This window comes from Mesorhizobium sp. P2_E7, from assembly GCF_056403855.1.
This window is the reverse complement of record NZ_JBFUER010000004.1, coordinates 225,283-335,951: the sequence shown is the minus strand read 5'-3', so window position 1 is coordinate 335,951 and position 110,669 is coordinate 225,283. Positions and strand designations below refer to the sequence as shown.

Below are 110,669 nucleotides of genomic sequence, written 5' to 3'. Positions count from 1 at the left end.
CATTGAAATTTCGCTGTCCGTTCAGGCCGGCCACATCTCATGCGCTGTGTTGAGCCGCGTCATCAGCGGATGCGCCCGCAACACCGACCATACGCGCTCAATGTTCGGCCAGTCGGTGCGGGCCTTGTCGATATCGGGATGCCAGGCCACCAGCATGACGAGGTAGATGTCGGCCAGCGACATCGCGTTGCCGACCAGCCAGTCCCGCCCCTCAAGTGCCGCATCGACGATGGCGAAGCCGCGATCCATCTCGGCGATGGCTGCCTGCTTGACGGCTTTCTTGCCGTCGACATCGGTGGTGTAGCGATGGGCATAGTAGAGGCGCAGTATGGCGGGGTAGAGCGCCGACGACATGAACGCCATCCAGCGCAGGAAGTCGGCGCGGTCCGGCGAACTGGCAGCCGGCGCCAGGCCCGCCTCCGGGTGGCGCTCGGCAAGCAGGATGCAGATTGCCGCCGATTCGGTTATCGACTGACCGTTGGGCAAGGTCAGCACCGGAACCTGGTTCAACGGGCTGATGTCGAGGAAAGCCTGATCCGGCGGGTCCTTCTTCGGCACATCAATCTGGTCGAATTCTACGTTTGCCAGCGCCAATGCCGCCTCGACGACGAAGCCGCCGCTGCCCGGACGCGTGTAAAGTTTGTACATGAAGTGCTCCCTTGCCCGCACGGGGCCGAGGGAGACTTGCACCGGCTGCGGGCGGCGCTCAAGCGGGCCGGGAAGGTGCCAACGGGTATTTTGTTCGGTCCAGAAGGGAGCAAGTGCTGGAGGTCTCGGCGGGACAGCACCCCCCTCTGGCCTGCCGGCCATCTCCCCCGCAAGGGGGGAGATCAGATGTCACAGATGCGTTCGCCAATCACCAACGTTGCAGGGAGAGGCGTCGTCGAAGGAACTGCCAATCTCCCCCCTTGCGGGGGAGATGTCCGGCAGGACAGAGGGGGGTGGGAAGGATCGCTACCTATACCTTGTCGGCCCTCTCGCGCCGAGGCCTACGCCCCCAACCCGTCGAACAAAATCGTCGACAGATAGCGCTCGGCGAAGGACGGGATGATCACCACCAGGTTCTTGCCCTTGTTCTCCGGCCGCGAGCCGACGACGATCGCGGCTTGCAAGGCGGCGCCCGACGAGATGCCGACCGGCACGCCTTCCAGCCGCGCGACGAGGCGGGCGTTGGCGACCGAATCCTCGTTGGAAACCTTGACGATCTCGTCATAGATCGAAGTGTCGAGGATCTTTGGCGCAAAGCCCGCGCCGATGCCCTGGATCTTGTGCGGACCAGGCTGGCCGCCCGACAGCACCGGCGATGCCTCCGGCTCGACGGCGACGACATGCACCGAGGGCTTGCGCTGCTTCAACACCTGGCCGACGCCGGTGATGGTGCCGCCGGTGCCGATGCCGGCGACGAAGATGTCGACCCCGCCGTCAGTGTCGTTCCAGATCTCTTCGGCGGTGGTGCGGCGGTGGATTTCCGGATTGGCCGGGTTTTCGAACTGCTGCGGAATGACGGCGTCGGGCAGAGTGGCGGCCAGTTCGTCGGCCTTGGCGATGGCGCCCTTCATGCCCTTGGGACCTTCGGTCAGCACCAGTTCGGCGCCGAGCAGCGCCAGCATCTTGCGGCGCTCCACCGACATGGTTTCCGGCATGGTCAGGATCAGTTTGTAGCCCTTGGCAGCGGCAGCGAAGGCGAGCGCGATGCCGGTGTTGCCGGAGGTCGGCTCGATCAACGTCGTCTTGCCGGGCCTGATGCGGCCCGACGCTTCCAGCGCCTCGATCATCGAAACGCCGATGCGGTCCTTGACCGAGGCGATCGGGTTGAAGAATTCGAGCTTGGCCAGAAGGTTGGCGACGACGCCTTTCTCCTTGGCGAATTTGTCCAGCCGCACCAGCGGCGTGTCGCCGATCGTCTCGGTGATCGAATTGTAGACGCGGCCGCGGCCGGGCACGCGCGGCGAAGAGACGGGCTTGTTCATTGGTTTCGCTCCCAAATCAGGCAATTGGTCAGGCAATTGGCATCGGCGGACAGAATAGGGCTTTCGATCGCGCAAGATAGGCTGCCGCCCGAAAATATCGAGTGGGGCGCTTGCTGAAAACGCATCGCTCCCGGAAACGCATTTCCCGGACGGCCCGATTGGCGGAATGGATTGGCCGAGTAGCGGCCGAACACGCACCAAGGTGTATTGAGATTCAGGTCAGGCCGAGCCGAAAATGCTGGCTTGGGAGAACCGGCGGAGCGTACTTTTGGGTACGTGAGCACCGGAAGCGCAGCAAGCCGGCGTTTGCAGGCCGGCCTCACCTGAATATCGATGCACCTACTGGCGAGCCGCAATGGCTGCAGCCGCACCCACCATGAAGCCGGCGGCGGTGCGGTTCAGCGCCTTCAGCGCGCGTGGCGATTTCAGGAACCACCGCGCTTTGGCGGCCAGCGCCAGATAGGGCACCAGCACCACGAACAGCACGATGACGGTGAGCGCGACCAGGATGCCGTAGTCGGCCAGCGTAATGGTCTTCAGGTCGACGATGGTCGGCGTGATGGCGAGGTAGAAGATCATCGTCTTCGGGTTGCCGAGCGTGACGGTGAGGCCGGCAAGAAAGCTCGACACCAGACCGCCCTTGCCTTTCCTGGCCTCGACCGTCTCGGGCGTGATCCCGGCGGTCCAGAAACGCCAGCCGAGGAAGGCGAGATAGGCGACGCCCAGCCATTTGATGGCGAGAAACACCATGCCGAAGGTCTGCGCGACAAAGGCAAGGCCGAGCACCACGGCGGTGAGGTAGGTGAGGTCGCCGAGCATCAGGCCGAACGACATGGCCAGCGACGAGCGGAAGCCGGAGCCGAGCGCCCGCGCGACAAGCGCAGTGACGCCGGGGCCGGGAATGGCGGCGGCGATGCCGAGTGCGGCGCTGTAAGCGAGAAAGCCGGTGAGGGTCATGACGGTTTGCACCCCGTGAACGGCCCCTGATGGCATGAAAGCCGCCAGGGGTAAAACGGATTCGATTGCGCCAGCGGCTCGAACGGTCGCCCGGGCACCGCCGAAAAGAGAGATGGTTCACTTACGCGCCGGGGAAGAGCGGCTATCCCCCATCCGCCCCACCGCACGTTGCAATCCCTATTAGCTGCGCTCGTGCGCGGCTACACCGACAGGAGCTGCCCATGCTAGCGAAACGACTTCACATCCAGCTTCTGCAATGGAAGCCCTGTTCCGAGGCGCGCGGGCACGAGCTGGAATGGTATCTGTGGTTCGAGGGCCGGCAGGCCTTCAGCCTGTTCGACAAGGGCGCGAGCGATATCGTCCCAGCGCCTGGGTACTTTACCGACAGCCGGAACCCCGGCGCTCACCCCGTTCATCCGATGATCTATCCGCTGGTCGTCAACAACCGTTTCGAGGTGCGGCTGGTCGCGTTAGAGCGCGACTCCCCGGACCCCGGCGACAATGCCAAGGCCGGATTCTACATCGACCTCGACACCAAATATCCGCCGGTTTCCGACTGGCGCATCGTTGCTTCCGATCCGCGCAACAGCGACCTCAACGTGGAAGCGTCGTTCCAGCTGCAATGGCTGGACTATGTCGACACCAATGAGATTCCCGACACCGGCGTGCGGCGCATCGTCGACAAGTCCAATTATCCCTACCCCTGGGGCGCCAATGTGATGGTGTTCGAGCACTGGCTCGGGCTTGGCCGCAAGGCAGCGCTCAAGCTTGACGACCAGAACCGCGCATCGCGGCGCGAATACTGGATGATCAACGGCAATGCGGCCCGGCGCATGGTGCAGGACGTCTATCGCTTCAACGTCAACCAGCTGGGCGTCGCCAACGACACGATCAGCAGTGTTTACGTGCCGAAGCTCAAGGACGGCCACGTCACGGTGACGCTCTACGAACACGATTTCAACGACGGCCACTTTGCGCAAGGGGCGAAGAAGTCCTTCGGCTCGGTCGGCCTCTTCAATCTCAGGGATACCGGATTCGACGACCACGTCTCATCGGCCGAGGTGATTCATACCTATCCCAAGGCGATCCATCGGGACGTGCCCAGACCCGAATCGCGCTATTCGCCGGCTCAGGTGGGCCCGTCGACATGAGTGATGCGCCAGATAGTGCCGTTGGCGTCCTCGGTGAGGATGAGCGCGCCGTCCCTGGCCACCGCGACACCGACCGGTCGGCCCCAGACCGCATCGTCGGAGAGGACGAAGCCGGTGATGAAATCCTGATATTCGCCGGTCGGCTTGCCGTCGCTGAATTTCAGCCGCACCACCTTGTAGCCGGTGCGCACACCGCGGTTCCATGAGCCGTGCAGGGCGACGAAGGCATCGCCTCTATACTCGGCCGGAAAATTGCCGCCGTCGTAGAAGGCGATGTTGAGAGGCGCCGAATGCGCCTGCATCAGCACGTCGGGTACGGTGACCGAGCCGGCGAGGTCGGGCCGCGCGCCCTTGTGGCGCGGATCCTCATTGGCGCCGATATAGTACCAAGGCCAGCCATAGAAGGCGCCGTCCTTGACCGATGTGGCGTATTCGAACGGCACATTGTCGCCCAGCCCATCGCGCTCGTTGACGACGCACCACAGCGCGCCGGTCGCCGGCTGCACAGTCATACCCGAACAATTGCGCAGGCCGGTGGCGACGATGCGGCCATTCTTGCCGTCAGCGTCGAAGGCCAGCACGTCGGCACGGCCGCCCTCCCGACCCCAGGCGGTGCCTGGAGACATGGTTTTGGCCCAGGCGTCGAGGCCGCCACGCGGTTCCTTCCCCATGCCCTCGGCGACATTCGATCCGGAACCGACCGAGACATACAGCGTCTTGCCATCGGGCGAGAAGGCGATGTCGCGGGTCCAGTGGCCGCCCGACGGGATGTCGGAGACGATTATCTCCGCTTCGCCTGAGGCTTTCAGGTCGCCGTCGCGATAGGCAAACCGCACCACGCTGTCGGTGTTGGCGACATAGACCCATTGCGGCTTGTCATCAGGCGGGTAGAAGGCGATGCCGTAGGGCTGGTTGAGATCGCCGGCGAAAATGCCGTCCTCGGCCGGCTTCGCGCTGCCCTCGGCCAGCCGATAGACGCGGATCTGGTTGGCGTCGCTGTCGGCAACGAACAAATCGCCATTCGGCGCCACGCGCACGACGCGCGGATTGGCGATGCCGGAAGCGATCAATTCCGCCGAGAAGCCTGGCGGCAGGACGGGCTTGGCGCCTTCGGGCCGATCGCCGAGGCCGGCGCCGTTGGAGGCGGATTCGGTGAGATAGGGTTTTTCGAGATCAGCCGGCTTGATCAGCCGGCGCACGCCCGGTTTGTCGGCCTTCCAATCGCCGAACGCGTCCTTGCCCGTCAGCAACGGCTGGTCCTGAGCGAAGGCACTGGTGGCCACAAGCAGGGCAAGGCCCGCCAGGCCGGCAATCCGGATCATGCTGTCCTCCTCGAATTCACGCCGCGCCCGGCTGCTGCATCAAGCAGATATTGGGCGGGCGCATCCAAAAAGGAAGGTTGCGCTCGCAGATTCGAGGGAAACCGTCAGCTGTCTTCTTCCTCGACGTCGAGATCGTCGTCGAGACGCTTTTCCAGCTTCACGAGATCGTCCGGCAGCGGCAGGCCCATGGCGCGCATTTCGCGGAGCTTTTCGCGCAGCTGCTCCTGGATTTCGTGCTCGTCCTCGGGCTGGTTGACCATTTCCTCGAGCAGCAGACTGATCTGGGCCTTGAACGATTCAAGCGCCATTCTGCGCCCTCCTTTGCGGTGATGCCAACTTATCTCAACATGCGCGTAATCAGCTGCGCCGTATAGTCGACCATCGGCACGATGCGGGCATAATTGAGCCTGGTCGGGCCGATGACGCCGAGCGCGCCGACGACGCGGGCGTCCTTGTCGCGATAGGGCGCCACCACCAGGGACGAGCCCGACAGCGAAAACAGCTTGTTTTCCGAGCCGATGAAGATGCGCACGCCTGGCCCGTCCTCGGCGAGGTCGAGCAGCTGGATCAGCCCGTCCTGCGTCTCCAGGTCCTCGAACAGGTGCCGCAGCAATTCGATGTCGGCCTGGGCGGTGACGTTTTCGAGCAGATTGGCGCGGCCGCGCACGATGAGGCGCGCCGGCAGGCCGCTGTCGGCGCCGGCCCACACTGCCAGGCCCTTTTCGACCAGGTCCTGCGACAGGGTGTCGAGGGCGGCCCTGGTCTCGTCCTTGATGCGCGCGATCTCGATGCGCGCCTCGGCCAGCGTGCGGCCCCTGATATGGGCATTGAGGAAGTTGGAGGCTTCGTGCAGCTGCGACACCGTGATGCCGGCCGGCAGGTCGACGACGCGGTTCTCGACATCGCCGTTCTGCGACACCATCACGGCCAGTGCCTTGGTCGGCTCGAGCTGGATGAACTCGATGTGCTTCAGCGCCACCTCGTTCTTGGTGGCCAGCACCAGGCCGGCGCCGCGCGACATGCCCGACAGCATCTGGCTGGCCTCGGTCAGCATGTGTTCCAGCGTCGCGCCCGAGCCGGAGGCGCGCACCTGCGCCTCGATGACACGACGTTCCTCGTCGGAGAGGTCGCCGAGCTCCATGAAGGCATCGACGAAGAAGCGCAGGCCCGTCTGCGTCGGCAGGCGCCCAGCGGAGATATGCGGGGCGTAGATCAGGCCGAGATGTTCGAGGTCGCTCATCACGTTGCGGATGGTGGCCGGCGACAGCGACGATGGCAGGATGCGCGACAGGCTGCGCGATCCCACAGGCTCGCCATCCTTGAGGTAGGAATCGACGATGCGCCGGAAAATGTCGCGCGAGCGCATGTCGAGCGACTGCAGCGCGGGCGCCAGCAGACTGGGTTCGGTGACTGCCTTGGTCATTCGGGCCAAAAACCTCCGGCTAAAGGATATAGACTTCCTCCGCCCCTACGCAACCCGCTGCCGCACTTGCGGTCAGCGGCGTTTGTTCCAGATCGCCCGCTGCCGCGTCTGCGGTGGGCGGCGTCGCTCTTGCGATCGCCCAATGCAGTATGCGGTCACGGCGCCGCGATTGCGGCCATTTTCCTTTGCGCCATGGGCTGCATGCGTCTACAAGCCGCCGACGCAACTGCAAAAAGAACAGAAAGAGGCCTCGATGCGCCCCTCCAAACGCCAAGCCGACGAAATGCGCGCCATCTCCTTCGAGCGCGGCGTGTCCAAACACGCCGAAGGCTCGTGCCTGGTGAAGTTCGGCGACACGCATGTCCTGTGCACGGCGAGCCTGGAGGAAAAGGTGCCGGGCTGGATGCGCAATTCCGGCAAGGGCTGGGTGACGGCCGAATACGGCATGCTGCCGCGCTCGACCGGCGAGCGCATGCGCCGCGAAGCCTCGGCGGGCAAGCAGGGCGGCCGCACGCTGGAAATCCAGCGCCTGATCGGCCGTTCGCTGCGCGCCGTGGTCGACCTGCAGGCGCTGGGCGAGCAGCAGATCACTGTCGACTGCGACGTCATCCAGGCCGATGGCGGTACCCGCACCGCGTCGATCACCGGCGGCTGGGTCGCGCTCTACGATTGCCTGCGCTGGATGGAAGCACGGCAGATGGCCAGCGTCGCCAAAGTGCTGAAAGACCATGTCGCGGCGATTTCCTGCGGCATCCATGACGGCCAGCCGGTCATCGACCTCGATTATATCGAGGATTCGTCAGCCGGCACCGACGCCAATTTCGTCATGACCGGCAAGGGCGGCATCGTCGAAATCCAGGGCACCGCCGAGGGCGAGCCTTTCTCGGAAGGGCAGTTCGCGGAGCTGATGGGGCTGGCCAAGAAGGGCATTCAGCGGCTGGTCAGTTTGCAGCAGATGGCTGTGGCCTGATCCTCCAATGCCGAGCCTGGACACCCCCCTCTGGCCTGCCGGCCATCTCCCCCTCAAGGGGGGAGATTGGATGTCATCTTGGCAATCGCCAATCGCCAACGCTGAAATGTGGGCAGCAGCCTCGAAGCTGCCGATCTCCCCCCTTGAGGGGGGTGAGGAGTGGTCCGCGCAGCGGACGGGAAGCCAATTGCTTGGCTTTCGGAGCGACGAACGCCCGGAGCGTCAGCGAAGGGCCGGGACCGGCAGGACAGAGGGGGGTGCCTCGTGACGCCCTCTGCTATCCTTGAATCAGCTGTATACGTCACTGATCTCGCCGCCGCCGAAGCCTTCTACCGCGACATCCTCGGCCTCGACCTGCTCGGCAAGGTCGAAGGCAGGCATATCTTCTTCCGCTGCGGCGCCGGTGTTTTGCTGATCTTCAACGCCGAGGCGACCAAAATCCCGCCGGCGCCGGATGCGCGGCTGAAAGTGCCGCCGCATGGCACGGTCGGCGAGGGCCATCTCTGCTTTGCGGCAAGCGCTGATGAGCTCGCCCGCTGGAAGGCGCAGCTTGAGGCGAAAAACATTGCCATCGAAAGCGAATTCGAATGGCCGCAAGGCGGGCGCTCGATCTATATACGCGACCCCTCGGGCAATTCGATCGAGTTTGCCGAGCCACGGATCTGGGGCCTTTGATGCATTCTCTCGATGGAAAGAAGATCGTCGTCGCCAGCCACAATGCGGGCAAGCTGCGCGAATTCGCCGATCTGATGGGTCCGTTCGGCTTCGAGGCGAAGTCGGCCAAGGACTACGGCCTGCCGGAACCGGACGAGACCGGCACCACCTTCGAGGAAAATGCCTACATCAAGGCCTTTGCGGCGGCTGAAGCCACCGGCCTGCCGGCGCTATCGGACGATTCCGGCCTGTGCGTCGATGCGCTCGACGGCGCGCCCGGCGTCTACACCGCCAACTGGGCCGAAACCCCGGAAGGCACTCGTGATTTCGGCATGGCCATGCAGCGCACCGAAGTGGCCATGCAGGAGGTCGGCGCCGCCCAGCCGGCGCAGCGCAAGGGCCGCTTTGTTGCCGTCATTTGCCTCGCCTTCCCAGACGGCGAGGCCGAATATTATCGCGGCGAGGCTGAGGGAACGCTGGTCTGGCCGCCGCGCGGCGAGCTTGGCTTCGGCTACGACCCGGTGTTTTTGCCCGACGGTTTCGAAAAGACGTTCGGCGAGATGAGCGCCGAGGAAAAGCATGGCTGGAAGCCCGGCCAGTTGACGGCGCTGTCGCACCGCGCCCGCGCCTTCCAGAAATTCGCCCGCGCCCGACTTGGTTCGGCCTGAGATGTTGACCGACCGCAGCCCGGGCTTCGGCGTCTATATCCATTGGCCGTTCTGCGCGGCCAAGTGCCCGTATTGCGACTTCAACAGCCATGTCCGCCACCAGCCGGTCGACCAGGAGCGCTTTGCCCGCGCCTTCGAGACCGAGCTGAAGCATATGCGCGAGCGCACCGGGCCGCGCGACGTGACCAGCATCTTTCTCGGCGGCGGCACGCCGTCGCTGATGCAGCCGCAGACGGTGGCGGCGGTGCTGGATGCGGTGGCGAAGAACTGGACGGTGCCGGACGGCATCGAGGTGACGCTGGAAGCCAATCCGTCCTCGGTCGAGGCCGAGCGTTTTCGCGGTTATCGGGCCGCCGGCGTCAACCGTGTGTCGCTCGGCGTGCAGGCATTGAACGACAAGGATTTGCGTTTTCTCGGGCGGCTGCACAATGTCGAGGAAGCCTTGCATGCCATTGGGCTCGCCCGCGAGATCTTTCCGCGCCTTTCCTTCGATCTGATCTATGCCCGTCCCGGCCAGACGCTGGACGCCTGGCAGGCGGAGCTCGAACAGGCGATCGGCCACGCCGCCGACCATCTCTCCCTCTACCAGCTGACCATCGAGGAAGGCACGCCGTTCCACGCACTGCACGCGGCGCACAAATTCACCATTCCCGACAATGACCGGGCGGCCGACCTTTACGCGCTGACGCAGGAGGTCACCGCGACGCATGGTTTGCCGGCTTACGAGATTTCCAACCACGCCAGGCCAGGCGCCGAGAGCCGGCACAATCTGACCTATTGGCGTTACGGCGAATATGTCGGCGTCGGGCCGGGTGCGCATGGCCGCTTCATCGAAAACGGCCACCGTACCGTCACCATCGCCGAGCGGATGCCAGAGACATGGGCCAATCTGGTCGAGGCCAAGGGCCATGGCATCACCGGCGGCGAGATCCTGACGCGCTCGGAGGAGGCCGACGAGTTCCTGCTGATGGGGTTGCGGCTGGCCGAAGGCATCGACCTCACCCGCTACGAGGCGTTTTCCGGCCGCGGCCTATCCAGCGCGCGGCTGTCGGTGCTGCAGGGCGAAGGACTGGTGGCGCCGATCGGCAATGCAAGGCTGCGCGCCACGCCGGCCGGCATGATCGTGCTCGATGCCGTGGTGGCGGATCTGGCGCGGTAAGCCCACAGGCCAAGTGGCTGGTCTGTGTGGACGATTTATCGGCCTGAGCAAGGATGCTAGACGTTCGGCTTGTTGAGCCGAGGGCGCGCAGCGCCGCATCCGAGATGAGTCCTTCGATGAAGTTCCTGATTCACGAGACCTTGATGACATTGAACACGGATGATGTGTTCGAGTTTGGATTGACCGAAATCTTGAGATCTCCAGAGCATGACGACCTATTTGAGGCTCAGGTGATTTTCATCAGGAACGCAACGGTCACATCGAAACTAAAATTGTCCCACTTGAGCGAATTCAGCGTTGTCCTCAGTTTCATAACATATATTGGAAATAAGCTTCGCGGGATCGCCAAGGATGAGTTGTTCGAGTTTGATCTGAATGGACTCACATTTGATCAGTACATCCCACTCAGCAAAAATCAGCGTGAGATCTGGGATGAGTAGTCGGTGAGGAACGTTCTCTTTGTCTGCAGCCAGAACCGTTTGCGCAGCCCGACCGCCGAGCAGGTGTTTTCAAAACGCCGGGATATCGAGGTTGCCTCGGCCGGCACCAATCACGATGCCGATACGCCGCTGACGCATGAACTGGTGGCGTGGGCCGACATCATCTTCGTCATGGAAAGGCGCACCGCACCAAACTGCAGAAGAAATTCAAGACGAGCCTGAAGAAGGCTCGGCTGATCTGCCTCGATATCCCGGATGACTATGAATTCATGGATCCGGTGTTGGTGCGATTGCTGGAAGTGAAGGTGCAGCGATATCTGGGCTGACTGATGTGGTTGGCGTTTCACACCCACGCCTTCGTCATCCTCGGGCTTGACCCGAGGATCCATGCCGTTGAGGTTAAGGCGTTGCAGCGGTTCAGAATTCCGCGCCGCTGCATCCTTCGGCAGACGTCACGGAATGAATCCTAGGGTCTGCGCCGCGTCGCTTCGCTCCTTGCTTCGCCCTAGGATGACGAAGGCAGGGCTGTGCCCGTCAATCGCAAAAGGCTTTCTGTGGCTAAGCGTCGTGCTTGAAGCGGCGCTTGCCGCGGTCCTTGTCGGCATGCGCGTCGCCGTTCCGGACCGGCTTGGCGTCGGCCTTGTCGCGGCGGACGCTGTGCTGGTCGTTCATCGGATGCGGCGGCACGCTTTCCCTGGCGCTCTTGGTTTCAAGACGGGTGATGAAGATATCGAAACGGTTGGGCATCGTCCGGTCAGTGCTCCGTCGTGCTTTCGGTGTCGATCTCGATTTCGGTGCGGGCCTCGGCAAGCACGCTGCGCAGAAGCCGCTTTCCAGCTTCCCTGCGGATAGCCTCGTCCCGGGCTTCGGCTGATTGGCTTTTGTCGCGCGGCGCAGCGAAGCGCTTGCGCCCGGCATAGTAGGGCTCGAAAACGTCCTGCAATTTCAGGCTGTCCATCCTGTCCTCCTCCTCAAGAGACTCAGGTATTCAATCCGCCGGCCACGGTTTCGTTCCCCACTATGGCAAAGACATGGCGGCCGGATTACTTCCGCGTGAGGTTGGGCGCGCGAGATCTGGCGTTTTGCAACCGCGCCTGCGCCGTGCCAAACAGGGCCGAACGGAGATGTGAGCGGTGACCGGCGAAAAACACAGCTATGTGATCGGCCAGACCGAGATGCCGGCCCGACCGCTAGAACCGGCGCTGTATCTGGTGGCGACGCCGATCGGCAATCTCTCCGACATCACGCTGCGCGCGCTGGAAACGCTGGCCGCCGCCGACATCGTCGCTTGCGAGGACACCCGCGTCTCGCGCGTGCTGCTCGACCGCTACGGCATTCGGCGGCGCACCACGGCCTATCACGAGCACAATGCCGGCGAGGCCGGACCGAAGCTGATCGCGGCACTCGAGGCCGGGCAGAGCGTGGCGCTGATTTCGGATGCCGGCACGCCGCTGATCTCCGATCCCGGCTACCGGCTGGTCGGCGAGGCGCAGGAGCGCGGCCTGCGCGTGGTGCCGATCCCCGGACCTTCGGCGCCGCTGGCGGCACTCACCGCTTCCGGCCTGCCGTCGGACGCCTTCCTGTTCGCGGGCTTTCTGCCGGTGAAATCAGGGCAGCGGCTGACCAAGCTGGAGACGTTCAAGACGGTGCCGGCGACGCTGATCTTTTTCGAATCCCCTCGCCGGCTGGCCGAGACATTGGTCGCCATGGTCGAGGCGCTGGGCGGTGAGCGAAAGGCTGCCATCGGCCGCGAGCTGACCAAGACTTTTGAAGAGATGCGCACCGGCACGCTGCAGGCGCTGGCCGACCACTATGCGGCGGCCGACACGCCGAAGGGCGAGATCGTCATCTGCGTCGGGCCCGCCGAGGTCAAGGCCGACCAACCCGCCGACATCGACCGGCTGCTGCTATCGCTGGCCGCCGAAATGCCGGCGTCGAAGGCGGCAGCGGAAGCGGCGAAGATGACCGGCGGGCAGAAGCAGGCGCTGTATCGGCGGCTGCTGGAACTCAAGGACGGCGGAGAAGGCAGCGGTGGCTGAGCGGCCGGCCGCCAGCCGCCAAAAGGCCTATCGGCGCGGCCATCGCGGCGAATGGCTGGCGGCGGCGGCGCTGATGCTGAAGGGCTACCGCATTCTCGCGCGCCGTCATCGCACCCGCTTCGGCGAAATCGACCTGATCGCAAGGCGCGGTGACCTGGTGCTGTTCGTCGAGGTCAAGGCGCGGCGCACGCTGATGGAAGCGATGGAGGCGATCGGCCACGAATCCGAGCGTCGCATCGAGGGCGCCGCCGACATCTGGCTGTCGCGGCAGCCGGATTATGGAAAACTGTCGATGCGTTTCGACATGGTGGCGGTGCTGCCCTGGCGCTGGCCGGTGCATGTCGAGAATGCGTTTTATGGGAGGAGCTGAAGCCCTTTACCCTCCCCCTTGTGGGGAGGGTCGGTGAGCAGGCGACGCGAAGCGTCGTAGGCGAACCGGGGCGGGGGTATGGCGCCGCCCCCCACCCCGATCCGCTTTGCGGATCGACTTGCCGGGGCGAGCCACGTGTCTCGCCCGTCCTTCGGACCCCCACAAGGGGAGGGTAAAGCTCACCCCCAGATCATCAACGCCACCAACCCGACGCCACCCACCACCAGGCGCCACCAGCCGAACAGCGAGTAGCCGTTGCGCGAGACGTAATCGAGCAGGAAGCGCACGACGAACAGCGCGGTGACGAAGGCGGCGACGAAGCCGATGGCGATGATCGGCAGGTCGGCCGTGGTCAGCACGTTGCGGTTCTTGAACAGGTCGAAGGCGAAGGCGCCGACCATGGTCGGGATGGCGAGGAAGAAGGAGAATTCGGCCGCCGCGCGCTTGTCGACGCCCAGAAGCAGTGCGCCGACGATGGTCGAACCGGAACGCGACGTGCCGGGGATCAGCGACAGGCACTGGAACAGGCCGATCTGCAGATAAAGCCTTGTCGGGAAGCGCTCGACATCGCGGTAGACCGGCTGCAGCTTCATGCGGTCGACGACCAGCAGGATGACACCGCCGATGATCAGCATGATGCAGATCAGCCTTGGCGATTCGAACAGCACCGTCTTGATGAAATCATGCGCCAGCGCGCCGATGATGGCGGCCGGCAGGAAGGCGATCAGGATGCCGAGGACGAAATGCCGCGTCAGCCGGTCATGCGGCAGGTCGAGCAGCATCTGCCACAGGCGGCGGAAATAGACGCTGAGGATCGCCAGGATGGCGCCGAGCTGGATCAGGATCTCGAAGGCCTTGCCGGTGGAATGGAAGCCGAGAAAGTGGCCGGCGAGCAGGATATGGCCGGTCGAGGAGACCGGAATGAACTCGGTCAGCCCCTCGAGCAGGCCGAGCAGCAGGGCTTCGACAATGGTGTGGCTATCCATGGCAACCTCGGCATTCAAAGTGACGGAAGGAAACGGCTTGCAAATGGCTTGCTTGTCACGGCGGGCAAGTCCCCCTATAGGTCGCAACACCGTGACGGCCGCATGACGGGCCGCCAAGACTTACCGGTGCGCCCTGCGATTCGCCAGTGCGCTGAATTATCGCGGAACCATGCTGACGCTTTTCCATCACCCGATGTTCGCCACCTGCCGCTTCGTTCGCCTCGCCTTCGGCGAGTATGGCGAGGAGCTGGCGTTGATCGAGGAAAAACCGTGGACGCGGCGCAAGGAATTTTTGGCGCTGAACCCGGCCGGCACCTTGCCGATCCTGCTTGCCGAAGGCGACGTGCCGATCGTCGGCGCTATGGTGATCGCCGAATATCTCGACGAGACGCGCGGCGTCTTGAAGCGCGACAAGCGCCTGTTTGCCGAAGACCCGATGCAGCGCGCCGAAATCCGCCGTCTCACAGACTGGTATCTCAACAAGGCTGAAGGCGAAGTGACCCGACATCTGGTGCGCGAACGCGTGCTGAAGCCGATCATGCCGGAGACGGCGGGCGGCGGTTCGCCCGATTCTGGCGCGATCCGGGCCGCGCGCGCCAACATCCGCCAGCATATGAAATACACCAACTGGCTGGCCGGCACCCGTCATTGGCTGGCCGGCAGCAAGGTCACCTATGCCGACTTGGCAGCGGCCGCGACGCTGTCGGTGCTGGATTATCTCGGCGAGATCGACTGGCGCGAACACGCCGCAGCGCGCGAGTGGTACACGCGGGTGAAGTCGCGGCCGTCGTTCCGGCCGCTGCTCTCCGACCGGGTGCGCGGCCTGTCGCCGGTGTCGCATTATGCGGACCTCGACTTCTAGAAGCCAAACCTTGCGCGCGCTGATCGACGCAGAGGCGCGGCGCGCCGGCTTCGATGCCGTCGCCGTCACCACCCCCGATGCCATCCCGCTGGCACCAGCCAGATTGGCCGAATTCGTCGCCGACGGCTTTCACGGCTCGATGGCGTGGATAGCCGAGACACTCGCGCGCCGCAGCGAGCCTTCGACGCTATGGCCCGAGGTGCGCTCGATCATCGTGCTGGCGATGAATTACGGGCCAGACCGCGATCCGCGTGCGCTGCAGGCAAGACGCGATCGCGGCGCGATCTCCGTCTATGCGCAAAACCGCGACTATCACGAAATTATGAAGGGCCGGCTGAAGGAGATCGCCGGCAAGATCGTGGCGCGGGCCGGCGGCGACGTGAAGGTTTTTGTCGATACGGCGCCGGTGATGGAAAAGCCGCTGGCTGAGGCCGCCGGGCTCGGCTGGCAAGGCAAGCACACCAACCTGGTCAGCCGCGAGCACGGCTCCTGGCTGTTCCTCGGCACCATCTTCACCACCGCCGAGCTCGAGCCCGACGCGGCCGAGGCAGACCATTGCGGCTCCTGCCGCGCCTGCCTCGATGCCTGCCCGACCGATGCCTTTCCGGCACCCTACCGCCTCGATGCCAGGCGCTGCATCTCGTACCTCACCATCGAGAACAAGGGCCCGATCCCGCACGAATTCCGCGACAAGATCGGCAATCGCATTTACGGCTGCGACGATTGCCTTGCCGCCTGCCCGTGGAACAAGTTCGCCCGCGCCGCCTCGGAAGCAAAGCTTGCCGCCCGCGCCGAATTGCGTGAGCCGAAGCTTTCGGAGCTGTTGCAGCTGGACGACGCGGCGTTCAGAGCCTTCTTCTCGGGCTCGCCGATCAAGCGCATCGGCCGCGACCGCTTTGTCCGCAATGTGCTGATCGCCGCCGGCAATTCTGGAGATGCTTCGCTGGCCGGCGACGTTCGCGCCTTGCTTGGCGATGCCTCTCCTTTGGTGCGCGGTGCGGCGGTGTGGGCGCTGGCGCGGCTGGTGCCGGATACCGAATTCAGCGAGCTGGCCGCTGCCGGCTCGAAAACCGAAACCGACGCGACAGTGCGCGACGAATGGCTGTCCGCGCTGCCAATTGAGGCGCATGCATGAGCGAAAAGCAGGTCTTCATCTTCGGCGCGGGCTATTCGGGCAAGGCGTTTGCCCGCGCCAACAAGCAAGTCGTGCCGGTTTTCGGCACCACGCGCACGCCGGAAAAGGTCGAATCTCTCAGGCAGACAGGCATTATGCCGTTGCTCTTCGACGGCGCGCTGACCCCTGAAATCAGCGACGCGCTGGAGAAAACCACCCACATGGTCGTCTCGGTGGCGCCGGAAGAGGCCAGTGACCCCGTGCTGAATGCGGCGCGCCAGGCGATCGCGGCGATGCCGGCACTTGAATGGATCGGCTATCTCTCGACTGTCGGCGTCTATGGCAATTATGACGGCGCCTGGGTCGACGAGACGGCCGCTTGCCGGCCGGTGTCGAAGCGCTCGGCAATGCGGGTGGCGGCCGAGCAGGACTGGCTGGAGCTTGGCCGCGAGATTGGCAAGCCGGTGGCAATCCTGCGGCTTTCCGGCATTTACGGGCCGGGCCGCAACGCTCTGGTCAATCTGGAGAACGGCACCGCACGGCGGCTGGTCAAGCCCGCCCAGGTGTTCAACCGCATCCATTGCGACGACATTGCCGGTGCGCTGTGGCATCTCATTGGCGGCAATACGGGCGGCATTTTCAACGTCACCGATGACGAGCCGGCGCCCCCGCAGGATGTCGTTACTTATGCCGCTTCGCTGATGGGCGTCGAGCCGCCGCCGGAAATTCCTTTCGAGACCGCCCAACTTTCGCCCATGGCGCGGTCCTTCTATGGCGAGAACAAGCGCGTCGCCAACAAGGCGATCAAGGACGCCGGATATCGGTTCCGCTTTCCGGATTACCGCAAGGCGTTCGACCGGATGTGGGCCGACGGCAGCTGGCGCGACGGCGAGCCGCGCAGCCCGATGAAGCGAGCGTAATCGAAACGCGGCGACGGGCGTGGTATGATTCGCCGAGTTGCGCGGCTTGTTGCAGAGGGGGCTCATGACGATTTCGATGCGATCCTTGCCCGGCAGACGGCCGTTCCTGACGGCGGCACTGGCGATCGTGGCACTGGCCGGACTGGCGGCGGGCGCAATCACGGCCGAGCCGCGCGCAAAAGACCTGTTCGGCGCCAAGAAGCTGCCGGCGGTGGCCGCGGCGCAATCCTTCGGCTTCTATTCCAGGGGCTGCTTCACCGGCGGCGTCGCCATTCCGATGGACGGCCAGAACTGGGAAGTGATGCGTCCCTCGCGCAACCGCCGCTGGGGCCATCCAACGATGATCGCGCTGATCGAGAAACTGTCGCGCGACGCCGCCGCCGATGGCTGGCCGGGCCTTTTGATCGGCGATATCTCGCAGCCGCGCGGCGGGCCGATGCTGACCGGGCACGCGTCGCACCAGATCGGCCTCGACGCCGACATCTGGCTGACGCCGATGCCCGACCGCAAGCTCACCACCCAGGAGCGCGAAAACATCAGCGCCACGCTGATGGTCGACGACAAGACGCACCTGGTGAAGGATCGGCTGTGGAAGCCGATGCACACGCAGTTGCTGAAGCGGGCGGCCAGCTATCCCGAAGTCGAGCGCATCCTGGTCAATCCCGGCATCAAGAAGAAGCTCTGCGACACTGTCACCGGCGACCGCTCCTGGCTGCGCAAGATCCGGCCGTTCTGGGGCCATGACTATCATTTCCACATCCGTATCGGCTGTCAGCCGGGCTCGCCCAACTGCAAGGGACAGGAAGCGACGCCCGACGATGACGGCTGCGGCAAGCCGCTGGCCTGGTGGTTCACCGAGGAGCCGTGGCGCCCCAACAAGAACCCGGATGCGCCCAAGGCGCGCGACGTGATGACGATGGCGAACCTGCCGAAACAGTGCCAGTTCGTGCTCGACCAGCCCGATGCCGACTCCGTTGAAGCCGTCACCTATCGCGGCGGCGGCGTGCCGATCGCTGCCAGGGCGCCGGAACCGGACGCGCCTGCGCCGCCGATTGCCGGCAACGCCGGCGGCTTGCCAGGCACGGCCAACGCCTTCACCGCCACGCCCGAGATCGGCATTCCCCTGCCAAGGCGACGGCCGCCGGCAAACGTCGGTCAGTAATGGCGAACTGACGCTTTCCCTTTTACGGGCCATGCGCTAGTCAATCGATTGAAACGGCGCAACGTCGCCACAAAGGGGACGACCAAGAGTATGGCAGTCGACGACGACGCAGCGTTGCGGTTTCCAGTGCTGATCGGCGATATTGGCGGCACCAATGCGCGCTTTTCGATCGTGCTCGACGCGAATTCGGAAGCCGGCGAGCCGCAGATCGTGCAGACGGCCAATTTCAACACCATCGACGAGGCGATCCAGGCCGCGGTGCTCGACCGCTCCTCCATCCGGCCGAATTCGGCGGTGCTGGCGATTGCCGGGCCGGTCGATGGTGATGAGATCCCGCTCACCAACTGCCCCTGGGTGGTGAAGCCGAAGCACATGTTTTCCAATCTGGGCCTGAGCGACATCGTCGTGCTCAACGATTTCGAGGCGCAGGCGCTGGCCGTCGTGGCGCTCGGCGAAGAGCATATGGAAAAGATCGGCGGCGGCACGCCGGAGGAGAATGCCGGACGCGTCGTGCTCGGTCCCGGCACCGGGCTCGGCGTCGCCGGGCTGGTGCATGCCCTCAACCACTGGATACCGGTGCCGGGCGAAGGCGGCCATATGGACATCGGCCCGCGCACACCCCGTGATTTCGAGGTTTTTCCGCATATCGAGAAGCTCGAAGGCCGCATTTCGGGCGAACAGATCCTGTGCGGGCGCGGCTTGGTCAATGTCTACAGGGCGGTGGCCAAGGCGGACGGAAAACCGTCGCCCTTCACCACGCCGGCCGAAATCACCGGAGCGGCGCTGGCCAAGACCGATCCGGTCGCCGAGGAAGCGCTGGCGCTGTTCGTCACTTGCCTCGGCCGCACCGCGGGGGATCTGGCGCTGGTGTTCATGAGCCGCGGCGGCGTGTTTTTGACCGGCGGCATTGCGCAAAAGATCGTGCCGGCGCTGAAGGAGGGCAATTTCCGCGCCGCCTTCGAGGACAAGGCGCCGCACAGCGCGCTGATGCGCTCCATGCCGGTCTATGTCATCACCCACCCGCTGGCAGCCCTTCTCGGCCTCGCCGCCTATGCCCGCAACCCCTCGCTGTTCGGGGTCCAGACCGCGGGACGACGCTGGCGGGTGTGATCCATTTCGTACCGAACATGGGACTTTTCCGGGAAAAGGTTGCCGCTTTCGTGACCCCAACCCTGGGTCGCGACGAAGTTTCGCCATAGGCAAGCCGTAGCCGGGGCGGTAAGAGGGGGCCGAATTCCAGCCCGCTCTATGACGCGGAAACCGACAAAGCGCTGCAGATTTGACATTCCAAAGCCCAAACAGATTGAAGGTGCGGCCGACCGAGGTCTCGGCCGTGCTGCGCCGCATCCTGGCTGAAAACAGCCGTGACTATCGCTGGCACTATGCCGTCGCCATCATCTGTTCGCTGCTGGTTTCGGGCACGACGGCCTTCAGCGCCTGGATCATGGCGCCGATGGTCAACCAGATATTCTACGAACGGCAGGGCGGCGCCGTCTTGTGGATCTGCGCCGGTTTCATGGGCGCCTTCATGATCCGCGGCTTCGCCGGTTACGGCCAGGCGGTAGCGCTGGCCACTATCGGGAACAATCTGGTGGCGCGCTACCAGAGACGCATCTTCGATCATCTGATGAAGCTCGGCGTCGACTTCTTCAACGACACGCGTTCGGGCCGGCTGGCGGCGCAGGTCAACGAGAATGTCGGCGGTATTCGCGACCTTTTGTCGTTGACCATCGTCTCGATCACCCGCGACGCCGTCACGCTGGTCGGCCTTGTCGGCGTCATGATCTACCAGGATCCGGTGCTGTCGCTGAGTTCGCTGCTGATCGGACCGCCGCTGATCTGGGCCGTCGTCTACATCACGCGTCGGGTACGCAAGATCAACCGGGAATCGGTGCTCATCAATTCCCGGCTGATCGGGGCGGTGCAGGAGGCCACGCAAGGCATCGCCATCGTCAAGGCCTTCACCATGGAGGAGGAGCTGTCGCGCCGCATCGGCGAGCTTGCCGCAACGGCGGAGCAGCGCAGCAACAAGATCGCCCGCGTCTCGGAACGGCTGTCGCCGATCTCCGACATGCTGGCTGGCCTCGCGGTGACCGCAGTCATCGGCTATTCCGGCTATCGGGCACTGGTGCTGGGCCAGCCGCCGGGTGCGGTGTTTTCGTTCATCACCGCGCTGATCCTGGCCTATGACCCGGCGCGACGTCTGGCGCGCATGCAGGTCAGCATGGAGCGGGCGCTGGTCAATGCGCGCATGATCTACGAGCTGCTCGACCGCGAGCCGAAGCAAGGCGACGCGCCAGGCGCCGCAGAGGCACATTTCGCCACCGGCGCCGTGCGGTTCAACAACGTGTCCTTCCGCTATGTCGAGGAAGTGCCGGTGCTGCAGGATCTGAGCTTTACCGCCGCCGCCGGCAAGATGACCGCCATCGTCGGCGCCTCGGGCGCCGGCAAGACGACATTGGTGGCGCTGCTGCAGCGCTTCTACGATGTCGATGCAGGCACGATCGAAATCGACGGCCAGGACATTTCCAAGGTCACCAAACACTCGCTGCGAAGCTCGATCGCCTATGTCTCGCAGTCGCCCTATCTGTTCGAAGGCACCATCCGCGACAACATCCGCTATGGCCGGCTTTCGGCCACCGACGCCGAAATCGAACAGGCGGCGATCCAGGCCGCGGCCGACGACTTCATCCGCCAGCAACCGCAAGGCTACGACACGCCGGTCGGCGAAAGCGGCGCGACGCTGTCGGGCGGCCAGCGCCAGCGCGTCTCGATTGCTCGCGCCATCGTGCGCAATGCGCCGATCCTGCTGCTCGACGAGGCGACCTCGGCGCTCGACAACGAGGCCGAGGCCCGCGTCCAGGAAGCGCTCACCCACGTCATGGCCGGCCGCACCACCATCGTGATTGCGCACCGGCTGTCGACCGTGGTCAATGCCGACCACATCATCGTCATGGAGCAGGGCCGGCTGGTCGAAGAAGGCACGCATGCCTCGCTGATGGCCGATCCGCACAGCGTTTATGCCCGGTTCCACCGGGTGCAGGGCAAGAAGGGGCTGGGGCTTGTCGACGACGCCAAGCCAATCCAAACTCCGCTGCCGCGTTCGCGTGGAAAGAAGGTGGTGGGGAGGACCGTATGAGCGAATCCGGCGATATGGGCCTGGTGGTGGTGGGGGCGGCCGGCCGCATGGGCCAGACGCTGATCCGCGCCATCCATTCGATGCCGGGGGCGCGCGTCGTCGGCGCGGTCGAGCGCACCGGGTCGCCCTATCTCGGCAAGGATGCGGGCGAACTCGCCGGCATCGGCATCATCAATGTGACGATATCGGACGACCCGCTGCCGGTGTTCGCCAAGGCCGACGGCGTGCTCGATTTTACCGCGCCGGCAGCCACCGTCGAATTCGCCGGCTATGCCGCGCAGGCGCGCATTGCCCATGTCATCGGCACCACCGGCTGTTCGGCCGAAGACAATGCGAAGATAGAAGCGGCAGCGCGCCATGCGACCATCGTCAAGTCCGGCAATATGAGCCTCGGCGTCAATCTGCTGGCAGTGCTGGTCGAGCAGGCGGCGCGCGCGCTCGACGGCGACGATTTCGACATCGAGATCCTCGAAATGCACCACAAGCACAAGGTCGACGCACCGTCGGGCACCGCACTGCTGCTCGGCGAAGCGGCGGCCGCGGGTCGCGGCATTCCCCTTTCCGGCAACGATGTGCGGGTGCGCGACGGCCACACCGGCGTGCGCAAGCCTGGAACGATCGGCTTTGCCAGTTTGCGTGGCGGCTCGGTGGTCGGCGACCACAGCGTCATCCTGGCCGGCACTGGCGAGCGCATCACACTGTCGCACCATGCCGAGGACCGCGCGATCTTTGCCCGCGGCGCGGTCAAGGCCGCGCTCTGGGCACGCGGCAAGAAGCCGGGACTTTATTCCATGCGGGACGTGCTCGGCCTGAGCTGACCCTACCCACAACTCGAAGGAGCAAACATGTCGGGAACTCTCGTGCTCGTGCGCCACGGCCAGAGCGAATGGAACCTGAAGAACCTGTTCACCGGCTGGCGCGATGTCGACCTGACCGAACAGGGCCACAAGGAGGCCAAGGAAGCCGGCCAGAAACTCAAGGCGCGCGGCTTGAAATTCGACATCGCCTTCACCTCGGCGCTGATCCGGGCGCAAAAGACCTGCCAGCACATTCTCGACGCCGTCGGCCAGAGCGACCTGCAGACGATCCGCGACCAGGCGCTGAACGAGCGCGACTATGGCGACCTCTCCGGCCTCAACAAGGATGACGCGCGCAAGAAGTGGGGCGAAGAGCAGGTGCACATCTGGCGCCGCTCCTATGACGTGTCGCCGCCCGGCGGCGAAAGCCTGAAAGACACCGGCGCCCGCGTCTGGCCCTATTACCTGCACGACATGCAGTCGCACGTGCTGAGGGGCGGCACGGTGTTGGTCGCCGCGCACGGCAATTCGCTGCGCGCCCTGATCATGGCGCTGGACGGCAAGAGCGGCGAGGAGATCGTCAAGCTCGAACTCGGCACCGGCGTGCCGGTGATCTACAAGCTCAACGCCGATTCCACAGTGGCGTCGAAGGACGTGCTGGAAAACTGAGCCGGCGCCCTAGGAGCGGGTTTGAAAAAAGCGCGTTGACACCTGTCGCTTGCCCGCTTACATGAGCCCGCACCAGCCCAGATGGCGGAATTGGTAGACGCGCACGGTTCAGGTCCGTGTTCCGCAAGGAGTGGAGGTTCGAGTCCTCTTCTGGGCACCAAATTCCCGTTTCGAACCGCTTAGCGTGGTTGAGACGCCTGACAAAAAGCCCGGTTCGCCCGGGCTTTTTTGTTGCCTGTGGTTCTGTGGCGCCAGCGACCTGACGGAAGCCAATCCGTTCTTCCTTCCCGGCGTCAGGGACTGCCCGAGAATTGAACCCGTTAGCCCTCTTGCCGATAGGCGCCTACGAGGCGGCGAAGCAAGGGCCGGCTGCCATCCACGGTGTCGACTATTTCCTTGAGTTCATCGAAACCGCGAAGTCCGTGTTCCACGGCTATCGATCTTCTCCCGCACAGCTTCGATGTGCTCGACCTCACCAAACAGCGCCAGGTCGAGCAGACCCTCGCGAGCGACTATGACATCGTCATCTTCATGGCGGCGTGGCAGCACATTTTTCGAAAGACATGGGGCGGACGTCGCCGAGCGGGTGGCGGTTGATCTTGCAAGACGGTGCGCGGGAACGTTCATCGCCCTAACTGCGCCCCTGGCGTTCGCCGATGCCTTCACCCACATCACGGAACTGGAAGGCTTCGAACTTGCCCGAGAATGGCGAGGCACCCCAGCAAAAGCCGGTGAACGTGTTGACGATCTACAGCCGCGTTCATCTGCAACTCTCGAACGAGAGCGCTCGGCAACAGTATCATTTTATCGTTAAACAGCCATCGGCGGCTTGTATTCTCGACTATTCGCTTTGTCTTTGCGTCGATGCCCATAGATGAAAGGGCTGACGACTTCGAGAGCGAATGAGATAAGACCCACCGCGCCGGCACGCACATTGTCGAACCGTGTACCCGCCAATCGACAGTGATTATCGAGCGGATCGGCCTTGGTACGAAGTCTTAATATGTCTCACCTAGGTTCATCTTTGACTTCGAGAGCGCTGCGTTAGACAGAAACACCTCTACACAGTTTACGATCGCGAGTCTGACAGCGCTCCGCACTGGAATGGATGTCTCAGAATGCGCGACGTCACCCCTTCTCGACCGCACCCGAGAACCCTGGGATGGGTGGGCACGACAGCGCTCGCCATGGGTGGCAGCAATCAAAGCCTCTTTCTGATCACCGCCCTTTTCGTCGGCCAGGGGAACATTCCCGGCCAGGGAAGCGCCGCGGTTCCGTTGCTCTTCATTGGCCTGCTGCTTGGCTGGGCTGCCGCGCCGGCGTGGACCGAACTGGTTCTCATGTGGCCAAACCGCGTCGGCGGCATCTCTGCGGCGTGTGCGGAAGCTTTCAGGCCTTACAGTCCCGTCCTCTCGGCCTTGACGGGCACTTGCTATTGGTGGGGCTGGGTTCCGACCTGCGGACTGACCGCGATTCTTTCAGCGTCTGCAATCCAGCAATGGTACCTGCCGGGCCTCCCCGTGGAGGCGGTCGCCTGCGGGCTTGTCGCATTCTTTGCGGCAGTCAATCTGTGCGGAATCAAGTGGGTGGTCCGACTGGCGATACCGGTCGCCACGGCCTCCGCAATACTGGCGTTTCTCTCGTCCCTTGTCCCGGTCATCAGTGGCGAAGTCGACTGGCGCAAGGCGACGGATTTTGCGCTGACCAGCCCGTTTGCCGGCCTGTTTGGCGATATCACGTCGGTGATGGCGGGGCTCTACCTGATCGGATTCGCCGCGCCGGCATTCGAGGCTGCAGCCTGCCATGTCGGCGAAACCATCGACCCCAACCGCAACATTCCCCGGGCGATGTGGGCCAGCGCGGCAATGGCCGGCATCTACTTCCTTGTCCTGCCGGTGGTTTGGCTGGGTGTGCTTGGACCGGAGCCGCTCGGCACGGACCTTGCCATGGCTCTCGGGCCGACGTTTGCGCCCCTGTTGGGCAGTTTCGGCAAGGCGGCCGCCATCTGGTTCATCATGTTCAACATGTTCCATGGAACGTTGCAGCCATTGGCAGGCGCCGCGCGGACCCTCGCGCAGCTGAGCGAAGACGGCCTGCTGCCGAGATTCCTGGCCAGCCGCATCTCGACAACGGATTGCCCCTGGGCGGCAACGCTGCTCACCGCTGCCGCGGCAATCGGTTTCATGCTGTGCGGCTATCCCCTCTGGATGATCGCCGCAGCCAATTTCACCTACCTGATCAGCATCTGCATGCCGAACATCGCAGTCTGGCTCTTGCGCCGTGACAGCCCCGATGCCAAGCGACCCTTCCGGGCTCCCAGAGGAACGATCGTCCTTGGCGTGGTCACGGCGGCAATATGGCTGTTGACCGCCATACTGGGCTTCCAGCAGTTTGGCCTTCCTACCGTCCTGTTCGGTCTTGCGTTGGCCTATTCGGGTGCTGCGCTTTACGCCTGGCGCGCCCTGGAGGATCGCCACGCGCTGGGTCTACCCTTGCTGCCGCATACGCTTCACTTGAAGCTTACGGGAGCCATGCTTTTTGTGCTTGTGCTTGACGGTGCCGGCTATTTCCTGGCGATCGGCAGTGTTCCCAACGCCGATGCGTCCCTGATCGCCGCGCTGGAGGACATTTTTGTCGTTGTCGCGTTGATGACCATCAGCGTCGGCCTGGTCATGCCGGGAATGATTACCCATTCGGCAACCGAGGTGAGCGACGCAGCAAAGCGTTTGACATCCGGAACCCTGAAGGACTTCTCCCTCGCCATGGCTGCTCTTGGGCGTGGAGACCTCGCTGCAGCGCACGCCTCCGTGAACATCATGCCGGTGCAGGTAAACTCTCGTGACGAACTCGGAGAGATGGCCGAAAGCTTCAACCTGCTCCAGGACAAGGTGAGGGAAGCCGCCCACGGCCTGGACGAAGCGCGCGAGAACATGAACGTAGCGCGCACCGAACTCATGGCACGGCACGAGCAAATCGCGCATCTCGCGCACCACGATCCGCTTACCGGTCTGGCGAACCGAACGGCCCTTGCTGCGCACCTGACCACGACGCTCGAGTGGGCGAGAGCAAAGCATGCCAGCTTTGTCGTGTTCAGCATCGACCTTGATCATTTCAAAGAGACCAACGACGTCTTTGGGCACGCGGCCGGTGACGATCTCCTGTGCACCATCGCCCGGCGTCTTCAGGCTGCGGCGCCGGAGGCCTTTGTCGCCCGCATGGGCGGCGACGAATTCACGCTTGTCCTGGCCCTGGATGAACGACCCGCCGGAGCCAGGGAAGTCGCCGACCGTCTGTTCGAATCGGCGGCGGGCGAATTCGAAATCCGCGGCCAGCACATTTCAATCGGGCTGAGCATTGGCGCGGTGATCTATCCGAGGGACGGAGACAGTGCCGCATCGCTCATGGCAAATGCCGACGCCGCGCTCTACAGAGCCAAGGCGGACGGTCGCCGAATGCTGCAGTTCTTCGACCCGGAAATGGATCGGCGACTGAGAGAACGCTATGCCTTGCAGCAGGATTTGCGATCGGCGGTCACACGCGGCGAACTTGTGCTCCACTATCAGCCGCAAGCCCGCATAGACGGCGAAATCTTTGGTTTTGAGGCACTTGCCCGTTGGCACCACCCAAAACACGGGCTCGTCTCGCCGACCGCGTTTGTCTCCCTTGCCGAACAGGACGGCACGATCGTCGAAATAGGGGAATGGACGCTCAGGCAGGCCTGCAAGGACGCCGCCTCCTGGGCCACCCCCTTGCAGATCGCGGTCAATCTTTCCCCTGTGCAATTCCGTTTCGGGGACCTGGTGGGTCTCGTTCATTCGATCCTCTACGAGACCGGCCTTGCGCCGGGGCGTCTGGAACTGGAAATCACGGAAGGGGTTCTCATCCGCGATCGGGCAACTGCACTGTCGGTTCTGCGGCGATTGAAGGCGTTGGGCGTCAGGGTCTCCATGGATGATTTTGGCACCGGATATGCCTCGCTTTCCTCGCTGCAGGCGTTTCCATTCGACAAGATCAAGATCGATCGCAGTTTTGTTTCGGGTGTCGGTTCGAACGTCCAGTCAGCCGCTATCGTGCGCACGATACTCAGCCTGGGGAATGCACTGGCCTTGCCTGTCATTGCAGAGGGCGTTGAAACGGAAGACGAGCGGGTTTTCCTGATGAAGGAAGGATGTCCCGAGATACAGGGGTATCTGGTGGGGCACCCGCATCCAATAGCGCTCTATAAAGATGTGACGGATGGCTTATCTCCAGGATCTGCCTTGGGGGATTCCGACGTATCCTCCGCTGCAGCCCAGGCGTTTGGCGTGACAGGATAGTATTGGGCGGAGATCGTGGCCTGCGCTGTCGGCCGCGTCATCGATCAGGCTCATTCCTGAACGGATCCAAAAATCCCTCCAAAGTGCCCGTCCGGGCCGTACGGTCGAAACCATGGCTCAATCGACCAATACGACCGCCGCCCGCCGCGACCAGATGTTTCCCGTCCAGGGCGACACCGGTATCGAGCGCATGCGCCGGTTCAGCGAGGTGAGTTCTTAGTGCCGCCGGCGAGCATATCGTCACTTGCCGGTCCGCAGCATGACGCGCTGATCTTCTGTTGCTCCTCAAGCCAGCGGTCGCGCGGCTTGCAGCTTGCCGGCCGGGGTGACAGCTCGACATGCACGGCGTTGGCGACAATGTCCGGCATGGCGGCGCGGTAGAGCTGCATCGGCCGCACGCCGTCGCTGACCTCGAAGGTCAGCTTGGCCGAATGGTCGAGCCCGACATGTTCGGTGACCTTGCGGATGATGGCGGAGAATTTGGCCGCCGGCATGTGCGTGCGGTCGTCGTTCACGTCCCACAGCTGCACGAAAATCTCCGACCAGGATTCGGGGTTGGCGCCGCAATCCAAGGCCGCGAACTGGCCGGCCTTCACCTCGGTGACGTGATAGCCGGGCTGCACGGCGCGGCCGTCATAGAAAAACACCAGCGGCTTTTCCTTGTGTGCCGCGAGGAACCCGAGCAGGCCGTCAATGGTGATGTCGGCGGGATCGGATATCGCGGCACGGTCAAATTCGGTGTTGTCAGCGGCGAGCATCTGCGATAATCCTCATTTCGATATTTTTAGGATTGTTGAAATATGGATGAACGTCAAGCCCTTTCCGCCTTCGGGGCACTGTCACAGGAAACGCGGCTGAAGCTGCTGCGGTTGCTGGTCGTTGCCGGCCCGGACGGCATCGCCGCCGGCGCGCTGGCGGAGCAGGTGGAGGTCTCGGCTTCGAATGTCAGCTTTCACCTGAAGGAGTTGGAGCGCGCCGGCCTGGTCACCACCCGGCGCGACTCCAGGTCGATCGTCTACAGCGCCGAATATGACGCGCTGACCGGCCTTATCCGGTTCCTGATGGAGGATTGCTGCTCCGGCCGGCCGGAGATCTGTTCGCCGGCGCTCAACCCGACGTGCTGCGTGCCGCAAAAGGGAAGCCGCGCCGATGCCTGAATACGGTGTGCCGCGCCGTGTCGCGGCCGAGGCGCTGGGCACGGCCTTCCTCGTCGCCACCGTGGTCGGCTCCGGCATCATGGCCGAGACGCTGACCCAGGACAAAGCCGTGGCGCTTCTCGGCAACACGCTGCCGACAGGCGCCATTCTGGTGGTGCTGATCACCCTCCTGGCGCCCATCTCCGGCGCGCATTTCAATCCGGCAGTCACGCTGGTCTTCACGGTGCTGAGGCAGTTGCCGATGCGCGTTGCCGGTCTGTACGTCGTGGCGCAAATCCTGGGCGGCATCGTCGGCACGGTGACGGCGCACGCCATGTTCGGCCAGGCCCTGGTCCAGGCGTCAGCACATATCCGAACGGGTGCGGCGCAGTGGCTCTCCGAAGGGATTGCCACCTTCGGTCTGGTCGCCGTCATCCTGGCCGGCTTGCGCTTCGAGCGGACCGCCATTCCCTGGCTGGTCGGGCTCTACATCACGGCCGCATACTGGTTCACGGCGTCGACGTCCTTTGCCAATCCGGCCGTGGCTGTCGCCCGCTCGCTGACCAACAGCTTTTCCGGCATCCGGCCGGCCGACCTTCCCGGCTTCATCCTTGCCGAGATTGCCGGCGCACTCATTGCCGCGGCCGCAATGCGCTGGCTGCTCATTCCCGCCGACACCACACCAAAAGCCGAAAGGGCAGGGCCGTGACCATCACCATCTATCACAACCCCGATTGCGGGACGTCGCGCAACACGCTCGCTCTCCTCGTGGCGAGCGGCGAGACGCCTGTCGTCATCGAGTATCTGAAAAATCCGCCCTCGCGCGAACGGCTGGTGGCGCTGCTCGAGGCCATGGACTTACCGGCGCGCGCGCTGTTGCGCGAAAAGGGCACGCCCTATGCCGAGCTGGGTCTGGCCGATGCCAAATGGAGCGAGGAGGAGCTGATCGACCAGATGCTCGCCCACCCCATCCTCATCAACCGGCCGATCGTCGAGACGCCGCGCGGCACCCGGCTTTGCCGGCCGTCCGAGCTGGTGCTGGATTTGCTCGACCACCCGGTTCAGAACTTCGTGAAGGAAGACGGCGAGAGGGTCGCCTACCGGCCTAAAGCGGCAGATGCTTCATGAAATAGATGGAGACTTTCGGCTGGCCATGCGGGTCGACAAAGTGATGCGGGACAGAGCCGACCTCGTGCCAGTCGAGCCGCCGGTAAAGCCGCTCGCTGGCACCGCCCTCGACCGTATCGAGGAGGAGCAGGGACCGTTTTCTAGCCATGGCCTCACGCTCGACAGCCTGCATGAGAGCGAGGCCGATGCCTTGCCGCTGAAAGTCGCGATGAACGAGGAGTTTGTAGACTTCGGCCCGGTGTGGCGCGTTCGGCTCCGGCGAAAGATAAAGTTGGACCGTGCCGACGACACGGCCGTCCATATCGGCACAGATGAGGAGCCGTTCGCCTTCCCTCACCGAACGGAAAACACCCTCCCAATGAGCCAGCGCCTGAGGCTCATCGAAAGGAAGCACGAAGCCGACGAGCGCCCCGTCTTCGACGCTCTGGGCCAGCATCTCGGCCAGGGCGCGAACATGAAGCCTTGCCTCATTCTCATCAAACACGGCGATGCGCATCGGGTCTTTCCTCTAGAGAGCTCACAGATAGCGGGCTTTGACGGGCGCGTGAAGGCACCGACGATAGACGCTTCACGAGTCTCCTGGGAGCATGCCTGAATGGCTACAATCCCAAGCCGTCCTGTCATCGTCACGACGCTCGGCCTCACGCAGATCATGGCATGGGGCTCCTCCTACTATCTGCCGGCCGTCATTGGCCCTGCCGTGTCGGCACAGACCGGCTGGCCTTTTCCTTGGGTGATCGGCAGCCTGTCGCTCGGACTGCTCGTCGCGGGCCTGATATCGCCGCATGTCGGGGCGGCGATCGAACGCCATGGCGGCCGCATGACGCTTGCCTTCAGCGCCGTCGGCCTCGGCATCGGCCAGGCGGTGGTGGCCGTATCGCCGACGCTGGCCGTCTTCGTCGCCGGCTGGCTGATCATGGGTTTCGGCATGGGCGCCGGCCTTTATGACGCCGCCTTCAGCACGCTCGGACGGCTGTATGGGCGCAATGCCCGTTCGACCATCACCAGCCTGACGCTGTTCGGCGGTTTCGCCAGCACGGTGTGCTGGCCGATTTCGGCATTTCTGCTCGATGCGTTCGGCTGGCGCGGCGTGTGCCTGGTCTATGCGGCACTCCAGCTTGTGGTGGCATTGCCGGCCTATCTGCTCATCCTGCCGCGCGGCGTTCCGGCTGACGCGTCAGCCCAGACGACTGCCGCGCCGGAAACCGGCCTGGCGCCGCGCAGCCTGCCCCTGATGGCGACGCTGGCGGCAAGCATCACGCTGTCAGCCGTCATATCGTCGACCTTGTCGGTACATCTGCTGACCGTGCTGCAATCGACCGGTCTGGCGCTGGGCGCGGCGGTCGGCCTGGGCGCACTGGTCGGCCCTGCCCAGGTCGGCGCCCGCGCCATCGAGATGACGATCGCCCGCTATCACCATCCGATCTGGACCAAACTGGCATCGGTGACGTTTGTGGTCATAGGCGTGGCGACGCTCTGGACCGGCCTGCCGGTGCTGCCGGTGGCCCTGATATTCTACGGTGCCGGCATCGGCCTGGAATCGATCGCGCGCGGCACGCTGCCGCTCGCCCTGTTTGGCGCCAACGGCTATGCGAAGCTGATGGGCCGGCTCGCCATGCCGAGCTTGATCGCCCAGGCTGCGGCGCCGCCCGTCGGCGCGCTACTCCTGCAACATACCGGTGAGCGCGGATTGCTGAGCGTACTGCTCGGGCTCGCGCTGATAAACGTCGCGCTGGTCGGCGCGCTGTTTACCCTTAGGCGCAGTGCCATGCGGCCTGTTCGCACCAGCTAACCGCAAGTTGCAAGGCACGCCATTCGGCGTCGAGCAGGTGTTTCAGGTCAGGATCAGGCCGGCCAACAAGACCGCGAAGAGCACCGAAGCCGGCACGGCAAGAAGCCACCGGGCTTCTAATAGGCTGTTGTGTGGGTCATCCATTTTCTTGTTCCCCGGTGAAAAGCTGGCTCCAGCGCTCCTCCCGCGCTGGAGCCGCAGCCGATCGGCTCAACCGCCGGAGGCGGGAGCCGGGGCTGGAGCCGCCGGCGCAGGGGCGGGCGCCTCAACCTTGGGCGTAGAGGCAGGCGCCTCAGCCTTGGGAGCAGAGGCGGGCGCCTCGACCTTCGGCACATCCACTTTCACGTTGATGTCTTGTCCACCACCACCGCCATTGAGATTGATGACGCCGGTGACAAAAAGCAGGGCAACGATAGCGACGATTGCAACAACAATCGCTACCGCCGTTCCTGCGCCCCCTCCAGAATTCACAACAGTTGGTCCGTCGGCCATGTCTTCCTCCTTTTAAGTTTCTCGAGGCGCAACGGCGGCTGTAAGCCTTTGTTCCTGCTCAGGGTATTCAGTCGTAATACGATAAGACTTCAGTCTGAACCGGAGCGGCTTCGAAACACACACGCCTTCCCTATCTGGTCAGCCAAGGAAACCCGCGCCACTCGCACCTGCCGGTCACCAGACATTCCGAGCCTCGTTCGGCGGCCCGGAGCGTGTTTCGGATGCTTAGGACCTAAGTCCGATAAGGCACGCAATGGTCGTATGGCAGGTCTTTTGGGAACAGGGAGCACGTCTGGCTGTTGTTTGAGATCGCGGATGAACAGGGAGAGCCGTCGTGAACAGGATCATATGGGCCGTTGGGGCTGTCGTTATCATCATCGCCATACTGAGCTTTTTTGGACTCCGGTAAGACCGGCATTTGAGGTGCAAAGTCATGACGCAATCCGTGCAAGCGCCGCTTCTGTCCGAGACCAGCAAAGATCGGGAGATCAATTGTGAAGTCGCCTTGGAGGCGGCATTTGGAGAGTTGGTGGAGGCGGCGTTGGCTCAAGGGTGGACACCGCGGGAAACAGCTGCCGCCCTGGTCAATATAGCTGCCGAGCACGCCCAGAAGGTTGAGCTTGTCGTCGACGCTTCACCTGCTCACGCTGCCTAGACGGTCGGTCTAAGTAGACTCGGAAGGAGGGTCGCCCCTCCCGCAAGCGAAGTCGTGGGGCCAAACCTACCCTTCCGGTCAGGCTGCCAACAAACCGCTTCAAACCCGGCGGCCATGACGCTACGCTCTCACCCATGGCCCCTACCGTCAGTCCAATCACCGTCACCCGCCGCGACCAGATGTTTCCCATCCTGGCCGAGGCCGATATTGAGCGCATGCGCCGGTTCGGCGAGGCGAGTTCCTATGCCGCCGGCGAGCATATCGTCACCGCCGGCACTGTCGCGCCGGGGCTGATCGTTCTCCTGTCGGGCACGGTCGACATCACCCAGAATGTCGGACCCGGCCGGCGCGAGACCATCGTCACCCATGGTCCGGGCAATTTCATCGGCGAGCTTGCGCAGCTTTCCAGCCGTCCGTCGCTGGTCAATGCCGAGACCAAAGAGCCGGTCGAGGCCTTCGTCATTCCCTCGCAGCGGCTGCGCGACCTGATGGTGCAGGAGGCAAGCCTCGGCGAGCGGATCATGCGGGCGCTGATCCTGCGCCGCGTCGGTCTGCTGGAAAGCGGCTCGAGCGGGCCGATCGTCATCGGCCCGGCCGGCAATGGCGACACGCTGCGGCTGCAAGGGTTTCTGCGCCGCAGCGGCCAGCCGCACCGGGCGCTCGATTCCGACAGCGATCCATGCGCGAAAACGCTGATCGGGCATTTTCATGTCGACCCGCACCATCTGCCGATCGTGCTCTGCCCAAACGGCAAGCTGATGCACAATCCCGGCGAAACCGAACTCGCGCGCTGCATCGGCTTGCTGCGGCCGATCGACCCGACACAAGTCTATGAACGTCGCCATTGTCGGCGCCGGGCCGGCGGGGCTGGCGGCGGCGGTCTATGCGGCTTCCGAAGGGCTGTCGACCATCGTGCTCGATTGCCGCGCCTTCGGCGGCCAGGCCGGCGCCTCTTCGCGCATCGAAAACTATCTGGGCTTTCCCACAGGCATCACCGGCATGGCGCTGATGGCGCGCGCCTACAACCAGGCGCAGAAATTCGGCGTCGAAATCGTCATCCCCGACGAGGCGAAGCTGCTCGGCGCGGCGAGCGAGGGCTACACGCTTGCTGTCGGCGACGGCGAGAACCTGCGCGCGCGCACGGTGGTGATCGCCAGCGGCGCGCGCTACCGCCGCCTCGACATTGCCAATCTGGCCGAATTCGAGGGCACGTCGGTGCATTACTGGGCCTCGCCGATCGAGGCGCGGCTGTGCGCCGGCCAAGAGGTGGCGCTGGTCGGCGGCGGCAATTCGGCGGGCCAGGCGGCGGTGTATCTCGCCACCCAGGTGCGCAAGGTGACGATCCTGGCGCGCCGCGGCGGCCTCAGGGAAACCATGTCGCGCTATCTGGTCGAGCGAATCGAGGCGCAGCCGAACATCGAGGTGCTGGGCGAGACCGAGATCGTGTCGCTGGAAGGCGAAGGCGGCAATCTCACCGCGCTCAGCTGGCGCAACGGGGCAACCGGCGATGTCGAGACCCGCCCGATCCAGCATCTCTTCCTGTTCATCGGCGCCGACCCCAACACCGACTGGCTGGCCGACTGCAATGTGGCGCTCGACGCCAAGGGTTTCGTGCGCACCGGCGCCGACGTCGCCGCGGGACTGATGGAGACCAGCCGCAGCGGCGTGTTCGCCATCGGAGACGTACGCGCCGGCTCGGTCAAACGGGTGGCGGCTGCCGTCGGCGAAGGCGCCCAGGTGGTGGCGGCCTTGCATGCCTATCTCGCGCGAGCCGACGCAGCAGCGCCCGAACTGGCCAGGAGAGCATGATGGACGAATGCAAACACACGACAGGCATCGAGACGGTGACGCCGAGCGCGCTCGGCTGCGAGGAATGCCTGAAGAGCGGCTCGATGTGGGTGCATCTCAGGCTCTGCCGCACCTGCGGCCATGTCGGCTGCTGCGACGACTCGCCCAACCGCCACGCCACCAAGCACTTTCATGCCACCAAGCATCCGGTCATCGAGGGATACGACCCGCCTGAGGGTTGGGCCTGGTGCTTTGTCGACGAGGTGTTCATCGACCTCGACGGCGACGTGACGCCGCAGAACGGACCTATCCCGAAGTTTTTCTGAAGTAGCGCGACCCTAGGCGAGCCGTGTTCAGCTCTCCTCCGGGGAAGAGCTGAACCGTCAAAGACAGGTGCCCTGTCCTCTAGGCCTCACCAAAGTGAGAGCTGAACCAATCCAGTACCAGCTGCGGGTTCTTGCCAAAGTAATTGTAGCCTTCGAAACGCTGGTCCGTGCCTTCGATCCAGAACAGTTTCTTGTCCTCCGAGGAGATGGTGTCGTAGATCTCCTGCACATTGGAGGGCTTGGTCAGGAAATCGTTGCGGACCTGGGCGACGAGTGTCGGAACCGTGACCGCCCTGGCATAGTCCATCGGCCAGACGTCGGCGAGGTGGAAGCCGGTCCGCTTGTGGAAGGCCGCGTCGAACCGTTCCAGGCCGTTTGCGATCTTCTGGTTTTCCACCGCTGTCTGGACAAACACCACCGGCGACACCGGCTGCAAGGCAATCATCGCCTTGATATGCCTGAATTCCTCGGGGTGTTTCTTCATGCCGACGATCGTGGCATTAGCTCCGAGGCACCGGCTATAAAGGGCCGTCTTCATGTCCTTGGTATCTGGCCGGGACTTGGCGTAGCGCAACGACCCGATCACGTCCCGATACTCCAACACGCCGTGGCCATTGACGCCGCCGCTGCCCATGCCGCTGCGGCCATGGTTGCGCATGTCGTAGGTGATGATGTTGTAGCCGGCGTCATGCAGGAGCTTGTATTCCGGCAGGAAGTTTACCTCGAAGCCGCCGAAATTCGTCCACGGCTCCAGATGCCCGGGATAGCCGTACCGGTTGCACGGCATGGGGTGATTGAAGATGAGCAACCTGTCCGAATCGGCCGGAATGAACCAGCCCTCGACCGTCACCCCATCCATCGCCGGGAAGAATATCTCTTCGTAATCCATGCCGTATTCATGCGGCCAGCGCAGAATGGGCGTGCGGGTCGAATGCGCCATCAAATCGGCCATGCCGTTGATGAAGTCCTCGGATCTTGGATCGGTCACGATTGCACCTGATGTCGTTTGGTTGTCGGCAGCCTGCGCACCCGGGGAGGTGGCGGCGATGAGAGGGAGCGTGGCGAGTGCCGCGCCGGCTTTCAGAAGCTGGCGTCGGCTACTCGATGGCGCGCCGTCCTGCTGAACGGCATTGTCCGGTTGGTTACCCATGACGAGTTCCTTGGTTTCTGCTTGAGAATTCATGTCGGCTGAGGTTCGGAGCAGGGCGCGCCCGTAGTCGCCCGCCTCATTGGCCTGTTACTGCTTCGCAGGTACAAAACCTTCGGTGATGATAACCGAGCCTTCCGTCGAAGCGGTGCGGAACTTCCTGGCGGCGGTATATTCGGGCGAGTTGTAGAAGCGCTGCGCATCGGCCACGCTGGGGAATTCGGCGATGGCCATAACCTTTTTCGGCTCACCTTCGACGGCGGTTGCATTCAGGTTGAAGACAATGATCCTGCCGCCGAATTTCGGAGCGAGCGGCCCGGCGGCTTGCATGTACCTGTCGTATCCGGCCTGGTCCTTGATCGTGTAGTTGGCGATCATGTAGCCTGGCGGATCGGTATCCTGCGCATGGCCGGTCGCGGCAAGAGCGATGGTGACGGCGGCGACTGCGGCCGCGCCGATAACAAGTTTCTTCATTTTATGGTTCCTCTTGGTTTTGGGCTGGCGCGACTAGAACGAGCCGTCTGTCGACCGAGACAGATCTGCGTAGGCGTGCAGCTCCTTCAGGCGTCCTTCGAGGACTGGCTCGAATGCCGCGAGCGCGTCGCTGCCGGCCACGAACTGTCTCGGCGGATTTTCCATCCTGGCAAGCTTCACAAGGACGTCGCCGAGCCTGGCCGGATCGCCCTGTTGCTTGCCGTCATAGCCGGACCACATGTCTTCGGCGCTGCCCTCAGCGGCGTAATCAGCGATGGTGCTGGCGCTATATCTGGCGTTCCGCGCATCGAGGAGATCGGTGCGGAAGAAACCCGGTGCGACCGTCACGATCTTGATGCCGAACTGTTCGACCTCTTCGGCCACCGAAAGCGAAAGCCCTTCGACGGCGAACTTGGCGGCGCTGTAGGCACTGCAGTGCTTGAAGCCCATGACCCCGGCAAGCGAACTGATGTTGATGATCCGGCCCGACCGCTGCCTGCGCATGACCGGAAGGACGGCGCGCATGACATGGATCACCCCATACAGATTGGTCGAGATCAGCCCCTCGATCTCAGTCGTGCTAAATTCCTCGAAATTGCCGAGCAGGCTGTAGCCGGCATTGTTGACCAGAACGTCGATGCGGCCAAACGCCTTCATCGCCTCGTCGACCGCCGCCTTCGCCTGCGCTTCACTGGCGACGTCCAATTGAATGAACGCTAGCCTGTCGCCCGCTACATCGCTGAGCGCATTGCGGACCTTGTCGAGATTGCGGCCAGTCGCGACCACCCGATCGCCTGCCTTCAGGGCCGCCCTGGCGGTGGCGGCGCCGATGCCGCTGCCGGCACCCGTGATGAACCAGACCTTGCTCATGTCCAACTCCTGTTTTCGATGAACAGGGAGTTAGGCCTTATCGCTCTATCTGATTAGTCGATATAATCTGCATGCAGTTAGAAATGGCGTTTATTAATGCGCCAACTCTCGAACCGCCTCCCGACTTGCCATCAGCCCTTGTAGCGGAGCGCTTCGAGCAAGAGAGCGAAAGCCGGTGTGTGTTGTCGCCGGCTTGGATAATAGAGGTGATAGCCGGAAAATGGCGGGCACCAGTCCTCCAGCACGCGGATCAGACGGCCATCGGCAACATGCTGGGCAACCTGGCTTTCGAACGTATAGACCAGTCCCAGTCCGCCAAGCGCGGCGTTTACCAGCATCTCATTGTCGTTGATGACCAACGGACCGTTGACCCGGACGTCGAGCTCGACGCCGTCGCGTTCGAACTCCCAGGCATAGAGCCCGCCGCCCGTACTCTGCCGGTAGCTTACGCATTTATGATCGTTCAGCTCACGCGGCGTTTGCGGCATCGTCCGGCCGGCAAAGTAGGATGGGGAGCCGACGACCGCCATGCGCACATCCGGGCTGACCCGAACCGCTACCATGTCCTTCTCGACCTGCTCGCCGACACGGATGCCGGCATCGAACCGGCCAGCGACGATGTCGGTCAGCCCTTCGTCGACGGCGATCTCGACGGCGATGTCAGGATACTCCGGAAGCAGCTCCAGCAGGACAGGCCAGAGCACCGTCCTTGCGGCGTGGCGGAAGGTGGTGATGCGGATGGTGCCCGCGGGCTTGTCTTGAAGCGCGGTGAGGGCGGCCAGTTCGCTGTCGATATGATCGAATGCCGGACGCAAGCTGCGAAGCAGCCTTTCGCCGGCGTCGGTCAACGACAGGCTGCGCGTCGTTCGCGAGATCAGCCTCACCTTGAGCCGCTCCTCGAGCATGCGGACGGCATGGCTGAGTGCCGACTGGGACAAACCGAGTTTTGCAGCAGCGCGGGTAAAGCTGCCTTGCTCGGCGACCTCGATGAACATGGCCAGTTCGCTGAAGTCGCCTTTTCTCATCTATAAATCCCGGTTCTAAATCGATGCGGATTATACTGCCGATCCGCAGGATCGTCCTCCGGTATTATTTGCCAGCACCACATAGCGCCGTACCGCGTGGACCAGCTGACCCCGCGGTTTAGAATTTTCATGTCGGCGGAGACGGGTTCAGAGCGACCCAAAGAGAAGCCCGCTCGCCGTGGGGCGGCAGAGCAAATTTGATTGTCGGCTATCGCACCGAGCTGGTGACGGTGCGGTCGATGGCATCGGGATGGCGCTCGTTGCCGGCAAGTGCGGCAATGACCAGAAGGCTGGCGACGACCGGGACAAACAGGATGGCCACGCGGGCCTGCACATAGAAGATGGCGCGCCATTCGCTGCGCTTTTCGGGGCTGTTGTCCATCACACTCACTCTCGCCATGCCTCCCCGGGCGGGACATAGCGGCGAAGGGTTAAGCAAAGGCTTCCGATTGTGTTAACGGGCGGGATTCGAGGCTTGGTAGCAGACGATTTGCAGCTCGATATGCCTCTGCAATTAGCGTTTCCTCGCCCCCATGAAATGGGGGAGAGGCGGCCGCGCAGCGGACGGAGAGGGGGCTGGCGCTACCATAGGCGATTGCCCTGCCTACCCCCTCAGCGCCTGATCCAGATCGGCGATCAGATCATCGCCGTCCTCGATGCCGGCGGACAACCGCACCAGCGAATCCGAAATGCCGATCGCTGCCCGCTTTTCGGCCGGGATGGAGCCATGCGTCATCAGCGCGGGGTGCTCGATCAGGCTTTCGACGCCGCCGAGGCTTTCGGCAAGGGTGAACAGCTGCGTGCGTTCGAGGAAGCGTTTGGTGCCTGCGAGATCGCGGTCGAGGTCGACCGAGATCATGCCGCCGAAGGCGTGCATCTGCTTTTTGGCGATCGCATGCTGCGGATGGCTGGACAGGCCGGGATAGATGACGCGGCGGACGTCATTGCGCGCCTCCAGCCATGTCGCGATCTTCAGGCCGTTCGCGGAATGTCGCTCCATCCTGAGCGCCAGTGTCTTGATGCCGCGCAGCGCCAGAAAACTGTCGAACGGCCCGGAGATGGCGCCGATGGCGTTCTGCAGGAATTTCAGCTGAGCGGCCAAATCCTTGTTGTCGCCGACGATGGCGACGCCACCGACCATGTCGGAATGGCCGTTGAGATATTTTGTCGTCGAGTGAACGATGATATCGATGCCGAGCTCCAGCGGTCGCTGGATGTACGGGCTGCAGAAAGTGTTGTCGGCGACCGTCAAAACGCCCTTGCGCTTGGCGAGTGCGGCAAGCCCTTCCAGGTCGACGATGCGCAGCAGCGGATTGGTCGGGGTCTCGACCCAGAGCAGTTTCGTCTCCGGGCGGATCGCGGCTTCGACGGCGGCGAGGTCGGTGAAGTCGACGAAGCTCACCTGCAGATTGGCCGAGCGCTTGCGCACCCGCTCCATCAGCCGGAACGAGCCGCCATAGATGTCGTCGGTGGCGACGATGTGCGCGCCGCTATCGAGCAACTCGAGCACGGTCGAGATCGCCGCCAGGCCGGAGGCGAAAGCAAAGGCATTGCTGCCGCTTTCGAGATCGGCCACGGCGCGCTCGAAGGCAAAGCGTGTCGGGTTCTGGCTGCGGGCATATTCAAACCCCTTGTGCACGCCGGGCGACTGCTGGCCATAGGTGGAGGTCGCGTAGATCGGCACCATGACCGCACCGGTCAGCGGGTCGTGGCTCTGGCCGCCATGGATGGTGCGGGTGGAAAAGGCCAGGCGGTTTTTACCCGTCGGGGTGTGTGCAGTCATCGTGCGCGCCTCAAATGGTTGATCAGGTCGATACGGGTTATCAGGCCGACGAACTCGTCGCCATCGAAGATGATGGCGACCTCGTTGCGGTCGAACACCGGCAAAAGCGCATCCAGCGTCTGGCTGGCCTGGAGCGTGTGCAGATTGGAGGCCATGGCGGTGCGGACGGGAGCGTTGAAGCGATCCCAGCGGCCATCATAGGGGCCGTCGACCTTGGCCAGGATGTCGCTCTCGTCAACGATGCCGACCAGCTTGCCTTCGTCCAGCACCGGCAGCTGCGAGACATCGGAGCGGCGCATGCGGCCATAGGCGTTGAGCAGGCTCTCGTCGGGGCCGACGAACACCGTGTCGCCGGTACGGTGCGAGCGCATGACGAGGTCGCGCAGATCGCCATGCTGCTCCTGTTCGGCCAGGCCCTGCTCGGCCAGCCAGAAGTCGTCAAAGACCTTCGACAGATATTTGTTGCCGCTGTCGCAGACGAAGGTGACGACGCGTTTTGCAACAGTCTGCTCGCGGCAATAGCGCAGGGCTGCCGACAACAGCGTGCCGGAGGACGAGCCAGCCAGGATGCCCTCCTTGGACAGGAGGTCGCGCACGGCCAGCATGCTTTGCTTGTCGGGGATGGAGTACGCCTTCTTGACCAGCGACAGATCGGCATTGGGGGGCACAAAATCCTCGCCGATGCCTTCGACGGTCCAGCTGCCGGCCTCTTCCATCTTGCCGGTTTTGATCAGCGGCGCCAGCACTGATCCCACGGGATCGGCCAGCACCATCTCGGTCTTCGGCGAGACCTTTGCGAAGTAGTGGCCAAGTCCGGTCAGCGTGCCGCCGGAGCCGACGCCGACGACCACGGCATCGAGATTGCCATCGAGCTGGGCAAAGATTTCCGGGCCGGTGGTGGTTTCATGCGCGAGAGGGTTGGCCGGGTTGGCGAACTGGTTGGCGTAGAAGGCGCCAGGCGTTTCCGCGGCGATCTTCTCGGCCATGTCCTGATAGTATTCGGCATGGCCTTTGCCGACATCGGAGCGCGTCATGCGCACTTCGGCGCCGAGTGCGCGCAGATGCTGGATCTTTTCGCGCGACATCTTGTCGGGCACGACGAGGATGATGCGGTAGCCCTTGGGGATGCCGACCTGGGCGAGGCCGAGGCCGGTATTGCCAGCGGTCGCCTCGACGATGGTGCCGCCGCGCTTCAGCTTGCCCTGTTTCTCGGCCGCCGCGATCATCGACAGCGCGATGCGGTCCTTGATCGAGCCGCCGGGATTCTGGCTTTCGAGCTTGATGAACAGCCGGCATTTTCCGGTGTCGAATTTGGTCAGCTCGACCACCGGGGTCTGGCCGATGAGGTCGAGCACCGAGGCATAAGGCGGACGCAGCCGCGATAACGCGCCGTCCGGACTGCCTGGCGCAGCTTCTCTTTGCTCGCTCATGTCGATGTGCTCCCTTGATCAAGCGACCGCCTCGGGGGCAGAGCGGCAGCGTAGCTTCTTTTCCAGCCGTTTGCAGGCGGAAAGAAGGTAGATCGTGCCAATCAACTGGCGAGAGGGGGAATGGAATTCCACGAGCGGTCGCCCGGCGTCGCGGTCGACTTGCGGGAGCGGGACGCCGCCAGGGCCCGCTTCGGCTTGTCCACGATGGCCGCCTGGGCCTCGATCTCGATGAGGAAATCGGCTCTGGCAAGACCGGTCACACGCAGGACTTTCAGAACCGGCGGCGGGCCGCGGTCTGCCCAGAACCCCATCCAGGCGCCGACGGCCGGCTGAAGTTCGGCGTCGCCGACGATATAGATCGACAGGCTGACAAGGTTTTCAGGCTTCGCGCCGGCGGCTTCAAGCACCGTCGCCAGATTGGTCAGCGCCTGCGCGGTCTGCGCGGCGAGATCGCCCCTGCCGACGATGCTGCCTTCGGCGTCAACGCCGTTCTGGCCGCCGACCAGCACGATGCGCGCGGACGCCGGCAGCGCCACGCCTTGCGAATAGGCCGGGCTCATGTGCAAGCCCTTCGGGTTCAACCGCTCGATGCTCATTGTCCGTCGCTCTCCTTGCCTCGTCCCAAACCTCAGGAAAGGGCGACCGACCGGTTCTTTCAACGCACCATCTCGTTCGTTGCCGCCGGCGTTTTCACCGTGCTAGCCGGATGGCTGCGGGGCCAATGCAAGGACAGCTCGATGAAGATCATCGCCTATGACAATTTCAAGCCCGGCGTCACCCTGGACGATCTGAAACCCTATCTGCGCGACGAGGTCTCGAATGTCTGGCGGCTGTGGAAGGCCGGCATCGTGCGCGAGAACTATGCCCGCGCCGATGTCGGCGGCGTCATCATCGTGTTCGAGCTCGACAGCGTCGAGGAAGCCCGGCGCTACACCGACGATTTTCCGCTGTCCAAGGCCGGGTTGCTGGAATGGGTTTTCCTGGCCTTCGATTCGGCGCCCTTGCCGCTCGAATATTTGTTCGATCCGAGCGTCGACATCGCCAAGCCCTGGGACCGGACGGCAGCATGATCCGGTCGCGCGAAGGCATCGAGATCCCCGCCAGCCTGGTGGAGTGGTGCGACCCCGCCCGCATGGCGCTGGTGGTCTACGACATGCAGGTCGGCATCTGCCGCCAGGTCGCCGGCGCCCGGGCGATCGTCGAGCGCACCGGCATCGTGCTCGAGGCCGCGCGTTCGGCCGGCATGCGGGTGGCGTTCACTCGCCATCTGTCGCTGCCGCTGAAATGGATGGGCGCAACACAGCTGCGCACCGCCATGGCCTGGCAGCGGCGCGACAGCCCCGATGCAGTCGAGCCCTGGTTCCTGCGCGACGCCGAGGCGACGCAGATCGTGCCGGAACTTGCACCGCGCGCGGACGAGGCGGTGTTCGACAAGCTGACCATGTCGGCGTTCGATTCCACGTCGCTCGGCTTTGCGCTCAACGATTGCGGCGTGCGCGCCGTGGCGCTTGCCGGCATTGCCATGGAGATCGGCATCGAGCCGACCGTGCGCCAGGCGACCGACAACGGCTTTGCGGCTGTCGTAGTCGAGGACGCCTGCGGCTTCGGCAACAAGGAAGCCCGCGACCGTTCGATGGAGACGCTGCGCTTCCTCGGCGAAGCGGTCATCACCGATGTCGCAGGCTTTTGCGGCGCGCTCGGCGGGAAAATAGACTGATGTCAGGCCGCCGCGTCGATGTCGGTGCGGAAGCGCACGCCTTCGGCGCGGCCATGCACGCTGCCCCAGTCGTAGAGCGCCTGGAGTGCACCGGCCAGATCGTGGCCGCGCGGGGTCAAGGTGTAGCGCTGCTTGCCGTCGGCCGAGGTCTCGAGCACGACGAAGCCGATCTCGACCAGGTCGGCCAGGCGCTGCGTCAGCATCTTGTCGGACAGCGAGGGGATCAACCGGCGCAGTTCGGAATAGCGCAGCGGCCCTTGCTTGATCCGCGCAATGATCACCGTTTTCCATTTGCCGCCAAGCGCGTCGAGCGCGAACTCGACCGGGCAGCCATAGAGTCTTCCGCGTTGGGTCATCCGCCGATTTTAGGCAAGGCGCCGCCGGGACGAAAGCGGAAATTACCCGCCCAGATGGCGGGGGTGCGGCGCGGCAGCTTGTCGGCAACAGCTTCATGGAAGGAGCAACGAAAATGAGCGTCCACGACCCCAATCCGGTCAATGCGCGAAACCCGAAGCGGGTGGCGATCGTCATCGCCAACCCGGCGGTGTCGACCACGACCGGGTGGCCGGTCGGCTTCTGGTGGAGTGAGCTCACCCATCCCTGGTTCGCCTTCACCGAGCGCGGCTATGCCGTCGAGATCTTTTCGCCCGGTGGCGGCAAATGCGAAGCCGATGCGCTGAGCGACCCACGCGACCCCTCGGGCTATTCCGAGACCGACCTGATCTCGCTCGGCTTCATCGCGAGCCCGAAACTGATGAGCCTGATCGAGACGACCCGGCCGGTGGCCCAGCTCGATGTCGAGCGCTTCGACGCCATCGTGGTGGCCGGCGGCCAGGCGCCGATGTTCAGCTATGACTGCGCAGAAACGCTGCAACAGACCTTCGTCGCCTTCCACGAAGCCGGCAAGGTGGCGGCTGCGCTCTGCCACGGCACCGCGCTGCTGCGCTATGCCAGGCGCGCCGACGGCGCGCTGCTCGCCGCCGGCAAGACGGTGACCGGCTTTGCCAATGCCGAGGAGGATTTCGCCGACGAGGCGACCTGGGCGATGGGCGCGATGGAGCGCGGCAAGCATCTGATGCCGTGGCGGATCGAGGACGAGCTCAAGGCGATCGGCGCCAACTATATCCAGGCCGGACTGTGGCGCGGCTTTGCCGTGCGCGACGGCAACCTGATCACCGGACAGCAGAATTTTTCCGGCGCTGAAACCGCGCGCCTGGTGTGTGAGGCATTGGGCGGCTGAACGCTCTCTTTTTGGTTCTGACGCACTTCCCCAAAATAGTGTCCAAATGTTCCCTCACGTTAGGGACTTCAGTCGTAATTGAGCTATGGCTAATATGTATGTAACTTGGCCGGTGCGGGGCGACGATCCCAAAATCCAAGCCTAATCCCGCAATGGCCGGTGCAGTGCGCTTTTCAACCCAAGCATCCCCTGCACCGGCCATTCTTTTGCCTGCCGCCCGGGTAGCCAGCCTGAAATCGGGTGCGCGACATTCGCCGTTTGGGGATACAGCTCCGGTCTACCCCAGCAACTGCTTGCTCAGCCGCGCGCATTGCACGCGAATATCCGGGATGGCGTCGATCTCGAAGAAGGTGCCGCGGGTCAGCGGGCCGACGGCGAGGATCTTGGCCGAAGCGGTGCCGTCGCCGGCGATGATTTCACATTTGGCTGAGACATCGAGGCCGAGCCGCAGCGGGTCCGGCCGCGCCAGGCCGCGATCGACCAGCGAACGCACGACGCTGTTCGACGTCGTCGAGATATCCCTGGCGATGCCGGTGCAATCGTAGATGCGAGCGACCTCCAGTGTCTCCAGCGCCTTAGTGTGGCGCGACTGGATCTCGACGGCGAAGCCATCGCCCGCCTCGATGCCGACGACACGGCCGGCGACCGGGCGGATGCGGCCGGTGCGCACCGCCTCGGTGACGCGGGCATGCACTTCGGGCGCCAGGCGATGCCTGTGGATGTCCCACCAGGCCTTGGTGTGCTCGACGAAGCGGCGCTTGGCCGAGGACGGCCAGTTCTGCCAGATCTTCTGGTTGAAAGGCCGCAAGCCGTCGACGACGTCGCGCCAGTCGATGCCGGCCTTCTGGTTTTCGCGGATCAGGTCGCGGAACCAGCTGACGAAATAGGACAATTGCGTGCCGAGCGGAATGTCGGCGACGTCGAGCTTGATCGGATTGCCCTTGCGGTGCGGCGAGGGCAGCAGGCCGCGCCGCGACACGGCGACGATTTCGCCGCGATGGCCGCGCTGTTCGAGCGACAGGAAGGCGTCGACCATGCTCAAGCCCGTGCCCAGCACCAGCACGCTTGCGTCGGGGTCGAGCGCGGTGTCGGCCTCGGTTCCCATGCGGATGGCGTGGCCCTGGCCGGCGCCGGGCTGCTCGTCATGGCCAGTGGCGAGCACCGCCAGATGCGCGACAACACTGGTGCCGTTGGCCAGCGCCACCTCGACACCGGAGGAGGTCGGCGAGATCGACAGGCTCTCCTCGCGGATCAGCCGCAGCCGCCCGGTTTCCTTTTCGCGCGCTTCCAGCTCGTCCAAAAGTTCCTTGAGGTAGCGGGCATAGACGCTGCGCGGCGCATAAAATGGTGTCTGCGGCGTCTGGTCCTGGCTCACCAGGCCGCGCCCCTGCAGCCAGCGCCAGAAATTGCCAGGATCGTCGGCATAGGCGCTCATCCCCGCGGCGCTGACATTGAGCACATGCGCCGACAGCAGCGTCGAATAGGCGATGCCCTGGCCGAAATGCGGACGCTTTTCGATCAGCGTGACGCGCAGGTCGGGATTCGCCGATTTCAACAAATGCGCGGCCAGCACGACGCCACTGGCGCCGCCGCCGACAATGATGATCGAGCTGGGGATGATGGAATTGGTGCGCCCGACACTCATGCGCGCACGCTCAGGATCAGGCGAGGACCTTCTGCGTCACGGGAAGGTCGTCGATGACGATGTCGCGCATCTCGGCCAAAGTGCGCTGGTCGAGCACCTCGGCGATGGCCTGCCGGACCTCGAGCATCAGATGTCGGACTTGGCATGTCGCCTCATTGCAGTCTTCGCAGCGCTGATACTGGGTGCGGCTGGCGCACGGGATGGGTGCCAGCGGTCCGTCGAGCACGCGCACGACATGGCCGACCTTGATCTCGTCGGCCGGGCGCGCCAGGCGATAGCCGCCTTCCTTGCCCTTGCGGCTCTGGACGAAGCCGGCATTGCGCAATTCGCCGAGAATGGCGTCGAGGAATTTCTTCGGGATGTTGTTGCCGCTGGCGATGTCGCCGACGAAGGCGAGCTGCCCGACGGGCAATTGCGCCAGGTGAACCAGCGCCTTGAGCCCGTACTTGCCTTTTTTGGTGAGCATAGAGCGAATGCTTCTCTGTCAGGCGATGGCTCAAAACCATCGGTTGCGAAACGCCTGACGTGCCTCCCCGCCGCGTGCAAGCTGCTTCGACACATAAATTCTAGTGACATGATATACAAGCCGAGAAACCTTGATTTTGCTGTGTTTTCACGCCGCAGAGGCCACTTTAGCAGGGCTTTGTGCCGTTAAGGTCACAGCCAGCAGCGAGCGATCGTAGCGATAAGTGGCTGTTCCAGTTCCCTAATGTCGATAAGATTACTATACTTACCCCTGAACACGCGGAACGTGTTTTCAAATCGTCCGCCATTTGCAGCATGGATTTGCGACATTCGGGAGTTTGCCGGGAATTTCCTGTCGCGGTCGCCGGATCAGCGGAAACGCCGGCTGCCGACCACCGGCCCCGTGGCGCTTCGCCCGATGTCAGGTCTCCGGCGTGTCGCTTTGTGGTCCGGCGGACTTGCCGGGTTTGGCCACCGGCACACCGCTCGAGCGCAGCATCCAGCGGTGGCCGTCGCTGCGCAAATCGGTGAGGCTGAGCGGCTCGACGTCGATCCTGCGGCAGGCCGCAAGCGGCGCGCCAAGCACATGGACGATTGCCGCGCGGATGACACCGGCATGCGTCACCGCGATGGTGTGGCCGGTCGTCTGGATCAGGCCGTCCATGAAGCTCGCGCTGCGACGCGCCACATCGGCCAGCGACTCGCCGCCATGCGAAGCGGCCTCGGCATCGCCGAGCCAGGCGGCGATGCCGTCGGGATCAAGTGCCTGCACCTCCGCGAAACCCTTGCCGGCCCAGCGGCCAAAATCCTGCTCGGCCAGCAGCGGCTCGACCGAGGGTTTGAGCCCCATCGCTTCGGCGGTCTGGCGGGCGCGCAGCGCCGGGCTGGTCCAGACCCGGTCGGCGCGGCGCAGGGTCATCGTTTCCGCCAACGCCAGGGATTGCGGCTCCAACCCCTCGTCGAGGGGGAATGACCCTTTGCGCGTGGCGGGCGTTGCACCGCTGCAGATCATGGTCAGGCGTACCAGCATGACAGGCTCTCTTTGGGTCGGCCGAGACGACCGGGTGTGCGTTTGCGCCAGCTCTACACGATCGCGCGTAGAGGATCGCGGTTCATTGACGGGTATCGGCCGGTGGCTTTTTTCTAACAAGCCCGCTTTGCTTGGAAGGATTTAACTCTACAAGAACGATAGAATTAGCTGACTATGAACAGGCATCCGGTTTTTCTCTCTTTTATGGAGCCTTTCATGTCCAGCATTTCGCGACGCATTGTCCTCCTGTCGTCGGCAGCCCTGGCGGGTGCGGCCTTCCTCGGCCCGGCCCAGGCGCAGGACCTCAAGATCACCATCGGCTACCAGACGGTGGTCGAACCTTCGAAAGTAGCGCAGGCCGACGGCGCCTATGAAAAGGCGACCAAGGCCACGATCGACTGGCGCAAATTCGATTCCGGCGCCGATGTCATCGCCGCCGTTGCCTCCGGTTCCGTCGACATCGGCTATGTCGGCTCGAGCCCGCTGGCCGCAGCCGCCAGCCGCGAATTGCCGATCCAGACCATCTTCGTCGTCGGCCTGATCGGCGAGTCCGAAGCGCTGGTCGCCCGCAACGGCTCCGGCATCGAGAAGATCGCCGACCTCGCCGGCAAGAAGGTGGCGGTGCCGTTCGTGTCGACCACGCATTACAGCCTGCTTGCCGCGCTGAAGCACGAGAAGGTCGATCCGAAGTCGGTCGAGATCCTCAATCTGCGGCCGCCGGAGATCGCCGCCGCTTTCGCCCGCGGCGACATCGATGCGGCCTATGTCTGGGATCCGGCGCTCGGCCAGATCAAGACGACAGGCAAGGTGGTGCTGGATTCCTCGCAGGTTGCCGCCTGGGGCGCGCCGACCTTCGACGCCTGGATCGTGCGCACCGACTTTGCCGAGAAGAACCCCGAAGCCGTGCGCGACTTCGTCAAGGTGACGGGCGAATCCTACGCCCAGTTCCTGGCCAAGCCCGACGCCTGGTCGGTGTCTTCGCCGGAAGCGGCCAAGATTGCCAAGATCACCGGCGCGAAGCTGGAAGAAGTGCCGCAGCTGCTCAAGGGCTACGTCTTCCCGACACTGGAGGAACAGGCGTCCGACAAATTCCTCGGTGGCGGCACGGTCAAGGCGATCGAGGCGGCGTCGGCTTTCCTTAAGGAGCAGGGCAAGATCGACGCCGTGCTGCCCGACTATTCGAAATACGTGTCGTCGAAATACGTGACCGAGGCTCTCGCCTCGAACTGACAGCTGAGTTCTAGAGCGTCCTTTGCGTGCCCTGGCGGCCACGCGGCGCTGTCGTGACACGCGCGGTTTCTTCTTCCCTGACGCCGCGTGTTGCCTGTCCCGGAGCCGCTTAACGAGGAGCGGTTTCGGGGCAGGCGGATTTCTTCCGGAGCCCATTTCATGCCGCATCTCGTCCTCGACAAAGTGTCGGTTCACTATGACGGCCAGCCGGCCGTCGAACGCGTTTCCATTGATGTCGCCAAGGGCGATTTCGTCGTGCTGGTCGGCCGCTCCGGCTGCGGCAAGACCTCGCTGCTCAACGTTGCCGCCGGCCTGGTCGAACCGGCGCGCGGTGTCGCCACGACCGGCGGCAGGCCGATCACCGGCCCTGGTTCCGACCGGGCCGTCGTGTTCCAGAACGATGCGCTGTTTCCCTGGCTGACGGCGCGTGAAAACGTCGCCTTTGCGCTCAGGCTGCGCGGTGTGCCGCAAGCGGAAAGGGCGCGCCGCGCCGACGAGTTGCTGGCGCTGGTCAAGCTCGAAGGCGTCGGCGACAAGCGCATCTGGGAATTGTCCGGCGGCATGCGCCAACGTGTCGGCCTCGCCCGGGCGCTCGCCGCCGAACCGGAATTCCTGCTGCTCGACGAACCGCTCGGCGCGCTCGATGCGCTGACGCGCGAGCGCATGCAGACGACGCTGCTCGATCTGTGGACGGCAGCCAAGGTCGGCGTGCTGATGGTCACGCACGGCATCGAGGAAGCGCTGGTGCTGGCCACACGCATTGTCGTGCTGGCGCCGGGACCCGGACATGTGGTGCGGACATTCGAGACCGGCTTCAGCCGGCGCTACGCCTCGGGTGAACCTATCAGGGGTATCAAGGCCGATCCGGCCTTTGCCGCAGCGCGAGCCGACCTGACCGACGCGATCTTCGAAGGAGAGGCGGCATGAGCGTCACCGCGTACAACGAGCGGCCGACCGTCAAGGCCGGCGAGACCGATGCCATCTCGGTGCCATGGTCGCGGCCAAGGCCTAAGCGCAGCCGGATCTCCTCCCGCGCGGTCAGCGCCGCCACCATCCTGGTCGTGCTGGCTGCGTGGGCGCTGTCAGCGCGGCTGCAGCTGGTGTCGCCGGTGTTTTTGCCATCGCCCGCCGCGGTGTGGACCAAGTTCATCGTCGTCATCAATGACGGCTTCGTCGACGCCACACTCTTCCAGCATATTGTCGCCAGCCTCGGCCGCGTGTTCGCGGCGCTGCTCGCGGCCATCGTCATCGGCGTGCCGGTCGGGCTGGCCATCGGCATCTCGACGGTCGGGCGCGGCATCTTCGATCCGCTGCTCGAATTTTTGCGGCCGATCCCGCCGCTCGCCTATCTGCCGCTGGTCATCATCTGGTTCGGCATCGGCGAGCCGTCAAAGATACTGGTGATCGCCATTGCCATGCTAGCGCCGGTGGCGCTGTCGACGGCGTCGGGCGTGCGCAGCGTCTCAAAGGAGCGCATCGATGCGGCGCGGTCGCTCGGCGCGACGCGGGCTCAAGTGGTTCGCCACGTGATCCTGCCCAGCGCGCTGCCGTCGATCCTGACCGGCCTGCGCATCGCGCTCGGCGCCGGCTGGTCGACGCTGGTCGCGGCCGAGCTAGTGGCGGCAACGCGCGGCCTCGGCTTCATGATCCAGTCGGCCGCCCAGTTCCTGGTCACCGACGTGGTGGTGATGGGCATTCTGGTGATCGCGACAATAGCCTTCGTGCTGGAATTCACCATCCGCCGGATCGAGCGTCAGCTGGTTCCGTGGGCGGGACGCGAATGACAAACCGGGCCGCCAGAGGCTCGATGCCGGCCATGAGCTGAACCCCTCACAGGAGACAAGACCATGTCGACAAAACGGAGTGATGTCATGACCCAATCCACCGCCGTGCTGTTCGCCCATCTCGGCAACTGGCTGCTCGCCTGGCGGGAGAACCCGCTGCTTGAGCCGCAGCCGAAATCGCCAGCCCCGGTGCAGCTCGACGCCGACCGCGACCGCCTACCGCCGCGCGACGAGGGGTTTTACTGGGCCTGGGAGTACTGGTCGCATTGAGGAGTGGCGCTAAGCGAGCATCGCGATCCTTCGCGCCCCCCTCTGCCCTGCCGGACATCTCCCCCACGAGGGGGGAGATTGGCTGTTTCGGCGCCTAGCCTATTTGCGACGTTGGAGATTAGCGAAAGCCGAAGCGACATCTGATCTCCCCCCGTGTGGGGGAGATGTCCGGCAGGACAGAGGGGGGCGCTGTCCCTCCAACAGAAGAAAATGATTCCTCTTCTCGCCGCCAACTCGCAACTCCATTCCTCTACTAAATTTATAGAACTACCTAGCCTTGGCCCTCATCCAACGGCAGGGAGCCTTCCCGGCGCCGGTTCGCAGCTAAGGAGAGGGATCATGTTCAGCCTGACCAGACGTGTTTTCGGCATCGGCCTTGTGGCGGCGAGCGTTGGCTTGTCGCTCAGTGCTTCGGCGCAGGAGCTGAAGCAGCTCAACATCGGCTACCAGAAGACCGGTCTGCCGGTCATCGCGCGGCAGCAGCAGGTGGTCGAGAAGGCGCTGAGCAGCAAGGGCGTCGCGGTGAAATGGGTCGAGTTCACCGCCGGGCCGCCGCTGGTCGAGGCGCTCAATGTCGGCGCCATCGATGTCGGATACACCGGTGACGCGCCACCGATCTTCGGACAATCGGCCGGGGCCAACATCGTCTATGTCGCCGCGATGCCTTCCAATGGCGATGGCGAGGCGATCTTCGTCAAGCCGGCATCGCCGATCCAGTCGCTCGCCGAGCTCAAGGGCAAACGCGTCGGCGTCGGCAAGGGCACCAGCGCCCATAATCTTCTCGTCGCGGCGCTGGACAAGGCCGGCGTCGGCTTCGATCAGATCACGCCGGTCTATCTCAGCCCGGCGGACGCCGCCGCCGCTTTTGCCAGCGACCAGATCGACGCCTGGGCGGTGTGGGATCCGTTCTTCGCCATTGCGGAGACACGTTACCAGCCGCGCGTGCTGGCGCGCTCCAGCGACGTGCTCAAGGTCAACAGCTATATTGTCGGCAACAAGGATTTCGCCAAGGCGCATCCCGAAGTCGTCACCACGGCGATCGCGGCCCTCGGCGAGGCGGCGAAATGGGCGGACGCGAACCGCGACAAGGTGGCCGCGGCCTTGCATGAAGTGACCGGCGTGCCGCTCGACGCGCAGACCATCGCCGCCAAGCGCAGCAAATTCGGCATCTTCCCGATCTCCGACGAGATCATCGCCGGCCAGCAGGCGACCGCGAACCGCTTCTACAAGCTCAAGCTGATCCCCAACGCGGTGCGCATCTCCGACGCCGTTTGGTCCGCGCCGGGCAATTGACTTTTTTCGTGCGGCGCCGGGCGGAAACGTCCGGCGCCTTTTGCCGTTTCCAAGCTTCAGGGATTGCGCCATGACCGCTCCAGACAGTTCGCAAGCCAGGCCGCTCGATTTTTTCTGGTTCATTCCGACGCATGGCGACGGCTCCTACCTCGGCTCCGAGCAGCAGCAGCGCCCGCCGGAGTTTGCCTATTTCAAGGAAATCGCACAGGCCGTCGACCGGCTCGGCTTTCCCGGCGTGCTGCTGCCGACCGGGCAGAATTGCGAGGATTCCTGGATCACCGCTTCCGGCCTTGCGGCGCTGACCGAAAAACTCAAATTCCTGGTGGCGCTGCGGCCCGGCGTGACGCTGCCGACCTTTGCGGCGCGCCAGACGGCAGCGCTCGACCGGCTGAGCAATGGCCGGCTGCTGCTCAATGTCGTGGTCGGCGGCAACCCGACCGAGCTTGCCGGCGACGGCGTCTTCCTGCCGCATGACGAGCGTTATGCCCAGGCGCAGGAATTCTTGACCATCTGGCGCGCACTGGTGTCGGGCCAGAGCGTCAATTTCAACGGCAAGTACTACCGCGTCGACAATGGCCGCCTCGACCTTCTGCCGCAACAGGAGCGGCCGCCGCTCTATTTCGGCGGCTCGTCGGATGCCGGCCAGGAGCTCGCCGCCGACCTCGTCGACATGTACCTGACCTGGGGCGAGCCGCCGGCGCAGGTGGCCGAGAAGCTCGCTGCTGCGCGCAAGAAGGCCGAACGGCGCGGCCGGAAACTGCGTTTCGGCATCCGGCTGCATTTCATCGTGCGCGAGACCGAGGAAGAAGCCTGGCGCGCCGCCGACCGGCTGATCAGCCACGTCACCGACGCTCAGATCGAAAATGCCCAGGCCCGCTTCACCAAGGAAATGGACTCCGTGGGACAGCGGCGCATGGCCGAACTGCATGGCGGCCGCCGCGACCGGCTGGTGGTTTCGCCCAATCTGTGGGCCGGCGTCGGCCTTGTGCGCGGCGGCGCCGGCACGGCTTTGGTCGGCTCACCGGAGCAGATCGTCGAGCGCATCCGCGAGTATCAGGCGATCGGCATCGACACCATTATCGGCTCCGGCTACCCCCATCTTGAGGAAGCCTACCGTGTCGCCGAGCTTCTGTTCCCGCGGCTTGGGCTCGGGACCAGGCGGGCGCAAGCGCATGAAAACATCGCCAATGAATTCGCAGTCGGCTTCCACGGCGCCAACCGCCTGCAGGCCTCGTCATGAGTCTGGCCCGGCGCGTCAAACAGAACGGCATCGGCTGGGTGCTGCCGGCGCTGGTCATTGTTGGCTGGGAAGTGGCCTCCCGCGCAGGCGTCATGCCGGCCAATGTGCTGCCGGCGCCAAGCGCGGTGGCCGAAGCCTTCTGGCGCCTGACGCTGTCGGGTGAGCTGATCGAAAACATCGGCGTCAGCACGCTGCGCGCGCTGGCCGGCTTTGCCATTGGCGGCTCGATCGGCTTTGCGCTTGGGCTCGCCAACGGGCTGTCGGCGCTGAGCCGCGGCCTGACCGATACGACGCTGCAGATGATCCGCAACATCCCGCATCTGGCGCTGATCCCGCTGGTCATCCTGTGGTTCGGCATCGACGAGGAGGCCAAACTGTTCCTGGTGGCGCTCGGCGTGTTCTTCCCGATCTACGTCAACACGCTGCTCGGCATCCAGAGCGTCGACCCGCAGCTGGTCGAGATGGGCCGCGTCTACGGCATGGACCGCCGCGCGCTGTTCTTTCAGGTGATCCTGCCCGGCGCGCTGCCGGCGATCTTCGTCGGGCTGCGCTATGCCCTGGGCATCATGTGGCTGACGCTGATTGTCGCCGAGACCATCTCGGCCAGCTCCGGCCTCGGCTACATGGCCATGCAGGCGCGCGAATTCCTGCTGATCGATGTCGTCGTGCTGTCGATCCTGATCTATGCGCTGCTCGGCAAGCTTGCCGACAGCTTCGCCCGCCTGCTCGAGCGGCTGTCGCTCGGCTGGCATCCCGCCTTCCAGAACGCCTGAGGGGTTTCGATGCCCGCCGCCAGCCTCGCCGCCGTCCGTTCCTTCGTCGCCACGCCGGAGCCGTCACGCCCGACGCCAGCCGTCGACAGCCCGCGCGCCTTTGCTTTCAAGGGTGTGGAAAAACACTTTGGCGACAAGGTCGTCCTCGACGGCATCGATCTCGATGTGCCGGTCGGACAGTTCGTTGCCGTCATCGGCAAGAGCGGCTGCGGCAAGAGCACGCTGTTGCGGCTGCTGGCCGGGCTCGACCGTCCCACGGGCGGATCCCTTACATTCGGGCCGGAAACCGAAGGCGCCGGGCAAGAAAACCGCACGCGCTTCATGTTCCAGGAACCGCGGCTGTTGCCTTGGGCCAGCGTGGTGAAAAACGTCGAGGTCGGGCTGACCGGGCTTGCCGCCGGCGCGGAAGCCAGGCGGCGCGCGCTCGACATTCTGGGCCAGGTCGGGCTTGCCGATCGCGCCGACGAATGGCCGTCGGTGCTGTCCGGCGGCCAGAAACAGCGCGTGGCGCTGGCGCGCGCGCTGATCGGCCAGCCGCAGATCCTGGCGCTGGACGAGCCGCTCGGCGCGCTCGACGCGTTGACCCGTATCGAAATGCAGCAGCTTCTGGAGCGCATCTGGCTCGAGCAGAAATTCACCGCCGTGCTGGTCACGCATGACGTCGCCGAGGCGGTTGCGCTCGCCGACCGGGTGGTGGTGATCGACCAAGGCCGGATCGCGCTCGACCTCGACATACCTGTGGCGCGACCGCGCAGGCGCGGCTCCGTCGAGCTCGCCCGCCTGGAAGGCAGGATTCTGGACCAGCTGTTCGGCTAATCCTGATCAGGATCCCACCGCGATCCTGCTGATCAGGTGCGCGAGCGGCTGGCCCATCCCAGCCCAAGCAGGCCGACCAGCATGGTGACGATGCCAATATATAGCCATTGCGACTGGCCGGTCATGAAGCTGCCGCCGACCCAGCCAATGCCTTGCATCGACCACAGCGCGCCGATGGCCAGCACGATCAGGGCCAGCAGATATCTGAACAGTCTCATCGCCGAGAATCCTTCCCCAAGTCGATCGTCAGCTGCGCCATGGCCGTGATGAATGAGCGAAAGGACGGTGTCCAATCGCGTGTGCTTTTACTTGCAATATAACGTCTTGCCTTGCTCAAGGCATCTGTGAACGCGCCCGAAATATCACGAACGATACGGCAGCCGGCTGCGAAATATCCCTAACAAACTGTTTCCCTGTGACTCCAAACGTGTGCCAGTGCCACGGAACCGCCAGATGTCTGCCGCATTTCCTGCCTTATTCGACACTTAACGGCTGGGGTCTGTCCAAAACGGAGCCATCCCCCCCACATGAAGAAGATAAATCAGACCGCGCTTGTCGCGGTAACGATCGCGGCTGGCCTGATGGCCGGCGTATCCGCCTCCTCCGCCGCCGGCCAATGCGGCCGTGCCTCCTGGTACGCGCTGCACTCCCGGACCGCCAATGGCGAGCGCATGAACCCGTCGGCAATGACCGCCGCGCATCGCAGCCTGCCCTTCGGCACCAAGCTGAAGGTGACCAACCAGAACAATGGCCGCAGCGTCATCGTGCGCATCAACGATCGCGGTCCGTTCATCAAGGGGCGCGTGCTCGACCTGTCGAAGGGCGCCGCCAGCCAGCTCGGCTTCATCGGTTCGGGCCATACGTCCGTCTGCATGGCGCGCGTCTGATTTTGTCCAGTCCGGCCCGCTCGGGCCGGACGCAGCCTGCCCCCGTATATCCAACAGCTGTGCGTTTCGCAGCTGCACAGTGAGCCGGCTGCTGCCGTTCAAGGCGGATTCTCAACGCCTTGGACCAAAGAATGGCATATGTCACGCCACGTGACGTATTGCATCGCAGCAATATCTTGTTAACCTCCGCGCGAGACATTCAAGGCTCGGCGCTGCTCGTCGTCCCTTCGGTCACGGCAGCTGCGGAGTACCTGATGTTCTACCAGCTCTACGAAATGAACCATGCCGCCCTGCAGCCCGCGCGGCTTTATGCCGATGCGGTGCGGCTGTTCTACACCAATCCGCTCAACCCGTTTTCGCACACGCCTTGGGGCCGCTCGGTGGCTGCGACCGCCGAACTCTTCGAGCGCACGACGCGTCGCTACGGCAAGCCGCATTTCGACCTGACCAAGACCGTGGTCGACTGGAAGAGCGTCGAGGTCAGCGAAAAGACGGTATGGTCGAAGCCGTTCTGCAACCTCACCCGCTTCGAGCGATCCGTGCCTGCCGGACGCAAGGCCGATCCCAAGCTTTTGATCGTGGCGCCGATGTCGGGCCATTACGCGACGCTGCTGCGCGGCACGGTCGAGGCGATGCTGCCCTATGCCGATGTGCACATCACCGACTGGGTCGATGCCCGCATGGTGCCGGTGACCGACGGCCATTTCGACCTCGACGATTATATCGACTACATCATCGACATGCTGCATGCGCTGGGGCCTGACACCCATGTCATGGCGGTCTGCCAGCCTTCCGTGCCGGTGCTGGCGGCGGTGGCGCTGATGGAAAAGCGCGGCGATCCCTTCGTGCCCTCGACCATGACGCTGATGGGCGGGCCGATCGACACCCGCCGCAACCCGACCGCGGTCAATCTTCTGGCCAAGGAAAAGGGCATAGACTGGTTCCGCGACAACGTCATCATGAACGCGCCCTGGCCGGTGCCGGGCTTCGGCCGCGAGGTCTATCCGGGCTTCCTGCAGCTGTCGGGCTTCATGAGCATGAACCTCGACCGCCACATCATCGCCCACAAGGACTTCTTCATGCACCTGGTCAAGCATGACGGCGACAATGCCGAGAAGCACCGCGATTTTTACGACGAATATCTGGCGGTGATGGACCTGACGGCGGAGTTCTATCTGCAGACCGTAGACACGGTGTTCGTGCGCCATGCTCTGCCCAAGGGAGAGATGATGCATCGCGGCGAGGTGGTCGACACCAAGGCGATCCGCAACGTCGCGCTGTTCACGGTCGAAGGCGAGAACGACGACATTTCCGGTCTCGGCCAGACGCAGGCCGCGCATGACCTCTGCCCCAATATCCCCGCCGACCGCCATGCCCACTACATGCAGCCGGCCGTCGGCCATTACGGCGTCTTCAACGGCTCGCGTTTCCGCTCCGAAATCGTGCCGCGCATCGTCGATTTCATCACCAGCTATGGCCGCCAGAACCGCGTTGCGGTGAAACCCAGGCTGGTCCGCTCCGCCAAGGGTTGAGGCTCGAAACGGCTGTGGCGTGCATTGCCTGCAGCAGCAGGTCGATTTCGCACGCCAGAGGCCTTCTGTTGCACAATAGACGCTGTCGGGCGGGCGCGGGTAACCATGCTGGAGAATCTGGCTCCCCCGATAATTGACACGGACTGTAAATCCCCTTTAACCTTTCGTTAACAACAAGGGCGAACGGGGACAATGACTTCCTCAGCGATGGCACGGACGCTGCGCTTGTGTGCGGCAACAGGGCTGGCGGTTTTGGGATGCTGGGTGGCGCCGGCATCGGCGGGCGGCGCCATGGCAACCGGCGGCATGACCTCGCAGCCGATCGGCCATTATGATTTCTGCAAGTCCCATCCGGGCGAATGCTCGATCCGGCCAAGCAATCTCAACCCTGCCGCGATGACCGACGCCTTCATGCGCAAACTGATCAGCGTGACATCAAGGGTCAACGCCGCCGTCAAGCCGATGAGCGACTACGACATTTACGGCAAGGACGAAGTCTGGGCCTATCCCGACAAGGGCGTCGGCGATTGCGAGGACTATGTCCTGGAAAAGCGCCGCCAGCTTTCTCGCTCGGGCGTGTCGCTGGCCGATCTGCTGATCACCGTCGTGCGCAAGCCGGACGGCGAAGGCCACGCGGTGCTGACCGTGCGCACCGACAAAGGCGACTACGTCCTCGACAATCTGACCGACAAGGTGAAGATCTGGGACGCCACCGGCTACCGCTTCCTCAAGCGGCAGGCGATCGACAACACCGGCCGCTGGGTCTCGATCCGCGGTGGCCAGCAGGTGCTGGTCGGCGCGGTTCAGTAAAGTTTCAGCACGCTTAGCTGCTTCACATCGTAGGCCAACGCCGCCCCTCATTGCCCTGCCGGGCGAACAAGGGGCAGCGCCAGCGTTGCCAACTGCACCGTCTCAAAAAATTTCACAGTCTTCGTGAACCAAATCGTCTGCGCCGGCGACACACAGCCGTAAACGAACCCAACCATCCAATCACGGAGACTTCAAATGACTGCTTTTCTGCGTAACGCTTTCCTCGCCGCCGTCGCGGTGTCGTCCCTGGCCGGATCGGCGATGGCCGACCAGACCATCACCTGCTCCAACACCCAGACCAACGACTGGTGGGCTGGCCGTTGTTGCGGCTCCAGCGACTCGAATTGCCTGGGCGGCGGCCATGACGGCCACGACCATGGCGGCCATGGCCATGATAGCACTGCCGGCAAGAACTGATGCAACAACGTCTTGCCGGCGATCGCCCCTCCAATTGAGGCGAACGCCGGCAAGCGCCTCACGCCATCCTATCCAGTGCGCCCGAGTGCCGCCCGGATCGACGCCGTGATGCGGCGAAGCTCGGCTTCGTTCAGCTTCTCGATGTTTTCGGCCAACAGATTGGCAAGTTCGGTGGCCGCTGGACTGAGCCCGGACGTATCGAGCTTTACCCGCGGATGCGAAGCTTCGGCCAGCCGCGCCAGCTCCTCGGCATCGTCCCAGATGACATTGAAATAGCCGATGATCTTCTGGATCAATGTCCAGGTCGGCGCGCCGCGGCGGCCATGTTCCAGCGCCGACAGATAGGCGGCGGAAACACCGATCGCTTGCGCCATGTCTTTCTGGCGGACGCCGCGTTCGGCTCGAAGCGCCCGCAGTTTTTCGCCGAATGGCGTCATTTAGCGTACTCGCCTCAACCGAACATAGAGCGCGCCCGAACCGCCATGGTTGCGGGCGGCATGGTCGTGGCTGGAAACCAGCGGCCGGAAGGCCGGCGTCGACAGCCAGGCCGGCACGGCGCGCCGCAAGACGCCGTCGCCGCCCGATGACGAACCTTTTCCCGTAATGATCAGGACATATCGGATGCCGCCGGCATGCGCCCGATGCAGGAACGAAAACAGCAGCGAATAGGCCTCGTCCTGCGTCATGCCGTGCAAATCGACGCGGCCCTCGATCGGCAGCCGGCCTTTCTTCAGCTTGTCCAGCGTCGGCTCGTCCAGCGCATGCGAAACATGTTGCGCCTTCGGCTTGGCGGCAACGACCGGGCCGACGGGCGACGGCGTCTGTGCCGGCTTCGGGTCGACGACGATGTCGGGAATGTCGACCGCCATCCTGCCCTTCAGCGGACGCGCCGTGCGCGCCACCAGGTTCCACAACACCCGGTCGTCTTCACTGAGCTTGTCGGGACGTCGGCTCATCGATTCGTCTCCGAAACGAGAGCTCTTGGAACCAGCGCATAGAAATCTGCCTCGTTGCGCACGACCCCGGCGATCTCGCCGGCGGCATCGCCGGAACCGGCGAACAGATCACCCCGCGCCGGCCCGGTGATGGCCGAGCCGGTATCCTGCGCAATCATCAGCCGCCGGAACGGTTTTTGCTCGAAGGCGGTCAACGTCGGTGCATCGATGTAGAAGGGCGTGCCGAATGTGTGCAGCAGGCGGTCGACGGCGAGCGAGCGGCCCGGCGTCAGCGGGACCTTGGCGGCCGCAATCGGACCGAGCGTAGCGTCGTCGACATCGGCCTCGCGGAAGAAGATGTAGGAGCGGTTCTGCCAGAGAATTTCGTCGACGCGATCGGGATGCGCCCTGAACCAGGCGCGGATCGACTGCATCGTGACTTTTTCCAACGGGATCTCGCCGAGATCGGCGAGGATTTTGCCCGGGCCGGTGAAACGCTGGCCGGATTTGGCGGCATAGGTGACGCGGCAAAGCCGGCCGTCGGTCATCTTCAGCCTAGCGGCTCCTTGCACATGGACGAAGAAGGCATCGACTTTTTCCGCAAGCCAAGCGATTTCCAGGCCTTTCCCGGTGAGCGCGCCGCGCTCGATCTGGCCGCGGTCGAAATATTCTACCAGCCCCTGCGGCGTATCGCGGGCGAAGGCGAGATAGTCGTCCATGCCTTCGGGACGATTGGCATCATCGATGTCGATAAGATCGGAAGGCCGCGCCAGCAGCGGCACCGTGAATTCATCCGTGCGCACCGGCAAGGCCTCGACCTCCGGCTCGTAGAAACCGGTGACCAGACCTGCCTTTTCAGCCTGTACCTTTGCCGGAACGAAATGGCGCTCGAAGAAGGCGCGAGCGACCGTCCGATTCGCCGGCGAAACGGAACGCGCTTCGTCATAGGCGCCGGCAAAGGCATCGAACCGGACGCCGAGCGAACCGGTGCGGTAAGGCTTGGTTAGAACGTGAAAGGCCGAGCGGCGGAAGGCTTCGAAGGTGGGCAGGTGATCGTCCGCTTCCCAGCCGGGAAGATCGGCGAAGGATTTTGCGACGAGAAGGGACGATAGCGACACCGCAGCCTCGCCAATGGTCCGGATTTCAGTCTTCTTCCTCGGTGGCGACCAGCTTCCAGTTCGGATCGCGCGAGCGCGTGTCGCGGGCAAAGGTCCAGACATCCTTGACCTCGGCCACCGTCTCTGGATCGCCGTCGATGACAGCGCCCGCCTTGTCGCGGGTCGCCGAAATCAGCTCGCTGACGATGCGCAGCGTGATGTGCGCCTCGCCACCCTTCATCTCGGCCGAGACGATATCGGCCTTGTCGATGCCGACGAAGGAAGACTGGATCTTTTCGGCTTTCGCCTCGCGGTCGCCGATTGCGGCGACAAAACCGTCAAAAACCTCACGCGACAACAGGTTCTTCAGCGTTTTGCGGTCGCCATCGGCATAGGCCATGACGATCATCTCATAGGCCATCTTGGCGCCGTCGACGAATCCCTTGGGTTCGAAGGACGGATCATTGTCCTTGATCGTGCGCAGACCTTTGTTCAGATCGGTGTCGGGCTTGGCGAAAGCGTCGATGGCCGCATAGGTTTCGGCAGCCGTTTCGCCCGGCAGCCGCTTGCGCGGCAGTGAAACCACATTTTCGGGTTTTTGGGTCGCGTCCTTGTCGTTGCGGCTGGCCGTATAGGGATCGAAAGGCGGACGTTCGCTGCCCGTGCGGCGGCCGAGCACGTTGCGCAGCTGGAAAAAGATCACCACTGCGGCAATCAGAAAGAAAATGGTGCCGAAGTCGAAGAATCCCATATCTTTCGCCAATCAATCCCTGACCTGGCCGGGACCGCCGGCCAATCCGGGCCGCGGTCGCATAGCGTTCAACATGCAAAGCATATAGAACGCATGGCGCAATCATTCAAATCAAAGGCAGGCATACCTATCTAACGGCCTCAGTGCCAGCGGCGATTGTATGCCGCCCGGCAAAACATGGAAACGATCGGTCAAGACTTGCGCATTTCCTTCCTCCCTCTGTTCCTGCTTGCGCTGCCGCTGCTGGAAATCGCCGGTTTTGTCGTTGTCGGCCGCGAGGTCGGGGCGCTGGCGACGGTCGGCCTGGTGCTGGCTTCCGGCATTGCCGGCGTGCTTCTGCTCCGGCACCAGGGTTTCGGCGTGATGGCGCGGGTGCGCGCCGAGATGGCCGGCGGCGGCGACCCAAGCCGCCAGCTGGCGCATGGCGCCATGATCGTGGTCGCCGCGATCCTTTTGATCATCCCCGGCTTCATCACCGACATTATCGGCCTGCTGCTGTTCCTGCCGCCGGTGCGCGACTTTGCCTGGAGCCGGCTCAAGGGCCGCATCGTCGTCGCTACCGATTTCACCGGCGGTTTCCGCGGCAGGTCGCGCGACAAGGTCATCGATCTCGACGACGGCGACTATTCGCGCGAGGACGATTTCAAGCGCGGCCCTGACCACAATTCGCCGTGGCGGCGTTTGAAAGACGACTGAGATCGTTCCGTCTTGATCCGTCCGGTCACAAGGCGGCAAACCTTGTCTTGTCATGCCGACCATGCTAGCCAACGCCCGATTTCAATTCGGTCAGCGCTGCTGCCCAGGCAAAAGGATCAAGGCTCATGGCCAGCAAAGATGACGCGCCGGTCGGCGCCGCAAACGGCAACGGCGAGACGGCACAGCCGTCGCTCAACGTGCTTGCCCAGTATGTGAAGGACCTGTCCTTCGAAAGCCCCGGCGCACCGAACTCGCTGCGCGGCCGCGACAAGGCCCCCGGCATCGCCATCAACGTCAATGTCAACGCCAACCCGCTGTCCGACAAGCAGTTCGACGTCAATCTGACGTTGAACGCCAAGGCTTCCTTCGACCAGGAAGTGCTGTTCAACGTCGAGCTGGTCTATGGCGGCGTCTTTTCCATCGCCGGCTTCCCGCAGGAGCACATGCTGCCGATCCTGTTCATTGAATGCCCGCGGCTGTTGTTCCCCTTCGCTCGCCAGATCATCGCCGAAGCCACCCGCAACGGCGGCTTCCCGCCGCTGATGCTCGACCCGATCGATTTCGCCCAGATGTTCCAGCAGAAGCTGGCCGAAGACCAGGCGGCGTCGAAGGTCAAGGTGAGCTGAACGTTCGCCACTATGAATTGAAAAGCCCGGCCTTATGCCGGGCTTTTTGTTGGAGAGGACTGCGGGACAGCACCCCCCTCTGCCTTGCCAGGCATCTCCCCCTCAAGGGGGGAGATTGGCCGTCATCGCGACCTTCGCCAATCTTCGACGTTGCAGGAATGGCTGGAGCGGCGAAGCTGCTAATCTCCCCCCTTGAGGGGGAGATGTCCGGCAGGACAGAGGGGGGCGTGACGGAACACGACCTCCCCGATCTGTTCACCCCGCCGCCACCTTCAGCCACAGCGCCTTTTCGCCCAGTGTCGCCACCAGCCCGGCATGCGCCGTGCGTTCGGCTTCGGTCAGCCGCGGCGGAAGCGTTATCGGCCGGGCGGCGATCGAGATGTCGATGTCGGCGACGTCGCCATTGCCATTGACCTGCACCGCGACCGTTTCGAGGATGAGCGCGGCCTGCTTGCCGCCGATGAGCTCGATATAGACTTCGGCCAAAAGTTCGGAATCGAGTAGCGCGCCGTGCTTGGTGCGGTGGCCGTTGTCGATGCCGTAGCGGCGGCAGAGCGCATCGAGCGAATTGGGACCCATCGGGTGCTTGCGCCGCGCCAGCGCCAGCGTATCGACAACGCGCCCCGTATCGATGACCGGCTGGCCGAGCCGACCGAACTCGGTGTTGAGGAAGCCGATGTCGAAATTAGCGTTGTGGGCGACGAGTTTGGCGCCGTCGGTGAAAGACAGCCATTCCTCGGCGATTTCGGCGAAGGTTGGTTTGCCGACCAGGTCGGCGGCGCTGATGCCGTGCACGGCCTGTGCCTCGACATGGACGGCGCGCCCCTGCGGATTGATGAATTTGTGGAAAGTGCGCCCGGTCGGGAAGCGGTTGACCAGTTCGACGCCGCCAAGCTCGATGATGCGGTCGTCGCGCATGTCGAGGCCGGTGGTTTCGGTATCGAAAATGATCTCACGCATAGAATCAGCTCACTTTACATGAGCAGAATCATACACCGGAACAAAATGGCAATGGGCAATGCCTCTTTTCCCCTTCTCCCCCTGTGGGAGAAGGTGGATCGGCGCGCAGCGCCGAGACGGTTGAGGGGTGTTCCAGCGGAGTGAGACGTTGGCTTTCCCTGGAGCACCCCTCATCCGTCGCCTTCGGCGACACCTTCTCCCACAAGGGGAGAAGGAAAGCAGCGTCAGCGCCCCGAAAGTTCGGCGATGATGGCGTCGACCGCCGCCCGGGCCGCGTCCATCCCCTCACCCGTGTCGATGACGAAATCGGCCTGCCGGCGCTTTTCAGCATCGGGCACCTGCTTGGCCAGGATCGCCGCCAGTTTTTCCTCGCTCATGCCGGGACGGGCCAGCACGCGGGCGCGCTGAACTTCCGCCGGCGCGGTGACGACGACGACCTTGTCGACACGGTTGCGGCCGCCGGTCTCGAACAGCAGCGGAATGTCGAGCACGACAAGCGGTGCGCCGGCTTCGCGGTGTCTGGCCAGAAAGGCTTCGGCATCGGCCCGCACCAGCGGGTGGACGATCGTCTCCAATGTCTTCAGCGCGGCGGCATCGCCCAGCACCCGTCCGGCCAGCTTCGTACGATCGACCACGCCGGACACGGTGGTTCCGGGAAAGGCAGCCTCGACCAGCGGCGCGGCCTTGCCGGCATAGAGGCGATGCACGGTCTCGTCGGAATCATGCACCGGCACGCCGGCGTCAACGAACATCTTGGCCGTCGTCGACTTGCCCATGCCGATCGATCCGGTGAGGCCGAGCACGATCATCACTTTGCGCCTGTCATTTGCCGACAATGTCGGCGACGATCATGTTGCGCAACTCCACCGTGACCTCCGGTCTCTTGCCGAACCAGCGCTCGAAGCCGGGCACGGCCTGATGCAGCAGCATGCCGAGCCCGTCGACCGTCTTCAGATTTCTTGCGCGCGCGGCAGCTAGAAGCGGCGTTTCCAGCGGCACATAGACAATGTCGGAAACGATGGCGTGATCGGGCAGCCCGGCGGGATCGGCGGCGAGCGTGGTATCGCCATGCATGCCGAGCGCCGTGGTGTTGATCAGCAGGCCGGCATCGCCAAGCAGGTCGCCGACCGCGCCATGCGCCGTGACGCCGGCGCCGAAGCGGTCCGCCAGCTCCTGCGCCCGCGCCAGCGTGCGGTTGACGATTCGGATATCCTTCACGCCCCGCACCTTCAGCGCGTGGATGACTGCACGTGAGGCCCCGCCAGCGCCGAGCACCACGGACGGACCGTTTCTGTCCCAGCCCGGCGCATGCTCGTCGAGATTGCCGGCAAAGCCGAGCCAGTCCGAATTGCCCCCCCACAGCACGCCATCGTCCAGCCACAGCATGTTGACGGCGCCGATTATCTCCGCCGCCTCGTCGCGGCGCTCGACCCGGGCGAAGGCGACCTCCTTGTGCGGGATGGTGACGTTGCCGCCCTGAAGCCTGTTGGCATGGAGCGAGGCGAGGAATTCGGGAAAATCGGCCGGCGCGACGTCGATTGCGCGGTAGCTGCCGTCGATGCCGTATTTGTTGAGCCAATAGCCGTGAATCCTGGGTGAGCGCGAATGCGCGATCGGGTGGCCGGTGACAAAAGCTTTCTTCTCAACCATCGATGGCTCCGAGCGCACGCAATTCCTTCAGCACCGGCAACAGCGGCAGGCCGACAATGGTGAAATAGTCGCCTTCGATCTTTTCGAACAGCTGGATGCCTTCGCCTTCGATCTGGTAGGCGCCGACGCTCGCCAGCGCCTTGGCGCCGACGCGGGCCAGATGGCGGCCGATGAAAGCAGGATCGAGCTTGCGCATGGTCAGGCTGGCGATGCCGACATGGCGCCACAGCACCGCGCCGTTTCGGCACAACACGGCGGCGCTGTTGAGCTGATGCGTCTTGCCCGACAGCGCCAGCAGATGGCGGCGGGCGCCTTCCGTGTCGGCCGATTTGTGGAACACTTCATCGCCCAGTGACAAAGTCTGGTCGCAGCCGAGCACCAGTGCTCCCGGCCTGCGCTCGCTGACCTCGGTGGCCTTAGCCTCGGCAAGGATCAGGGCAACATCTTCCGGCGACACGCCGCTGTCCTGCAACGGCGCCTCGAGCGCGCGCTCATCGACCTTGGCCGGGACGGCTTCAATGTCGAGCCCGGCGTTGACCAGCATGGCCTTTCGGAATGGACTGCCAGAGGCGAGGATGATTTTTTCGGTCATGGGTTTGTTGCCTAAAGGTTGAACCGAACGGGAGATAAGCGAGCAATGTTCTGGATCGCTGCACTCCCCGGCCACGGTAACGGCATGGATCCTAGGGTCTGCGCCGCGTCGCTTCGCTCCTTGCTACGCCCTAGGATGACGAAGGCACGTTGGGCTGATGCAAACTGCAAGCGTTGGAGATTGGCAGAAACGGTCCTCCATTCGTCATCCTAGGGCGAAGCAGGAGCGAAGCTCCGTCGCGCAGACCCTAGGATCCATGCCGCGACTTTCGAGCTTCACAGCGGTGGGCGTTAGCGAAACGGCGTACGGCTCCATCTATCTATTCTTCCCCCTCAGGGCAACGATTGCCGCCGCGGTCTCCTCGATCGAGCGGCGGCTGACGTCGATCATCGGCCAGTTGTGGCGGGTGCAGATCTGGCGGGCATAGGCGAGCTCTTCGGTGATCAGGGCGCGGTCGACATAGTCGGTCGCTTCGTAGGTACTGCTGTTGCCTAAAATGCGGTTCTGGCGGACATGCGAGATGCGTTCGGCGGTGGCGATCAGGCCGACGATCAGCGGCTTCGAGGCGCTGACCAGGCTTTCGGGCACCGGCACGCCGAGCACGATCGGGATGTTGGCGGTCTTGATGCCGCGGTTGGCGAGATAGATGCTGGTCGGCGTCTTCGATGTCCTGGAAATGCCGATCAGCACGATGTCGGCGTCGTCCATATTGGCCGGCAGCTGGCCGTCATCGTGCTCCATGGTGAAGTTGAGCGCATCGATACGGCGGAAATAGTCGGCGTCGAGCACATGCTGGGCGCCGACGCGGCGGCCGGCTGGGGTGCCGAGATAGGACTGGAAGACGGTCAGCACCGGCTCCAGCACCGAAACGCAGGGCAGGCCCATGGCGGCACAGCGCTCGTCAATGCCGCGCGCCAGCTTCTGGTCGACAACCGTATAGAGAATGATGCCCGGCTCCTCCTCGATGTCCTCGAACACTTTCGCCACCTGCTTTTCGGTGCGGATGAGCGGATAGATATGCTCGATGGCGCGGGCATCCTTGTATTGCGCCGAAGCCGCCCGGCCGGCCGCCAGCAGCGTTTCGCCCGTGGCGTCGGAGATCAGGTGCAGGTGAAAGAAGCTCTGGGGTTTGTTCACAGGGGGCGCCTCAGGCTGTGGGCTTGTGTGGATAAGCAGGGACCGGAAAGGCGACCGGCTGGAAGCGACTGTATCAGAAGGCGAGTTGTCCACAATTCGCTGCGCTGTCGGCTTCGTCGGGCGGCTGGGGACAATTTTGGGGACAGGGATCCTTGCCAGCGCTTCATCCACAGAGGCGGTTTTTCGGCGGCGACGTCAAGTCCTTGACTCCAGTGATGGAATCCTGGTCATCCACACTCTCCGCCAATCCCGTGAGAGAAGCACGCGACAATATGCTGGCTGGCCTTTTCAGGGGCAAAGCGGGACAGGTGACAACCACCACAACCAACAGACTCTTAGAATCAGAAGATTCTAGAAATAGACTATTTAATTATAAGAGAAGGCAGGGGAAGAGAGCGCTCAATGCCCGAGAACCGCATCATGCTGGACGTGCTGAGAGGCAAGGCTGTGTTTCCGCCGCCGCTCTGGATGATGCGTCAGGCCGGGCGTTATCTGCCGGAATATCGCGAGACCAGGAAGCGCGCCGGGTCGTTTCTCGATCTCTGCTACAATCCAGACCTTGCCGTCGAAGTGACGCTGCAGCCGATCGAGCGCTTCGGCTTCGATGCCTCGATCCTGTTCTCCGACATCCTTGTCGTGCCGCATGCGCTCGGCCGTGACGTGCGCTTTGAAGAAGGCCGCGGACCGCTGCTGACGCCGATCACGGCGACTGAGATTTTGGCTCTCAACAGCGAAACGTTTCACGTGAATCTCTCGCCCGTCTACGAGACGGTTCGACGGCTGCGGGCGAAACTGCCTGACGAGACGACGCTGATCGGCTTTTGTGGCGCGCCGTGGACGGTGGCGACCTACATGATTGCCGGCCATGGCACGCCCGACCAGGCGCCGGCCCGGCTGTTTGCCTATCGCGAGCCGGAAGCCTTTCAGCAGCTCCTGAAGGTGCTGGCCGATCATTCAGCCGCCTATCTCATCAGGCAGATCGAGGCCGGTGCCGATGTGGTGCAGATCTTCGATTCCTGGTCCGGCGTGCTCGACGATGCGTCTTTCGAACAGTTCTGCATGCAGCCGGTGGCGGAGATCGTTCGCCAGGTTCGCGCCGTGCATCCCGATGTTCCAATCATCGGTTTTCCCAAGGGCGCCGGCGCCCGCTACCAGAGCTACCGGGAGAAGACCGGTGTGACGGGGCTGGGGATAGACTGGACGGTACCCTTGGCGGCAGCGAAGGCATTGCAGCACTCCGGGGCGGTCCAGGGCAATCTCGATCCCTTGCGGCTAGTGGCTGGCGGCAAGGCGCTGTCCGACGGCGTCGATGCGATCCTGAAGACGTTGGGCGACGGACCGCTGATCTTCAATCTCGGCCATGGCATTACGCCGGAGACAGCGGTGGCGCATGTCGAGGCAATGGTGAAGCAGGTGCGGAGCGCGTCATGACCATGATGGGAAAAGGCCCTGCAGAAGGCGGCGCCGGCGCCATGCATCGTGCGGCGATCGCCATTGCCGTATTCCTGGTGTTGGCGGGATTGCTGTTCCTTTTCGGGCCCGACGATTTCTATCCCTGGGCGAAGGCGATCCATGTCATCGCCGTCATCTCCTGGATGGCGGGCATGCTCTATCTGCCGCGGCTGCTGGTCTATCACGCCGATGCCGAGAAAGGCTCGGTGCAGTCGGAAACCTTCAAGGTGATGGAGCGCCGGCTGCTGCGCGGCATCATCAACCCGGCCATGGTCATCACCTGGGTGTTTGGCCTGTGGCTCGCCTGGAAGGGCTTTGGTTTCCATGGCGGCTGGCTGCACGCCAAGATCGGCTTGGTGGTTCTGATGTCCGGCGTGCACGGCTATCTGGCCGGTGCGGTGAGGAAATTCGCCGAGGATCGCAACGAAAAACCGGCAAGGCACTGGCGGATCGTCAACGAGATCCCCACATTGCTGATGATCGTCATCGTCGTGCTGGTCATCGTCAAGCCGTTGTGAGGCTTCGCGCATCGGCCTGAAAACCGGAACCGGGTTTTCTAAGAAAGCACGATGCGGGGCCTACGAGGTCCTTCGCAAAAGGCGGCTTGCTCTTTCAACCGACCGACGATACAAGACGGGTCTTCCTTCCCGTCATGCGCCGCCCATTTCGCTTTTCGGCCGCGCCCGGCATTTGTCGCATCCAGCCGATATTTCCCTCAAAAAGCCTACTCAGAGTCCGTCTATGCAAGAAATGAAACTCGCAGAGTTCAAGAACAAGAAACCGCCAGAGCTGATCGCTTATGCCGAATCGCTCGAGGTGGAAAACGCCAGCGTCATGCGCAAGCAGGAGCTGATGTTTGCCATCCTGAAGAAACTGGCCGCCCAGGAAATCGAGATTATCGGTGACGGCGTGGTCGAGGTGCTGCAGGACGGTTTCGGTTTCCTGCGCTCCGCCAATGCCAACTACCTGCCGGGTCCCGACGATATCTACATCTCGCCCTCGCAGATCCGCCGCTTTTCGCTGAAGACCGGCGACACCGTCGAAGGGCCGATCCGCAGCCCGAAAGAGGGCGAGCGCTATTTCGCGCTGCTCAAGGTCAACACCATCAATTTCGACGATCCCGAAAAGATCCGCCACAAGATCCACTTCGACAATCTGACGCCGCTCTATCCGACCAAGCGGCTGAAGATGGAGATCGACAATCCGACCTCGAAGGACATCTCGCCGCGCGTCATCGACCTGGTGGCGCCGATCGGCAAGGGACAGCGCGCGCTGATCAACGCGCAGCCGCGCACCGGTAAAACCGTGCTGATGCAAAACATCGCCCATTCGATCACCGCCAACCATCCGGAATGCTATCTGATCGTGCTTCTGATCGACGAGCGGCCGGAAGAAGTGACCGACATGCAGCGCTCGGTGAAGGGCGAGGTCATCTCGTCTACCTTCGACGAGCCGGCGGTGCGTCACGTCCAGGTCGCCGAAATGGTCATCGAGAAGGCCAAGCGCCTGGTCGAGCATGGCCGCGACGTCGTCATCCTGCTCGATTCGATCACCCGCCTCGGCCGCGCCTACAACACCGTTGTGCCATCATCGGGCAAGGTGCTGACCGGCGGTGTCGACGCCAATGCACTGCAGCGGCCGAAGCGCTTCTTCGGTGCCGCGCGCAACATCGAAGAAGGCGGTTCGCTGACCATCATCGCCACCGCGCTGATCGACACCGGCAGCCGTATGGACGAAGTCATCTTCGAAGAGTTCAAGGGCACCGGCAACTGCGAAATCCAGCTCGACCGCAAGGTCGCCGACAAGCGCATCTATCCGGCCATGGACATTCTGAAGTCCGGCACCCGCAAGGAAGACCTGCTGGTCTCCAAGCAGGATCTGCAGAAGATCTTCGTGCTGCGCCGCATCCTGGCGCCGATGGGCACCACCGACGCGATCGAGTTCCTCATCGACAAGCTGAAGCAGACCAAGACCAACGCCGATTTCTTCGACTCGATGAATACGTAGTTCATCGAACCATCGGTTCGTGCATCAAGACCCCATTCCGGGAAACTGGGATGGGGTTTTTCTTTGGCGAGGCCGTAGGTCGCATTCCCGACAGGGAGCGGCCATAGGCGGCAATGTCTATTGCGGCCGTCATGCAAGGACTCGGTGTCTCGAAGTTGGAAGCTCGCAGTGCAGTGGAGCGCGATTGCCATCCTCGGCACGATACCACTCGGCGCCGGCTTCTATGCCTGGGACTATGGCTGCAAGCACGGCGACATCATGATCCTCGGCGCCCTGTCCTATGCCGCGCCGCTGTTTTCGGTGATCGTGCTTCTGCTGGCAGGCTTTGGCGTTTTCCACTGGTCCGTCGCACTCGCCTGCATGCTGATCACCGTCGGGGCGGTGGTGGCGGCTAGGGATTTGCTGTTCAAGCCGCGGGCGCCCGCGATCGACGCAACGCCGCTTCCTATCGCCTTGGACTGAACCCACTGAGCCTACTGGTGCCGTCGCAAGAGAGCTTCGAGTTCCTGCGGATCGATCACCGCCGGCAGGCAGATCTGGCCGGTACAAAACCATGCGCCCGGTCGGTCGGTTGGTGGCAGGATGCCGCCCGGCAAAGCCGGTCGATTCGCTTCCGTTCCAATTGCTACGACGATGTCGACGCGGCGCGGATCTGGATTCCGATTCGTAACCGGAACGAGGCTTGGACTCTCTGGCGAGTCGACCAGAACCAGCTTCAATGGTTCGAGCGCCAGGGCACAGGCGTTAACGATACCCGCCTGGCCGTAGGACTGGTGGCCTGCCCGGCCCATGGCGTGTTCGGCGACGCGCCACGCCTTGTCCTGCAATTCGAGATCGCCGGTAACCGAAGCCAGGCGAACCAGGGCTTCGATGATCTGGCTGGTGGCGGACGAAATCGCCTCGTCGACATCGCCGCGGATGCGGATCGGCACATCGGTGCTGTCGGACGCCGTCAGGTAATAGCCGGTTCCATCGCGATCCCCGTGCCAGCGGTCGAGCTGGTCGATGAATTGTTTCGCTTGATCGACATAGCTTGAGCTGCCTGTCGCTTCGAACAGCGCAATGGCCGCATTGGTCATCGCGGCATAGTCGCTGGACAGCGCGGGGAACAGTTTCTTGGCGCCGAGCATGGAGTGCGGCAGGCGGCCGTCCTGGCTGGCTTCGGCAATGTGGGCGAAGGCTTTTGCGGCTGCGTCGATCCAGTCGCGACGGTCCAGCGAGCGGCCGACTTCGGCAAGCGCCGCGATCATCAGGCCGTTCCAGTCGGTCAGCGCCTTGCCGTCCCTGCCCGGACGGACGCGCTGCTCCCGCGCCGTCAGCAATTTTGCCTTCAGCGGGCCAAGCAACTCCCGATCAGGCACGCTTTGGGTATGCTGGGCGTCGGTCTGATGGACGATCGGCTTGCCTTCCCAGCCATGCGGGCTGGAGAGCGTGAAGTATCTGAAAAACAAGGCCGAATCGTCGCCGACGTCGCCGAGCACGGACTCTATCTCATCCTTGCCCCAGGTGTAGAAAAGCCCCTCCTCGCCGTCGCTGTCGGCATCGAGACTGGCAGCAAAGGCGCCGCCGGCGACACGCATTTCGCGCAGCAGCCAAGCGACCGTTTCTTCGATTCGTATCCGGAATAAATCATTGCCCGTGGCGGCATAGGCCCAATTGCACAGGCGGATGAGTTGCGCATTGTCGTAGAGCATCTTTTCGAAATGCGGCACCAGCCACTCGGCGTCGGTGGAGTAGCGGCTGAGCCCGCCGCCGACATGGTCGTAAATGCCGCCGGCCAGCATCTTTTCCAGGCTGATGAGAACGGCGTCGCGATGGGATGCGACGCCGTCGCGCAACCAGGACAGCCACAGCGTTTGCATGAACGGCGCGTTGGGAAATTTCGGCGCGCCGCGCAGGCCGCCGAGATCGCGGTCGATCATGCCGTCGATGCGGCCTGCGAGATCGGCGAGCGTTTCTTTGTCAAGCACGGCCTTGGCGTGGACGCCGGCCAGGCGCGCCTCAACATGATTGGTCAGGCCGTCGGCGCTCTGGTCGAGGCTCTCTCGTTTTTCGCGCCAAGCCTTGTCGACCGCTTCCATCACCTGGATAAAACCGGGGCGGCCATAACGCGCCTCGCGCGGAAAATAAGTGCCACCCCAGAACGGCTTGCCGTCGGGGTTGAGGAACATGGTCAACGGCCAGCCGCCCTGCTCGCCCATGGAGGACAGCGCCGCCATATAGATCTGGTCGATGTCCGGCCGCTCCTCGCGATCGACCTTGATATTGACGAACAGCCGGTTCATGACGGCGGCGACTTGGTCGTTCTCGAAGCTTTCATGCGCCATGACATGACACCAGTGGCAGGCGGCGTAACCGATCGAAAGCAGGATCGGCCGTTGCAGGGCCTGGGCTTCGGCCAGTGCCGCCGGCGACCAGGCCCGCCAGTGCACGGGATTGCCGCTGTGCTGCTGCAGATAGGGGCTGGCTTCTTCGGCAAGCAGGTTTTGCGCAGGCAAGGTCAAGGGCGGGCACGCTCGGTTTGGCGGTGTCGGAATGGCTGACGGAAGCTAGGGCGGTTCAGAAGAGCGGGCAAATGATTTCAGGCGATTCGATAGTTGCGCTGTCCAGCGGCCGCCTGCCGGCAGGCATCGCCGTCATCCGCATTTCCGGCCCGAAGACTCGATTCGTAGTCGAAACGATCGCTGGAAGCATGGTTAAGGACCGGATCGCGGCGTTGCGCAAGCTGAGGGCGCCGAACGGATCGCTGATCGATCACGGCCTGGTGCTTTTCTTTCCCGGTCCGAACAGCTTTACCGGCGAAGACGTCGCCGAATTCCATGTCCATGGCGGCCGTGCTGTTGCCGGCAAGATGCTGGAGACCATTGCCGGCTTTGACGGCGTGCGTCATGCCGAGCCGGGCGAATTCACGCGCCGCGCCTTTCTCAATGGCAAGCTCGACCTGGTCGAGACCGAGGCGCTGGCCGATCTGGTCAATTCCGAAACCGAAGCGCAGCGCCGTTTTGCGGTGCGGAATGCGGAAGGGGCGCAGAGCGCTCTCTATCTCGGCTGGCGCCGGCGACTGATCCATGCCCGGGCGATGATTGAGGCGGAAATCGACTTCTCGGATGAGGAAGACGTTCCGGGTTCCGTTTCGGAAACGGTCTGGTCGGATGTCCGAGCCATGGTTGATGAGATCAGCCGGCACACAGACGGATTCCATGCCGCTGAGATCATTCGTGACGGTTTCGAGGTCGTGATCCTCGGCGCGCCGAACGCCGGCAAGTCCAGCCTGTTCAACGCGCTGGCCCGGCGTGAGGCGGCGATCGTCACCGATGAACCGGGCACGACGCGGGATTTGCTCGAGGTGGTTCTGGACCTCAACGGCGTAAAGGTAAGAGTGACCGACACGGCGGGCCTGCGCGACGCACCGGGCAAGGTCGAGGCTATTGGCATCGAGAAGGCGCGCGAAAAGGCGCGGACGGCAGACCTGGTGCTGGTGCTGGAAGATCTGGCTAATCCAGTCGCCATTGGAGACATGCCGGCGGGCATCCCGGCTCTCAGGATAGGCACCAAGGCCGACTTGCTGAGGGACGGGCAGCCGGCTGGCGCCTATGACGCAGCGATCTCGACCATGGACGGAACGGGATTGGCCGAACTGCTGGCCGAGATCGGGCGGCGCGCTGCCGCTGCGATTGGCGATGCCGGCGATATTCTTCCGTCGCGACTGCGGCATGTGGATCTGCTCAACGAGACGAAGCGGTTCCTGATCTCGGCGCTATCAGGGCAGGATCGCGGCCAGGAGTTGCGGGCGGAAGAGCTGCGCCTAGCGGCGGACCGGCTCGGGCGGATCGTCGGCGCTGTCGATGTCGAGGACCTGCTAGACGTGATCTTCTCGCAGTTTTGCATCGGGAAGTGACTCACGTGAAACATTGGAGGGGCGGCAAGTGATTCGGTGAAACATGGCCGCCGGGTCGTTTCACGTGAAACAAGCACCCCCCTTGCCGGAGGTTAGTGCGCCCCTCATTGTCCTGCCGGACATTTCTCCCCGTATAGCGAGGGGAGAAGGATGCTGTCATCGGGGATTTCGCCAGCCACCAAGGTTCGTGCCGGGGTCTGAGCTGCGCCCCTTCTCCCCCGGTTACGGGGAGAAGATGCCGGCAGGCAGATGAGGGGCAGCGCTATCCGCGGCGAATATCCGCCGGCCCAGTGACTCACGTGAAACACCGCAATCTCGCTGCCGCACGCGCTCTAGGCAAAACGAATTGCCTCCCATCCTTGACAGCGCCGTCTCTCGGGGACATGTGTCGGGCAATCTCTGAATCTGGATCCGAAAATGATCGATCACTATGATGTGGTTGTGGTGGGCGGCGGCCATGCCGGGTGCGAGGCGGCCAGCGCTGCCGCGCGTGCCGGTGCCCGGACGGCGCTGGTCACGCTGCGCTTCGACACGATCGGTGTCATGTCCTGCAACCCGGCGATCGGTGGGCTCGGCAAGGGCCATCTGGTGCGCGAGATCGATGCCATGGACGGGCTGATGGGTCGCGTGGCCGATGCCGCCGGCATCCAATTCCGGCTACTCAACCGCCGCAAGGGACCCGCCGTGCGCGGACCGCGCACGCAGGCCGACCGCAAGCTGTACCGCTTGGCCATGCAGGAAGCGATTCGGCAGCAGAACGATCTCGATGTCGTCGAAGGGGAAGTCCTGGACTTCGACATCGACAACCGGCGGATCACTGCCGTGCTCATGGCCGGCGGGCGGCGGCTGGCCTGTGGCGCCGTCGTTTTGACCACCGGCACCTTCCTGCGCGGCCTGATCCATATTGGCGAGAAGAAGATCGTCGCGGGCCGCATGAATGAACAGGCGAGTCTCGGCCTGTCGGCCACCATGAGCCGCGCCGGTTTTGCGCTCGGCCGGCTGAAGACGGGGACGCCGCCGCGGTTGGATGGCCGCACCATCGACTGGGCGTCGCTGGAGAGCCAGGCGGCGGATGAAGATCCGGTGCCGTTCTCGCTGCTCACCGACACGATCAAGAATCCGCAGATCCACTGCGGCATCACCCGCACGACGCCGGCGACGCACGACCTCATCCGCGCCAATCTCGGCCGCTCGGCGATGTATTCCGGCTCGATCGAAGGTGTCGGGCCGCGCTATTGCCCGTCGATCGAAGACAAGATCGTCAAGTTTGGCGATCGTGAAGGCCACCAGATTTTTCTGGAGCCGGAAGGGCTCGACGACGACACTGTTTACCCCAACGGTATCTCGACCTCCCTGCCCGAGGATGTGCAACTCGATATTCTGAAGACCATTCCGGGTCTGGAGCGCGCGACCATGCTGCAGCCGGGCTATGCCATAGAATACGACCATGTTGATCCGCGCGAGCTCGAGCCGACGCTGGAAACCAGGCGCATCGCCGGCCTGTTCCTCGCCGGGCAGATCAACGGCACCACCGGCTATGAAGAAGCCGGCGCGCAAGGTCTGCTCGCGGGGCTGAACGCAGCGCGCAAGGCATCGGCCGGCGACCAGATCGTGCTCAGCCGGACCGAAGCCTATATCGGCGTGATGGTCGACGACTTGACCAGCCGCGGCATTGCCGAACCCTATCGTATGTTCACGTCGCGGGCCGAGTTCCGGCTGTCGCTTAGGGCCGATAATGCCGATGAGCGGCTGACGCCGCTGGCAACGAAGCTCGGCGTTGTGTCATCGGAGCGGACGCAGCGGTTCAAACAGATTACCGTTGACCTTGATAAGGCACGCGACCTCGCCCGGGCCACGACCATGACGCCGAACGAGGCGTCGCGGCATGGACTTGAGGTCAACAAGGACGGCGTGCGCCGCTCGGCTTACGAGTTGCTCGCCTATCCCGGCGTCGATGTCGCCTGGCTGACCCGTGTCGCGCCGGCCTTCGGCGCCATCGACGCCAAGACGGCAGAGCGGCTCGAAACGGAAGCGAAATATTCGGTGTACCTTGATCGCCAGCAGGCTGATGTGGCGCAGATCCGTCATGAGGAAAGCCGGCTGATCCCTACCTCTGTCGACTTCGCCGATGTTCCAGGACTTTCTAATGAGCTAAAGCAGAAGATGCGGACGCGGCAGCCGCGCTCGATCGCCGATGCGCAGCGCATGGAAGGCATGACGCCGGCGGCGCTCGCGATCATCGTCGCGCATGTCCGCAATGCCGAATCGGCGGCGCAAAGGGCCGTTGCGTGAGCGCTGCCTCATGGACGAGCCTGCAAGAGGCCGCGGGACCGGTTTCACGTGAAACATTCGAGCGCCTGGTGGCGTTCGAACAGCTGTTTCTGAAATGGAACCGCAGCATCAACCTTGCCGCGCCATCGACGCTGGACGATGTCTGGGGCCGCCATATCTTGGACAGCGCGCAGCTGGCGCGAATCGCACCTGAGGCAAAACGCTGGGCCGATCTCGGTTCGGGCGGCGGTTTTCCGGGCCTGGTGCTGGCTTTCCTGTTGGTCGAGCGGGACGGGGCGTCGATCGATCTGATCGAGAGCAACCGCAAGAAAGCATCGTTCCTGCAGGCGGTGATCGGCCAATTCGGTTTGCCGGCTCGAGTCGTCGCCCGGCGCATCGACGACAGCTATGCTCTTGTTTCCACGCCGGAAATCGTCACGGCAAGAGCGCTGGCCGCGCTTCCAGCGTTGCTCGATCTGTCGGCGCCATGGCTGACCACGGGGTCGCGCGCTCTGTTCCACAAAGGCCGGGATTACCGTGCCGAAGTGGAAGAAAGCACTCACCGCTGGGCCTTCGATCTGGTAGAACATCCGAGCATGACCGACGCCCATGGCGTCATCCTCGAATTGGCCGATCTGCGGACTGCGTAAGCCTCCCTTCGCGACCGCCGTCGACCCTTTGGCGACCCGCAAATGAATATTTGGCATAGACCCATGAAAACTGGCCCCCGCATCATCACCGTCGCCAACCAGAAGGGCGGTGTCGGCAAGACCACCACCGCCATCAATCTGGCTACGGCGCTGGCCGCCATCGGCGAAAAGGTGCTGATCGTCGATCTCGACCCGCAAGGCAACGCCTCGACGGGTCTCGGCATCGACCGCAAGGACCGCACCGTGTCGTCCTATGACGTGCTGACCGGCGAGCTCGACCTGGAAGCCGCTGCAATCCCGACGGCTGTCCCCGGCCTGTCGATCGTGCCCTCGACGCTCGACCTGCTCGGCATCGAGATGGAAATCGCTTCCGCGCCCGACCGCGTGCTCAAGCTGCGCAATGCGCTGCGCGCCGCGTCCGAGCGCGGCGCGCCGTTCGGCTATGTGCTGATCGACTGCCCGCCCTCGCTCAACCTTTTGACGTTGAATTCCATGGCGGCAGCCGATTCTGTTCTTGTGCCGCTGCAATGCGAATTCTTCGCGCTGGAAGGTCTCAGCCAATTGCTGGAAACGGTCGAGCAGGTGCGCCGCACCATCAATCCGGACCTGATCATCCAGGGCATCGTGCTGACCATGTATGACGGCCGCAACAACCTCGCCAACCAGGTGGTGGAGGATGTGCGGGCACATATGGGCGACAAGGTCTACGAGACCATCATCCCGCGCAATGTGCGGGTGTCCGAGGCGCCGTCCTACGGCAAGCCGGCGATCCTCTATGATCTGAAATGCTCGGGCAGCCAGGCCTATCTGCAGCTGGCGTCCGAAGTGATCCGCCGCGAGCGTAAATTGCGCGCCGCTTGATTAGAATTGGTTGATGGAACAAACCGATTCGATACCGAAACGATCCAAGAATCTGGAATTGAGATGAACGAAGACCTTTCGAGAAAAAGACTGGGGCGTGGGCTGGCTGCCCTGATCGGCGAGATCGATCGCCCGGCGGCGGAAAAGCCAGCTGCAAGCGCCGACGGCAAGGTGCCGATCGAGTTTGTCAGCCCGAACCCGAAAAACCCGCGCCGGCACTTTGGCGACGCCGACCTGACTGATCTCGCGCAATCGATCCGCGAGCATGGCGTGGTGCAGCCGGTGGTGGCGCGGCCGTCGCCGACCCAGGCCGGCCGCTATGAGATCATTGCCGGCGAGCGGCGCTGGCGCGCGGCGCAGCGTGCCGGGCTGACCGAGATTCCGATCATCGTGCGCGACGTCAACGACCGCACGGCACTGGAACTCGCGATCATCGAGAACGTTCAGCGCACCGACCTCAATCCGGTCGAGGAAGCGATGGGCTACCAGCAGCTGATCGACGACCACGGCTACACGCAAGCTGACCTGGGCAATGTCATCGGCAAGAGCCGCAGCCATGTCGCCAACACGCTGCGGCTGTTGAAGCTGCCCGACGTCATCAGAGACATGCTGGTCGATGGCGCGTTGTCGGCCGGCCATGCCCGCACGCTGGTGACGGCGCAGGATCCGGCCGGGCTTGCCAAGCAAATTGTCGAAGAGGGTCTTTCGGTGCGCCAGGCCGAAGCGCTGGCGCAGATGCCGGCTGGCGGCACGCCGCCCAAGGCCAAGCCGGCGCAAAGTGGATCGGACAAGGATGCCGACACGCTGGCGCTGGAAAAGCTGATGACAGACACGATCGGCATGATCGTGACCATCGAGCACAAGGGCAAGGGCGGCGCGATCCGCGTGAACTACCGCAGCCTGGAGCAGCTCGACGAGCTGTGCCGGCGGTTGAAGGACGAACGCTAGGCGGTTGGGACGCCACGCTATTTAGCCAGCGAATGAAGTTTTGGCTTAAGCTTAGGTTTTAGCGCTGATATATCGGTGATAGACACGAAAGACATCACGCCGACTGGCCAAGCTTCCAACGGAAACGCGCGGACCTGGCTGGTCTGTCAGCGGTGCGAGTTATCGGGCCGATACACCGGGGGAGATTGACAGCACCATCGCCTTCGCCACCATCAGCGTCGCGGCTTGACAGTGCCGGGCAACGGCGTAACGTAAATTAGACATAGCTTACATTGCCCTAGCGTGCCGACCAGTCGCGGCGGGGCCAATTGCCGTTCCCATTTGTGAACGGCACTACGTCGCCCAAGCGATATGCCGACGCGCCCGACGCAAGTGGGGAGGTGCACATGGCGGTCAGGAAGCTACTTCGAAAATTGCAACTGCGATGTCGTGTGTCCTTGCCTGCTGTCGACCAACGCACAGCTGACATCGAAGCCGACGCAAGGCGTTTGCGATGTTGGCCTGGCCTTTCATATCGATTCCGGCAAATACGGTGACGTTCGATTGGATGGCCTCAACGTTGTGATGGTTGCGCACGCGCCTGGCCCGATGGCGGAAGGCAATTGGATGGCCGCCGCGTATATCGACGAACGGGCCAACGATAGGCAAACGGAAGCGCTGGGCGCGATCTTCACCGGCGCCGCAGGCGGTCCGATGGCGGTGCTGGCCCCGATGATCGGCACGAACCTCGGCGCCAAGAAGGTGGCGACAAGCTACCGGATCGACAGCAAGAAGCGGTCGGTGGAAATTGCGGGCATCATGCAGATGGCGGTCGAACCGTTGCCGACCATGCGTGAGGACGGGCAGATGTGGGCGGCCACCGGCCATCCCGTCAACCCCGACTGGCTCGCTTTGGCGATGGGGGCAGAAGGCAGCACATTCAGCGACCATGGCATGCGTTGGGACAATTCCCGCCGCAACGGCCACTATGCCCCGATCAATTGGTCCGGCCAGCACTAGAGCGTTTCACCGTTTCATGGAAACGGCGATCCGCTCTATCTCTTTGTTTTGACGCAATTTCGGACGGAAAACTGCTCACACTTTCCTGAAATTGCTCCAGTTCCCGGCCGCAACGGACTTAGCCCCATGGCCCTGATATTGCAGCGAAACATCATTCTCGCGCTGCTGCTTGCTGCCGCCGCGGCGGCGTGGACCGTGCTTGTCTGGCAGCCGCTCGGCATGGACGCGGACATGCCCATGCACTCACCCACCATGGGGATGAAGGCGCCGCTGTTTCTTGCCGCCTGGATTATCATGATGATTGCCATGATGTTCCCGACCGCCGCGCCGATGGTGCTGACGTTTCATCGCGTTCAGGCCGGCAAACGGGGGCGCGGCGAGACTTTTGTCTCGACCTGGTTTTTCGTGGCTGCATACATGCTGCTTTGGGGCGCGATGGGCGCGCTCGCCTTTGCCGGCGCGGCGGGCGCAGAGCTCATCGCGGCGCATGCGGGAATGTCGGCCGCCACGGCCGCGCGCATCGGCGGCGCGCTGCTGTTGCTGGCAGGCGCCTATCAACTTTCACCGCTGAAGGATCTGTGCCTGGCCAAATGCCGTACGCCAATGAGTTTCATCCTGACCTCATGGCGCGATGGTCAGTGGGGCGCGGTACGCATGGGCCTGGAGCATGGAGTTTTTTGCCTGGGCTGCTGCTGGCTTTTGTTCCTCGCTCTCTTTCCTCTCGGGATCATGAACATCGCCGCGATGGCCGTGGTCACCTTGCTGATCTTTGCCGAAAAGACCCTGCCGTCAGGGGAGAGGATCGCAAAGCTGTCCGGTGTCGTCCTGCTCCTTTATGGCGCCGCGGTGTTGGTCTTTCCGCAGGCGCTGCCGACGTTCCAGCCGATGGAAGCCATGACAATGAATTGACCGATGGCGATTGGCGAAACCGGCCGTGCTGCGTATCTCCCCCCTCGAGGGGGAGATGGCCGGCAGGCCAGAAGGGGTCGGTTCGACGGGATGCGACCTTCTTGCGACCGATGAAGGTTAGCGCTCCACGCGAGGCAACCCCCTCTGTCGCCTTTGGCGACATCTCCCCCTCGAGGGGGGAGATCAGCCGCGCTGCCCCAGCCTCGCGCTTTCCACTGCAATGCCAAGCAGTGCTTGGCGCGCCAGGGCTTCGGACAGGTCCGGCCGCCGCCGCGTCTGCAGCACGGCGGTCTGCAGCCGGTTGAGCGCGCGGGTCAGCGCATCGACATTCCAGCGCTCCAGCGCCTTTTCCACCAGCTTGCGCCTGGAGAAGAAAACGGGTGGGCGCGCGCCCGCCACGGCCGAGGCGGCGTTGCGGCCGGCTGTCTCCATCTGACCGCGCATCACCTGCAGCTGCTGCAGTTGCCGCATCGCCGACGACAGCACCAGGAAGGGATGGCCGCCCGAGAGGCAGTGTCGGGTGAAGGCGGTGTCGAAGTCACCGATCTTGCCCTCAAGCACTGCATCGACGGCGTCATCGAAGGAGGCGCCGGAGACGTCGCCCGACATTGCCCGGACGTCGTCGAGGCCGATTTCCCTCTGGCCGTGCGCATAAAGCATCAGCTTTTCGATCTCGCCGCGCGACGCCAGCCGATCGCCGCCGAGATTGCGGCGCAGCGCCTGGCGGGCATCGAGCGCCATCGACATGCCGGCCTTGCGCAGCTCGTCGTCGATGACGCTGTCGATGTCGCGGGCCTCGTCGGCGTAGCAAGGCAGCGCCATGGCGGTGTCGGCCGCCTCGACCACGGCGCGCAGCCCGACGCCCTTCTTGAGATCGCCGGCCTCGATCAGAATGATGGCATCGCGCGCGGGTTCCGCCGTCAGCGCCTTGACGTCCTCGGCCAACGGCTTCTGGCCACTGGCGTTGCGCACCCACAGAAGCCGCCGATCGGAAAACATCGGCACGGTGCGGGCTTCGTCCAGCAGCCGGCCCTGGTCGCGATCGACCTCCGCGCCGTCGAGCCGGACCACGGAGAAGGGGTCGTCGAGCGGCAGGCCGGTCTTTTCGGCAAAGGCTTTCGCGCGCTCGGCCACCAGCCCGCGGTCGGGGCCGTAGAGCAGGACGATCGAGATACGCGCGTCCGGCTTCGCCAGCCACGAATCGACCTCATATGCTTTTTTCTGCGCCATGAGTGGGTGGTTAGCATGGGGAGAGGGAACGGAGAAGCGGCGGGTTCTTCCTTCTCCCCTTGTGGGAGAAGGTGTCGCCGAAGGCGACGGATGAGGGGTGTTCCAGGGAACGCCAACGCCTCACTCCGCTGGAACACCCCTCATCCGTCTCGGCGCTGCGCGCCGATCCACCTTCTCCCACAAGGGGAGAAGGGGAAGCCGCGCGAGGCCGCCCATCGCTGCCAATTGCCTTATCTGGCTGCAAGCGCCCCGGAATCTTCCGGCAAATTGCGCGCCGCTGCAAAACATCGACAAGAAATTTCGTCGCCATATCTGCATCTTGGCGCCGCGTGCCGCGTCGGTGCTGAACAGGCCGATGAGTGCGCGTTCTGGCCCTCACGAAATCGCACTGGTCTGGCGGCACAGATGTGCAAATATTCGCGACCGGGCAACATTGGAGGATGAAGGTCATGGCCGATGCTGGGATGTTGCGGTTTCATGTGCCGGAGCCGGAGGTGCGGCCGGGCGGGACGCCTGACTTTTCCAACGTACCCATCCCTAAGGCCGGTTCGGCGCTGCGACCGGAGATCGATGTCGATCCGCGCAGCATTCGCGACATGGCGTTCTCGATTATTCGCGTGCTGAACCGCGACGGCGAGGCGGTCGGGCCGTGGGCCGGGCTGCTCACCGACGAGGAGCTGCTCGAAGGCCTGCGCCATATGATGACGCTGCGCAGCTTCGACGCGCGCATGCAAATGGCGCAGCGCCAGGGCAAGACCTCGTTCTACATGCAGCACCTCGGCGAAGAGGCGGTGAGCTGCGCCTTCCGCAAGGCGCTGGCGCCGGGCGACATGAATTTCCCGACCTATCGGCAAGCCGGCCTGCTCATCGCCGACGGCTATCCGATGGTGACGATGATGAATCAGATCTATTCCAACGAAGCCGATCCGCTGAAGGGGCGGCAGCTGCCGATCATGTATTCATCGAAGGAGCACGGCTTCTTTTCAATCTCCGGCAATCTGGCGACGCAGTACATCCAGGCGGTCGGCTGGGCGATGGCCTCGGCGATCTCGAACGATTCGAAAATCGCGGCGGCGTGGATCGGCGACGGCTCGACTGCCGAATCCGATTTTCATTCCGCCCTTGTCTTCGCCTCGACCTACAAGGCGCCGGTCATCCTCAATGTGGTCAACAACCAGTGGGCGATCTCGACCTTCCAAGGCATTGCACGCGGCGGCTCCGGCACGTTTGCCGCGCGCGGTCTCGGCTTCGGCATTCCGGCGCTGCGCGTCGACGGCAACGACTATCTCGCCGTCCATGCGGTGGCCAAATGGGCGGCGGAGCGGGCGCGGCAGAATCTCGGGCCGACGCTGATCGAATATGTCACCTACCGTGCCGGCGCGCATTCGAGCTCGGACGATCCGTCGGCCTATCGGCCGAAGACGGAATCCGACGCCTGGCCGCTCGGCGATCCGGTCGTGCGGCTGAAGAACCATCTGATCCAGCGCGGCGTCTGGTCGGATGAGCGTCACGCCCAGGCTGAGGCCGAAATTCTGGAGACGGTGATCGCGGCGCAGAAGGAGGCCGAAAGCAACGGCACGCTGCATGCCGGCGGCAAGCCGTCGACGCGCGAAATGTTCGAGGGCGTGTTTGCCGAGATGCCGCCGCATCTGCGGCGCCAACGCCAGCAGGCGGGAGTCTGAACCATGCCGAGACGAACCATGATCGAGGCCATCCGCGACGCCATGGATGTGGCGATGGCGCGCGACGAACGCGTCATCGTCTATGGCGAGGATGTCGGCTTTTTCGGCGGCGTTTTTCGTGTCACCCACGGCCTGCAGGCCAAATACGGCAAGAGCCGCTGCTTCGATGCGCCGATCAACGAATCCGGCATTGTCGGCTCGGCCATCGGCATGGCGGCCTATGGGCTGAAGCCATGCGTGGAAATTCAGTTTGCCGACTACATGTACCCGGCCTACGACCAGCTGACGCAGGAAGCGGCACGGCTGCGCTACCGCTCGAATGGCGATTTCACCTGTCCGATCGTGGTGCGCATGCCGACCGGTGGCGGCATCTTCGGCGGCCAGACGCACAGCCAGAGCCCGGAGGCGCTGTTCACCCACGTGTCAGGATTGAAGACGGTGGTGCCGTCCAACCCGCATGACGCCAAGGGGCTTTTGATCGCGGCGATCGAGGATCCCGATCCGGTGATCTTCCTCGAACCGAAGCGGCTCTATAACGGCCCGTTCGACGGCCATCACGACCGGCCGGTGACGCCGTGGTCGAAGCATGAGCTGGGCGAAGTCGCCGACGGGCACTACACCGTGCCGCTCGGCAAGGCGGCGATCCGCCGGCAGGGGTCCGCCGTCACGGTTCTCGCCTACGGCACCATGGTCTATGTCGCGCAGGCGGCGGTCGAAGAAACCGGCATCGATGCCGAGATCATCGATTTGCGCACGCTGCTGCCGCTCGACCTCGACACCATCGTTGCCTCGGTGAAGAAGACCGGGCGCTGCGTCGTCGTGCACGAGGCGACGCTGACCTCCGGCTTTGGCGCCGAGCTTTCGGCGCTGGTGCAGGAGAATTGTTTCTATCACCTCGAAGCGCCGGTCGCCCGCGTCACCGGCTGGGACACGCCCTATCCGCATGCGCAGGAATGGGAATACTTCCCCGGACCGGCCCGTGTCGGCCGCGCGCTTCTCGAAACCGTGGGAGCTTAAGATGGGCGAACACATCATCAAGCTGCCCGATGTCGGCGAAGGCGTCGCCGAGGCCGAGCTTGTCGAATGGCACGTCAAGGTCGGCGATCTTGTGCGCGAGGATTCCGTGCTTGCCGCCGTGATGACCGACAAGGCGACGGTGGAAATCCCCTCACCGGTCGATGGCGAGATTCTTTGGCTGGGCGCCGAGATCGGCGACACGGTCGCGATCGGCTCGCCGATCGTGCGGTTGAAAGTGGCGGGCGAGGGCAATGTGAAGCCGGATGCGGCCGGGCCGTCGGCGAAAGCCGAAGCGCCGGCGAAGCCGGCCGAGGCCAAGCCCGAAGCTCCGCCTGCGGCCAAGCCCAAGCCGGCAGAGCCGGTAGCCAAAGCTGCGCCTGTTGCGACCGCGCCAAAAGCCGGCGAGCGGGTCTCCGGCGCGCCGCGCGCGGAGGGCGAAAAGCCGTTGGCGTCGCCCGCAATCCGGCTGCGCGCCAAAGAGGCAGGCATCGATCTGCGCCAGGTGTCGGGAACCGGCCCTGCCGGTCGCATCAGCCATGAGGACTTGGAAGCCTTCCTGGCGCGCGGGCCGCAGGTGGCGAAGGCGTCGGGTCTTGCCCGCAACGACCGCGTCGAGGACATCAAGATCATTGGTCTGCGGCGCAAGATCGCCGAAAAAATGTCCCTGGCAAAATCGCGCATTCCGCACATCACCTATGTCGAGGAGATCGACGTCACCGCGCTCGAGGAATTGCGCGCCGCGCTCAACAAGGAAAAGCGCAAGGGCGTCGAGAGGCCGAAGCTGACGCTGCTGCCGTTCCTGATGCGGGCGATGGTCAAGGCGATCGCCGACCAGCCCAACATCAACGCGCTGTTCGACGATGAGGCCGGCGTCGTCCACCAGCATGGCGGCGTCCATATCGGCATTGCCGCGCAGACGCCGTCGGGGCTGGTGGTGCCGGTGGTCAAGCACGCCGAGGCGCGCGACCTCTGGGATTGCGCGGCCGAACTCAACCGGCTCGCCGAAGCGGCAAAGTCGGGCACGGCAAGCCGCGATGAGCTGTCAGGCTCGACCATCACCATCACCTCGCTCGGCGCCATGGGCGGCGTGGCGACGACGCCGGTCATCAATCACCCGGAAGTGGCGATCGTCGGCGTCAACAAGATGATGGTGCGGCCGGTGTGGGACGGCACCCAGTTCATCCCGCGCAAGATGATGAACCTGTCGTCGAGCTTCGACCACCGGGTGGTCGACGGCTGGGACGCGGCGGTGTTTGTGCAGCGGATCAAGGCGCTGCTGGAAACGCCGGCGCTGATATTTGTGGATTGAGGGTGATGGAGTTGATCGTAAGGCGCGAGCCGCAGGGTTCCAGGCTCCCCCTTCTCCCCTTGTGGGAGAAGGTGTCGTCGAAGGCGACGGATGAGGGGTGTTCCAGCGGAGTGAGACGTCGGTGTTTCCTGGAACACCCCTCATCCGTCTCGGCGCTATCGCGCCGATCCACCTTCTCCCACAAGGGGAGAAGGGAAGGCGCGCGGCGGCCGTCGCCGAAAGGACAGCCATCATGAAAGAAATCTCCTGCAAGCTACTTGTCATCGGCGCCGGGCCTGGCGGTTATGTCTGCGCCATCCGCGCTGGCCAGCTCGGTGTAGATACGGTGATCGTCGAAGCCGGCAAACCGGGCGGCACGTGCCTTAATGTCGGCTGCATCCCGTCCAAGGCGCTGATCCATGCGGCGGAAGAGTTCGAGAAGGTCGCCCAAATGGCCGGCGGCACCAGTCCGCTTGGCATTTCGGTCGCAGCACCGGTGCTCGATCTCGGCAAGACCGTCACCTGGAAAGACGGCATCGTGAGCCGGCTGACCAGTGGCGTCGCCGGGCTGCTGAAGAAGGCCAAGGTGAAGACCGTCTATGGCTGGGCGACGTTTCGCGATGGCAAGACCGTCGCGGTCGAGACCGAGACCGGCACGCAGATCATCCGCGCCGAGACAGTAGTGATCGCCACCGGCTCGGCGTCGGTCGAGTTGCCGTTCCTGCCGTTTGGCGGGCCAGTGATTTCATCGACGGAAGCGCTCGCTCTCAGCGAGGTGCCGAAGAAGCTCGCCGTGGTCGGCGGAGGCTATATCGGGTTGGAGCTCGGCATGGCCTTCGCCAAGATGGGCGCCGAGGTGACCGTGGTCGAGGCGTTGCCGCGCGTGTTGGCGCAGTACGATGCGGAACTGACCCGGCCGGTGGTGAAGCGGCTGACCCAGCTCGGCGTCGAAGTGATGCTGGGCGCCAAGGCCAAGGGGGTCAAGGGCGACGCGCTGCTGGTCGAGACAGTGGATGGCAAGAGCGCGAAAATCGCCGCCGACAAGATCCTGGTCACGGTCGGCCGCAAGCCGGGCACCGAAGGCTGGGGTCTCGACCAGATCGATCTCGATATGGCGGGCAAATTCATCAAGATCGACGACCAGTGCCGCACCTCGATGCGCGGCATCTACGCCATTGGCGACGTCACCGGCGAGCCGATGCTGGCGCATCGGGCGATGGCGCAAGGCGAAATGGTGGCCGAGATCGTTGCCGGCCACAAGCGCAGCTGGGACAAGCGCTCGATCCCCGCCGTGTGCTTCACCGATCCGGAGCTGGTCACCGCCGGTCTGACGCCGGAAGAGGCGAAAGCGCTGGGCGAAATCAAGATCGGCCAGTTCCCCTTCGCCGCCAATGGCCGGGCGATGACGAAGCTCGGCGAGGACGGGTTCGTGCGCGTTGTGGCGCGCGCGGACAACCATCTGGTGCTCGGCATCCAGGCGGTCGGGCAAGGCGTGTCGGAACTGGCGTCGGCGTTCGGCCTGGCGCTGGAGATGGGCGCGCGGCTGGAGGATATCGCCGGCACCATCCATGCGCACCCGACGCAGGGCGAAGGCTTCCAGGAAGCGGCGCTCAAGGCGCTGGGCCACGCGCTGCATATTTGAGGCTTGGGTTTTCCCTTCTCCCCCTGTGGGAGAAGGTGTCGCCGAAGGCGACGGATGAGGGGTGTTCCAGAAGACACCAACGTCTCACTCCGCTGGAACACCCCTCAACCGTCTCGGCGCTGCGCGCCGATCCACCTTCTCCCACAGGGGGAGAAGGGAAGAGCGGCAGCGCCAGCCGTCGATTGTCGCAAATCAGCAGAATGTATTAAGTGTCAGCCCATGGGCACCAGGCTGAAGAAATACATCGCCATACGCTACAACATCGCCGCGCGCTTCAAGCCGAGCCAGTGGGATGGAAAGGGCCGCGCCAATCTCGACCCGGTGTGGCTGGTCGAGCGGCTGACCTTGTTCGACACCTATTGCGCGCCATCCCTTGAAGCGCAATCTCTGAAGGATTTTACCGTCCTGGTCGCGTTCGATGCCGATACGCACGAGAACTATATCAGGACAGTGTGCGATTGCGTGGCCGGTGTCGATGTCAGGCCGATCCTTGTCGAGGCCGGTGCGGATCACAATGATCGCTTCAATGCGTTCGTCCAGGCCGATAGCGATGCCGAGTATGTTTCGCTGACGCGGCTCGACAGCGATGACGCGCTGGCGCCGACCTTCATGGAGCGGGCCGACCACTACGCCCGCACGGAGATCGCCAAAGGCACGGTGGATACGCAACCTCTGTATATCGCCTTTCCGCACGGCCACAATTTCCACGTGGCGACCAATTGGTACACGGACCACGACTACGTGACGTCGGCGTTCGGCACGCTGGTCGAAAAGCGATCGCCGTCGATGAGCGGCATCTACAGTGCGCACCACGCGAAGATGGCGACAATTCACAACACCGTCGTGGCGGCATCAAAGGGCGCGCAATGGTGCATCGTCATCCACGACAACAACGCCGCCAATGTGTTGAAGGGCAAGCCGGTCGCGGAACCGTCTTTCACCGTGGGACGGCCGGGTGCCGAAATCAAGGTGCCAGTGCCAAGGGAAAGCGCGCGTCGACAGGGGGCTCAGGCGACCATGGCGCCGCGAACCGCGGACAATTTCATCCGGTTCCTGCTCGGACGACCGATGCTGCTGCGGAAGTAGGGAGCCTCGCCGTTGTGGGGGAAGCCGGTCGTCATACGCGCCGCCGCTGACAACTCACCACAGGGCCTCAATCAAGGCGAGGCATCATCCCGGTTTGAAGCAACAACGGCGGAGCCAGATCGACCCCCACTCCGTCGAGCTCCGCTCGACACCTCTCCCCCGATCGACGGGGGAGAGGAAGGGCGCGAAACCCCCAGCCTCCTCAGCTCGCGAGCCGGCTCACCATCTCGTGCTGGGCATACGCACGTCCGAAGCGATTGGCCAGGAATGCGTCCAGCGCGATGTCTTCCTGCTTGACGAAACCCGTGGCCGGCAGGGTGCCGTCGGCCAGCATGTCGAGCACGGCGCAGATGCCGGACGCGGTGGTGATTTGGATGGCGCTGCGGACCTGGTCGCCGATGCGCTGCGAATAGATCTTGTTGGCGTAGGTTTCCTGCAGCAGGCGGCCGTTGCGGCGGCCCGACACGGTGACGAAGACGATGACCACGTCCTGCAGCGTTGCCGGCAAGGCGCTCTCAAAAATGTCCTTCAGCACGTCGCGGCGGTGGCGGAGCCCAAGGTCGTTGAGCAGCGCCTTCATGATCGCGGCATGGCCGGGGTAGCGGATGGTGCGGTAGTTCAGCGTGCGCACCTTGCCCTTCAGCGTCTCGGCCAAGGTGCCGAGACCGCCGGAGGTGTTGAAGGCCTCGTAGGTGACGCCGTCGAGCGAAAACTCCTCCCGCTCCTCCAGCGGCGGCACTTCGATCAGCTCGCCCTCGACGATCGCCTCGCAAGGCTCGCAATATTCGTTGATGACGCCGTCGGTGCTCCAGGTCAGATTGTAGTTCAGCGCATTCGACGGATATTGCGGCAGCGCGCCGACGCGCATGCGCACGCTTTCCAGCGTGTCGAAGCGGCTGGCGAGATCGTTGGCGACGATCGAGATGAAGCCCGGCGCCAGGCCGCATTGCGGAATGAAGGCGCTCTTGCCCGATTTGGCCAGCTCCTTGACGCGGCGGGTCGAGACGACATCCTCGGTCAGATCGAGATAATGGACGCCGGTGGCGGCGGCCGCTTCGGCGATGCGGGTGGTCAGATGGAAGGGCGCGGCGCTCAGCACAGCGAAGGCGCCGGCAAGGGCTGCTTCCAATGCGCCGGGAGCGGTGATGTCGAGTTCCAGCGCCTCGACGCCGGCGGGAAGTTCGGCCGCGGCAAGCTGTGCGGCCGCGCGGTCGACGACGGTGACATGATAGTCGCCGGTGTCGGCGAGCATGCCTGCAATGGTGGAGCCGATCTTGCCGGCGCCGACGACGATTATTTTCTTCATGATTCGATCCCTCACAAAAGCCTTTGGCCCGAACCGCTGCGCGGTGGGCGACATGGCCTTGAGAATCGCAGCTTGCCTGGCGAAAGGAAGCGTGGAATTGTTCGAAACGAACCCTCTCTTTGTGCGATAAGACGACAAGGATCGTCGAAATGCTCAGCGACGCCGAACAAAAGCTGCTTTCCCTGCTGCGCGCCAATGCCCGGGCGTCGACCGCCGAACTGGCGCGCCAGCTCGGGGTGTCGCGCACCACGGTGCAGAGCCGGATCGAGCGGCTGGAACAGCGCGGCATCATCACCGGCTATGGCGTGCGGCTGGCGCCGGACTATGAGCAGGGGCTGGTGCGGGCGCATGTACTGCTCACCGTCACGCCCAAACTCGCCGACAAGGTGGTGCGTGCGCTGCAGGCGCTGCCGCCGGTGAGGACGCTGCATTCGGTCAGCGGCAATTTCGACATGATCGTGATCGTCGACGCGCCGTCGATCCGGGATCTCGACGCGCTGCTGGATGAGATCGGTGCAATGGATGGGGTCGAGCGGACGTCGTCGTCGATTATTTTGTCGACACGGATTGATCGCTAGCAACGAAGCGTCGGCGGGGCAGCACCCCCCTCTGGCCTGCCGGCCATCTCCCCCTCAAGGGGGGAGATTAGCAGTTTCGGCGCCGGCTCTCCTTTTTCAACCTTGGAGATTGGCGAAAGCCGGCGTGACATCCGATCTCCCCCCTTGAGGGGGAGATGCCTGGCAAGGCAGAGGGGGGTGTGAAGGAACGCTACCTCGAAGGTCCTAAGCCCTGCGCCGCTCCGGCCCACTATCCAGCCACGCCACGTCCTCCGGCGACAGCGCAATATCCAGCGCCTTCAAGCTGTCCTCCAGCTCGTCGAGCGTACGCGGACCGATCAGCGGGACCGACGGAAAAGGCTGCGCCAGCACATAGGCCAGCGCGACATGGATCGGACTTTTACCGAGCCGCTGCGCCAGCTCGATGGCGCGGTCGCGGCGGCCGAAATTTTTCTCGGAATACCAGACCCGCACCAGCTCCTCATTGTCCTTTCTGTCGCGGCCGGCGCGATCGGTGAAGAAGCCGCGGCCCTGGCTCGACCAGGCGAAGTTGGGCATCTGACGCTTCGTCAGCCAGGCTTTCCAGTCGTCGGTGGAGGAGGTGATGCAGCCGGCCCAGATCGGCTCCAGCATTTCGGCCAGCGAGAAATTGTTGGAGAGCGCGCCTGGCTTCTGCTTGCCGTTCTTTTCGGCATAGGCGATCGCTTCGTCCATCCTCGCCATCGTCCAGTTGGAGCCGCCGAACGGGCCGCGGATACGGCCGGCTTTCGCCTCGGCGTCCATCGCATCGACGAATTCGCCGACCGGCACATCGGGGTTGTCGCGGTGCATGAAATAGATGTCGACATGGTCGGTCTGCAGACGGTCCAGCGACTGGGCGAGCTGCTTGCCGATGACATCGGGGTAGCAGAGCGGCGAGTGCGCGCCCTTGGCGATGATCACCGACTGCTCGCGCACGCCGCGATTCGTCAGCCATTGGCCGAGCAGCGTCTCGGTATAGCCGGCGCCGTAGACAAAGCCGGTGTCGAACAGATTGCCGCCGGCCTCGAAGAAGGCGTCGAGCAGGATCGAACCCGAGGAGAAGGTGCGGAAATCCTCAAAGCCGAGCGCCACCACGGAGGCGGGCTTGGCCAGGCCCGGTATCTTGCGCTTGGCGATGGCGGTGCCATCGGTGCGCAGCGGCCGGCCGGAGATCGTATTGATGCGCTTAGCCGGCTTTTCTATCTCGTACTCGAGCCCGACGGCAGCGCGCCATTTGTCGAGCACGCGCAGCGTGCCGAGGCTGTCGGCCCAGGACATGCCAGGCCAGGCGAACTCCTGGCTCCGCGCCAGGATCGCCTCGCCGGCGGCGTCGACCTCGAAGGAATAGAGATGGCGGGTCTCGTTGACGCTGACGGTTTCGCGCCTGCCGTCGGCGTGGATCACGTCGATCTTGCCGAGGCCGACATCGCGGTTTCCGCCGGCGAACCAGAAGTCCGGCACTTCGATGCGGCCCTTGGTGCCGAGAATGCGGAGCACATTGTCCTGGTTGAGCGAGATGCTGCAGGACACCTCGGCGACGACCCCTCCGGCAAAATGCAGCAGCGCCGAGGCCCATTCGTCGACGCCGGACTGGCCGAGATGGGCGGTACCGACGACCTTGTCCGGATCGGCGAAGGGTTTTCCGACTGCCGCCCCGGCGATCAGCCGCGCCATGGAGACGGGATAGCCGCCGACATCGAGAATGCCGCCGCCGGCGAGATCGTTGGCGTAGAGCCGATGCTGCGGCATGAAGCCCGGCATGGCGAAGCCAAAGCTCGACTTGATCATCCTGACCTCGCCGATGATGCCGGACCTGATCAGCTCGACCAGCTTCAGCGTCTGCGGGTGCAGCCGGTACATGAAGGCTTCGCCGAGGAAGGTGCCGGCCTTGCGCGCCGCATGGATCATGGCGTCGGCCTCGAAAGCGGTCAGCGCCAGCGGCTTTTCGCACAGCACATGTTTTCCCGCTTCGGCTGCCTTGATCGCCCACTCGGCATGGCCGGGATGCGGGATGGCGATGTAGACGGCGTCGACATCGGGGTGGTCGAGCAGCGCTCGGTAGCCGTCGAGAATGCGGGCGCCGGGAAACGTCTGGGCTAAGCCTGCCTTGCCGGGGTTGCGGGCGCCGAGCGCGACGATCGTGCCGGTGCGCGATCCTGCCACGCCGCCGGCAAAGGCCTTGGCGATGTCGCCCGGCCCGAGGATTCCCCAGCGGATGGGCGCGGTTGAAGTCATGGTCATTCTCCTTGGAAAGGCTGGAAGAGGTCAGCGCAACCGCTGGCCGTTTTCGTCGAACAGATAGGATTTGCGGATGGACACGGTGATTTCCGAGGCGTTCGGAACCTTTGTCGCGTCGCGCTGGATCACCAGGTCCTCGCCATGGGCGGTCCTGGCATAGATGAAACTGGTGCCACCGAGATGCTCCACCACGTCGATGCCGACGGTGAGGTCGGCGTCGCCTTCGCCCGCATTGCCGAAATGTTCGGGCCGCACGCCGACAATCACCTTGGCTCCGGTTTCCGGCACGGCGCCGGCTAGCGGCTGCATGATGTGGGCCTTTTCCTCGCCCACCAGCTCGACGGTGACGCTGCGCGTGTTGCGGCTGACGACGCGGCCCTTGATAAAATTCATCTTCGGCGAGCCGACGAAACCGGCGACGAACTGGTTGTCGGGATTGTCGTAGAGATCGAGTGGCCGCCCGATCTGCTCGACATGGCCGCCGCGCAGCACCACGATCCGGTCGGCCAGCGTCATCGCTTCGGTCTGGTCGTGGGTGACGTAGATCATCGTCGTGCCGAGCTCCTTGTGCAGGCGCGAGATTTCGACCCGCATCTGGACGCGTAACTCGGCGTCGAGGTTGCTCAACGGCTCGTCGAACAGGAACACTTGCGGTTCGCGCACGATGGCGCGGCCGATGGCGACGCGCTGGCGCTGGCCGCCGGAGAGTTGCTTCGGCCGCCGCGCCATCAACTCGCTGATGCGCAGGATCTCGGAGGCCCGCTTCACCCGCCGTTCGGTGTCCTCCTTCGGGTTGCCGGTCATTCTGAGACCAAAACTCAGATTCTGCTCCACCGTCATGTGCGGGTAGAGCGCGTAGGACTGGAACACCATGGCGATGCCGCGGTCGGCCGGCTCGACATCGTTCATCACCTTGCCGCCAATGGCGATCTCGCCGCCGCTGATGTCCTCCAGCCCGGCGATCATCCGCAGCAGCGTCGACTTGCCGCAGCCGGACGGGCCGACAAAGACGACGAACTCGCCATCGGCGATGTCGATGTTGGCGCCATGGATGATCTCATAGACGCCGAAGCGCTTGATGACGTTGGTAAGGGTGACTGCCGCCATGTCGCTGTTGTCCCTATTTGACGGCGCCGGCGGCGATGCCGGCGATGAAATGGCGCTGCAGCAGCACGAAGACGACGAGCATCGGCACGGTCAGCATGACGGCGCCGGCCATGATGCCGCCCCAGGAGACCTTGGTGAGACCGATCAGCGTGCCAAGCGCCACCGGTGCGGTCATCGCGCCGGGCTGGCTGTTGATCAGAAGCGGCCAGAGGTAATTGTTCCACGAGGCGAGGAACAGGATGATGGCCAGCGCCGCCAGCATCGGCCGCGCCAAAGGCAGGGCGACGAACAGGAAGATGCGCCATTCCTTGACGCCCTCGACGCGGGCCGCGTCGAACAGATCGTGCGGCATCATCGAGAAGGCCTGGCGCATGAACAGCACGCCGAGCGAATTGAACAAAGGCGGCACGATCAGCGCCACCCAGGTGTTGGCGAGCTGGAAGTCGCGCGCCACCATGATGAATTGCGGGATCAGCACCACCGCGTAGGGCAGCGTGATGGTGCCGAGGATGATCGCCACCACCGCGCCCTTGCCGAAGAACTGGTAGCGAGCGAGCGCCCAGCCGGCCATCGAAGTCAGCAGCACCGAGAAGAAGGTGTAGGTCACCGCTACCGCCACCGAAATGCCGATGGCGCCGACGAAATTGGTGTCGCGCTGCAGATTGTTGAAATTGTCGACGAAATTGCCGTGCGGCAGCAGCTCGATGCCGGGGCTGAAGATGCCGTTGTCGGGCATGGTCGAGAAGACGATCATCATCCACAGCGGGAACAGCCAGACCAGCGCCAGCGGCGTCAGGGCCAGATGCAGCAGGACGCTGCGGCCGAGCCGGCGTTGCGAGAGCGAACTCATGTCGGCTGCCCTCTCATTTCGGCTCTCTCGTTAGCCACAGCTGCACCAAAGTGATGGCGATGGCCAGGCCCGCCATGGTGTAGGCAACGGCCGAGGCGTAGCCGAAATTGAGGGAGCGGAACCCCTGGCGATAGAGCAAAAGGCCGAGCGTCTCGGTGCCGCCGCCCGGGCCGCCGCGTTCGGTGATCAGGAACGGTTCGGTGAACAATTGCATGGTGCCGATGATCGACAGCACGGCGCAAAAGACGATGACGGGTTTGAGCAGTGGCAAGGTGATGTAGAAGAACTGTTTGACCTTGCTGACGCGGTCGAGCGTCGCCGCCTCATAAACGTCCTCGGGGATCGACTGCAGCCCGGCAAGCAGGATGATGGCGTTGTAGCCGGCCCAGCGCCAGGTCACCGCGATCATGATCAGCGCCATCGCCGGGGTGACGTTGGAGAACCAGTCGATCTTGGCCAGGCCGACGCTGGCGAGCAGCTTGTTGATGATGCCGAAATCGAGATTGAACATCAGCCGGAACACCGCGGAATAGGCGACTTCGCCGACCACCACCGGCGCGAAGAAGGCAAAGCGATAGAGGCCGCGCGCTTTCAGCAGCGGCGAGTTCAGCAGCACCGCCATGACGATCGCCAGCGAGATCATCACCGGCACCTGGATGACGAGGATGAGCAGCGTGTTCTTCAGCGCATTGAAGAAAGCGGGGTCGCCGATCAGCCGACCCCAGTTGAAGGTGGGCGCAAAACGCCACGGCACGGTGCGCGTCGCCTGGAAGGAGATCATGAACGAGGAAATGATCGGCCACACCCAGAAGATGGCGAAGATCAGCAGGTAAGGCGTGAGGAAGCGATACGCGGTGGCGTTCTGGGTGCGCATGGGTTCCTCCTTCCTTCTTTCTTTTCTTGCCTTCTCCCCTTGTGGGGTGAGAAGCGGTTCGCGTTAGCGAACGAAAAGCCAATTGCTTGGCTTTTCGAGTTTCGAACGCCCTGAGCCTGCGAAGGGCCGGGCGTGGTGGCCGATCCACCCTGCCGGGTCCCCGCTGCTCCGCAGCGTCCCGGCGTTCGCTGGCCTTTCATCGTGCCACTGGCACGATGAATTCGCCTTCGGCGAACCGGCCGCTCACCCCACAAGGGGAGAAGGGGAAGCGCTCTTTCTACTTCACCGGCAGTCCAGTCGCCGACGCGATCTGGTTGGCGGCGTCGTCAAGCGCTGCCTTGGCATCCGGATAACCGCCGCCGAGATATTTGGTCTGCACCGCGCGCATGATGATCTCGGCGTCGCTCTGGAACTGGGTGCCGCGGCTCGGCACCACCTTGGGCAAGGTAGCCAGAATATCCTTCCACACCGCCTGGCCGCCCCAATAGGGCAGGCCTTGCGAGACATAGGGGTCGTCGAGGGCCGAGATCAGCGACGGCACCAGGCCGAAATCCTTCAGCATGGTGATCTGGCCTTCATTCGTCTCCAGCGTGTATTTCAGATAGGCGTAGGCCGCTTCCTTGTTCTTGGAGGCCGAAGTGATGGCCAGCGAGGAACCGCCGAGATTGGCGGCGCGCGGGCCGTCGGCGGTGAGCGACGGCATCAGGTAGACGCCCCATTTGCCGTTTTCGCCGGCCGATTCGGTGCGGATGGTGCCCTCATACCAACCGCCATAGATCTGGGTGGCGACGGTGCCGGCGGTGTTGTTGGTGATCTTGGTGCCCCAGTCGGCCGACGACATGATGCCGGCGTCCTTCATCTCCTTGATCTTGGTTAGCGTATCGACGCATTTCGGCTGGTTGACGGTGATCGACTGCCCGTCCTCGGCGAAATAGCCGCAGCCCTGCTCGTTGGAGATCATGCGGAAGAATTCGGTGTCGCCGTTGAAATCGGCATTGGTCATGGTGACGCCCGGATTGGCGGCCTGGATTTTCTTTCCGGCGGCGATGAAATCGTCCCAGGTCTTGATCGAGGCCGGATCGACGCCCGCTTTCTCGTAGAAATCGCGACGGTAGAAGGCGGCGACCGGGCCGGAATCCCACGGCATGGCATAGGCCTTGTCGCCCACTTCCAGTTCGGTGCGCTTGAAATCGGGGAATTTCTTCTGGTCTTCCGCGGTGTAGCCCAGCGTGTGCAAATCGACGAAGCAGTCGGGGAACTGGCTCCAGTAATTCTCGGCCTCGCCGTTTTCGATCGAGACGATGTCGGGCAGGCCGACGCCGCCGGCGGCACAGCCGGCAATCGATTTGTCGTAGGTCGGCTGGTTGCCGAGGTCTTGAACGGTGACCTTGACGTCGGGGAACTGCTTGTTGAAGCCGGCGATCGTCGACTTCAGCGACGAGGCGGCGATGTTCCAGCTCCAGATCGTGATTTCGCCAGACTGCGCCAAAGCCGGGCCTGAGCCCAAGCCAAGCGCCAGCGCGGCACAGATCAGTGTCGTGCGCATTGAAATCCTCCCATTTCATTTGCTCTCTCTTCGCGAGCATGGCTAAACTAAGCAGCGCGGAAGGCTTGTCCCTGATAACGGGAATAAAGAATGGGCGGAAAGTAAGATGCCGGAACGGCCGTTTTACCAGCCTGGCGCCAGCAGCGTCGAAGGCCTGCCGATGGCCTTGCAGATGTTTCACAACCATCCGCTGGTGATGCTCAAACCGCACTGGCATGCCCAGGTCGAGGTCAATTTCATCGTCCGCGGCAATGTGCATTACCGCATGGCCGAGCATGAGATTTCGCTGTCGGCGGGCGAGATGTGCCTGTTCTGGGGCGGGCTGCCGCACCAGATGGACGATCTCTCGGACGACGCGGTCTACTCCGGCGCGCATCTGCCGCTGGTGCATTTCTTCCGCCTGCATCTGCCGACCGATGTCCGCCACCGGTTGATGACCGGCGCCACGCTGGTGACATCGGCGACCGATGAGGCCGACCATCATAATTTCGAGCGCTGGAACCGCTATTTCCGCTCCGGCGATCCGGCCACGACCGAGCATGCGGTGAACGAGTTGCTGCTGCGACTGGAGCGGATACGCTTCGACCCCTACCGGCTGGTGCCCGAAACGGCCGCCGGTGCGGAGACGGGCGGCCCGTTCGACCAGCAATGGCTGCGCAATGTCGGGCGCATGTGCGATTTCATCGCCGAGAATTTCCTCTACGACATAGACTGCGTCGACATTGGCGCGGCCGCCGACATCCATCCGAAATACGCGATGAACATCTTCAAGAAGTCGACCGGCATGACGCTCAACGAATATATGAACCTGCTGCGGCTGAGCTACGCGCAGGCGCAGCTGATGCATGAAGACGCCAATGTGCTGCGCGTCGCCATGGATTCGGGCTTCGGCTCGCTCAGCGCCTTCAACAAATCGTTCCGCAAGCTGGCCGGCATGTCGCCTTCGGATTTTCGCCGGGGCGCTGTGGGCCGATAAAAGCGCGGCGGCGATCATCGATTTGGAGAAAAGTTGTCAGCTGCGGCGTATTTGAGGACCGGGTCGACCTGTCGCGCCGGCGTCGGCAAGGGCTATCAAACGCGAAAAAACCCGCTTCCAAAGAACAACTCTGGAAGCGGGCCGTCAGCGGCCGGACGTTGAGGGACATCCGGCCGAAGTTGCTACTCGATGATCTGAACGATCTTGCGCGTATCCGGGTCAACGAGGACTGCATGGTCTCCGACGACCGTGTACTTGTACTTGACGTCGGGCACGTCGATTGCATGAAGCTCGACCGTATCCGGCAGAGCAGTGCCGACGTTGAGCTCCACACCGAGCAGGCTGACGGATGCGAGCTTCTGCTTGTGGATGTATTCGCGGACCACCGTCTGCTGCTCAGGCTTGAGAACGACGACAGTGTCCGCCACGGCTGCGCCAATTCCGGCAACCAGTACAAGACCTGCGGCGATAGTGACAAGGTACTTTTTCATGACGAGCCTTTCTATGTTAAGGGCTGATTTCAAACCTATGTATTGAATGCCCAAACATCAAACTCCGTCAGGTATATATCGTTCCGTAAGTTTGCTGATTATTGGATCTGTTCTCTCGTCGGCTAACGCCACGGTCGACACTTCTGCCCGGCCGATGGTTCGTCGAGCATCTTTACACAAGCGATCCCGCGGCCGAGCCTCGCCGGTTGGCCAGTCACGTAAGCCAGAATCCGGCGAAAAGAACCGTCAAGATAAGCGAGGCGGGCACGGCAAGAAGCCACCGAGCTTCCATAATGCTGGTGTTTCGATCGTCCATTGCCTTCGCTCCTTGTTAGCCGGATTCACTGCAAGCAGAACGGCGCCCCGATGCGATCGTTCCGCCTGTGGACCACGGTCCCAGGAGGCATCGGACTGAAGTCTTATCGTCAAAGGCAGAGGGCTGGGTGCGGCAACCAAGTCCTTGCCAAGACATTGGTGGTCGGCCGCCGGGTAAAGTCCCTTCATCGGCGGTCCCCGGGTGCTCGCTGTTGTCCCCCATCAGCGGCACCCGTTTTGGCTTTCGCAGCAGCTGCAAGCGGCGATGACACGGATCGCGCCGCCGTCGCCGCGAAGACCAACGCTTCGTTCAGCCACCCTTCGCGCCGGAGTGGGACGCCCTTGATGCGATGTTCAGGATCTGGGCGGTCGACGACCCTCTGCTCTGCCCAACTCGGTAGCCAAATCGGCTCTCAGCCCAGCGATGCATTTGCTGCAGGGAAACCGACAATCACCGCCAGGCCGGGGTGGCGGTCCTCGAGCGCGATGGATGCGCCATGCAAATCGGCGATAGCGCGCACCAGGCTGAGGCCCAGGCCACTGCCGGGCGTGGTGCGGCTGGAGTCCAGCCGGTAGAGCCGCTGGAACACTTTTTCGCGCTCCTGCGCCGGAATGCCGGGGCCGTTGTCGGCAATCTCGGCGACGATGCGGTCGCCTTGCCTAGACACCGACAGCTTGATGATCGTGCCGCGCGGGCAATGGCGCAGCGCGTTCTCGACCAGATTGGCGAACAGCTGGGTCAGCAAATCGCGATCGCCGTGGACCAGGTATCGGCTGTCTTGGGAAATGTTCGCCGACAGCGACTTGCCGTCATCCTCGGCGACGCCGGCATAGATCTCGGCAATGGCTTCGACGACGCCGTTAAGGTCGAGATCGACAAAGCGCGCCTTGCGGGCGCCGGCCTCGATCTGGGCAATGCGCAACAGCGCATCGAAGGTCTCGTTGATCTGCAGGCTCTCTCCGCGCGCCTCCGCCAACTCGTCGGCAACGGCCTCGCCCCGCGCGGTCGTGTCGGCGGCCGCCTCCAAAATCATCTGCAGCCGGTTGAGCGGCGTCTTCAAATCATGCGCGATGTCGGCGCTGACCTGGCGCATGCCGTCGACAAGGGATGCCAGCCGTTCCAGCGCGGCGTTGACCTGGCGCGACACGCCGTCAATGTCGTCGCCATTGCCAAGCAGCGGAATGCGGGCGTCGAGCCGGCCGTTGGAGACATCGTCCATGGTGGCGGCAATACCGTCGAGGCGGCGCTGAACGCGCGACGCCAGCAGCGCGCCACCGGCCACGCCAAGGCCCGAAATGATCAGGGTGGCCCAGCCGAAGCTCATCAGCACGATGCTCTCCAGCTCCTTGATCTCTGACAGCGAGAAAGCGACGGTCAGGCTGTCGGGGCCGACCGAACCGGACCAGGCGCGATACATTGTGTCGGGCGGCACGCCCGGCAGGGACGCGGCAAAATCCGAAAAGCCGTCGGGCAGGTCGGCGGCGGTGAAATTCCCGGCCAGATGGTTGCCGGCGGCATCGGTCAGCGAGAACAGCTGTTCCTTGCTCGGGCTGAGCGCGGCGTGGCTGTCGACCGCCGAGACCAGATCCTCCTGGTCGTTGCCGGCATAGGTCACCGCCACGACCGAATAGGTTTCCTTGACCGACTGGTCGAGCTGCTCGGCAAGATCGGCGCTCATCAGCTGGTAGACGATGGCGCCGGACAGGATGAAGGCGAGCACAAACAGCAAGGCGAAGGTCAAAGCCAGCCGGAACGGCGTGCTGCGCAGCAGGCTGGCGCTTGTTTCCTTCATCGCGTTAGGCGGACTTCGGCCAGAACAGCCATAGCAGCGCCAGCGCCCCCAATATCCAGACAGCAATGATGAAGACCAGTCCGGCCTTGCCGACCGGCCTGGCGCGGCGCTCGGCCGCATCACGGAATTCCTGCATGAGAGCTGGTGGCACCAGCTTGACCGCAAGCATGATGCCGAGAGGGACGATCAGCAGATCATCCAGATAGCCGATGACCGGGATAAAGTCAGGAATGAGATCGACAGGGCTGAGAGCATAAGCCGCAACCGCTCCGGCCGCGGCCTTTGCGTACCAAGGCACACGAGGATCGCGGGCGGCAAGCCACAATGCCACCGTGTCGCGCGTGATGCCGCGCGCCCATCGCTTTGCAGAGTCCAGCATCGACATATCGCTTATATACGTACAGCCAGTTGGACGTGTGAGATGCGATCGAGCATGGCCCATTCAACTCGGCGCGTGCAAGCTGTAGCCGGTATTGCGCACGGTGTGGATCAACGCGGTTTCGAACGGCCGGTCGATCTTGGCCCGCAGCCGGCTGATATGGGTTTCGACGACGCTGGTCTTGGGGTCGAAATGAAAATCCCAGACGCGCTCCAGAAGCATGGTGCGGGTGATGACGCGGCCCTCGCCGCGCATCAGCAATTCGAGCAGGCTGAATTCGCGCGGCTGCAGGTCGATCGCCTGGCCCTGCCTGGTGACGCGGCGCTGGATCAGGTCCATTTCGAGGTCGGCGATGCGCAGCGTCGTCTTCTGCTCCTGCGCCGCCGGGCGGCGGCCGAGCGCGTTTATGCGGGCGAGCAGTTCGGAGAAGGCGAAAGGTTTTACCAGATAGTCGTCGCCGCCGGCCTCGAGCCCCTCGACGCGGTCGTCGACGCCGCCGACCGAGGTCAGAAAGATCGCCGGCGTGCGCACGCCCGCCGCGCGCACCGCCCTGATCATCGACAGGCCGTCGAGGCCGGGCAGCATGCGGTCGGCGACGATCACGTCATAGGCATCGCGTGTCGCGGCAAACAGCCCGTCACGGCCATCGCGCAGCAGGTCGCAAACGTGGCCCGCCTCGCTCAGGCCCTTGACGACATAGTCGGCGGTCCGGGGGTCATCTTCGACAAGCAGAAGTCGCATCGTTGTTCCGATCGCTGGTTGACCGCCCTGGCGCTCCTGTAGTTCCCTGTTTTGGCGCAATTCCGGCCGAAAAGCGGCTTCACACTTTTTCCTGGAATAGTCGGTTCCGCGCAGCCATGCCGGACCATCAGGTTTTACGAGCCGAAAAAGCCCAGCAGCGGTTCCATGGCCTCGAAGCTCTGATCCATTTCATAGGGGCCGATGACCGGAATGCCGATATGGCCATAGCGGACCGACAGCTGCGCCTCCGACACTGGCTCGGTCGCGCCGGCCAAAGCCGCGAGGTAGAGCGCCGAGGCAAGGCCGGTGCGGTCCGATCCCTCCTTGCAATGGATCAATACCGGCTTGGGCGCCGATTGCAGCAAGGCGATCAGCGCCAGCGATTGCTGCTGCGTCAATTCGGTGCGGGCGTTCATGGCGAAGTCGATGTGGCGGATGCCAAGCTCATCGGCAGCCTTCACTTCCTCGTCGTACCAGGCCTGGCCCGGACCCGCGCCACGCAGATTGACGATGGTGGCGATGTGATATTTGTCGCGGTAGGCGCGGATCTGTCCGCCTGCTTACAAATTCGTAAGAATGGCCAAAATCCCTGCCGGTTGCCTCGCCATCGCCGCACGGAAGCGCTAGTGGATGGCGAGACACCGGCGCGATGGGCCCTGCCGGAGAGCAGGAACGACGATGAGCTACGCTCCCCCCAAGCCGGCGGCGAAGGCGTTCGACCAGCACAAGCGGCTGATCGTCGTCCAGGTGGCCGCAGTCGTCGCCATCGTGCCGTTGCTGTTCACAAAGCCCTTTCTCGTCGAAGGCTCGGACGGGCACGAATACATCGAAGCGCTAGGCATCGGCTTCGTGCTGATCTGCATCCTCGGCCGGCTCTGGAGCATTCTCTATGTCGGCGGCAGGAAGAACGACGAGCTGGTCACCATCGGTCCGTTCTCGATGACCCGGAACCCGCTCTATTTCTTTTCCACGGTCGGCGCCGCGGGCATCGGCTTGATGTATGGCTCGGTGCTGGTGGCGGCGGCGCTCGCTCTGGCGAGCTTCCTGGTGTTCCGGGTGACGGCGCGCAAGGAAGCCGAGTTCCTGTTTGGAAAGTTCGGTCCCGCCTACAGCGCCTATGCCGAGCGCACGCCGCCATTCTGGCCGAACCCGCTGCTGTTTCACGACCAGGCCGAACGCCAATTCTCGACCAAGGCGTTGCGGCGGACTTTCGTCGACGGGCTCTATTTCCTGGCGCTGTTCCCGGCCATCGAGACGATCGAGCTGTTGCGGAACAGCGGCGTGCTGCCGGTGTTTTTCACCCTCTACTGACCGGCCCTCTACTGACCGGAGCGCCGCGCCGCGCGGCGCACGCTGTAGAGCAGAATGACGAGGCAGCCGAGCAGAAGCAGGGCGCCGCCGGCGAGCGGCGGCAGCGCCAGCAGCTTCACCGCCGCGGTGATCGCCACGATCAGCAGCAGCGCCAGCGTCGCCAGACTGCCGTCGTCGATGAACATGCCGACGAACTCCTTCAGGATGAGGCGGATGATGGTCATCGGGCAGCTCCTTGTGCAGCCTTGGGGTCGCGCAACCAGCGCACGATGGCGAAGGACGCGACGGCGATGACGGCGAAGATGGCCAGCAGCGCCAGATCGGCGCCCGGCCAGTCGGCGCCAAGGCCTTCGCCGGTCCAGAAAATGCCGAAGCTGGTCAACATCAGGCCGACGGCGAATTTGAGCGCATTCTCCGGCACCCGCGCCAGTGGCCGGTGCACCGCAAGGCCGATGATCGTTACCAGGATGAAGGCGGCCAGCGCGCCAAGGCTGGCATAGAAGGTCTGCGCATGCGCAGCGCCCACGGCAATGACGATGAACACCACCTCGACGCCTTCGAGCAGCACCGCCTTGAAAGCCGCGAGCCCGGCGAGATAATCGGCGCGGCGGTCGTTGGCCTGTTGCTGCAAGGCGGCGGTTTCCTTGGAAAAGGCGGCGTCCTCGTCATGCAGGGCGATGACGCCGAGACTGCGCAAAATGGCTTTCCGCAGCCAGCGCATGCCAAACAGGATCAGCAGCACGCCGACGACGAACTGCAGCACGGTGATGGGAACCAGCGCCAGCAGCGGTCCGAAGGCCAGCACCAAAGCCGCCAGCAGCGCCAGCGCCAGCGCTGCGCCCGTCAATGCTGGCCGCCAGCTGCGGGTGACGCCGACCGCCAGCACGATGGTGAAGGCCTCGACCACTTCGACGAAGGAGGCGAGGAAGGAAGCGGTCACGGTGGACAGAATGGGTGTCAGGTCGTGCATGAACGCATTGGCCCGGTGCGGAATAGCTTGCCGTCAATAGACGCGTGATCGACGACCGAAACAATGCGCGGTCATGGTTTCGTGCAGAAAAGTGAACGCCCGTGGCCGCGGCAAAACCTGATCCGGTTGCGGCGCTGCCGCCAGCGCAATCGCGAAGGCCAGCCGGCTATTGACCGGTTACGGCGAGATACGCTCAAGCACGCTGAACTGGAATGCCTGCGTCGATCCCCACGGCGTCGTGTGCGTGTGGTGCCGCTGGTCGACGAGCCGAAAAGCCGGCCCGACGGCCTTGGCCAGCGTTGCGGGGTCGTATCGGATGACCGGCAGGCCGCTGCAGCGCTCGGGGCCGTCCGGCGCGAAGGTGGCGATGATGGCGTGACCTCGCGGCCTCACCGCGGCATGAAGGCACTCGATATAGGCTGCGCGATCATCTGGTTCGGTCAGGAAATGGAAGGCTGCGCGGTCGTGCCAGAAGTCGTAGGTGCGCGCCGGATGCCACGCTGTCATGTCCGCAGCGATCCACTCGATTTCATCGGCAGCCGCACCAAGCCTTGCCTTGGCGGCTTCGAGGGCAGAGACCGATAGATCGAGCACGGCAATGTCGCGCATCCCCTTGTCCAGCAACGCATCGACCAGACGCGACGCGCCACCGCCAATGTCGATGAGGCTGGATTGGGCGATCTCGGCCCTTTGCCCGATAAGCTCGAGCGACAACGCCGGTGAATCCTCGAACCAGCTCACGCCCGTTTCGCCCTTGGTCGTGTAGGCACTGTCCCAATGGGTCCGCCGGCTGTCGTTGGGCATGGTCAACCTGCGCTCAAAGTCCCGTGAATATGACTGCGATCGGCGAGCGTTTCGATGACGCGACATTGGCCCACTCGTCCGCAGGCACATTGCTCGATCATCTCGCGCAATTCCGTGCGCAGCGCGTTGAGGCTGGCGATACGCTTCTCCACCTCCAAGAGCCGCGCCTGCGCGATCTCGTCTGCGCGCGCGCATGACTGGTCCGGATCGTCCTGCAGCGAAAGCAGTGCGCGGATCGCATCGACCTCAAAGCCAAGCTCGCGCGCGTGGCGAATGAAGGCAAGCCGCATCACGGCCTCGCCGCCATAACGCCGCTGCATGCCTTGGGTGCGGTCCGTCTCCGGCATCAGGCCGATCTGCTCGTAGTAGCGGATCGTCGGCACCTTCACCTCGGCGCGGCGCGCCAGCTCGCCAATCGATAGGGGCATGAAAAAGACCTTGAACCTCTAGTCGCTAGAGAGATTACCCTGTTTCCATCAAGGAGTCACCGATGTCTGAAGCTTGTTGCAATCACGAAACCGAAAGCTGCGCCGGACCGCCGCCATTGGTCCTGCCGGCATCGCCCCACAACCATGCAAAGGAAGTGAAGGCCGCATGCTGTTCGGGCGGCGTGCCGATCTTCGACGGCATGGACCCGCGCTACAAGCGCATGCTGTGGACGGTCATCGCCGTCAATGGCGCCTTGTTCCTGACGGAAATGGTCGCCGGCTCGCTTGCCGGCTCTCAGGCATTGAAGGCCGATGCGCTGGATTTCCTTGCCGACACCGTCACCTACGGGCTGAGCCTTGCCGTCATCGGCGCCAGTCTCAAGACCCGCGCGACGGCCGCGCTGTTCAAGGGCCTGTCGCTCTGCCTGATGGCCGTCTGGGTCTTCGGCTCGACGCTTTACCACACGCTCGTCCTCGGCCTGCCCAGCGCCCAGGTCATGGGCATCATCGGGTTTTTGGCGCTCGTCGCCAATCTCGCTTCCGTCGGTCTCTTGATGCCCTACAGGGATGGCGACGCAAATGTCCGTTCGGTCTGGCTGTGCTCGCGCAACGATGCCATCGGCAATCTGGTGGTGATGGCTGCCGCTTTTGGGGTCTGGGGCACGTCGAGCGCGTGGCCCGACCTGGCCGTTGCCGCGCTGATGGCGGGTCTCTTCCTGACGTCGTCGGTGCAAATCCTGCGGCGGGCCTGGGCCGAGTATCGCGAAGGCGCATCCGGCCGGGAGGCAGTGCCTGCCGAATAGCTATCCGCAATGTGAGCGGAGGCCAAACGCTCCCGCTTGCAGATCACATTCGCCTGCCGAGCTATGGCCGGCACGCGCTCATGAGATATTGACACTTGGCAAAGCCAAGCACTAACCTGCAGCGTAATCGGTTACGTAACCGATTACCAGGGATCACAGAGGAGGAAATCATGAGCAAGAAAACAATTACGGACGGGCTTGGCCCGTTCTCGCGCCGCCAGTTCCTGATGACCGGCGCCATGGCCGCGGGCGCACTCGCGCTGCCCCTTGGGCCGGTCTTTGCCGCCGACAAGCCGAAGGTCGGGCTGGTCATGAAGTCGCTCGCCAATGAGTTCTTCAAGCAGATGCAGGCCGGCGCCGAGGAGTATGCGGCCAAGAACAAGGACAAGTTCGATTTCGCCGCCGTCGGCATGAAGGACGAGCGCGACTTCGCCGCCCAGGTCGACGCCATCGAAAACTTCATCACCCAGAACTACAACATCATCGTCGTCGCGCCGGCCGATTCGAAGGCCATGGTGACGCCGATCTCCAAGGCGCTGCAGGCCGGCATCAAGGTCATCAATATCGACGTCGCGCTCGACACCGAAGCCAAGAAGAAGGCCGGCATCGACCTCGCCTTCTTCGGCCCTGACAATCGCGGCGGCGCCAAGCTTGCGGGAGATGCGCTGGGCAAGGCGCTCGGCAAGGGCGGCAAGGTGGTCATCCTCGAAGGCAATCCGGAAGCCGACAACGCCAAGGAGCGCAAGCTCGGCTTCGACGATGCGGTCAAGGAGAACGGCCTCGAGCTGCTCGATTCCAAGACTGCGCATTGGGAGACCGAGGAAGCCAACACGCTGATGACCAACTTCCTCACCCAGTACCAGGACATACAGGGTGTGATGGCGGCCAATGATTCGATGGCGCTCGGTGTCGTCAAGGCGCTCGACGCGGCCGGCAAGTCGGGCCAGATCAAGGTCGTCGGCTTCGACAACATCCCGGCCGTCGGTCCCCTGCTCAAGGCAGGCAAGATGCTCGCCACCGTCGAGCAGTATGGCGCGCAGATGGCCGCCATGGGCATCGACTACGGCCTGCGCGAAATGGCCGGCGAGAAATTCTCCGGCTGGGTCAAGACCGACATCAAGCTGATCACCGGCTGAGGCGAGCGGTAGCGCCGGTACTCCCTCCGGCGCTTCCGCTTGTCTCATCGCCGCCGCCGGCAAACTGCCGGCGGCGGTGATGACGCGCCCGCGCCGCTATCGCGGGCTCTAACTATTTGTTTTTACGCAATTCCGGACGGAAAACCGCTGCGCACTTTTCCTGGAATTGCTTGAGAGCGCAGTTTAGGATTTCGCGGCCCATGGATGCGATTCTCTCCCTAGAAGGGGTCGGAAAGATTTTTCCCGGCGCCGTCGCGCTCAGCGACGTGTCGCTGTCGATCGCGCGCGGCGAAACCCACATCATCCTGGGCGAGAACGGCGCCGGCAAATCGACGCTGATCAAGCTCTTGGCCGGCATCTACCAGCCGGACACCGGTTCGATCGCCTTCAACGGCCAGCCCTACCGGCCGAAGACGCCGCACGATGCGCAGCTCAGCGGTATCCGCATCGTGCATCAGGAACTCAACCTTCTGCCCTATCTCAGCATCGCCGAGAATCTGATGCTGGAGAAGCTGCCGCGCCGCGCCTTCGGCATCGTCGACGGCAAGGCGCTCAACAGCCGCGCCGTGGCGCTGCTGAAAGAGGTCGGCCTCGACATCGACCCGCGCACCCGCGTCGAGGCGCTCGGCGTGGCGCAGATGCAGCTGGTCGAGATCGCCAAGGCGCTGAGCAATGATTCAAAACTGCTTGTCCTCGACGAACCGACGGCGACGCTGACGCCGCCGGAGATCGAGCGGCTGTTTGCCATCATCAAAAAGCTGAAGGCCAAGGGCGTCACCATCATCTACATCTCGCACCGGCTGCACGAGGTGTTCGAGATCGGCGACCGGGTGACGGTGCTGCGCAATGGCAGGCTGGTTGAGACCCGCGACCTCAAAGGCCTCGCCGTGCCAGACCTGGTGCGCATGATGATCGGCCGCGACATTGCCGACGAGTACGGTTTCGACGCTTCCATCGTGCCGGGCACGGTGGCACTCAGCGTCGCCAATCTCAAACGCAGCACCGAGACGCCGCCGATTTCCTTCGCCGTCCGCCATGGCGAGATCCTCGGCGTCGCCGGTCTGGTCGGCAGCGGCCGCACCGAAGCCATGCGGGCGCTGTTCGGCGCCGATCCGAAACTCGACGGCGTGGTCGAGATCGACGGCAAGCCGGTGGCGATCGCGGCGCCCAAAGATGCGGTGCGGCACGGCTTGAGCCTGCTCACCGAAGACCGCAAGGGCCAGGGCTTGCTGCTCGACATGGCGGTCGACAGGAACATCACCATCACCGATCTGGGCAAAGTCTCGCGCAACGGGCTCATCAACCGCCGGGCCGAAGCCGCCGCCGCCAACGATCTGGTCGGCCAGCTCAGGGTCAAGGCGAGTTCGATCGAGCAGGCGGTGCGCAATCTCTCGGGCGGCAATCAGCAGAAGGTGGTGCTGGCGAAGTGGCTGTTCCGGGGCACCTCGACGCTGATCCTCGACGAGCCGACCCGCGGCGTCGACATCGGCGCGCGGCGCGAGATCTACCAGCTGCTTTGGATGCTGGCTGCGGCGAAAAAGGGCATCATCATGGTGTCGTCCGACCTGCCCGAGCTGATGGGCATGTGCCACCGCATCATCGTCTTTTCCAAAAACAAGATCGTCGGCGACGTGCCGCGCGCCGCGTTCGACCAGGAGCACATCCTGTCGCTCGCCTATCAGGAGTATGTGCGACCATGAGCGAGACGTCGCAAGTGACTGCGTCGGCGCCCGTTTCCCCGGGCCGGGCGAAATTCCTGCGCTTTCTGGTGCGCGATGCCGGCGTGCTTCTGGCGCTGGTGCTGATCACCGTGTTCTTCTCGGCGACGGCGCCCTACTTCGCCACATCAGGCAACGCGCTGAAGATCTTCGTGCAGATCGCCATCAACACGGTGCTGGCCGCCGGCATGACCTTCGTCATCCTCACCGGCGGCATCGACCTGTCTGTCGGATCGGTGCTGGCGCTGTGCACGGTGGTCGGCGCCACCGTCATGATCGACGAAAGCCTGTCGCCGGGGGTGGCGATCCTGCTGGCGCTGCTGGCCTGCATGGCCACGGGTGCGGTCTGCGGCTTTCTCAATGGCTGGATTTCGACGCGCTGGAAGATCCCGTCCTTCATCGTCACGCTTGGCATGCTCAACATGGCGGCGGGTGCGGCCCGCGTGGTCAGCGACAACTCGACCATCACCGGCCTGCCGCAGAGTTTCGTCGATTTCGGCAACCTCATCATCGGCGGCTTCCTGCCATCGATCTTCCTGATCGCGGTGCTGGTGATCGCGGCCGGCTGGTTCGTGCTTCGCTTCACCGTCTTCGGCCGCATGATCTTCGCCGTCGGCACCAATGACGAGGCGGTGCGGCTGTCCGGCCACAATCCGGATTTCTACAAGATCGCGGCCTTCACCATCAGCGGCCTGACCGCCGGCATCGCCGCGATGGTCTATCTGTTGCGCCTCAACATCGGCAGCCCGATCGCCGGCGTCGGCTACGAGCTCAACGCGATTGCCGCCGTCATCATCGGCGGCACCAGCCTCAGCGGCGGCAAGGGCTCGATCATCGGCACGCTGGTCGGCGCCTGCATTTTGCAGGTACTGTCGACCGGGCTGCAGCTGCTCGGCGTCGGCGACAATTTCAAGCCGATCGTGATAGGCCTTGTCATTGTGCTCGCTGTCATCCTAGACGCCTACAGGGAGCGGTTGCTGAGGGTCATCCGTTAAGGGGACAGACGATGACGACGATTGCCGATGTCGCGCGCCATGCCGGAGTGTCGGTCGCAACCGTCTCGCATGTGATGAACCGCACGCGCCATGTCGAGCCGGAGACGGCCGAGCGCGTGCGTTCGGCCATCGCCGCCTTGCGCTACAGCCCGAACACGCTGGCGCGCAGCCTGAGGCGCGGCGAGACCAAGACCATCGGCCTGCTTCTGCCGGACAATTCCAACCCGTTCTTCGCCAGCGTGGCGCGCCAGATCGAGGATGCCGGCTTCCTTGCCGGCTATACGGTGATCCTGTGCAACTCCGACGGCAGCGCCGAGAAGGAGGAGCGCTACCTCCAGGTGCTGATGGCCAAGCAGATCGACGGACTGATCTTCGCCGGCTCGTCCGACCATGCGCGGGTGTTCGCCAACGTGCTGCCCGGCGTGCCGGCGGTGCTGCTCGACCGCGAGATCCATTCGGTCAATGTCGATTCCGTGCTGGTCGATCACGATCATGGCGGCTATCTCGCCGGCCGCTATCTGGTCGGGCTCGGCCACGAGAAGATCGGCGTCATCGGCGGCCCGCGCGATTCCAGTTCCAGCCCGGCGCGCCTGCGCGGCTTCGCCAGGGCGCTGCAGGAAGCCGGCCTCGACCTGCCGGCGAA

General features: G+C 63.7%; 116 protein-coding genes, 1 tRNA gene and 2 pseudogenes (2 of these 119 only partly in view). 68 read left to right on the top strand and 51 right to left on the bottom strand.

Annotated elements, in window-relative coordinates; all coding sequences use genetic code 11:
- Positions 1–6, top strand: the end of a protein-coding gene (locus AC1DYC_RS22910; RefSeq protein ID WP_477410082.1) for an RNA polymerase sigma factor. It extends 1,239 nt beyond the left edge of the window; the window shows 6 of its 1,245 coding nt (coding positions 1,240–1,245); its start codon lies off the left edge, out of view; it ends in the stop codon at positions 4–6.
- Positions 7–21: 15 nt separating this feature from the next.
- On the opposite strand, the gene AC1DYC_RS22905 is transcribed toward AC1DYC_RS22910, so the two are convergent.
- From AC1DYC_RS22905 to AC1DYC_RS22895, 3 genes are all read right to left on the bottom strand, one after another.
- Positions 22–648: a glutathione S-transferase family protein gene (locus AC1DYC_RS22905; protein ID WP_477410081.1), complete on the bottom strand. Its 627-nt coding sequence runs from the start codon at positions 646–648 to the stop codon at positions 22–24.
- A gap of 341 nt (positions 649–989) precedes the next feature.
- Positions 990–1,970 carry a cysteine synthase A gene (gene cysK / locus AC1DYC_RS22900; RefSeq protein ID WP_477232304.1) on the bottom strand — a complete coding sequence of 327 codons (981 nt, stop codon included), beginning with the start codon at positions 1,968–1,970 and terminating at the stop codon, positions 990–992.
- 339 nt (positions 1,971–2,309) lie between these two features.
- On the bottom strand, positions 2,310–2,927 hold the full coding sequence (locus AC1DYC_RS22895; protein WP_477344548.1) for a LysE family translocator: 618 nt from the start codon (positions 2,925–2,927) through the stop codon (positions 2,310–2,312).
- Positions 2,928–3,148: 221 nt separating this feature from the next.
- Between AC1DYC_RS22895 and AC1DYC_RS22890 the strand changes: the two genes are divergently transcribed.
- Positions 3,149–4,078, top strand: coding sequence for a hypothetical protein (locus tag AC1DYC_RS22890; RefSeq protein ID WP_477410080.1), 930 nt, complete (start codon positions 3,149–3,151; stop codon positions 4,076–4,078).
- Here AC1DYC_RS22890 and AC1DYC_RS22885 read toward each other — a convergent pair.
- The 3 genes from AC1DYC_RS22885 to hrcA form a co-directional block, all read right to left on the bottom strand.
- The gene (locus AC1DYC_RS22885; RefSeq protein ID WP_477410079.1) at positions 4,057–5,400 is read right to left on the bottom strand and encodes a PQQ-dependent sugar dehydrogenase; all 1,344 of its coding nucleotides are present in this window, start codon (positions 5,398–5,400) and stop codon (positions 4,057–4,059) included. The two genes, AC1DYC_RS22890 and AC1DYC_RS22885, sit on opposite strands and share 22 nt — an antisense overlap.
- Positions 5,401–5,504: 104 nt before the next feature.
- Entirely contained in the window at positions 5,505–5,708 is a 204-nt protein-coding gene (locus tag AC1DYC_RS22880; RefSeq protein WP_477287041.1) for a hypothetical protein, read from the bottom strand.
- A 29-nt stretch (positions 5,709–5,737) separates the two neighbouring features.
- A complete protein-coding gene (gene hrcA / locus AC1DYC_RS22875; RefSeq protein ID WP_112559112.1) occupies positions 5,738–6,823 on the bottom strand; it encodes a heat-inducible transcriptional repressor HrcA in 1,086 nt (361 codons plus the stop codon).
- A 253-nt stretch (positions 6,824–7,076) separates the two neighbouring features.
- Here hrcA and rph point away from each other — a divergent pair, with 253 nt between their 5' ends.
- The 6 genes and pseudogenes from rph to AC1DYC_RS22845 all read left to right on the top strand — a co-directional run bounded on the left by rph (position 7,077) and on the right by AC1DYC_RS22845 (position 11,040).
- Entirely contained in the window at positions 7,077–7,793 is a 717-nt protein-coding gene (rph, locus tag AC1DYC_RS22870; protein WP_023672052.1) for a ribonuclease PH, read from the top strand.
- Between the two features lie 264 nt (positions 7,794–8,057).
- Positions 8,058–8,468, top strand: coding sequence for a VOC family protein (locus AC1DYC_RS22865; protein ID WP_477410078.1), 411 nt, complete (start codon positions 8,058–8,060; stop codon positions 8,466–8,468).
- The gene (rdgB, locus tag AC1DYC_RS22860; protein ID WP_477410077.1) at positions 8,468–9,115 is read left to right on the top strand and encodes an RdgB/HAM1 family non-canonical purine NTP pyrophosphatase; all 648 of its coding nucleotides are present in this window, start codon (positions 8,468–8,470) and stop codon (positions 9,113–9,115) included. The genes AC1DYC_RS22865 and rdgB overlap by 1 nt, the downstream gene beginning before the upstream one ends.
- 1 nt (position 9,116) lies before the next feature.
- On the top strand, positions 9,117–10,274 hold the full coding sequence (gene hemW, locus AC1DYC_RS22855; RefSeq protein WP_477310943.1) for a radical SAM family heme chaperone HemW: 1,158 nt from the start codon (positions 9,117–9,119) through the stop codon (positions 10,272–10,274).
- Positions 10,275–10,417: 143 nt separating this feature from the next.
- Complete coding sequence (locus AC1DYC_RS22850; protein ID WP_477410076.1) at positions 10,418–10,714, top strand: hypothetical protein; 297 nt, start codon at positions 10,418–10,420, stop codon at positions 10,712–10,714.
- Positions 10,715–10,717: 3 nt separating this feature from the next.
- A pseudogene (locus AC1DYC_RS22845) lies at positions 10,718–11,040 on the top strand (low molecular weight protein tyrosine phosphatase family protein).
- A 232-nt stretch (positions 11,041–11,272) separates the two neighbouring features.
- On the opposite strand, the gene AC1DYC_RS22840 reads toward AC1DYC_RS22845, so the two are convergent.
- Positions 11,273–11,461, bottom strand: coding sequence for a hypothetical protein (locus tag AC1DYC_RS22840; RefSeq protein WP_477310947.1), 189 nt, complete (start codon positions 11,459–11,461; stop codon positions 11,273–11,275).
- Positions 11,462–11,468: 7 nt separating this feature from the next.
- The gene (locus AC1DYC_RS22835) at positions 11,469–11,672 is read right to left on the bottom strand and encodes a hypothetical protein (protein ID WP_477310949.1); all 204 of its coding nucleotides are present in this window, start codon (positions 11,670–11,672) and stop codon (positions 11,469–11,471) included.
- 175 nt (positions 11,673–11,847) lie between these two features.
- On the opposite strand from AC1DYC_RS22835, the gene rsmI reads away from it, so the two are divergent.
- On the top strand, positions 11,848–12,753 hold the full coding sequence (rsmI, locus tag AC1DYC_RS22830; RefSeq protein ID WP_477410075.1) for a 16S rRNA (cytidine(1402)-2'-O)-methyltransferase: 906 nt from the start codon (positions 11,848–11,850) through the stop codon (positions 12,751–12,753).
- On the top strand, positions 12,746–13,123 hold the full coding sequence (locus AC1DYC_RS22825) for a YraN family protein (RefSeq protein WP_477410074.1): 378 nt from the start codon (positions 12,746–12,748) through the stop codon (positions 13,121–13,123). The genes rsmI and AC1DYC_RS22825 overlap by 8 nt, the downstream gene beginning before the upstream one ends.
- Positions 13,124–13,302: 179 nt before the next feature.
- On the opposite strand, the gene AC1DYC_RS22820 is transcribed toward AC1DYC_RS22825, so the two are convergent.
- On the bottom strand, positions 13,303–14,109 hold the full coding sequence (locus AC1DYC_RS22820) for an undecaprenyl-diphosphate phosphatase (protein ID WP_477410073.1): 807 nt from the start codon (positions 14,107–14,109) through the stop codon (positions 13,303–13,305).
- 169 nt (positions 14,110–14,278) lie between these two features.
- Here AC1DYC_RS22820 and AC1DYC_RS22815 point away from each other — a divergent pair, with 169 nt between their 5' ends.
- The 10 genes from AC1DYC_RS22815 to AC1DYC_RS22770 all read left to right on the top strand — a co-directional run bounded on the left by AC1DYC_RS22815 (position 14,279) and on the right by AC1DYC_RS22770 (position 27,088).
- On the top strand, positions 14,279–14,971 hold the full coding sequence (locus tag AC1DYC_RS22815) for a glutathione S-transferase family protein (RefSeq protein ID WP_352557875.1): 693 nt from the start codon (positions 14,279–14,281) through the stop codon (positions 14,969–14,971).
- Complete coding sequence (gene queG, locus AC1DYC_RS22810) at positions 14,952–16,106, top strand: tRNA epoxyqueuosine(34) reductase QueG (protein WP_477410072.1); 1,155 nt, start codon at positions 14,952–14,954, stop codon at positions 16,104–16,106. The genes AC1DYC_RS22815 and queG overlap by 20 nt, the downstream gene beginning before the upstream one ends.
- Entirely contained in the window at positions 16,103–17,005 is a 903-nt protein-coding gene (locus AC1DYC_RS22805) for an SDR family oxidoreductase (RefSeq protein WP_477410071.1), read from the top strand. The genes queG and AC1DYC_RS22805 overlap by 4 nt, the downstream gene beginning before the upstream one ends.
- Before the next feature lie 64 nt (positions 17,006–17,069).
- Entirely contained in the window at positions 17,070–18,167 is a 1,098-nt protein-coding gene (mepA, locus tag AC1DYC_RS22800) for a penicillin-insensitive murein endopeptidase (protein WP_477410070.1), read from the top strand.
- A gap of 90 nt (positions 18,168–18,257) precedes the next feature.
- The gene (locus tag AC1DYC_RS22795) at positions 18,258–19,277 is read left to right on the top strand and encodes a glucokinase (protein WP_477410069.1); all 1,020 of its coding nucleotides are present in this window, start codon (positions 18,258–18,260) and stop codon (positions 19,275–19,277) included.
- A gap of 169 nt (positions 19,278–19,446) precedes the next feature.
- Entirely contained in the window at positions 19,447–21,306 is a 1,860-nt protein-coding gene (locus tag AC1DYC_RS22790) for an ABC transporter ATP-binding protein (protein ID WP_477410068.1), read from the top strand.
- The gene (dapB, locus tag AC1DYC_RS22785; RefSeq protein WP_477410067.1) at positions 21,303–22,124 is read left to right on the top strand and encodes a 4-hydroxy-tetrahydrodipicolinate reductase; all 822 of its coding nucleotides are present in this window, start codon (positions 21,303–21,305) and stop codon (positions 22,122–22,124) included. Before AC1DYC_RS22790 ends, dapB begins: the two co-directional genes overlap by 4 nt.
- A gap of 27 nt (positions 22,125–22,151) precedes the next feature.
- Entirely contained in the window at positions 22,152–22,772 is a 621-nt protein-coding gene (locus AC1DYC_RS22780; protein WP_477410066.1) for a 2,3-bisphosphoglycerate-dependent phosphoglycerate mutase, read from the top strand.
- Between the two features lie 75 nt (positions 22,773–22,847).
- Positions 22,848–22,932 (top strand) — tRNA-Leu (locus AC1DYC_RS22775).
- Positions 22,933–23,890: 958 nt separating this feature from the next.
- On the top strand, positions 23,891–27,088 hold the full coding sequence (locus tag AC1DYC_RS22770; RefSeq protein ID WP_477410065.1) for an amino acid permease: 3,198 nt from the start codon (positions 23,891–23,893) through the stop codon (positions 27,086–27,088).
- A 200-nt stretch (positions 27,089–27,288) separates the two neighbouring features.
- Here AC1DYC_RS22770 and AC1DYC_RS22765 read toward each other — a convergent pair whose 3' ends face one another.
- Entirely contained in the window at positions 27,289–27,846 is a 558-nt protein-coding gene (locus AC1DYC_RS22765; RefSeq protein ID WP_477410064.1) for a DUF6428 family protein, read from the bottom strand.
- A 42-nt stretch (positions 27,847–27,888) separates the two neighbouring features.
- On the opposite strand from AC1DYC_RS22765, the gene AC1DYC_RS22760 reads away from it, so the two are divergent.
- From AC1DYC_RS22760 to arsC, 3 genes are read left to right on the top strand one after another with little or no spacing between them, the layout of a single operon-like run.
- Entirely contained in the window at positions 27,889–28,245 is a 357-nt protein-coding gene (locus AC1DYC_RS22760; RefSeq protein ID WP_477410063.1) for an ArsR/SmtB family transcription factor, read from the top strand.
- Positions 28,238–28,933: an aquaporin gene (locus AC1DYC_RS22755; RefSeq protein ID WP_477410062.1), complete on the top strand. Its 696-nt coding sequence runs from the start codon at positions 28,238–28,240 to the stop codon at positions 28,931–28,933. The genes AC1DYC_RS22760 and AC1DYC_RS22755 overlap by 8 nt, the downstream gene beginning before the upstream one ends.
- Entirely contained in the window at positions 28,930–29,352 is a 423-nt protein-coding gene (gene arsC / locus AC1DYC_RS22750; RefSeq protein WP_477410061.1) for an arsenate reductase (glutaredoxin), read from the top strand. The genes AC1DYC_RS22755 and arsC overlap by 4 nt, the downstream gene beginning before the upstream one ends.
- Here the strand turns inward: arsC and AC1DYC_RS22745 are convergent.
- Positions 29,330–29,848, bottom strand: a complete 519-nt coding sequence (locus tag AC1DYC_RS22745) for an N-acetyltransferase family protein (protein WP_477410060.1) — start codon at positions 29,846–29,848, stop codon at positions 29,330–29,332. The genes arsC and AC1DYC_RS22745 overlap by 23 nt on opposite strands.
- 99 nt (positions 29,849–29,947) lie before the next feature.
- Here AC1DYC_RS22745 and AC1DYC_RS22740 point away from each other — a divergent pair, with 99 nt between their 5' ends.
- Complete coding sequence (locus AC1DYC_RS22740; RefSeq protein WP_477410059.1) at positions 29,948–31,144, top strand: MFS transporter; 1,197 nt, start codon at positions 29,948–29,950, stop codon at positions 31,142–31,144.
- 210 nt (positions 31,145–31,354) lie between these two features.
- On the opposite strand, the gene AC1DYC_RS22735 is transcribed toward AC1DYC_RS22740, so the two are convergent.
- The gene (locus AC1DYC_RS22735) at positions 31,355–31,636 is read right to left on the bottom strand and encodes a hypothetical protein (protein WP_477410058.1); all 282 of its coding nucleotides are present in this window, start codon (positions 31,634–31,636) and stop codon (positions 31,355–31,357) included.
- Positions 31,637–32,069: 433 nt separating this feature from the next.
- On the opposite strand from AC1DYC_RS22735, the gene AC1DYC_RS22730 reads away from it, so the two are divergent.
- From AC1DYC_RS22730 to AC1DYC_RS22720, 3 genes and pseudogenes are all read left to right on the top strand, one after another.
- The gene (locus AC1DYC_RS22730) at positions 32,070–32,291 is read left to right on the top strand and encodes a hypothetical protein (protein ID WP_477410057.1); all 222 of its coding nucleotides are present in this window, start codon (positions 32,070–32,072) and stop codon (positions 32,289–32,291) included.
- Positions 32,292–32,425: 134 nt separating this feature from the next.
- Positions 32,426–34,100: pseudogene (locus AC1DYC_RS22725) on the top strand (FAD-dependent oxidoreductase).
- The gene (locus AC1DYC_RS22720) at positions 34,097–34,405 is read left to right on the top strand and encodes a UBP-type zinc finger domain-containing protein (RefSeq protein WP_477410056.1); all 309 of its coding nucleotides are present in this window, start codon (positions 34,097–34,099) and stop codon (positions 34,403–34,405) included. Before AC1DYC_RS22725 ends, AC1DYC_RS22720 begins: the two are co-directional and overlap by 4 nt.
- A gap of 79 nt (positions 34,406–34,484) precedes the next feature.
- Here AC1DYC_RS22720 and AC1DYC_RS22715 read toward each other — a convergent pair whose 3' ends face one another.
- The 8 genes from AC1DYC_RS22715 to AC1DYC_RS22680 form a co-directional block, all read right to left on the bottom strand.
- Positions 34,485–35,555 carry an alpha/beta hydrolase family protein gene (locus AC1DYC_RS22715; protein WP_477410055.1) on the bottom strand — a complete coding sequence of 357 codons (1,071 nt, stop codon included), beginning with the start codon at positions 35,553–35,555 and terminating at the stop codon, positions 34,485–34,487.
- 87 nt (positions 35,556–35,642) lie between these two features.
- Positions 35,643–36,026, bottom strand: coding sequence for a DUF1330 domain-containing protein (locus AC1DYC_RS22710; protein ID WP_477410054.1), 384 nt, complete (start codon positions 36,024–36,026; stop codon positions 35,643–35,645).
- Between the two features lie 33 nt (positions 36,027–36,059).
- Positions 36,060–36,896, bottom strand: coding sequence for an SDR family oxidoreductase (locus AC1DYC_RS22705; RefSeq protein WP_477410053.1), 837 nt, complete (start codon positions 36,894–36,896; stop codon positions 36,060–36,062).
- A gap of 131 nt (positions 36,897–37,027) precedes the next feature.
- The gene (locus AC1DYC_RS22700; protein ID WP_477410052.1) at positions 37,028–37,921 is read right to left on the bottom strand and encodes a LysR family transcriptional regulator; all 894 of its coding nucleotides are present in this window, start codon (positions 37,919–37,921) and stop codon (positions 37,028–37,030) included.
- A 208-nt stretch (positions 37,922–38,129) separates the two neighbouring features.
- Positions 38,130–38,321 (bottom strand): hypothetical protein, encoded by a 192-nt coding sequence (locus AC1DYC_RS22695; RefSeq protein WP_477410116.1) that lies wholly within the window; start codon positions 38,319–38,321, stop codon positions 38,130–38,132.
- 204 nt (positions 38,322–38,525) lie between these two features.
- Positions 38,526–39,704, bottom strand: a complete 1,179-nt coding sequence (locus tag AC1DYC_RS22690; RefSeq protein WP_477410051.1) for a trans-sulfuration enzyme family protein — start codon at positions 39,702–39,704, stop codon at positions 38,526–38,528.
- Positions 39,701–41,134, bottom strand: a complete 1,434-nt coding sequence (locus AC1DYC_RS22685; RefSeq protein WP_477410049.1) for a pyridoxal-phosphate dependent enzyme — start codon at positions 41,132–41,134, stop codon at positions 39,701–39,703. Before AC1DYC_RS22685 ends, AC1DYC_RS22690 begins: the two co-directional genes overlap by 4 nt.
- A 101-nt stretch (positions 41,135–41,235) precedes the next feature.
- Entirely contained in the window at positions 41,236–41,730 is a 495-nt protein-coding gene (locus AC1DYC_RS22680) for a RidA family protein (RefSeq protein WP_477410048.1), read from the bottom strand.
- A 141-nt stretch (positions 41,731–41,871) separates the two neighbouring features.
- Between AC1DYC_RS22680 and AC1DYC_RS22675 the strand changes: the two genes are divergently transcribed.
- Complete coding sequence (locus AC1DYC_RS22675) at positions 41,872–42,204, top strand: hypothetical protein (RefSeq protein WP_477410047.1); 333 nt, start codon at positions 41,872–41,874, stop codon at positions 42,202–42,204.
- Positions 42,201–42,851 carry a cysteine hydrolase family protein gene (locus tag AC1DYC_RS22670; RefSeq protein ID WP_477410046.1) on the top strand — a complete coding sequence of 217 codons (651 nt, stop codon included), beginning with the start codon at positions 42,201–42,203 and terminating at the stop codon, positions 42,849–42,851. The genes AC1DYC_RS22675 and AC1DYC_RS22670 overlap by 4 nt, the downstream gene beginning before the upstream one ends.
- Before the next feature lie 2 nt (positions 42,852–42,853).
- On the opposite strand, the gene AC1DYC_RS22665 is transcribed toward AC1DYC_RS22670, so the two are convergent.
- Positions 42,854–43,207: a winged helix-turn-helix transcriptional regulator gene (locus tag AC1DYC_RS22665; protein ID WP_477410045.1), complete on the bottom strand. Its 354-nt coding sequence runs from the start codon at positions 43,205–43,207 to the stop codon at positions 42,854–42,856.
- Positions 43,208–43,320: 113 nt separating this feature from the next.
- Between AC1DYC_RS22665 and AC1DYC_RS22660 the strand changes: the two genes are divergently transcribed.
- Positions 43,321–44,091 (top strand): type 1 glutamine amidotransferase domain-containing protein, encoded by a 771-nt coding sequence (locus AC1DYC_RS22660; RefSeq protein ID WP_477410044.1) that lies wholly within the window; start codon positions 43,321–43,323, stop codon positions 44,089–44,091.
- A gap of 277 nt (positions 44,092–44,368) precedes the next feature.
- Here the strand turns inward: AC1DYC_RS22660 and AC1DYC_RS22655 are convergent, their stop codons facing one another.
- From AC1DYC_RS22655 to AC1DYC_RS22645, 3 genes are all read right to left on the bottom strand, one after another.
- The gene (locus AC1DYC_RS22655) at positions 44,369–45,736 is read right to left on the bottom strand and encodes an FAD/NAD(P)-binding protein (RefSeq protein WP_477410043.1); all 1,368 of its coding nucleotides are present in this window, start codon (positions 45,734–45,736) and stop codon (positions 44,369–44,371) included.
- A 16-nt stretch (positions 45,737–45,752) separates the two neighbouring features.
- A complete protein-coding gene (locus AC1DYC_RS22650; RefSeq protein ID WP_477410042.1) occupies positions 45,753–46,202 on the bottom strand; it encodes an RrF2 family transcriptional regulator in 450 nt (149 codons plus the stop codon).
- A gap of 420 nt (positions 46,203–46,622) precedes the next feature.
- Entirely contained in the window at positions 46,623–47,231 is a 609-nt protein-coding gene (locus AC1DYC_RS22645) for a histidine phosphatase family protein (RefSeq protein WP_477410041.1), read from the bottom strand.
- A 216-nt stretch (positions 47,232–47,447) separates the two neighbouring features.
- Here AC1DYC_RS22645 and tauA point away from each other — a divergent pair, with 216 nt between their 5' ends.
- The 8 genes from tauA to AC1DYC_RS22605 all read left to right on the top strand — a co-directional run bounded on the left by tauA (position 47,448) and on the right by AC1DYC_RS22605 (position 54,637).
- A complete protein-coding gene (gene tauA / locus AC1DYC_RS22640) occupies positions 47,448–48,461 on the top strand; it encodes a taurine ABC transporter substrate-binding protein (RefSeq protein ID WP_477410040.1) in 1,014 nt (337 codons plus the stop codon).
- Positions 48,462–48,620: 159 nt separating this feature from the next.
- Positions 48,621–49,388 (top strand): taurine ABC transporter ATP-binding protein, encoded by a 768-nt coding sequence (locus AC1DYC_RS22635; protein ID WP_477410039.1) that lies wholly within the window; start codon positions 48,621–48,623, stop codon positions 49,386–49,388.
- A complete protein-coding gene (gene tauC, locus AC1DYC_RS22630) occupies positions 49,385–50,245 on the top strand; it encodes a taurine ABC transporter permease TauC (RefSeq protein WP_477410038.1) in 861 nt (286 codons plus the stop codon). The genes AC1DYC_RS22635 and tauC overlap by 4 nt, the downstream gene beginning before the upstream one ends.
- Before the next feature lie 87 nt (positions 50,246–50,332).
- Positions 50,333–50,515, top strand: a complete 183-nt coding sequence (locus tag AC1DYC_RS22625; RefSeq protein ID WP_477410037.1) for a hypothetical protein — start codon at positions 50,333–50,335, stop codon at positions 50,513–50,515.
- A gap of 339 nt (positions 50,516–50,854) precedes the next feature.
- Entirely contained in the window at positions 50,855–51,808 is a 954-nt protein-coding gene (locus AC1DYC_RS22620) for a sulfonate ABC transporter substrate-binding protein (protein ID WP_477410036.1), read from the top strand.
- 70 nt (positions 51,809–51,878) lie between these two features.
- Positions 51,879–53,048, top strand: a complete 1,170-nt coding sequence (ssuD, locus tag AC1DYC_RS22615; protein ID WP_477410035.1) for an FMNH2-dependent alkanesulfonate monooxygenase — start codon at positions 51,879–51,881, stop codon at positions 53,046–53,048.
- Positions 53,045–53,821 (top strand): ABC transporter permease subunit, encoded by a 777-nt coding sequence (locus AC1DYC_RS22610; RefSeq protein WP_477410034.1) that lies wholly within the window; start codon positions 53,045–53,047, stop codon positions 53,819–53,821. The genes ssuD and AC1DYC_RS22610 overlap by 4 nt, the downstream gene beginning before the upstream one ends.
- Before the next feature lie 9 nt (positions 53,822–53,830).
- Complete coding sequence (locus AC1DYC_RS22605; RefSeq protein WP_477410033.1) at positions 53,831–54,637, top strand: ATP-binding cassette domain-containing protein; 807 nt, start codon at positions 53,831–53,833, stop codon at positions 54,635–54,637.
- 32 nt (positions 54,638–54,669) lie between these two features.
- On the opposite strand, the gene AC1DYC_RS22600 is transcribed toward AC1DYC_RS22605, so the two are convergent.
- Positions 54,670–54,855, bottom strand: coding sequence for a hypothetical protein (locus AC1DYC_RS22600; protein ID WP_477310997.1), 186 nt, complete (start codon positions 54,853–54,855; stop codon positions 54,670–54,672).
- 309 nt (positions 54,856–55,164) lie between these two features.
- Here AC1DYC_RS22600 and AC1DYC_RS22595 point away from each other — a divergent pair, with 309 nt between their 5' ends.
- The 4 genes from AC1DYC_RS22595 to AC1DYC_RS22580 all read left to right on the top strand — a co-directional run bounded on the left by AC1DYC_RS22595 (position 55,165) and on the right by AC1DYC_RS22580 (position 58,283).
- Positions 55,165–55,524 carry a septal ring lytic transglycosylase RlpA family protein gene (locus AC1DYC_RS22595; protein WP_477310999.1) on the top strand — a complete coding sequence of 120 codons (360 nt, stop codon included), beginning with the start codon at positions 55,165–55,167 and terminating at the stop codon, positions 55,522–55,524.
- Positions 55,525–55,778: 254 nt separating this feature from the next.
- A complete protein-coding gene (locus AC1DYC_RS22590) occupies positions 55,779–57,056 on the top strand; it encodes a polyhydroxyalkanoate depolymerase (protein ID WP_477410032.1) in 1,278 nt (425 codons plus the stop codon).
- A gap of 192 nt (positions 57,057–57,248) precedes the next feature.
- On the top strand, positions 57,249–57,866 hold the full coding sequence (locus AC1DYC_RS22585) for a transglutaminase-like cysteine peptidase (protein ID WP_477410031.1): 618 nt from the start codon (positions 57,249–57,251) through the stop codon (positions 57,864–57,866).
- A 195-nt stretch (positions 57,867–58,061) separates the two neighbouring features.
- Positions 58,062–58,283, top strand: coding sequence for a hypothetical protein (locus tag AC1DYC_RS22580; RefSeq protein WP_477410030.1), 222 nt, complete (start codon positions 58,062–58,064; stop codon positions 58,281–58,283).
- A gap of 68 nt (positions 58,284–58,351) precedes the next feature.
- Here the strand turns inward: AC1DYC_RS22580 and AC1DYC_RS22575 are convergent, their stop codons facing one another.
- From AC1DYC_RS22575 to AC1DYC_RS22560, 4 genes are read right to left on the bottom strand one after another with little or no spacing between them, the layout of a single operon-like run.
- Positions 58,352–58,720, bottom strand: a complete 369-nt coding sequence (locus AC1DYC_RS22575; protein WP_477410029.1) for a helix-turn-helix domain-containing protein — start codon at positions 58,718–58,720, stop codon at positions 58,352–58,354.
- Positions 58,721–59,239 carry a Smr/MutS family protein gene (locus AC1DYC_RS22570; protein WP_477410028.1) on the bottom strand — a complete coding sequence of 173 codons (519 nt, stop codon included), beginning with the start codon at positions 59,237–59,239 and terminating at the stop codon, positions 58,721–58,723.
- The gene (gene mltA, locus AC1DYC_RS22565) at positions 59,236–60,336 is read right to left on the bottom strand and encodes a murein transglycosylase A (protein WP_477410027.1); all 1,101 of its coding nucleotides are present in this window, start codon (positions 60,334–60,336) and stop codon (positions 59,236–59,238) included. The genes AC1DYC_RS22570 and mltA overlap by 4 nt, the downstream gene beginning before the upstream one ends.
- Before the next feature lie 25 nt (positions 60,337–60,361).
- Entirely contained in the window at positions 60,362–61,066 is a 705-nt protein-coding gene (locus tag AC1DYC_RS22560) for a Tim44/TimA family putative adaptor protein (protein WP_477410026.1), read from the bottom strand.
- A 198-nt stretch (positions 61,067–61,264) separates the two neighbouring features.
- Between AC1DYC_RS22560 and AC1DYC_RS22555 the strand changes: the two genes are divergently transcribed.
- The gene (locus AC1DYC_RS22555; RefSeq protein WP_477410114.1) at positions 61,265–61,762 is read left to right on the top strand and encodes an FxsA family protein; all 498 of its coding nucleotides are present in this window, start codon (positions 61,265–61,267) and stop codon (positions 61,760–61,762) included.
- Between the two features lie 125 nt (positions 61,763–61,887).
- The gene (gene secB, locus AC1DYC_RS22550) at positions 61,888–62,388 is read left to right on the top strand and encodes a protein-export chaperone SecB (RefSeq protein WP_477232355.1); all 501 of its coding nucleotides are present in this window, start codon (positions 61,888–61,890) and stop codon (positions 62,386–62,388) included.
- Between the two features lie 255 nt (positions 62,389–62,643).
- On the opposite strand, the gene dnaQ is transcribed toward secB, so the two are convergent.
- The 5 genes from dnaQ to AC1DYC_RS22525 form a co-directional block, all read right to left on the bottom strand.
- The gene (gene dnaQ, locus AC1DYC_RS22545; RefSeq protein ID WP_477410025.1) at positions 62,644–63,348 is read right to left on the bottom strand and encodes a DNA polymerase III subunit epsilon; all 705 of its coding nucleotides are present in this window, start codon (positions 63,346–63,348) and stop codon (positions 62,644–62,646) included.
- Between the two features lie 224 nt (positions 63,349–63,572).
- Positions 63,573–64,157, bottom strand: a complete 585-nt coding sequence (gene coaE, locus AC1DYC_RS22540) for a dephospho-CoA kinase (RefSeq protein ID WP_477410024.1) — start codon at positions 64,155–64,157, stop codon at positions 63,573–63,575.
- A gap of 13 nt (positions 64,158–64,170) precedes the next feature.
- The gene (locus AC1DYC_RS22535; RefSeq protein WP_477410023.1) at positions 64,171–64,998 is read right to left on the bottom strand and encodes a shikimate dehydrogenase; all 828 of its coding nucleotides are present in this window, start codon (positions 64,996–64,998) and stop codon (positions 64,171–64,173) included.
- Positions 64,991–65,590 carry a Maf-like protein gene (locus tag AC1DYC_RS22530; protein ID WP_477410022.1) on the bottom strand — a complete coding sequence of 200 codons (600 nt, stop codon included), beginning with the start codon at positions 65,588–65,590 and terminating at the stop codon, positions 64,991–64,993. The genes AC1DYC_RS22535 and AC1DYC_RS22530 overlap by 8 nt, the downstream gene beginning before the upstream one ends.
- 315 nt (positions 65,591–65,905) lie before the next feature.
- Positions 65,906–66,877 carry a pyruvate, water dikinase regulatory protein gene (locus AC1DYC_RS22525; RefSeq protein ID WP_477410113.1) on the bottom strand — a complete coding sequence of 324 codons (972 nt, stop codon included), beginning with the start codon at positions 66,875–66,877 and terminating at the stop codon, positions 65,906–65,908.
- A gap of 252 nt (positions 66,878–67,129) precedes the next feature.
- Between AC1DYC_RS22525 and hemE the strand changes: the two genes are divergently transcribed.
- From hemE to AC1DYC_RS22505, 4 genes are all read left to right on the top strand, one after another.
- Positions 67,130–68,158: a uroporphyrinogen decarboxylase gene (hemE, locus tag AC1DYC_RS22520; protein WP_477410021.1), complete on the top strand. Its 1,029-nt coding sequence runs from the start codon at positions 67,130–67,132 to the stop codon at positions 68,156–68,158.
- Positions 68,155–68,697, top strand: coding sequence for a protoporphyrinogen oxidase HemJ (gene hemJ, locus AC1DYC_RS22515; protein WP_477410020.1), 543 nt, complete (start codon positions 68,155–68,157; stop codon positions 68,695–68,697). Before hemE ends, hemJ begins: the two co-directional genes overlap by 4 nt.
- Positions 68,698–68,920: 223 nt before the next feature.
- Entirely contained in the window at positions 68,921–70,186 is a 1,266-nt protein-coding gene (rho, locus tag AC1DYC_RS22510) for a transcription termination factor Rho (protein ID WP_112560220.1), read from the top strand.
- Positions 70,187–70,354: 168 nt separating this feature from the next.
- Positions 70,355–70,648, top strand: a complete 294-nt coding sequence (locus tag AC1DYC_RS22505; protein ID WP_477410019.1) for a hypothetical protein — start codon at positions 70,355–70,357, stop codon at positions 70,646–70,648.
- Between the two features lie 11 nt (positions 70,649–70,659).
- Here AC1DYC_RS22505 and AC1DYC_RS22500 read toward each other — a convergent pair whose 3' ends face one another.
- Positions 70,660–72,690 carry a thioredoxin domain-containing protein gene (locus tag AC1DYC_RS22500; protein WP_477410018.1) on the bottom strand — a complete coding sequence of 677 codons (2,031 nt, stop codon included), beginning with the start codon at positions 72,688–72,690 and terminating at the stop codon, positions 70,660–70,662.
- Positions 72,691–72,761: 71 nt separating this feature from the next.
- Between AC1DYC_RS22500 and mnmE the strand changes: the two genes are divergently transcribed.
- From mnmE to AC1DYC_RS22465, 7 genes are all read left to right on the top strand, one after another.
- Positions 72,762–74,084, top strand: a complete 1,323-nt coding sequence (gene mnmE / locus AC1DYC_RS22495; RefSeq protein WP_477410017.1) for a tRNA uridine-5-carboxymethylaminomethyl(34) synthesis GTPase MnmE — start codon at positions 72,762–72,764, stop codon at positions 74,082–74,084.
- Between the two features lie 417 nt (positions 74,085–74,501).
- Positions 74,502–76,376, top strand: coding sequence for a tRNA uridine-5-carboxymethylaminomethyl(34) synthesis enzyme MnmG (gene mnmG / locus AC1DYC_RS22490; protein ID WP_477410016.1), 1,875 nt, complete (start codon positions 74,502–74,504; stop codon positions 76,374–76,376).
- Positions 76,373–77,005 carry a 16S rRNA (guanine(527)-N(7))-methyltransferase RsmG gene (rsmG, locus tag AC1DYC_RS22485; RefSeq protein WP_477410015.1) on the top strand — a complete coding sequence of 211 codons (633 nt, stop codon included), beginning with the start codon at positions 76,373–76,375 and terminating at the stop codon, positions 77,003–77,005. The genes mnmG and rsmG overlap by 4 nt, the downstream gene beginning before the upstream one ends.
- Before the next feature lie 63 nt (positions 77,006–77,068).
- Entirely contained in the window at positions 77,069–77,866 is a 798-nt protein-coding gene (locus AC1DYC_RS22480) for a ParA family protein (RefSeq protein ID WP_477410014.1), read from the top strand.
- Positions 77,867–77,929: 63 nt separating this feature from the next.
- Positions 77,930–78,814: a ParB/RepB/Spo0J family partition protein gene (locus AC1DYC_RS22475; protein WP_477410013.1), complete on the top strand. Its 885-nt coding sequence runs from the start codon at positions 77,930–77,932 to the stop codon at positions 78,812–78,814.
- Between the two features lie 351 nt (positions 78,815–79,165).
- Positions 79,166–79,813 (top strand): DUF1326 domain-containing protein, encoded by a 648-nt coding sequence (locus tag AC1DYC_RS22470; RefSeq protein ID WP_477410012.1) that lies wholly within the window; start codon positions 79,166–79,168, stop codon positions 79,811–79,813.
- A gap of 126 nt (positions 79,814–79,939) precedes the next feature.
- Positions 79,940–80,722 carry a DUF2182 domain-containing protein gene (locus tag AC1DYC_RS22465; protein WP_477410011.1) on the top strand — a complete coding sequence of 261 codons (783 nt, stop codon included), beginning with the start codon at positions 79,940–79,942 and terminating at the stop codon, positions 80,720–80,722.
- A 183-nt stretch (positions 80,723–80,905) separates the two neighbouring features.
- On the opposite strand, the gene holA is transcribed toward AC1DYC_RS22465, so the two are convergent.
- Positions 80,906–81,952 (bottom strand): DNA polymerase III subunit delta, encoded by a 1,047-nt coding sequence (gene holA / locus AC1DYC_RS22460; protein ID WP_477410010.1) that lies wholly within the window; start codon positions 81,950–81,952, stop codon positions 80,906–80,908.
- A 449-nt stretch (positions 81,953–82,401) separates the two neighbouring features.
- Here holA and AC1DYC_RS22455 point away from each other — a divergent pair, with 449 nt between their 5' ends.
- The 5 genes from AC1DYC_RS22455 to AC1DYC_RS22435 all read left to right on the top strand — a co-directional run bounded on the left by AC1DYC_RS22455 (position 82,402) and on the right by AC1DYC_RS22435 (position 88,667).
- On the top strand, positions 82,402–83,634 hold the full coding sequence (locus tag AC1DYC_RS22455; protein WP_477410009.1) for a thiamine pyrophosphate-dependent enzyme: 1,233 nt from the start codon (positions 82,402–82,404) through the stop codon (positions 83,632–83,634).
- Between the two features lie 3 nt (positions 83,635–83,637).
- Positions 83,638–84,651 carry an alpha-ketoacid dehydrogenase subunit beta gene (locus AC1DYC_RS22450; RefSeq protein ID WP_477410008.1) on the top strand — a complete coding sequence of 338 codons (1,014 nt, stop codon included), beginning with the start codon at positions 83,638–83,640 and terminating at the stop codon, positions 84,649–84,651.
- 1 nt (position 84,652) lies between these two features.
- Positions 84,653–85,960 (top strand): dihydrolipoamide acetyltransferase family protein, encoded by a 1,308-nt coding sequence (locus AC1DYC_RS22445; RefSeq protein ID WP_477410007.1) that lies wholly within the window; start codon positions 84,653–84,655, stop codon positions 85,958–85,960.
- A gap of 232 nt (positions 85,961–86,192) precedes the next feature.
- Positions 86,193–87,581 (top strand): dihydrolipoyl dehydrogenase, encoded by a 1,389-nt coding sequence (lpdA, locus tag AC1DYC_RS22440; protein ID WP_477410006.1) that lies wholly within the window; start codon positions 86,193–86,195, stop codon positions 87,579–87,581.
- A 219-nt stretch (positions 87,582–87,800) separates the two neighbouring features.
- Positions 87,801–88,667, top strand: a complete 867-nt coding sequence (locus tag AC1DYC_RS22435) for a glycosyltransferase (RefSeq protein ID WP_477410005.1) — start codon at positions 87,801–87,803, stop codon at positions 88,665–88,667.
- 202 nt (positions 88,668–88,869) lie between these two features.
- Here AC1DYC_RS22435 and AC1DYC_RS22430 read toward each other — a convergent pair whose 3' ends face one another.
- Positions 88,870–89,973: a saccharopine dehydrogenase family protein gene (locus AC1DYC_RS22430; protein ID WP_477410004.1), complete on the bottom strand. Its 1,104-nt coding sequence runs from the start codon at positions 89,971–89,973 to the stop codon at positions 88,870–88,872.
- 149 nt (positions 89,974–90,122) lie between these two features.
- Between AC1DYC_RS22430 and AC1DYC_RS22425 the strand changes: the two genes are divergently transcribed.
- The gene (locus AC1DYC_RS22425; protein ID WP_112560245.1) at positions 90,123–90,551 is read left to right on the top strand and encodes an Lrp/AsnC family transcriptional regulator; all 429 of its coding nucleotides are present in this window, start codon (positions 90,123–90,125) and stop codon (positions 90,549–90,551) included.
- Positions 90,552–90,755: 204 nt separating this feature from the next.
- Here the strand turns inward: AC1DYC_RS22425 and AC1DYC_RS22420 are convergent, their stop codons facing one another.
- The 5 genes from AC1DYC_RS22420 to AC1DYC_RS22400 form a co-directional block, all read right to left on the bottom strand.
- Positions 90,756–92,786, bottom strand: coding sequence for an aldo/keto reductase (locus AC1DYC_RS22420; RefSeq protein ID WP_477410003.1), 2,031 nt, complete (start codon positions 92,784–92,786; stop codon positions 90,756–90,758).
- 30 nt (positions 92,787–92,816) lie between these two features.
- The gene (locus tag AC1DYC_RS22415; RefSeq protein ID WP_477410002.1) at positions 92,817–93,896 is read right to left on the bottom strand and encodes an ABC transporter ATP-binding protein; all 1,080 of its coding nucleotides are present in this window, start codon (positions 93,894–93,896) and stop codon (positions 92,817–92,819) included.
- 13 nt (positions 93,897–93,909) lie between these two features.
- Positions 93,910–94,746: a carbohydrate ABC transporter permease gene (locus AC1DYC_RS22410; RefSeq protein ID WP_477310589.1), complete on the bottom strand. Its 837-nt coding sequence runs from the start codon at positions 94,744–94,746 to the stop codon at positions 93,910–93,912.
- A gap of 13 nt (positions 94,747–94,759) precedes the next feature.
- On the bottom strand, positions 94,760–95,620 hold the full coding sequence (locus AC1DYC_RS22405) for a carbohydrate ABC transporter permease (protein WP_477410001.1): 861 nt from the start codon (positions 95,618–95,620) through the stop codon (positions 94,760–94,762).
- 277 nt (positions 95,621–95,897) lie between these two features.
- On the bottom strand, positions 95,898–97,166 hold the full coding sequence (locus tag AC1DYC_RS22400) for an ABC transporter substrate-binding protein (RefSeq protein WP_477310585.1): 1,269 nt from the start codon (positions 97,164–97,166) through the stop codon (positions 95,898–95,900).
- 106 nt (positions 97,167–97,272) lie between these two features.
- Here AC1DYC_RS22400 and AC1DYC_RS22395 point away from each other — a divergent pair, with 106 nt between their 5' ends.
- Positions 97,273–98,142 carry a helix-turn-helix domain-containing protein gene (locus AC1DYC_RS22395; RefSeq protein WP_477409999.1) on the top strand — a complete coding sequence of 290 codons (870 nt, stop codon included), beginning with the start codon at positions 97,273–97,275 and terminating at the stop codon, positions 98,140–98,142.
- Positions 98,143–98,324: 182 nt separating this feature from the next.
- On the opposite strand, the gene AC1DYC_RS22390 is transcribed toward AC1DYC_RS22395, so the two are convergent.
- From AC1DYC_RS22390 to AC1DYC_RS22370, 5 genes are all read right to left on the bottom strand, one after another.
- A complete protein-coding gene (locus AC1DYC_RS22390) occupies positions 98,325–98,633 on the bottom strand; it encodes a DUF1236 domain-containing protein (RefSeq protein ID WP_477287866.1) in 309 nt (102 codons plus the stop codon).
- Positions 98,634–99,361: 728 nt separating this feature from the next.
- On the bottom strand, positions 99,362–100,741 hold the full coding sequence (locus AC1DYC_RS22385; RefSeq protein ID WP_477409997.1) for a sensor histidine kinase: 1,380 nt from the start codon (positions 100,739–100,741) through the stop codon (positions 99,362–99,364).
- Between the two features lie 4 nt (positions 100,742–100,745).
- A complete protein-coding gene (locus tag AC1DYC_RS22380) occupies positions 100,746–101,126 on the bottom strand; it encodes a YkvA family protein (RefSeq protein WP_477409995.1) in 381 nt (126 codons plus the stop codon).
- Positions 101,127–101,183: 57 nt separating this feature from the next.
- Complete coding sequence (locus tag AC1DYC_RS22375; RefSeq protein ID WP_477409993.1) at positions 101,184–101,861, bottom strand: winged helix-turn-helix domain-containing protein; 678 nt, start codon at positions 101,859–101,861, stop codon at positions 101,184–101,186.
- A gap of 134 nt (positions 101,862–101,995) precedes the next feature.
- Positions 101,996–102,382: a tyrosine-protein phosphatase gene (locus AC1DYC_RS22370; RefSeq protein WP_477410112.1), complete on the bottom strand. Its 387-nt coding sequence runs from the start codon at positions 102,380–102,382 to the stop codon at positions 101,996–101,998.
- Between the two features lie 157 nt (positions 102,383–102,539).
- On the opposite strand from AC1DYC_RS22370, the gene AC1DYC_RS22365 reads away from it, so the two are divergent.
- A complete protein-coding gene (locus AC1DYC_RS22365) occupies positions 102,540–103,172 on the top strand; it encodes a methyltransferase family protein (RefSeq protein ID WP_477409991.1) in 633 nt (210 codons plus the stop codon).
- Between the two features lie 8 nt (positions 103,173–103,180).
- On the opposite strand, the gene AC1DYC_RS22360 is transcribed toward AC1DYC_RS22365, so the two are convergent.
- The 4 genes from AC1DYC_RS22360 to AC1DYC_RS22345 all read right to left on the bottom strand — a co-directional run bounded on the left by AC1DYC_RS22360 (position 103,181) and on the right by AC1DYC_RS22345 (position 105,374).
- Positions 103,181–103,396 (bottom strand): hypothetical protein, encoded by a 216-nt coding sequence (locus AC1DYC_RS22360; RefSeq protein ID WP_477409989.1) that lies wholly within the window; start codon positions 103,394–103,396, stop codon positions 103,181–103,183.
- A complete protein-coding gene (locus AC1DYC_RS22355) occupies positions 103,393–104,142 on the bottom strand; it encodes a COG4280 domain-containing protein (protein WP_477409987.1) in 750 nt (249 codons plus the stop codon). The genes AC1DYC_RS22360 and AC1DYC_RS22355 overlap by 4 nt, the downstream gene beginning before the upstream one ends.
- A gap of 177 nt (positions 104,143–104,319) precedes the next feature.
- The gene (locus AC1DYC_RS22350) at positions 104,320–104,946 is read right to left on the bottom strand and encodes a class I SAM-dependent methyltransferase (RefSeq protein ID WP_477409985.1); all 627 of its coding nucleotides are present in this window, start codon (positions 104,944–104,946) and stop codon (positions 104,320–104,322) included.
- 2 nt (positions 104,947–104,948) lie between these two features.
- Positions 104,949–105,374 (bottom strand): MerR family transcriptional regulator, encoded by a 426-nt coding sequence (locus AC1DYC_RS22345; protein ID WP_477310567.1) that lies wholly within the window; start codon positions 105,372–105,374, stop codon positions 104,949–104,951.
- Between the two features lie 62 nt (positions 105,375–105,436).
- On the opposite strand from AC1DYC_RS22345, the gene AC1DYC_RS22340 reads away from it, so the two are divergent.
- From AC1DYC_RS22340 to AC1DYC_RS22320, 5 genes are all read left to right on the top strand, one after another.
- Complete coding sequence (locus AC1DYC_RS22340) at positions 105,437–106,177, top strand: cation efflux transmembrane domain-containing protein (protein ID WP_477409983.1); 741 nt, start codon at positions 105,437–105,439, stop codon at positions 106,175–106,177.
- Between the two features lie 227 nt (positions 106,178–106,404).
- A complete protein-coding gene (locus AC1DYC_RS22335; protein ID WP_477287975.1) occupies positions 106,405–107,313 on the top strand; it encodes a substrate-binding domain-containing protein in 909 nt (302 codons plus the stop codon).
- A 200-nt stretch (positions 107,314–107,513) separates the two neighbouring features.
- The gene (locus AC1DYC_RS22330; RefSeq protein ID WP_477409981.1) at positions 107,514–109,013 is read left to right on the top strand and encodes a sugar ABC transporter ATP-binding protein; all 1,500 of its coding nucleotides are present in this window, start codon (positions 107,514–107,516) and stop codon (positions 109,011–109,013) included.
- Entirely contained in the window at positions 109,010–110,026 is a 1,017-nt protein-coding gene (locus AC1DYC_RS22325; protein WP_477409979.1) for an ABC transporter permease, read from the top strand. The genes AC1DYC_RS22330 and AC1DYC_RS22325 overlap by 4 nt, the downstream gene beginning before the upstream one ends.
- An 11-nt stretch (positions 110,027–110,037) precedes the next feature.
- On the top strand, positions 110,038–110,669 hold the 5' portion of the coding sequence (locus AC1DYC_RS22320; protein WP_477409977.1) for a LacI family DNA-binding transcriptional regulator. The gene runs 370 nt beyond the window's last position; the window shows 632 of its 1,002 coding nt (coding positions 1–632); its start codon is at positions 110,038–110,040; its stop codon lies off the right edge, out of view.

Coding starts and splice junctions, on each gene's coding strand:
- AC1DYC_RS22905 (WP_477410081.1), bottom strand. CDS start 648: ATGTACAAACTTTACACGCGTCCGGGCAGCGGCGGCTTCGTCGTCGAG.
- cysK (WP_477232304.1), bottom strand. CDS start 1,970: ATGAACAAGCCCGTCTCTTCGCCGCGCGTGCCCGGCCGCGGCCGCGTC.
- AC1DYC_RS22895 (WP_477344548.1), bottom strand. CDS start 2,927: ATGACCCTCACCGGCTTTCTCGCTTACAGCGCCGCACTCGGCATCGCC.
- AC1DYC_RS22890 (WP_477410080.1), top strand. CDS start 3,149: ATGCTAGCGAAACGACTTCACATCCAGCTTCTGCAATGGAAGCCCTGT.
- AC1DYC_RS22885 (WP_477410079.1), bottom strand. CDS start 5,400: ATGATCCGGATTGCCGGCCTGGCGGGCCTTGCCCTGCTTGTGGCCACC.
- AC1DYC_RS22880 (WP_477287041.1), bottom strand. CDS start 5,708: ATGGCGCTTGAATCGTTCAAGGCCCAGATCAGTCTGCTGCTCGAGGAA.
- hrcA (WP_112559112.1), bottom strand. CDS start 6,823: ATGACCAAGGCAGTCACCGAACCCAGTCTGCTGGCGCCCGCGCTGCAG.
- rph (WP_023672052.1), top strand. CDS start 7,077: ATGCGCCCCTCCAAACGCCAAGCCGACGAAATGCGCGCCATCTCCTTC.
- rdgB (WP_477410077.1), top strand. CDS start 8,468: ATGCATTCTCTCGATGGAAAGAAGATCGTCGTCGCCAGCCACAATGCG.
- hemW (WP_477310943.1), top strand. CDS start 9,117: ATGTTGACCGACCGCAGCCCGGGCTTCGGCGTCTATATCCATTGGCCG.
- AC1DYC_RS22850 (WP_477410076.1), top strand. CDS start 10,418: ATGACATTGAACACGGATGATGTGTTCGAGTTTGGATTGACCGAAATC.
- AC1DYC_RS22840 (WP_477310947.1), bottom strand. CDS start 11,461: ATGCCCAACCGTTTCGATATCTTCATCACCCGTCTTGAAACCAAGAGC.
- AC1DYC_RS22835 (WP_477310949.1), bottom strand. CDS start 11,672: ATGGACAGCCTGAAATTGCAGGACGTTTTCGAGCCCTACTATGCCGGG.
- AC1DYC_RS22820 (WP_477410073.1), bottom strand. CDS start 14,109: ATGGATAGCCACACCATTGTCGAAGCCCTGCTGCTCGGCCTGCTCGAG.
- AC1DYC_RS22815 (WP_352557875.1), top strand. CDS start 14,279: ATGCTGACGCTTTTCCATCACCCGATGTTCGCCACCTGCCGCTTCGTT.
- queG (WP_477410072.1), top strand. CDS start 14,952: ATGCGGACCTCGACTTCTAGAAGCCAAACCTTGCGCGCGCTGATCGAC.
- AC1DYC_RS22805 (WP_477410071.1), top strand. CDS start 16,103: ATGAGCGAAAAGCAGGTCTTCATCTTCGGCGCGGGCTATTCGGGCAAG.
- mepA (WP_477410070.1), top strand. CDS start 17,070: ATGACGATTTCGATGCGATCCTTGCCCGGCAGACGGCCGTTCCTGACG.
- AC1DYC_RS22795 (WP_477410069.1), top strand. CDS start 18,258: ATGGCAGTCGACGACGACGCAGCGTTGCGGTTTCCAGTGCTGATCGGC.
- dapB (WP_477410067.1), top strand. CDS start 21,303: ATGAGCGAATCCGGCGATATGGGCCTGGTGGTGGTGGGGGCGGCCGGC.
- AC1DYC_RS22780 (WP_477410066.1), top strand. CDS start 22,152: ATGTCGGGAACTCTCGTGCTCGTGCGCCACGGCCAGAGCGAATGGAAC.
- AC1DYC_RS22770 (WP_477410065.1), top strand. CDS start 23,891: ATGCGCGACGTCACCCCTTCTCGACCGCACCCGAGAACCCTGGGATGG.
- AC1DYC_RS22765 (WP_477410064.1), bottom strand. CDS start 27,846: ATGCTCGCCGCTGACAACACCGAATTTGACCGTGCCGCGATATCCGAT.
- AC1DYC_RS22760 (WP_477410063.1), top strand. CDS start 27,889: ATGGATGAACGTCAAGCCCTTTCCGCCTTCGGGGCACTGTCACAGGAA.
- AC1DYC_RS22755 (WP_477410062.1), top strand. CDS start 28,238: ATGCCTGAATACGGTGTGCCGCGCCGTGTCGCGGCCGAGGCGCTGGGC.
- AC1DYC_RS22745 (WP_477410060.1), bottom strand. CDS start 29,848: ATGCGCATCGCCGTGTTTGATGAGAATGAGGCAAGGCTTCATGTTCGC.
- AC1DYC_RS22740 (WP_477410059.1), top strand. CDS start 29,948: ATGGCTACAATCCCAAGCCGTCCTGTCATCGTCACGACGCTCGGCCTC.
- AC1DYC_RS22735 (WP_477410058.1), bottom strand. CDS start 31,636: ATGGCCGACGGACCAACTGTTGTGAATTCTGGAGGGGGCGCAGGAACG.
- AC1DYC_RS22730 (WP_477410057.1), top strand. CDS start 32,070: ATGACGCAATCCGTGCAAGCGCCGCTTCTGTCCGAGACCAGCAAAGAT.
- AC1DYC_RS22720 (WP_477410056.1), top strand. CDS start 34,097: ATGATGGACGAATGCAAACACACGACAGGCATCGAGACGGTGACGCCG.
- AC1DYC_RS22715 (WP_477410055.1), bottom strand. CDS start 35,555: ATGGGTAACCAACCGGACAATGCCGTTCAGCAGGACGGCGCGCCATCG.
- AC1DYC_RS22710 (WP_477410054.1), bottom strand. CDS start 36,026: ATGAAGAAACTTGTTATCGGCGCGGCCGCAGTCGCCGCCGTCACCATC.
- AC1DYC_RS22705 (WP_477410053.1), bottom strand. CDS start 36,896: ATGAGCAAGGTCTGGTTCATCACGGGTGCCGGCAGCGGCATCGGCGCC.
- AC1DYC_RS22700 (WP_477410052.1), bottom strand. CDS start 37,921: ATGAGAAAAGGCGACTTCAGCGAACTGGCCATGTTCATCGAGGTCGCC.
- AC1DYC_RS22695 (WP_477410116.1), bottom strand. CDS start 38,321: ATGGCGAGAGTGAGTGTGATGGACAACAGCCCCGAAAAGCGCAGCGAA.
- AC1DYC_RS22690 (WP_477410051.1), bottom strand. CDS start 39,704: ATGACTGCACACACCCCGACGGGTAAAAACCGCCTGGCCTTTTCCACC.
- AC1DYC_RS22685 (WP_477410049.1), bottom strand. CDS start 41,134: ATGAGCGAGCAAAGAGAAGCTGCGCCAGGCAGTCCGGACGGCGCGTTA.
- AC1DYC_RS22680 (WP_477410048.1), bottom strand. CDS start 41,730: ATGAGCATCGAGCGGTTGAACCCGAAGGGCTTGCACATGAGCCCGGCC.
- AC1DYC_RS22675 (WP_477410047.1), top strand. CDS start 41,872: ATGAAGATCATCGCCTATGACAATTTCAAGCCCGGCGTCACCCTGGAC.
- AC1DYC_RS22670 (WP_477410046.1), top strand. CDS start 42,201: ATGATCCGGTCGCGCGAAGGCATCGAGATCCCCGCCAGCCTGGTGGAG.
- AC1DYC_RS22665 (WP_477410045.1), bottom strand. CDS start 43,207: ATGACCCAACGCGGAAGACTCTATGGCTGCCCGGTCGAGTTCGCGCTC.
- AC1DYC_RS22660 (WP_477410044.1), top strand. CDS start 43,321: ATGAGCGTCCACGACCCCAATCCGGTCAATGCGCGAAACCCGAAGCGG.
- AC1DYC_RS22655 (WP_477410043.1), bottom strand. CDS start 45,736: ATGAGTGTCGGGCGCACCAATTCCATCATCCCCAGCTCGATCATCATT.
- AC1DYC_RS22650 (WP_477410042.1), bottom strand. CDS start 46,202: ATGCTCACCAAAAAAGGCAAGTACGGGCTCAAGGCGCTGGTTCACCTG.
- AC1DYC_RS22645 (WP_477410041.1), bottom strand. CDS start 47,231: ATGCTGGTACGCCTGACCATGATCTGCAGCGGTGCAACGCCCGCCACG.
- tauA (WP_477410040.1), top strand. CDS start 47,448: ATGTCCAGCATTTCGCGACGCATTGTCCTCCTGTCGTCGGCAGCCCTG.
- AC1DYC_RS22635 (WP_477410039.1), top strand. CDS start 48,621: ATGCCGCATCTCGTCCTCGACAAAGTGTCGGTTCACTATGACGGCCAG.
- tauC (WP_477410038.1), top strand. CDS start 49,385: ATGAGCGTCACCGCGTACAACGAGCGGCCGACCGTCAAGGCCGGCGAG.
- AC1DYC_RS22625 (WP_477410037.1), top strand. CDS start 50,333: ATGACCCAATCCACCGCCGTGCTGTTCGCCCATCTCGGCAACTGGCTG.
- AC1DYC_RS22620 (WP_477410036.1), top strand. CDS start 50,855: ATGTTCAGCCTGACCAGACGTGTTTTCGGCATCGGCCTTGTGGCGGCG.
- ssuD (WP_477410035.1), top strand. CDS start 51,879: ATGACCGCTCCAGACAGTTCGCAAGCCAGGCCGCTCGATTTTTTCTGG.
- AC1DYC_RS22610 (WP_477410034.1), top strand. CDS start 53,045: ATGAGTCTGGCCCGGCGCGTCAAACAGAACGGCATCGGCTGGGTGCTG.
- AC1DYC_RS22605 (WP_477410033.1), top strand. CDS start 53,831: ATGCCCGCCGCCAGCCTCGCCGCCGTCCGTTCCTTCGTCGCCACGCCG.
- AC1DYC_RS22600 (WP_477310997.1), bottom strand. CDS start 54,855: ATGAGACTGTTCAGATATCTGCTGGCCCTGATCGTGCTGGCCATCGGC.
- AC1DYC_RS22595 (WP_477310999.1), top strand. CDS start 55,165: ATGAAGAAGATAAATCAGACCGCGCTTGTCGCGGTAACGATCGCGGCT.
- AC1DYC_RS22590 (WP_477410032.1), top strand. CDS start 55,779: ATGTTCTACCAGCTCTACGAAATGAACCATGCCGCCCTGCAGCCCGCG.
- AC1DYC_RS22585 (WP_477410031.1), top strand. CDS start 57,249: ATGACTTCCTCAGCGATGGCACGGACGCTGCGCTTGTGTGCGGCAACA.
- AC1DYC_RS22580 (WP_477410030.1), top strand. CDS start 58,062: ATGACTGCTTTTCTGCGTAACGCTTTCCTCGCCGCCGTCGCGGTGTCG.
- AC1DYC_RS22575 (WP_477410029.1), bottom strand. CDS start 58,720: ATGACGCCATTCGGCGAAAAACTGCGGGCGCTTCGAGCCGAACGCGGC.
- AC1DYC_RS22570 (WP_477410028.1), bottom strand. CDS start 59,239: ATGAGCCGACGTCCCGACAAGCTCAGTGAAGACGACCGGGTGTTGTGG.
- AC1DYC_RS22560 (WP_477410026.1), bottom strand. CDS start 61,066: ATGGGATTCTTCGACTTCGGCACCATTTTCTTTCTGATTGCCGCAGTG.
- secB (WP_477232355.1), top strand. CDS start 61,888: ATGGCCAGCAAAGATGACGCGCCGGTCGGCGCCGCAAACGGCAACGGC.
- dnaQ (WP_477410025.1), bottom strand. CDS start 63,348: ATGCGTGAGATCATTTTCGATACCGAAACCACCGGCCTCGACATGCGC.
- coaE (WP_477410024.1), bottom strand. CDS start 64,157: ATGATCGTGCTCGGCCTCACCGGATCGATCGGCATGGGCAAGTCGACG.
- AC1DYC_RS22535 (WP_477410023.1), bottom strand. CDS start 64,998: ATGGTTGAGAAGAAAGCTTTTGTCACCGGCCACCCGATCGCGCATTCG.
- AC1DYC_RS22530 (WP_477410022.1), bottom strand. CDS start 65,590: ATGACCGAAAAAATCATCCTCGCCTCTGGCAGTCCATTCCGAAAGGCC.
- hemE (WP_477410021.1), top strand. CDS start 67,130: ATGCCCGAGAACCGCATCATGCTGGACGTGCTGAGAGGCAAGGCTGTG.
- hemJ (WP_477410020.1), top strand. CDS start 68,155: ATGACCATGATGGGAAAAGGCCCTGCAGAAGGCGGCGCCGGCGCCATG.
- rho (WP_112560220.1), top strand. CDS start 68,921: ATGCAAGAAATGAAACTCGCAGAGTTCAAGAACAAGAAACCGCCAGAG.
- mnmE (WP_477410017.1), top strand. CDS start 72,762: ATGATTTCAGGCGATTCGATAGTTGCGCTGTCCAGCGGCCGCCTGCCG.
- mnmG (WP_477410016.1), top strand. CDS start 74,502: ATGATCGATCACTATGATGTGGTTGTGGTGGGCGGCGGCCATGCCGGG.
- AC1DYC_RS22480 (WP_477410014.1), top strand. CDS start 77,069: ATGAAAACTGGCCCCCGCATCATCACCGTCGCCAACCAGAAGGGCGGT.
- AC1DYC_RS22475 (WP_477410013.1), top strand. CDS start 77,930: ATGAACGAAGACCTTTCGAGAAAAAGACTGGGGCGTGGGCTGGCTGCC.
- AC1DYC_RS22470 (WP_477410012.1), top strand. CDS start 79,166: ATGCCGACGCGCCCGACGCAAGTGGGGAGGTGCACATGGCGGTCAGGA.
- AC1DYC_RS22465 (WP_477410011.1), top strand. CDS start 79,940: ATGGCCCTGATATTGCAGCGAAACATCATTCTCGCGCTGCTGCTTGCT.
- holA (WP_477410010.1), bottom strand. CDS start 81,952: ATGGCGCAGAAAAAAGCATATGAGGTCGATTCGTGGCTGGCGAAGCCG.
- AC1DYC_RS22455 (WP_477410009.1), top strand. CDS start 82,402: ATGGCCGATGCTGGGATGTTGCGGTTTCATGTGCCGGAGCCGGAGGTG.
- AC1DYC_RS22450 (WP_477410008.1), top strand. CDS start 83,638: ATGCCGAGACGAACCATGATCGAGGCCATCCGCGACGCCATGGATGTG.
- AC1DYC_RS22445 (WP_477410007.1), top strand. CDS start 84,653: ATGGGCGAACACATCATCAAGCTGCCCGATGTCGGCGAAGGCGTCGCC.
- lpdA (WP_477410006.1), top strand. CDS start 86,193: ATGAAAGAAATCTCCTGCAAGCTACTTGTCATCGGCGCCGGGCCTGGC.
- AC1DYC_RS22435 (WP_477410005.1), top strand. CDS start 87,801: ATGGGCACCAGGCTGAAGAAATACATCGCCATACGCTACAACATCGCC.
- AC1DYC_RS22430 (WP_477410004.1), bottom strand. CDS start 89,973: ATGAAGAAAATAATCGTCGTCGGCGCCGGCAAGATCGGCTCCACCATT.
- AC1DYC_RS22425 (WP_112560245.1), top strand. CDS start 90,123: ATGCTCAGCGACGCCGAACAAAAGCTGCTTTCCCTGCTGCGCGCCAAT.
- AC1DYC_RS22420 (WP_477410003.1), bottom strand. CDS start 92,786: ATGACTTCAACCGCGCCCATCCGCTGGGGAATCCTCGGGCCGGGCGAC.
- AC1DYC_RS22415 (WP_477410002.1), bottom strand. CDS start 93,896: ATGGCGGCAGTCACCCTTACCAACGTCATCAAGCGCTTCGGCGTCTAT.
- AC1DYC_RS22410 (WP_477310589.1), bottom strand. CDS start 94,746: ATGAGTTCGCTCTCGCAACGCCGGCTCGGCCGCAGCGTCCTGCTGCAT.
- AC1DYC_RS22405 (WP_477410001.1), bottom strand. CDS start 95,620: ATGCGCACCCAGAACGCCACCGCGTATCGCTTCCTCACGCCTTACCTG.
- AC1DYC_RS22400 (WP_477310585.1), bottom strand. CDS start 97,166: ATGCGCACGACACTGATCTGTGCCGCGCTGGCGCTTGGCTTGGGCTCA.
- AC1DYC_RS22395 (WP_477409999.1), top strand. CDS start 97,273: ATGCCGGAACGGCCGTTTTACCAGCCTGGCGCCAGCAGCGTCGAAGGC.
- AC1DYC_RS22390 (WP_477287866.1), bottom strand. CDS start 98,633: ATGAAAAAGTACCTTGTCACTATCGCCGCAGGTCTTGTACTGGTTGCC.
- AC1DYC_RS22385 (WP_477409997.1), bottom strand. CDS start 100,741: ATGAAGGAAACAAGCGCCAGCCTGCTGCGCAGCACGCCGTTCCGGCTG.
- AC1DYC_RS22380 (WP_477409995.1), bottom strand. CDS start 101,126: ATGTCGATGCTGGACTCTGCAAAGCGATGGGCGCGCGGCATCACGCGC.
- AC1DYC_RS22375 (WP_477409993.1), bottom strand. CDS start 101,861: ATGCGACTTCTGCTTGTCGAAGATGACCCCCGGACCGCCGACTATGTC.
- AC1DYC_RS22365 (WP_477409991.1), top strand. CDS start 102,540: ATGAGCTACGCTCCCCCCAAGCCGGCGGCGAAGGCGTTCGACCAGCAC.
- AC1DYC_RS22360 (WP_477409989.1), bottom strand. CDS start 103,396: ATGACCATCATCCGCCTCATCCTGAAGGAGTTCGTCGGCATGTTCATC.
- AC1DYC_RS22355 (WP_477409987.1), bottom strand. CDS start 104,142: ATGCACGACCTGACACCCATTCTGTCCACCGTGACCGCTTCCTTCCTC.
- AC1DYC_RS22350 (WP_477409985.1), bottom strand. CDS start 104,946: ATGCCCAACGACAGCCGGCGGACCCATTGGGACAGTGCCTACACGACC.
- AC1DYC_RS22345 (WP_477310567.1), bottom strand. CDS start 105,374: ATGCCCCTATCGATTGGCGAGCTGGCGCGCCGCGCCGAGGTGAAGGTG.
- AC1DYC_RS22340 (WP_477409983.1), top strand. CDS start 105,437: ATGTCTGAAGCTTGTTGCAATCACGAAACCGAAAGCTGCGCCGGACCG.
- AC1DYC_RS22335 (WP_477287975.1), top strand. CDS start 106,405: ATGACCGGCGCCATGGCCGCGGGCGCACTCGCGCTGCCCCTTGGGCCG.
- AC1DYC_RS22330 (WP_477409981.1), top strand. CDS start 107,514: ATGGATGCGATTCTCTCCCTAGAAGGGGTCGGAAAGATTTTTCCCGGC.
- AC1DYC_RS22325 (WP_477409979.1), top strand. CDS start 109,010: ATGAGCGAGACGTCGCAAGTGACTGCGTCGGCGCCCGTTTCCCCGGGC.